This window comes from Martelella mediterranea DSM 17316 (assembly GCF_002043005.1).
Classification (GTDB): Bacteria; Pseudomonadota; Alphaproteobacteria; order Rhizobiales; family Rhizobiaceae; genus Martelella; species Martelella mediterranea.
Window position 1 is genome coordinate 3,283,981 of the sequence record NZ_CP020330.1, and the last position, 115,343, is coordinate 3,399,323.

The following is a 115,343-nucleotide window of genomic DNA, read 5'->3' on the forward strand; positions in this document are numbered from 1 at the left end:
CCGTGGCCTTTGCCATGCCACCGGTGCTCTGGTTGTCAATGCCGATAGCGTTTGAAGTCAGGAGCGAAGTCGCGGTCGACGAAAGCGATGCGTTGTCGACAATGGTTTCGACGCCGCCGTCGCCGGCAGTGTTGGAAATGCCGGTGGCAACGGCCAGTGTAAGGGCATTGGTGGCCGATGCGCTGACATCGGCATCGCCCGAAAGGGACACATAACCAGAGCTGGAGGCACCGGATGTTTCGACGCTGATCGCGGTTGCCTTGTGAAGACCCGGATCGCTGATGTCGATGTTAACGCTGTTGGATGCACTGATCTGACTTGCGCCATCGACCACGACAGAGCCGGTATTGCCGACGCCGCTGCCCGTCAGGCGCACGCCAAAGGCATTGTTGCCACCGATGCTGATGGATGAACCACCGGTGATCGTCGCCGCCATCTCAGAGCCATCGGCATTGCCGTTCACGATCACGGCGCTGGTCCCGGACGTCAGGGCCGAGCCGATGCTTACCGTCGTGCCGTCGAGGTTGACCGTGCCGATATGATCGGCCGTGCCACCTGCCGCAAGCGTGACGACAATATTGGCTGTCGCGAGGACCCCACCCCGCACCTCGCCGCCGGAAAAGTTTGCGGCTACCGCACCATCGCCTTGAAGCACAACCGGCCAGTAAATCCTGTCGTAGCTGTCGGCGTTGAGGGTCAGTGCATTACCGCCGCTCGAAGTGAGCCTAACCCCTCTTGTATTCAAGAAGCCATTGCCGATTCTCATGCTAGGAGAATCAAGAGTAACGGTCGCACCCTGCAGGTTATTATAGGTGATGCCGTATGGTTCGTTGTCGGTACAATTGATCACCGCGTTGGGACCACTCGCCACCCCGCACTCGTTCGCCGCAAATGCCGAGGAAACGCCCGTACCGAAATAGGCGGCTCCGGACGACAGTGCGAGCATGCTGAGCGCGAGCACCGATGCGGTTGCGCGCGGAGCGTAGCTCGCTGCGTTACCCGCGACCTTCGTCATGCGCCCGCCGCGCACCTTCGCTTCAAACAATGTCATGTAGTCCCCCACTAAAGCTAATAAGCTGATTCCTGATTTAGCGAGATGACATTAAGCGAACAGAAATACAAGCAAGTTCGATAGCAGTCGCTAACATTTAAAGAGGGGAAAGAGGCTGGGAGTAGCGAAGCTGCAACAGATTGCAATCACAGGGTTGTGCAGCAAAAGCCCAAAACCATCCCTGGTGGCAATCAACGGCATGCGCGCCGAGAATTTAATCAAATGATTGAATTTAGGGGATATTTGCAGGGCAGCGTACCGATCCTGCGCAGCGCCGATAGCGAAGGTAATCCTGCTACACACTCAACCGATGATCAACCCACAGTTTCGACAGATGATGTTGCGTGTGAAACCGTCATAACTAAAGCGACGGCGAACTGATTGACCGCGCGTGGGGCCGCTGCGGCCTTGCCGGGCTTTGCCCAAGCCCGGCATGTCTCCAGGCGCCAAGCGCAGTCCAGAGGAAGCCGACCGCAGAACAAACTCGAAAATCGACCTTTTATGACAGTTTTATGACAGTTATTTGAATATTAAATAACAACGCACCGGTAAATTTCGGGAATTATGAAATTTTTACAACAATATATGCTTACATGACTTTCGTTGTTATAGCACTCCCGTTTTCAACCAAACCTCAAAAGGGCTATCTGATGAAAATCGGAAATTTTTCCAAGGGCGCTAAGGTTGCTGCCGTTGCCGTCGCCATGGCCGTCTCCGGCACTTTCGCTCACGCCGCCGACACGTCGCTGACCGGCTCGGGCGCCTCCTTCCCCTTCCCGCTCTATTCGGCCTGGTTTAAGGATTTTGGCCAGAAGACCGGCATTGAAGTCAACTACCAGGCCAAGGGTTCCGGTGGCGGTATCGAAGACTTCACCAACCGCGTTGTCGACTTCGCAGCCTCCGACGCCGCCATGAACGACGAAGAAATCGCCAAGATCGACGGCGGCGTCGTTCTGCTGCCGATGACGGCCGGTGAAGTCGTTCTCGCTTACAATCTCGACGGCGTTTCCGAACTGAAGCTGCCGCGCGACGTCTATCCGAAGATCTTCCTCGGCGAAATCACCAAGTGGAACGACGAAGCGATCGCCGCCGCCAATGAAGGCGTCGAACTCCCCGACGAAAACATCACCGTTGTCGTTCGCTCTGACTCGTCGGGCACCAACTTCAACTTCACCAACCACCTTGCTGCCATCTCCGAAGAGTTCAACAGCACTGTTGGCGGTGGCAAGACCGTTCCGTGGCCGAAGGCTTCGAACTTCGTTGCCGCTCCGGGCAACCAGGGCATCACCGCCACGGTCAAGCAGACCCCCGGCGCGATCGGCTACATCGAATATGGTTACGCCCAGCAGACCAACACGCCTTACGCCATGCTGGAAAACCAGGCCGGCAACTTCGTGAAGGCTGGTCCGGAAGCTGGTTCCGCCGCTCTCGCTTCGGCCGAGCTCGACGCAAACAACGTTGCTTTCATCACCGACCCGAAGGGCGAGCAGGCCTACCCGATCGCCACCTTCACCTGGATGCTGTTCTACAAGTCCGGCCAGGACGCCGACACGGTTGCGGCTCTGAAGGAAATGGTCAATTACGGCCTGACCACCGGCCAGACCATGGCCGACAAGCTGGGCTACATCCCGCTGCCGGAAAACATCATCGAAATCAACAAGAAGTCGCTCGAAGAAATCGGCGGCTGATTTCGGCACTTTTCGATTGTTCGCCGGGGCGTAACGTGTTGCGCCCCGGCTTTGTCAAATTTCAGCACAGCTTAAAACCTTGATGCTCGTTATCCGTCAGATCGCGGCCACCTCCAGATCGCCGCTAGCAGGAGCGCCTTGATGGCCAAAACATCGAAACCCGTCCCGCCAAGCAATGGCAGCGTGTCGCGCCCGCCGACCGCTTTCGAGTACGGTTACGACAAATCCTTCCGCTTCCTGACATTCTTCGCCGGTCTCCTGATCGTTGTCCTGCTGGCCTATATTTTCTGGAAGATCGGCGGGCAGGCAGCACCTGCCATGCGCCAATACGGCCTGAGCTTCCTGACGACCGTGGAATGGAACCCCAATACCAACGAGTTCGGCATTCTGGCTGAGATCTGGGGTACGCTCTATTCCTCGTTTCTGGCATTGATCTTCGGCGGCGGCCTCGGCATAGCGGTCGCGATCTTTCTGACGCAGGGCTTCCTCAATGCCCGTCTGGCATGGGTGTTCCGCCTCATCGTCGAAATGCTGGCCGCGATCCCCTCGGTCGTTTTCGGCCTCTGGGGCATCTATGTGCTGATCCCGGCGATCCGCCCGATGGCGAGCTGGCTGCACGACACCCTGCCCTTCATTCCTTTCTTTTCCACCAATCTGGCCGGCCCCGGCATGTTCCCGGCCATGATCGTGCTGTCGATCATGATCCTGCCGACCGTCGCGGCGATCTCCCAGGACGCCTTCAAGGCGATCCCTATGAAGATCCAGGAAGCGGCCTACGGCATGGGCACCACCAAGTGGGAAGCGATCCGCAAGGTCATCATCCCCACGGCCTCCGGCGGCATTTTCGCCTCGCTCGTTCTCGGTTTCGGCCGCGCGCTCGGCGAGACCATGGCGCTCGCCATGCTGATCGGCAACTCGCAGCAAGTTTCGCTCTCGCTGTTTTCGCCGGCGACGACCCTGGCATCGCTCCTGGCCTCCACCTTCCCCGAAGCCGGCGCCAACCAGATCGGCCCGCTGATGTATGCCGCCGTCGCCCTGCTGGTGATCACCATGGCCGTCAACATCATCGGCACGATCATCATGAGCTACACCTCGCGCCAGACTGTAACGTAAGGCCATTGGGAAACCGAACATGACCACGACGACCGATCAGACAACGATGAATCCCGAGGTGATTGCCCTCGGCGATCCCAATCTGAGCTTCTCCTTCGCCGAACGGCGCACGATGATGAACTTCATCCAGACCCTTATCCTCTGGATCCTTGCCGGCATCGCGGCGATCCCGCTGATCTCGGTGCTCTACATGCTGATCAGCCGCGGCGGCGCGCGCATCAGCATGTCCATCCTCACCGAACTGCCGCCGGCTCCCTTCGAACAGGGCGGCGGCATCGGCAACGCGATCGTCGGCACGCTTGTCATGGTTGCGATTGCATCGGTGATCTCGATTCCGATCGGCGTTCTCGGCGGCGTCTATACCGGCCTGATCAACCCGAACAGCCGCTTCTCGGCGACCGTCCGGTTCGTGGGGAAGGTGCTGACCGGGTTTCCGTCGATCCTCTCCGGGGTTTTCGTCTACGCTTGGCTCGTCATCGTCATGAAGACCTATTCGGCGGTCGCCGGCGGGCTTTCGCTGGCGATCCTGATGCTGCCGACCATCCTGTTGACCTCCGAGCAGGCCTTCCGGATGGTGCCGCAGCGCATGAAGGACGCGGCCTATGGCATGGGCTGTAATGCCACACAGGTCGCCACCAGAATTGTTTTGCCGACGGCGCTTCCCGGTGTTATGACCGGTGTCATGCTGGCGGTTGCGGGCGCGTCCGGAGAATCGGCCCCGCTGCTGTTTACAGCGCTGTTTTCGAATTATTGGATCGGAAGCTTCACGGAGCCCACAGCGTCATTGTCGATCTTGATCTACAATTTCTCGGCAATGCCTTATGAAAACCAGATTGAACTCGCATGGACCGCATCGCTTGTGCTTGTGCTCATCGTGCTTGTCTTCAACATCCTCAGCCGCTCCTTCGGCACGCGCCGCGTTTAGGAAAAAGGTCTTAAAACTATGTCCGCCACACTGGAAATGAATACCGCCCAAACCGCCGATGTCAGCCCCGAAGTCGCGATCGGCGCGCGGATCGAGAAGATTTTCTACGGCGATTTCCTCGCCGTGCGCGATTCCGATGTCGACATCGAAAAGGGCAAGATCACCGGCTTCATCGGCCCGTCGGGCTGCGGCAAATCGACAGTGTTGCGCTCGCTGAACCGCATGAACGACCTGATCCCCTCCTTCAGCCTTGAAGGTCACGTCCACTTCCTCGGGCAGGATGTCTACGGCAAGAATGTCGATCCGGTCGTCGTGCGCCGCCATATCGGCATGGTATTCCAGCAGCCCAACCCGTTCTCGATGAGCATTTTCGAAAACGTTGCATTCGGCCTGCGCCTCAACGGCTTCAAGGGCGATATCAACGGTCGCGTCGAAAAGGCGCTGCGCCGCGCGGCTCTCTGGAACGAGGTCAAGGACAAGCTGAAGCAGAACGGGTTGTCGCTTTCGGGCGGCCAGCAGCAGCGCCTGTGCATCGCCCGCGCGATCGCCACCGAGCCGACCGTGCTTTTGATGGACGAGCCCTGCTCCGCGCTGGACCCGATCGCCACGCGCCAGATCGAAGAACTGATGCTGGAGCTCAAGAACGACTACACGGTCGCGATCGTGACCCACAACATGCAGCAGGCGATCCGCGTTGCCGACAAGACCGCCTTCTTCTCGGTCGACATGTCGCAGGGCGGCCGCACCGGCTTCCTGGTCGAGGTCGGCGCGACCAAGCAGATCTTCGAAAACCCGAAGCAGCAGCTGACCAAGGAATATCTCTCCGGCGAGTTCAGCTGATCCACGACAAGGTCGCAATCGACGCATTTCGGGCGGCTCTTTCGGGAAGCCGCCCTTTTGATATCCGCAACGAAGCCGTTGATTTCAACACACGCTTCGCTACGCTGTCAAACTCGAACCCAATCTAGGGTTGAGCGGAAACCAAGATGTTCAAACACGTACTCGACCTTGAAAAGATCGAAGAAAGGCTGCGCGAGACCCAGCGGCAGTTCGCCCTTATCAATGCGCGCCTGACGATGCAGCGCGACGGCATGTCCGACAGTATCGTCGAGCACATGATGGAGGGCTACAGCTATGTCGACCAGTTGCTGCGCGACAACACGGATATCCTGAGGATCGGGCAGTTTCACCACCTGCTGGAACTCAACCATCTCGTGCTTTGCGGTTCCGAAAGGGAGCGGCGCGCGGAGTTCCGCAATCACATCGAGCGCACCGAAGCCCATTTCTATGACCGTGAACTGGGCGACATCGGCGGGCTCGTGGACTGGTACGAGCGCCACAGAGGCAAACCGGTACGCAAGCGCGCGGCCGGCGTCTATGTCCGCGTGCTCAGCCGCCCCCAGCTTTATATCGAAGGCAATCATCGCACCGGCGCGCTGATCATGAGCTATATTCTCGGCCGCGAGGGCAAGCCGCCCTTCGTGCTGACGCCGGAAAACGCCGAGGCCTATTTCAATCCGTCCACGCTGGTGCGCGACGCGCATAAATACTCATTCGACGAGCTCATCAAGATCCCGAAGCTGAAGCGCTATTTTGCTGAATTCCTGAAGGAAAACGAGGATGAGAGCCTGATCGCGAAGCCTGAGGCGGTGGAGGCGAGCTGACGCCCGCCGCAACGAAGGAAGCGGCCCTCACGCCTTTTTCTGCCAGCGACCGCCCTCGCCCTGCTGCCAGTAGGTGAGGCTATGCTCACTTTGCCTCAGCCGCTTCCACTCCGCACGCGCCGCGGTCAGTTCGTCGACATCGTGACCATCGAACATCACTACGACGCGCTGATAGTCCTCGACGCCCGAGACCGGCGCGCCCTCGATGAAGAAGCGGATATCGGCCTTGCCGGGATTGGTTTCCGCGATCGTCAGGAGCACGGGCTGGCGCTCCGTATCCGGCTCGTCATCCCGTCCGTGGGGGATGAAACTGTCGGCGCGGAAGGTCCACAGCACCTCGTCCAGCCGGTCGCGCTCCGCCTCGCTCGTTGCCTGTATCGCGACCCGCCAGCCGCGCTCCAGGCTTTTTTCGACAAGCGGCGGCAGGGCCGCGTCGCGCAGCGATTCCGTCAGATGATAGAACAGGATCTCCGCCATGAACGTCGCTGCCCTCAGTCACGTGCCTCGTAATGGGCGCGCACCAGTTCGTCCAGAAGCCTGACGCCGAACCCGGAGGCCCAGCCGCCATTGATCTCGCTCTTCGGCGCGCCCATGGCAGTGCCCGCGATATCGAGATGCGCCCAGGGCGTCTCGCCCACGAAACGCTTCAGGAACTGCGCGGCAGTGATCGAGCCGGCATAGCGCGAGCCGCCGGTATTGCGCATATCGGCAAAGCGGCTGTCGATCATCTTGTCATACTCGTCGCCGAGCGGCAGGCGCCACAGGTTTTCCTGGGTGCGTTCGGCGGCGTCGGAAAGCTCCTTTGAGAGGCCGTCATCATTTGAAAACAGGCCGGCGCGGTGCGCGCCGAGTGCCACCATGACCGCCCCGGTCAGCGTTGCAAGATCGATCATGAAGCGCGGCTTGAAGCGCTCCTTGCAATACCAGAGCGCATCGGCGAGAACCAGCCGGCCCTCGGCGTCGGTGTTGATCACCTCGATCGTCTGGCCGGACATCGACGTCACGATATCGCCCGGACGCTGGGCATTGCCGTCCGGCATGTTCTCGACAAGGCCGAGAATGCCGACGACATTGACCTTGGCCTTGCGCGCGGCAAGCGTGTGCATCACGCCGATCACGGCGGCAGCACCACCCATATCGCCCTTCATGTCCTCCATCGAGGCCGCAGGCTTGATCGAGATGCCGCCAGTGTCGAACACCACGCCCTTGCCGACAAAGGCGATCGGGCGCTCGTCATTGCCGCCGCCGTTCCACTGGATGACGGCGAGATAGGGCGGACGGACGGAACCCTGGGCGACGCCGAGCAGCGCGCCCATGCCGAGCTCTTCCATCTTGTCGCGATCGAGAATCTCGACCTTGGCACCGAGCGCCGAAAGCGCCTCGGCCTTGTCGGCGAATTCGCGCGGGCCGAGAATATTGGCGGGCAGGTTCACCAGTTCGCGCGCCAGCACCACGCCCTCGCCCACCGCCTGTCGATCCGCGAAAGCAGTATTGGCGGCGGTGACATCGCCGGTGACGATCTCGACCGGGATCTCGCGTCCGCTCTCATCCGCCTCATCGTCCTTGCCCGTGGTCTTGAACCGATCGAAGGAATAGCCGCCGAGAATCATGCCGAGCGCGAAGTCCGCAAGCTCGGACGCGGTTGCGGCGCTGTCCGGATAGACCACCAGTTTCTTGGCCTTGCCGGCAACAGCGGCGGCCTTGCCGCCGGCCCTGAGCCAGGCATTGGCCGAAAGCGCGTCGCGCTCGCCGAGCCCGATCAGCACGATCCGCGCCGCAGCGCTTTCGGCAGGCGCGAGCAGATCGAGCGTCGAACACAATTTCGCCTTGAAGCCGGCGGTGGCCGAGGCCTTCTCATAAAGCGTCTCGCCCATCCCGACCGCCTGAAGGCCCGCCGGAACATGACCGGCGCTCGCCAGGACAATCGCGGTGTTTCCGGCGCTTTCGGCCTTGTCGACAAAGGAAATCGAGAACTTCATTTCATGCTCCGGGTTCTGGTGTCACGGAATTGACAGGATGGGGTGAGAAAGAAATCCACCCCTTGTTAACGCAACCGGCCAAGAATGGTTGACCCGGTTCTCATAACACTTAAAACGACGAAAATGGAAACGGTGTGTGCGCCGCGCCGCCAACGAAACCGGAAAACGCCGCATTGCAGCAACACCACCAATGGCTTGAGAAACTGCCGGGGCGCTTTGGCACGATGCGACCACTGAAAGCCGCGTTCATTCTGCTTTTGGCGCTGTGGTGTTTCCTGCTCGTGGTTTTCTACCTCTTTCCCGGCATCGATCTCGCGGCCTCCAGGGCTTTCTTTCATCAGGCCGCCTGCTCTGCGGACGCGCCCGCCGGCAGCATCTGCGGCAGCTTTCCGATTTCCGGCGATGCCGTGCTCGGCCTGCTGCGCGAAGCGATCTTCTACCTGCCGATCATTCTCGGTCTTACCCTGATCTATCGCCTGATCATCGTCTGGTCCCATCACGGCGCGACTTATAACAAGGCGCTCGCCAGCAGGCTCCTGGCCGGGCTCGTCGCGCTGATCATCGGCCCGGGCCTGCTGGTCAACAGCGTGCTGAAGGAGATTTCCCACCGGCCGAGGCCGCGCAACACCGATCTTTTCGGCGGCGATCTGACCTTCGTTCCGGCCGGCGATTTTTCCGGCGCATGCCAGTCGAACTGCTCCTTCGTTTCCGGCGAGGCCGCGGGCGCCGGCTGGCTGTTCTGCTATGCCATCTTCCTGGTGCCGGAGCGCTTCCGGATCCTGCTGATGCCGCCGCTGATCGCACTTTCGCTGGCCTCGCCGGCGATGCGGCTGGCCTATGGCGGCCATTATCTTTCGGATATCATACTCGGATGGCTTGCATCGCTGGTGATTTTCACCGGATGTCTTTACATTTTCACCAGAAAGGAGCACGTCAGCCCGCTTCGCGAAACGACCTGAGGTCGGTCCGCGTTCCGCAACGCACGACACCTAACGGCATGAAGATACTGGAACGCTACATATTGGCGCGGGTTGTGCGCATGTTCCTGGCGACATTGTTGCCGGTGCTGGCGGTGCTGTGGCTGACGCAGGTGCTCGGGCGCATCAATCTGGTGACCGACAGCGGCCAGTCGATCGTTTCGTTCCTGACGCTGGCGACGCTGATTCTCCCGACCGTGATTCCGACCGTCCTGCCCTTCGGCATCGTGCTCGGCACGGCACAGACGTTGACGTCGATGAACAATGATTCGGAGCTCGCGGTGATCGACGGCGCAGGCGCCGGACGCTCCATCATCTACCGGCCAATTCTAGCGTTCGCCGTGGTGCTCTGCGCGTTCTCCTTCGTGCTCGACAATTATATCGAGCCGCGCTCGCGCGCCGAGGCCCGCAGCCTGATCGCCTCCGTCTACGCCGATCTTCTCTCCTCCGTGATCGAGGAAAAGACCTTCCGCGAGGTCGAGGACGGGCTTTACATCCAGATTTCCGAGCGCCTGTCCGGCCGGGTGCTGAAGGGGCTTTTCGTCGCCGATTACCGCGAGCCGAACAACTCATACATCTATTACGCTAAGGAAGGCGCGGTTGATGAAAGCGGCAGCCAGCTGATTATGCGCGACGGCCAAGTGCAGCGCGAAAATCAGGACGGCGACGTTTCCATCGTTCAGTTCGACTCCTACAGTTTCGACCTTTCCGAACTCACCAGCGACAAGAGCCAGACCCGCAGGCGCGCGACCGACCGGGGCCTCGCCTATCTGCTGAACCCGCCGCAGGACGACCCCGATTACCTCGGCAATCCCGGCTCCTATCGCGCCGAACTCACCCGCCGGCTAACCGACTGGACCCTGCCCTTCATCTACGCCGTGTTCACCATCGTGATCGTCGGCGATGCCCGCTCCCACCGCGAGCGGCGCGTGCCGCCGATGGCAAGCGCGTTCGGGCTGACGCTGCTGCTCAGGCTGCTCTCCCACTTCAGCTCCAATCAGGCCGAAAACGATCCGTTCTTCGTCTATGTCTGCTATGCGATCATCTTTGTGTCGCTGGCTATCGGGCTCTATCTCCTGCTGCGGCCGCGCCGGGCGCGGCGAAAGACCGGGCCGCTCGGCCGGATGATGGCCGCGCTGTTCCGTCTGCCGCGCAGGGCCGATGGCGGAGGTGCGGCATGATTTTCTCCGTGCTCGGCCGCTACTTCTTCGTCCGCTACGTGATCACCGTCTTGTGGTTCCTGTTCGGCGTGGTGTCGATCATCTACCTGATCGATTTCAGCGAGGTGGTCGGCAATATTTCCGAGGAAGCCGGACAGAACCTGGTCGACGCCCTGCTGATCACCGCGCTGCGCCTGCCCTATATCCTGCAGCAGACCATACCCTTCATCGCGCTGTTTTCGGCGATGGTGGCGCTGATCGCGCTCAACCGCCGCCACGAACTCGTGGTCGCCCGCGCTGCGGGAATCTCGGTGTGGCAGTTCATCATGCCGTTCGTAGTCGGCGCGGCCCTGCTCGGCGCGGCAAGCGTGCTGGCGCTCAATCCGCTTGCCTCATGGAGCCAGAAACGGGCCCTCGGGCTCGAGGCCGTCGGCGGCAAGCAGGATCAGGTTGTGCCGTGGCTCAGACAGATCACCGACGGTCAGGACACGATCATCGGCGGCCGCGGCATTGCAGAAAACGGGACCGAACTGCTCGATGCGGTCGTCATCTATTTCGACGACCAAGGGGGAATCGCCAAGCGTCAGGATGCAACGCGCGCCGTGTTGAGCGATGGCTCGTGGACGCTGCACGATGTGACACAGACCGAGGCGGGCGAATTATCCACACATATGGACGAGGTTCAGGTGAAGACCAATCTGGAGGAGGATTTCGTCCAGCAGCACCTCGTCCAGCCCGATCTCGTAAGCTTCTTCGCCTTGCCGCGACAGATTACCCTGGCGCGCCAGTTCGGAACTTCGACAAGCGCCTTGGAAACCCAGTACAACTATCTGCTTTCCCTGCCATTATTGCTGGTCGCGATGACTTTGATCGCCGCGACGGTCTGCCTGAAGTTTTCGCGCTTCGCGCAGTCGCCCACTGTTATTTTGGGTGGCATCCTGTCCGGGTTTCTGCTTTATGTGACGAGTGTTCTTGTAAAGGCGTTCGGCAGCAGCGGAATCCTGTCCCCGCTTCTGGCAGCCTGGATTCCGGTTGTCGTAGCGATGGCATTGGGTTTGACGATATTGCTGCATCAGGAGGATGGTTAGTGGCTCGGCGTAAATTAAGCGCATATCGCCTTGCCGGGCTCCTGGTCCTTGCCACCGCATTGACCCCGCCCGGAGCGGGGCTGCATTACTCGGCCGTAGCGCAAGAAGGCGTGCTGCCCGAGCCGCCCGCCGACGACCAGGGACCGATGCTGCTCAGCGCCAATGAACTGGTCTACAACCACGACACCCAGCAGGTCTACGCGCTCGGCGGCGTCCAGATTTATTACGCCGGCTACCGCATGGTCGCCAACAAGGTCGAATACGACCAGAAGGCCGGCAAGCTGATGGCCTTCGGCGGCATCGAGGTTATCGACGCCGACGGCAATCGGCTGCGCGCCGAAAAACTCGACGTCACCGACGACTTCGCCAACGGCTTTCTCGACGCCATCAGCGTTCGCACCCCGGAAGATATCGCGATCGCCGGCGAGCGCGCCGAGCGAATCGACAACGACGTCATGGTGCTGGAAAACGGCGTCTACACCGCCTGCATTCCCTGCGCGGAAAATCCGGAAAAGCCGCCCTTCTGGCAGATCAGGGCCCAGCGCGTCATCCAGAACGGCGTCGAGAAGACGGTGCGGCTGGAGCATCCCCGGTTCCAGCTTCTGGGCCACACCATCGCGATCCTGCCGACCGTGACGGTTCCCGACGCCAGCGTGAAGCGCAAGCGCGGTTTTCTGTTCCCCTCGGCGACCGTCGAGGAAAACCTCGGTTTCGGCATTTCCGTGCCTTACTACATTCCGCTTGGCCCGAGCGCGGACGTCACTTTCACCGGGACAGGCTACACCCAGCAGGGCTTTCTGCTGGAGGCGGAATATCGCAAGCGCTACCGCAATGGCCAGCACACGCTGCGCATGGCCGGCATCGACCAGTTGGGCAGCAGCCGCTTCCCCGCCGGCACCAGCGATGCCGACAATGACCTGCGCGGCATGGTCGCCTCCACCGGCGAATTCCAGATCAACCCGCGCTGGGTGTTCGGCTGGGATGTCATGGTGCAGAGCGACACCAATTTCGCGCGGACCTATTCGATCGACGGCCATGACGACCGGATTTTCAACAACCAGGTTTACCTGGAAGGCCTCGGCAAGCGCAGTTCGCTGTCCATCAAGGGCAATTATTTCGACGTTCAGGACGCCAACAGCCAGAACGCCAGCGAAGACGAGCAGGCGATCGTTCTGCCGGTGATCGATTACGATTATATCGCCCCGCGCCCGTTCGCCGGCGGCGAACTTTCCGTGACCAACAATCTCACAAACATAGTCCGGCAGAAGAACGATGTGGTGCCCACTGCCGTCAACGATCGGTTCCTGGGCCTTCAGGGCAACAGCACAAGGCTGACCAGCGAGGTCGAGTGGAAGAAGACCTTTACCACGCCGCAGGGCCTGCAGCTTACACCGATCCTGGCCGCGCGCGCCGACGGTTACCTGCTGAACGTCGACAATCCGAACCAGATCGCGCCGGGCACCTACAACTATGCCGGCAATTTCGTTGATCAGGACGCCGCCGCCCGCGCGATGCTGACGGCCGGCCTCGAAGTCAAATATCCGATGCTGATCACCAATGGATTCAGCTCGCATATCGTCGAGCCGATCGGCCAGATTTTCGTCCGTCCCGATGAGCGATATGCCGGCGGCCTGCCGAACGAGGACAGCCAGAGCTTCGTGTTCGATGCCACCACGCTGTTCGATCGCGACAAGTTCTCCGGCTATGATCGCGTCGAGGGCGGCACCCGCGCCAATATCGGGCTGCGCTATCGCGGCGTCTACGACAACGGAATCATGGTCGACGGCCTTTTCGGCCAGTCCTTCCAGCTTGCCGGCGCGAACTCGTTCGCCTCGCCCGACCTCGTCGGCGTCGGTATGGAATCCGGGCTTGAAACCGAACGCTCCGATTATGTCGGCGCGGCCCAGATTTCGTTCCCCTTCGGCATCGGCCTCAATGGCTCGGCCCGTTTCGACGAGACCGATTTCTCGCTGCAGCGCACGGATGCCGGCATCACCTACACCTCCGCCCGCTTCGACACCGCGCTCGACTACACCAATGTCATGGCCCAGCCCGGCTATGCCTATGACGAGCGCAACAGCGAGATTAAATCCACCAGCACCTTCCGGTTCAACGACAACTGGGGCGTCTCGGGTTCGTTGACCTACGACCTCAGCAACAATGTCCTGACGCGCCGCTGGGTGGGTTTGACCTATGAGGACATCTGCACCCTGTTTTCGATCACCTATCAGGAAAGCTGGGATACCAACGATGCCAAGGGTGTCGACTGGACGATCGGGGCACGTCTGACGCTGCGCACGCTCGGCGATATCGCGATCGGCTCCGACAGTTTCGGCGGCAGTTTCTAGCATTTCCTCAAACAACGAATCGCGGCCATGCCTTGCTTTTGCCGCCGAAATGGACAAAACATTTCCCTCACAGGTTCAGGATCGACATGCGGCCCGTTGCCCGGTGTTACATGTCTCCTGAAGCCATGCGGGGCTTGAAGCGAGCGGGTGTATTCGATCGCTTCCTGGGAGGCCGTGACGCCCCGCTGACACAAGATACCGATGCGGCCGGTTGGCGTTTTCGCCCCGGCCGGGGAAAGGAATAAGACATGAACGCCGCCAGATTTACCGTGAATGCCTTTGCCGCTGCTGTGATCGCGACCGCATCGATCTTCGGCGTGCCTGCCCAGACGGCTTTCGCCAGGACCGTCGATATCGAGGTGATCGTCAACAATGTGCCGATCACCAACGACGATATCGCAAAGCGCAAGGCCCTGCTGCGGCTGATGGGCACCAAGGGCGCGACCGACGCCAAGGCGCGCGAGGCGATGATCGACCAGGCGCTGAAGCAGTCGGAGATCGCGTTCCGCGGCGCATCCGTCACCCAGACGGAAGTCGATGACGCCTTCCAGAACTTCGCCAATGGCAACAACATGTCCGTCGCCCAAATGAGCAGCATTCTCAACCAGGCGGGCGTCGGGGTCGAGCACTTCAAGTTCTTCATCGCCGTCAGCATGAGCTGGGGCCAGCTTCTGCGCGCCCGCTATGGCGCCAACACGCTGCTTCCCGACGACGAGTTCATCCCCCAGCTCGAAGCGGCCGAAAAAGAAGGCAAGAAGCCCGAAACCACCGAGTACCTGCTGAAGCGGATCGTCTTCGTGGTGCCGGAAAAAGAGCGCGGCTCGCTGCTTGGCAAGCGCAAGAACGAGGCCGAGGCCGCGCGCAAGAAGTTTCCGGGTTGCGATCAGGCGATTTCCTTCGCCGCGACCATGAACGACGTCACCGTCATCGATCTCGGCCGCTTCCTTGAACCGCAACTGCCGGCCCAGTGGAAGGACGCGGTCATCAAGTCGAGCGGCGACACCACCTCCGTCATCACCACGCCGGTGGGCGCCGAGTTCCTGGCCGTGTGCGAGCGCAAGACCGCCAATGACGACTATGCCGCCCGCCTGGTGCTGAGCGCCAAGGAAGATTCCGCCGAGGTGGATACCGACGCCGAGAGCGAGAAGTATCTCGAGGAATTGCGGGACAAGGCGCAGATCGTCACCCCGGGCAAGTCGTAATCCTTGGCAGATCTCACCAGGAAACCGCTGGCGCTTACCCAGGGTGATCCCGCCGGCATCGGCCCCGAGATCGCCCTGAAGGCATGGCACAGACGCGGCGAGAGCGGCCTGCCGCCCTTCATCTTTCTCGGCGATCCGCGCATTCTCGCCGCGCGCGCGGAAATGCTCGGCCTTGATATTCCGATCGAGATCACCGCGCCGGAGGCAGCGCTTGAGCGCTTCGACGAGACCCTGCCGGTGTTCGCGATCGACACCGCGCTCACCACCGCCCCCGGCAAACCCGATCCCGCGACCGGAGAAGGCACCATCGCGGCGATCGAAACCGCGGTGAAGCTCACCCTGCGCGGCAAGACGAGCGCCGTGGTCACCAATCCGATCGCCAAATCGGTGCTCTACAGCGCCGGCTTCAAATATCCCGGCCATACCGAGTTCCTGGCCGCCCTTGCCGGGCGCGAGACCGGAAAGCAGCTACGCCCGGTGATGATGCTCGCCTGCCCGGCCTTGCGGGTCGTGCCGGTCACGATCCATATTCCGCTGAAGGACGTGCCGGCCGCGCTTGATGAGGCGCTGATCGTCGATACGATCCGCATCACCGCGCAAGAGCTGAAATCCCGCTTCGGCCTTGCCGCGCCGCGCCTCGCCGTCGCCGGCCTCAATCCCCATGCCGGGGAGCAGGGCACGATCGGCCGCGAGGACGAGGAAATCGTGCGCCCCGCGCTTGAGCGCCTGCGCGCCGATGGCATGGACGTCGTCGGCCCCCTGCCCGCCGATACCATGTTCCACGCCGCCGCCCGCGCCCGCTACGATGCGGCGATCTGCATGTATCACGACCAGGCGCTGATACCGGTGAAGACGCTCGGCTTCGAGGCCGGCGTCAACGTGACGCTCGGCCTACCCTTCGTGCGCACCTCGCCAGACCACGGCACGGCCTTCGATATCGCCGACAAGGGGGTTGCCGATCCGACCAGCCTGGAAGAGGCGCTCAAGCTTGCGGCGCAGCTTTCGGAAAACGCCGCATGAGCCAGATCGACGACCTGCCGCCGCTGCGCGAAGTTCTTGCCGCCCATGATCTCGACGCGAAGAAGGCGCTCGGCCAGAATTTTCTGCTCGATCTCAACCTCACCCAGAAGATTGCCCGCACCGCCGGCGATCTTGAAGGCGCCCATGTCATCGAGGTCGGCCCCGGCCCCGGCGGGCTGACGCGCGCCATCCTCTCGCTCGGCGCGGAGAAGCTCACCGTCATCGAACGCGACGAGCGCTGCCTGCCGGCGCTTGAGGAAATCGCCTCTCATTATCCGGGTCGGCTGGAGATCATCGGCGGCGACGCGCTGAAAACGGATTTCGCGGCGCTTGCCGGCGATCGCCCGGTCAGGATCATCTCCAACCTGCCCTATAATGTCGGCACCCAGCTTCTGGTGAACTGGCTGTTGCCGCGCGCATGGCCGCCCTACTGGCAATCGCTGACGCTGATGTTCCAGAAGGAGGTCGCCCAGCGCATCGTCGCGGAAGCCGGCGACAATCACTATGGCAGGCTGGGCGTGCTCGCCGGATGGCGCACACAGGCGCGCATCGCCTTCGACGTGCCGCCGCAGGCCTTCACCCCGCCGCCCAAGGTGACCTCCAGCGTGGTGCACCTCACGCCCCGCGCCGAACCGCTTCCGGTGGCAGCCTCGGCGCTGGAGCGAGTCACGCAGGCCGCCTTCGGCCAGCGCCGCAAGATGCTGCGCCAGAGCCTCAAGAGCCTCGGCGGCGAAGCGCTGCTCGCCAAGGCCGGCATCGATCCGACGCGCCGCGCCGAGACGCTCAGCATCGCGGAATTCTGCGAGCTTGCCCGAAATCTTTAGCGAATCTGATGTTCGGTAGAGGCAGCGTCCAGAGCCTTCAGCGTGGCCTGGATGAAGCTTTCGCGCGCCGTGTCCGGCTTCAGGCCGCGCGGCTCATAGACGTGACGGTTCAGGAAAAATCCGGTCAGCCGGAAGCCGGCTTCCAGATCGGCCCGGTCGGCAGCCTCGTTCATGTCCGGTCGCAGAAACACCGGCAGCGCCAGCATGCGGTCGGCATAGGGCGTTCCGGCTGCGTTGGAGACCGCCCGTCCGGACTTGGGCGACACATAGGCAAGGTCCGTCCTCACCCCGCTCGCCGCGCATTGGGCGAGATCGAGGCCGAATCCGAGTTCGTTGAGCAGCGCCAGCTCGAAGCGCACGAACAGTTCACCGGCGGCGCTGGCATCATCGAGATGGGCGATGATCACCTCCATCGCCGCGCAGAGATGACGGTGCGGATCACGTTCCGGCAGCAGCCGCAGCAGTGAAGCCATCGCCTGGACGCCGTGCAGCGCCGGCGCGGAGAGCATCAGGAGCGCCGCCCGCTGCTCGATCGGCTCGACCCGGAATTCGCCGAGATGCTCGGAAAGCCGCGCGCGCCAGTGGAGCGAGACCCGGTTGCCCGGCTGCAGCACCGGCCGCATGGTCCGCGACCGGCCGCCGCGCACCATGCCGAGATGGCGGCCGTGATCGACCGTCATCACCTCGGCGATCACGCTGGTCTCGCCATGGCGGCGGCTTCCCAGAACAATGCCCTCATCCTGCCATTCCAAGGTGCTGCGTCTCCCGACGGATCAATCCGAGTAATCGAGCCCGATCTCGCGGTAGCGGGCCGGATCGTCGCCCCAGTTCTCCCGCACTTTCACGAACAGGAAAAGATGAACCGGCTGACCAAGAATCTCCGATAACTCCTTGCGCGCGCTCATGGAAATCGCCTTGATCGCCTCGCCGTTCTTGCCGAGCGCGATCTTCTTCTGGCTGTCACGCTCGACGTAGATCACCTGCTCGATGCGCACCGAGCCATCCTTACGCTCTTCCCATTTCTCGGTCTCGACATGGGAGGAATAGGGCAGTTCCTGATGCAGCCGCAGGAACAGCTTCTCGCGGGTGATTTCGGCGGCGAGCTGACGCATCGGCAGATCGGAAATCTGGTCCTCGGGATAATACCAGGGGCCCTCGGGAAGCCGTTTCGCCAGATAGTCCATCAGGTCGTCGCAGCCTGAACCGTTCGTGGCGGAGATCATGAAGGTCTCCTCGAAATCGATCGCCTCATTGGCGGCCGAGGCGAGCTTCAACAGGTCTTCGGGGCGCACACGGTCGATCTTGTTCAGCACAAGGATCTTGGGATGACGCACCTCTTTCAGGCCTTCGAGAATGGCCTCCGCATCGCCCTTGAGGCCGCGCTCGCTGTCGACCAGCAGCATGATCACGTCGGCATCGCGCGCGCCGCTCCAGGCGGCCATCACCATGGCGCGGTCCAGCCTGCGGCGCGGCTTGAAGATGCCGGGCGTGTCCATGAACACGATCTGCGTCTTGTCGTGGATGGCAATGCCGCGCAGCGTGGCGCGGGTGGTCTGCACCTTGTGGCTGACGATCGTCACCTTGGCGCCGACAAGGCGGTTCACCAGCGTGGATTTGCCGGCATTGGTCGGGCCGATCAGGGCGACAAAGCCGGATCGGGTGTCGGCGCCCACCGGCATGGTTTCAGTCTCGGTCATGGCAACTCCTGCGGTTTTCCGCGTCACGGCGGCCGCATTATAACAGGTTCAAGAATGACAGGCTCAGCTTTCGGCCGTCCAGACGCCCTCGCGCTCCAGAAGCCGGGTGGCCGCCACCTGTTCGGCGGCGCGCTTGGAGCGATCGATACCGGTTTCCGGCGCTACGCCGCTGACGGTGACCGTCACCGTGAAGCGCGGCTCGTGATCGGGGCCCGAACGGTCCTCGACCTTGTAGACCGGGGTCTGGCCGAAGCGGGCATGCGCCCATTCCTGCAATTCGGTCTTGGCGTCGCGGCGCAGCGTCACGCCATCGGCAAACAGCGGCTTCCACCAGGTCTCGATGAATTCGCGCGCAGGCTTCAGGCCGCCTTCCAGATAGATCGCCGCGATCACGCTTTCGACGACATCGGCCCGGATCGAGAGCACGCGCTTGCCGGTGAGCTTCTTGACGTCCTGCCCGGTCTTGATGAACCGGTGCAGGCCGAGATCGTCGGCAACCCGCGCGCAGGCTTCGGCGCTGACAAGCTGGTTCAGCCGCACCGAAAGCTCGCCCTCGCTCGCACCCGGAAACAGCCGGAACAGGTTTTCGGCGATCACCAGCCCCAGCACCCGGTCGCCGAGAAATTCAAGCCGCTCGTAATTGTCGTCCTTGCCGCTTCGCGCGCTTGCGTGCGTCAGCGCCAGCGCGAGGCGCTTGCGATCGGCGAAATCGAAGCCGATCAGCTTGGCAAATGCGTCGACATCAGCGCCGTGCCTTTCCGTCATTCAGCCACCGATAACCTTGAACATGCGGTCCCAGCGCATGTTGAACGGCCACTTCCATATCTGCGCGAAGGAGGTGTCGTTGCCGAGCGAGAAGAAGATCAGGCTGGCGCGGCCGATGAGGTTTTCGGCCGGCACGAAACCGACATCGAAACGGCTGTCGAGCGAATTGTCGCGATTGTCGCCCATCATGAAATAATGGTCCTCGGGCACGATGAACTCGCGGGTATTGTCACCAGGGCCGTTGCGCAGTTCGTCGAGCGTGTCGTAGCTGACGCCATCGGGCAGCGTTTCGCGGAAGACCGGGATATCGCGGCCCGGATCGCGGCGATAATCGGAGGTGAAGGTGCCATCGGCGGTGCGTGGCACCGGCTCGTCGTTCAGGTAGAGAATACCGTTCCTGACCTGCACCCGGTCACCGGGAAGGCCGATCACGCGCTTGATGTAATCGATATCGGGATTGGGCGGATAGCGGAACACGACGACATCGCCGCGGTCGGGATCGCTACCGAAAATGCGGCCAGAAAACAGGTTCGGCGAGAACGGAAGGGAATAGCGCGAATAACCGTAGGAGAACTTGTTCACGAACAGATAGTCGCCAACCAGAAGCGTCGGCATCATCGACCCGGAGGGAATCGTGAACGGCTGAAACAGGAAGGTCTTGATGACCACCGCCAGAAGAAGCGCCTGGACGATGACCTTCACATTGCTCCACAGCGAGCTTTCCTGTTTTTCTTCTTTTTCAGACACGCAGTGCTTCCTTTTGCTCACCGGTTTCGCCATGAGCTTTAGCCCCTTAGCCAAAAACGGGCAATGTTTTTAAGAAGGTTTCGCGCTCTCCTCCACCGCCTCGATGATGACGAAGGCCTGCGCGAGCGGGTAATCATCGGTGATGGTGATGTGGATCCACGCCTCGTGGCCTGCGGGAATCAGGCGCGCGAGCGCTACCCCGGCGCCGCCGGTGAGCTTCATGGTGGGCTTGCCGCCGGGCAGGTTGACCACGCCCATGTCCTTCCAGAAAACGCCCTGCGCGATGCCGGTACCAAGCGCCTTTGAGCAGGCCTCCTTGGCGGCGAAGCGCTTGGCATAGGACGCGGCGCGGTTTCGCCGCCGGTCGGACTTTGCCCGTTCGATATCGGTGAAGCAGCGCGCCGTGAACCGCTCGCCGAAGCGCTCGATGGTCTTTTCCACGCGCCTGATATCGATCAGGTCGCTGCCGAGGCCGACGATCATGGCATTCCTCCCGGTGGTTTCAATTCTTCGAACCGTTCATGGCGCCGTTCTGAAGCTCTGCCTGACGCGCCGCGATCATCGCCTGGCGGCGGGTCTGGAAGGACTGCACCGCATAATAGGTGGCGATGTAGAACAGACCGCCGCACACGAGCGCGGGGACAATCGAACCGACGATCATCGGTTCGAGCAACGGCTTCCAGAGATCGGAAAGCTCGAACTTTTTGACCAGTTCGACAAGGTCGATATGCTGGCGCCCTTCAGCGCTGCGCCCCAGCACGTAGCTGCCGAACTTCCATGTGGACAGCCAGATGAACGGAAAGGTCAGCGGGTTGCCGAAGGCGGTGCCAAGAGCGGAAGCGAATAGGTTGCCGCCAAGAACGAAGGCGATCGCAAAGGCGGAGACAAAATGCAGGCCGATGAACGGCGTCCATGAAACGAACACCCCCGCGGCGATGCCCATGGCGATCGCATGCGGCGTGGCCCGCAGCCGCACGGTGCGGTGATAGATATAGACCGGCACGCGCCAGAAACCCTTTCTGGGCCAGACCGCGCCGCGCAATCGCTGCCAAAAACTTGCCGGAGAACGTCTCTTGAAAAGCATGACCTAGTTTTGACAGCTGGGAGGATGAATGCAAGCGCGTTTTGGCAAACTCAGTCCGGCTTCACGCGGCGGCGCACCTCGTCATCGTCGCTCTCCCGCAAATCTTCGGGTTTCGGGCGTCCGGGATCGAAATTCTGGTCGATATTGTCGAATACGTGCTTCACGCCCTCGGCCTCGCTTTCGCTGACCTTGGGGTGCGTGAAGCGTTTGAAGAAGTCGCGCAAACCATCCCACATGGCGTTCCTGCCTTTCGTCGGTTGATGACTGTTAGACGCAAACTTGAACCATAATGTTCCATAGCGGCCGTGGCCATCGCGTGTCATCGGGCGACAGAGCTGACAACCTTTCAGACGAATTCCCGCTTCACGGTCGCCACGCAATCGAGCGCCTTGAGCTGGTTGATCGTCTGCGTGAGCTGCCGGAGATCCCAGACCTCCATGTCCATGCCGACTTCGGCAAAATCCTCGGCGATCACGTCCATCCGGATCGAGCGGATATTGACGTCGAGCGTGGCGATGGTCGAGGTGATGCGGGCGAGCGTGCCGGGCTCGTTCAGCACGTTGATGCCGATGCGCGCGCGGAACCGCTTGTCATTGGTGGAATCGATATCCCAGCGGATGTCGACCCAGCGGTCCGGCTGATCCTCATATTGCTGAAGGCCAGGCGACTGGATCGGATAGACCGTGATGCTGCCGTCATCCTCGGTGATACCGACGATGCGGTCGCCGGGGACTGCGCCCGACGGCGAAAAGCGCACGATCGCCGCGCCGTTGAGGCCGCGCAGCGGCACGCCCGCCTCGCTATCGGCATCCGGCAGGCGAAACGCCATGCCCTCGCCCTTCGGCAGGCTCACCCAGCCATCCTCGACGCTGGGCTTGATGGTGACGCGCTCGTCCTTGTGATCCGGGAACACGGCCTTCAGCACATCGACGGAAGAAAGCTCGTTGCGGCCGACGGCGGCGATCACGTCCTCGACATCGCTCTGGCCGAGACGGTGCAGGACCGAGGCCAGCACCTCGCGCGAGAAGGTCTTGCCGGAGCGGGCGAAGGTGCGCTCCAGGATCCGGTAACCGAGGCCGCTATACTGCTTGCGGATCGCCGCCCGCGTCGCCCTGCGGATTGCCGCGCGCGCCTTGCCTGTGACGACGATGCCTTCCCAGGCCGGCGGCGGCACCTGCACGCCCGAGCGGATGATCTCCACCTCGTCGCCATTGTTGAGCCGTGTCACCAGCGGCATCATCCGCCCGTTGACCTTGGCGCCGACACAGGTATCGCCGATATTGGTGTGAACCGCATAGGCGAAATCGATCGGCGTCGCGTCCTTCGGCAACGCTATGAGCTGGCCCTTGGGCGTGAAGCAGAACACCTGGTCCTGAAACAGTTCCAGCTTGGTATGCTCGAGAAATTCCTCGGGACTGTCGCCTTCGGCCAGCGCCTCGATGGTCTTGCGGAACCAGGAGAATACATTGGTCTCGTCATTGGCAGCGCCGGCCACCCTGCCCTCCTTGTAGAGGGAATGGGCGGCAATGCCGTATTCGGCGATGTCGTGCATCGCGCGGGTGCGGATCTGCAGTTCGATGCGCTGCCTCAGCGGCCCGACAATGGTGGTGTGCAGCGACTGGTAGCCATTCTGCTTCGGATTTGAGATGTAATCCTTGAAGCGTTCCGGCACCATGCGCCAACGGGTATGCACAAGCCCGAGCGCCCGGTAGCAGCTCTCAAGCTCATCGACGATGATCCGGAATCCGTACAAGTCCGACATCTGCTCGAAGGACAGCGATTTCGACTGCATCTTGTTGAAGATCGAGAACGGCTTCTTCAGCCGGCCCTTGACCTTGACGTCGACGAGACCGTGCTCGGTCAAGAGCGCCTTGAGTTCGTCCTCGATGCTCTTAACCATGGCCTGGTTCTGACCGGCGAGGTCCTGCAGCTTGTCGCGGATGGTCTGATAGGCTTCCGGATTAATGTACTGGAAGGACAGATCCTCCAGTTCCTCGCGCATGTCCTGCATGCCCATGCGGCCGGCGAGCGGCGCGTAGATTTCCATCGTCTCCTCGGAAATCCGCCGGCGCTTGTCGGCGCGCATGTAATAGAGCGTGCGCATGTTGTGCAGCCGGTCGGCAAGCTTGACCAGAAGCACGCGCACGTCATCGGCCACGGCGAGAAACAGCTTGCGCAGGTTTTCGGCCTGCTGCGCCTTGCGGGAGACCAGATCGAGACGCTTGATCTTGGTGAGTCCCTCCACCAGCGCGCCGATCTCGTCGCCAAAGAACTGGTCGATCTCGTCACGCGTCGCAGAGGTATCCTCGATCGTGTCATGCAGCAGCGCGACCGCGATCGTCGATTCGTCCATGTGCAGGTCGGTCAGGATCGCCGCGACTTCGAGCGGGTGGGAGATATAGGGGTCACCGCTGGCGCGCTTCTGACGCCCATGCTTCTGCATGGCGTAGACATAGGCCTTGTTGAGCAGCGCGATATCGGCGTCAGGCTTATATTTCTGTACCCGCTCAACGAGTTCGTATTGCCGCATCATGGCTCAGTGACCGGGCCCATCATGGGCGCATTGCGGACCCTCAGGTCCGCTGAAATGGAAAGCGGCCGCGGGGTGCGCCCGCAGCCGGCAATATCAGTAGTCGTCGCCTTTTTCCGGCGGAACCAGGCCTTCGATACCGGAGCGAAGCTCTTCTTCCGACATCTGGTCGAAGGGGATGGCGTCCGGCATGTCCGGACGATCCGCGGGCTCGGCGGCGTCCTCGTCGGCCGAAGCGCTGGCCGAGCTGTCGGCCTCTGGTTCGTCGACTTCGACATGGCGCTGAAGCGAATGGATCAGGTCTTCCTTCAGATCGTCAGGCGAAAGGGTTTCGTCGGCGATCTCGCGAAGGGCCACGACCGGGTTCTTATCATTGTCGCGGTCGACGGTGATCTGGGCGCCCTGGGAGATGAGACGCGCACGATGTCCTGCGAGCAGAACGAGATCGAACCGGTTGTCGACTTTGTCGATACAGTCTTCAACTGTGACTCGAGCCATTGACTGTCCTTTTAGGAGATTTCTGTGGAATTGCACCTCATAAAGGAGCCGAGCCCGGAATTCAAGGGCGCAATTCATCCCTTCGGAAGCCTCGCCGCTGCCGCCTTACGTGTTTTACCCGCCCAGGCTGAAACTTGGTGTTGAATTCCTCTGAGCAGATGCTTAAATCTCAGGCGAATTGTAAACTTTGTGGCACAATTTTGATCTCTTGTCGTTTACCCGTATATCGCCGATGCGATCATATATCAGCCGTCGGTAATATAAATTATATTTGAGGACATGTTTTATGTTTGATCCGCGCGAGAAAATTGCGCTCTTCATCGATGGCGCGAACCTTTACGCCGCCTCCAAGGGCCTCGGTTTCGACATTGATTATCGCAGACTGCTGAGGGTGTTTCAGGGCAAGGCCTACCTTCTGCGCGCCTATTATTACACGGCGCTGATCGAAGACCAGGAATATTCCTCGATCCGTCCGCTGATCGACTGGCTGGATTACAACGGCTACAAGGTCGTGACCAAGCCCGCCAAGGAATTCACCGATTCCATGGGTCGGCGGAAGATCAAGGGCAATATGGATATCGAGCTGGCGATCGACGCGATGGAGCAAGCGTCGACGGTCGATCATCTCGTGATCTTTTCCGGCGACGGCGATTTCACCACGCTGGTGGAAGCGTTGCAACGCAAGGGCCGCAAGGTTTCGGTGGTCTCGACCATGGCAACCCAGCCGCCGATGATCGCCGACGATCTGCGCCGGCAGGCCGACCATTTCATCGATCTGGTTTCGCTGAAGCAGGATATCGGACGCGAACCGTCGGAACGGCCCCAGCGCGTGCCGGAAGTGGTGAGTTCAGATTTCGACGACTGAAGCGGCGGACTGGTCACAAGCGGCAGACGCCGCTCGGGTCAGCCGAGGCTCTTGAGAAGCCTGCTCTTTTCGCGGTTCCAGTCGCGTTTCTTGGCCGTTTCGCGCTTGTCGTGCAGCTTCTTGCCCTTGCCGAGCGCAAGCTCGAGCTTGGCCCGGCCGCGATCGTTGAAATAGAGCTTCAGCGGGATCAACGTCATGCCGTCGCGATTGACAGCGGAGCGCAGGCGATGAATTTCGCGCTTGCCCAGGAGCAGCTTGCGGCGACGACGCGGTTCGTGATTGAAGCGGTTGCCCTGCAGATATTCCGGAAGATAGGAATTGATCAGCCACATTTCGCCATCCTCATCGGAGGCGTAGGATTCGGCGATATTGGCCTTGCCCTCGCGGAGCGACTTGACCTCGGTTCCGGTCAGCACTAGGCCGGCCTCAAGCGTGTCGAGGATTTCATAATTGAACCGTGCCTTGCGGTTTTCGGCGACAATATTGAGCCGACCACCCTTGCTGCCCTTCGGAACCATGAAAGTCTTCCAGTCTGCTATCGGCCGGACGCGATCAGTTCAGCAATCCGGCATGTTTCAGCGCCGCGTCGATTTCGGCGGCGGTTCTGTCATCCACCGGCGTCAGCGGCAGACGGACCGCACCGTCCATACGGCCAATCCTGTTAAGCGCGTATTTAGTGCCGCAAACGCCCGGTTCAAGAAACAGCGCCCGGTGGAGCGGCATCAGCCGGTCCTGATATTCCAGCGCCCTGACGAAATCACCGCCAAGCAAAGCGTTCTGGAATTCGGCGCAAAGCTTCGGCGCGACATTGGCGGTGACGGAGATCGCGCCCACCCCACCCTGCGCGGCAAAGCCGAGCGCCGTGGCATCCTCGCCCGAAAGCTGGATGAAATCCTTGCCGCAGGTAATACGTTGCTCTGACACGCGGTCGAGCTTGGCCGTGGCATCCTTGACGCCGACGATGTTGGAATGCGACTTCACCAGCGCGCCCATCGTCTCCGGCAGAAGGTCGATCACCGAGCGCGGGGGGATGTTGTAGATGAAGATCGGCAGCTTGGTGGCCTCGGCGATCGCCGAGAAATGCGCGAACAGGCCCTTCTGGGTCGGCTTGTTGTAATAGGGCGTGACCACCAGCAGCGCATCGGCGCCGGCCTTTTCCGCATGAAGCGCCAGTTCAATGGCCTCGCGCGTGTTATTGGAACCGGCCCCGGCGATCACCGGAACCCGGCCCGCGACCACTTCCACGCAAAGGTCCACCACCCGTTTGTGCTCGGCGTGGCTCAGCGTCGGGCTTTCGCCGGTGGTGCCGACGGGCGACACGCCGTGACTGCCCTCGCCGATCTGCCAGTCGACATGCGCGGCGAATGCCTGCTCGTCGACCGCGCCGTCGGCTGTAAAGGGCGTAACAAGGGCGGGTATGGACCCCTTGAACATGCAGATTCTCCTGACGGCCCTCGTTTTAAAGCCGCATTCTTGTTGTCAAATCGCGCGCACCATAATGCCGGACATCAGGTACTGCAAGCATTAGCATTCGAAGCAGCAAACCGCTCGATTGTGTGATAGCTTAAGGCGATATTAACCGCGATAAACGAGATTGACGGAGCCCGACTGAATTCGACCCCTGGATGATCGAATGAAGAAAACACTTTCCATGATTTCGCTCGCCGCCGTGATGACGGCAGCGGAGATGACTCCCCTCGCCGCGCAGGATTTCCCCTCGATGGCGCCGATTCCCTACGCCCGGCCGGACCGTTCCGTGCTGCCGCCCTCGCTTGAGGTGACGGGCGCGATCAGCCAGCCGATCGCCAATCCGGCGTCGAGCACGGTGCTGAAACAGGGTCTCGACGCGCTCAAGGACAGCAATGTCCCTGGCGCGATGCAGGCGCGGGCGCGCCTGCCCGACAACAGCCTGGACCATCAGATTCTGAGTTGGGCGATCGCCGTTTCCGGCGAACCTGGCGTCCCTTCCTCCGAAATCGCGGAAGCCCAGCAGGAGCTTCGCGGCTGGCCGGGGCTTTCCTCGCTGCGCGCCAATTCCGAACGGGCCTTCGCGCGCGAAAACCCCTCGCCCAACACCGTGCTCGCCGCCTTCGGCAACACGCTGCCGGAGACCTCGCAGGGCACGATCCTGCTCGCGCGCGCCTATCTGGCGACCGGGCAGAAGCAGAAGGCGCACGATATCATCAACCGCGCCTGGACCGGATGGGCGCTCGACACCAGTTCGGAGAACCAGATTCTCAAAGAGTTCGGTTCGATCCTCAGCCAGACCGATCACAAGAACCGGATGATCTACCTGATGTATCGCGACCGCGCGACCCAGGCCAAGCGGTTCTCCGAAATGGGCAATGCCCAGTCCTTCTACAACGCCTGGGCCGCCGTCATTCGCCGACAGGACAATGCCGGCAGCCTGATCAATGCCGTGCACTCGTCCTGGCGCAGCGATCCGGCCTTCCTCTATATCCAGATCCGCAATGCCCGTCAGAACAACCAGTATGACACCGCGGCAGCGCTTCTGAAAAAGATGCCGCGCAATCAGGCAGCCCTCGTCAACCCCGACCAGTGGTGGGATGAAAGCCGCATCATCGGGCGTCAGTATTATGAAGACGGAAAAGCGCGACAGGCCTATCAAGTGGTCGCCGCCGCGATGCCGGAGGGTCGTCTCGACCGGCTGGATGCCGCGTTCCACGCTGGCTGGATCGCGTTGCGCGGCCTGAACGATGGCCGGACCGCATCGAAGCATTTCGCCGATATCGTCGCGATCTCCTCGACCCCGATCTCGGCATCGCGCTCCTATTACTGGCAGGGCCGGGCCGCTGAAGCCGGCGGACCGGGCAATGCGCGCGACTTTTACCGCAAGGCCGGCTCCTACGAGACCACCTTCTACGGTCAGCTTGCGCTGCAGAAACTCGGACAGACGCGTTTGAGCGTGCCCTATCCGAGCCCGACTGCCGCCGACCGCACGAATTACCAGCGTAATCCCGCGGTGCAGGCGATCGCCCGGCTCGAGGCCGTCGGCCATGGCTGGCGCGCCGATTCGCTCTATCGCGCGCTCGCCGAACAGCTTACGAGCCCCGGCGAACTCGCCCTTCTCGCCTATCAGGCGGAAAAGGACCGCAGCCACAGCCTGTCGCTTCAGGTCGGCAAGATCGCCTATGGCCGCGGGCTCGATGTCGCCGCGCTCGCCTTCCCGATCGGCGTGATCCCGACCAACGCCAATATTTCCGGCTCCGGCATGGCGCTCGCCTATGCGATCGCGCGGCAGGAGAGCGCCTTCAATCCCGGCGCGGTCTCGCCGGCCGATGCCCGCGGGCTGCTGCAGCTTCTGCCGACCACCGCCCAGCGCGTCGCCAGCCGTCACGGGCTTTCCTATTCGGCAAGCCGGCTGACCGGCGATCCGGCCTATAACGCCACGCTCGGCGCGCATTATCTCGGCGAGCAGATCGACCGGTTCGGCGGCTCCTATATCCTCACCTTCGTCGCCTATAATGCAGGACCGGCGCGGGTGCCGCAGTGGATCGAGCGCTTTGGCGATCCGCGCGGCAAGAACCTCGATTTCGTGATCGACTGGATCGAATCGATTCCCTATCCGGAAACCCGCAACTATGTTCAGCGGATCATGGAAAACTACGAGATCTACAAGGCCCGCCTCGATCAGCCGACCGATATCGCCCGCGACCTGATCTACGGCCGGACCTGACGCCGGAGCGCCGGGCGAAAAAGAGCATTGCCCCATCAGCGTCGGCCGGCCTTGCGCCGTGCCGGCGCTCTCGGCTATTTGACCGACCATCAGCGCCCGCCCGGCTCGGCCGGACGCCCAACAGGTGGAACCGCCCTCCGATGGACATGATTTCCGATTTCGACCTGACCGGCAGCAACACGTTTGGCCTGAAATCTTCAGCACGCCGGGCCGTGATCGTCGATGATCCGGAAATGCTGCCGGCACTTGCCCACGAAAGCGCCGCCTCCGGCCTGCCGCTGCGCATTCTCGGCGGCGGCAGCAATGTGGTGCTCAATGAGCGGCTCGAGGCCATCGTCGCGCTGATGCGGATCGGCGGTCGGCAGGTCGTGCGCCGGACTGAGAGCGAAACCATCGTTACCGCCGGGGCCGGCGAAAACTGGCACGATTTCGTGTCCTGGACCGTCGCGGAGGGCGTTCCGGGACTGGAAAACCTCGCCGGCATTCCCGGCACGGTCGGCGCCGCTCCGATCCAGAATATCGGCGCCTATGGCGCGCAACTCTCCGATTTCTTCCTGTCGCTCGAGGCCTTCGATCTGAAGGACGGCGTCGTCCGCACCTTCGATGCTGCGGCCTGCCGCTTTGCCTATCGCCAGAGCCATTTCAAGGCCGAGCCCGGTCGCCATGTCATCCTGTCGGTCACGCTCGCCCTGCCAACCGTATGGCGGGCGAAACGCGATTACGCCGGTCTCGACCTGTTGCCCGAGCAGGCCTCGGCGCAAGAGGTACTCGATCATGTCGTCGCTCTCAGGGCCTCGAAGCTTCCCGACTGGCGGACGCTCGGCAATGCCGGCTCATTCTTCCACAATCCGGTGGTCAGCGCCGAAAAGGCCGCCGAAATCGCGGGCGCGCCGCGCTATCCCCAGCCCGACGGCACGGTGAAACTCTCCGCCGGCTGGCTGATCGAGCAATGCGGCCTCAAGGGCTTCCGCCTCGGCCCCGCCGGCACCTACGCCCGCCACGCCCTCGTCCTCGTCAACCACGGCGGCGCCACAAGCACGGATATCGCCGCGCTCGCCAACCATACCCGCGACAAGGTGCGGGAGCGGTTCGGCGTGGAACTGGTGCAGGAACCGATCGCGTTTTGAAAGGTAGTGAATAGTTAGAGAAGTGGACCCTTTTTATAAAAGGATATTCTCCAAACCTAGTAACTTTGTCACGATATGCTACCAATAAATGATCACCGAGGACCTGTGAATTTTTTTCCCAAAAATTCAATGTGAAGGGTAATAAGTGAATATAAAGTCGACCATAGAAACTACCAAGAAAGTTATAAAAATAGAAAAAATCAAGGCGAGTAAATTAATAGATAAAATTATTGGATCACGATATTTATAAATCGACTTCACGCTTGAAATAATATCAACCCTATAATCCCTTAACATTAACCTTGATATTATCAAATTTATTAAGTTCTGATTCATATAAAAAATTGATAACCAGAAAATTATAGCAACAATAGATAAAAAGAATATAGAAAAATATTTAACTAATTTCAGTTCGTATACCGGAATGTAGTCAATTGAATATTTAATAATAAAAATTAAAGCAGAAAATCTAATTATAAAACCGACAAAATCGGATATTTTTTTGGTGAAGTTAAAATTCTTGTCGAAATCATCAGATGCCATGTCCTCCAATAGCGTTAGAGCATTCAGAAGTCGTTTCCCAATCTGGATTCTCATTCGAAATCTCCCTTCAAGAGCGCAAACGCATGTATAGATAGAGCCCGCTAGGAAAACCCAGCAGGCCGATTATATCCAAAAAGTATCGCTCGATCATTGAAGATTTGCGCTACGCAACAGCGACGCGACCCTGCCATTTCGAGACAATCGTGGCAAGCCGCGCAATAGCAGTGCGCCGGGCAAGGCCTAGCGGTTCGCGAAGTTTCTATTTGCTTTCGAGGAAAGGCCGAAGATTCTTTGAAGACATTCCAACTTCCATTTTGTTACGTGTTTTGTAACAGAAAGTTGGCCGAAACCCCAATGAAATCAGTATCTCTAGCGATTTCAGGGCGTTTTAATGGTCGGAGTGGAGAGATTCGAACTCCCGACCCTCTGGTCCCAAACCAGATGCGCTACCAGGCTGCGCTACACTCCGCCGATGCGGGTCGGATACACGGTTCGCGGGCCGATCGCAATACTTAAAGCGGCAGGCGGGCGTTATTGCTTGAGCGCGGGACCGGTGACGGTGTCGCCGGGCTTCAACCCGTAGGCCTGCGCCTGGCCGCCCGCCAACTCGAGCACGTATTTCACCGGCTCGCGCGAGGCGATCACGCGCTTGGAGCCGGGCTCGGCCTGTTCGTAGTAGCCGGCCACCGAGCCGTCCGTGCGAATGAACACCATGTCGAGCGGGATCAGCGTGTTCGCCATCCACATCGAGGCGGTGCGCGGCTGGCCGAGGTCGAAGATCATCCCGTGATCGGGAGCAAGCTCGGTGCGGTACATCAGACCGCGCTGGCGCTGCTGTTCGGTCTCGGCGAGCTCGACGACGATCTCGTGGTCGCCGGTTGCGGTATGCAGCGTCAACCGCGAGGTTTCAAAGGTGATCTCGGTCTGGGCCACGGCAAGCCCGCCAAACAGCAGCAGAAAGGCAGCCGCCAGCATTTTCCAGTTGCCGAATGTGCGTTTCATGGGGGTCCTCGCCTCGAAGCCTGGCGGTCTCGCCGCCGTGGTCGACCTTAAGCGGGGTCGGTGCAAAACTCAACGTGAATGCACCGCCCTCAGGGCCAAGCCGGCAGGCCGGTGGCTGTGGAGGTATCGAAACGTCCGCCCGGACGCCGCCAAGTGCGCGCGGCGCCTCAGTTGGTGCGGTGCATCGGGTTCGGAATGTCGGGATGAACCTCGGCGGCCATCAGGCCCTTGGGGCCGTCGCCGAATCGCACCAGCACGCTCTGGCCCTGGACCAGTTCAGTCAGACCGTAGCGGCGCAGCGTCTCCATGTGGATGAAAATGTCCTCGGTGCCCTCGCCGCGCGTCAGAAAGCCGAAGCCCTTTTCGCGGTTGAACCATTTGACGATCACCCGCTCCAGACCGCTCGTCGCCTCGACATGGACATGGGTCTTCACCGGCGGCATCTGCGAGGGATGGACGGCGGTGGACTGGTCCATGGACAGGATGCGGAACGCCTGATAGCCGCGCTCGCGCTTCTGCACCAGCGCCACGACGCGCGTGCCTTCCAGTATGGTCTGGTAGCCGTCCTTGCGCAGGCAGGTGACGTGGAGGAGAATATCGTCCATGCCGTTGTCCGGCACGACGAAACCAAACCCCTTGCCGACGTCGAACCACTTCACGAAGCCGGTAACCTCGAGCAGTTCCCCGGCTTCAAGGCCCGCATCCTCTGCGGCAGAATATCTTCCCGCTTGAGACCTCTCGGCCATGTTGCCCCCGCTCCTTGAAAAACCCAGGCCGCGAATTAACTGATTCTTCACAGAAGAATAACATTCATCCATCTGATTCCTGCAATACCCAAACGCATGAAATCGGGAATTGCGGGTCAACGCCGCAGAAATTTTCAGTTTAGCCCACAGGAAAGTGACCTATGCATTATCTCCACACCATGGTCCGCATAACGGATATCGACGCCTCGCTGCGCTTCTACTGCGAGTTGATGGGGCTGAAGGAAGTCCGCCGGATCGAGAACGAAAAGGGCCGGTTCACCCTGATTTTCCTCGCCGCACCCGCCGATCTCGAAAAGGGCGACAACGACCACGTGCCGAAGCTGGAGCTGACCTATAACTGGGATCCGGAGGAATATTCCGGCGGCCGCAATTTCGGCCACCTCGCCTACCGGGTCGAGAATATCTATGATTTCTGCCAGAAGATGGCGGATGCCGGCGTCACCATCAACCGCCCGCCGCGCGACGGCCATATGGCGTTCGTGCGTTCGCCCGACGGCATTTCGGTTGAAATCCTGCAGGATGGCGAGGCGCTTCCCCCGCAGGAGCCGTGGGCTTCGATGCAGAACACCGGAAGCTGGTAAGTCCGCTTTTCCGTCGACCGTGCACGCACGGATTTTAGGCGGAAAAAACAAATACTTATTGAGGCGCTGCAACCGGCGCCTCTCTTGTGTCTTTTTTTTGAAGAATTCGCTGATTTGCGCTTGCGGCAATTCATCTGCCTGATTATAAGGGCGCCCAGCGAACGCATGCGCCCTTCGTCTATCGGTTAGGACGCCAGATTTTCATTCTGGAAAGAGGGGTTCGATTCCCCTAGGGCGTGCCATCCTTTGCGAGAGGTCATTGACCTTTTGCGGGATGAATTCGGAGATAAATCTCCGAGAATGATGTTTGCTGCGGCGGCGGTTCCGGCTTTGCGGTGACCGCCGTTTTTAAAATGTGCGCCCTTCGTCTATCGGTTAGGACGCCAGATTTTCATTCTGGAAAGAGGGGTTCGATTCCCCTAGGGCGTGCCATTTCAAACCTCTCGTTCAGCCGACGCGCCGAACCTTACCTCCCCGACATTATGACGGATTGGCCGCATCAATGATTCGCAGCTGAACGCGGCGCTGGCCCTGCCAATGGTCGCCGGAAAGCGTTCCCGCGACATGCAGGCTGCGCCCGCGGCTGCCAAGCAGAAGCTCGCCCAGAGGCTTGTCGGCGGCGCGGAAGGCGATGCCATCCAGCGCCGTCCCCTCCGCGCTTTCAAGCCGCACCTTCACATGGCCGCCTGCGCCGATCACGCGCGCGTCGCGCACCCGATGCTGCGGCAGCGCGAAGATCGGCTGCGGATGGCCGGAGCCGTAGGGACCCGCCGCCTCCAGCCGGTCGATCAGGTCAAGCGTGGCGCCAGAAGCGCTGAGCGCGCCGTCGATCTTCAGCACCGCGTCGGCGGCGAGCGCCTCGACGGCATCGCGGGCGTGGTCCTCAAAGAAGGCCCGAAGCGCCGAGAGCTTCTCGCGCGTCACCGTCAGGCCGGCGGCCATCGCATGGCCTCCGCCCTTGACCAGCAGCCCCTGCTCCACAGCCATGCGCACCATCCGACCGAGATCGAAACCCGAGATCGACCGGCCGGAACCGGTGCCCCGGCCGTTGGCATCGACGGCGATGGCGAAGGCGGGCCGCCCGAACCTGTCCTTCAGGCGCGAGGCCAGCAGGCCGACAATGCCGGGATGCCAGCCCTGGCGGGCGGTCACGATCACGCCCGCGCCGCTGCCATCGCCAAATTCGGCAATCGCGTCTGTCTCCGCCTCCTGCAGCATCGCCGTCTCGATTGCCTGGCGCTCGCGGTTGAGCTGGTCGAGGCGTTCGGCGAGCGCCTCTGCCTCTTCCGTATCATCGACCGTCAGAAGCCTGCTGCCGAGCGCCGCATCGCCGATCCGCCCGCCGGCATTGATGCGCGGGCCGATAAGAAAGCCGAGGTGATAGGGCGTCACCGGCCCCGCAAGGCCGGCGCGCTTGAACAGCGCCGCGAGACCGGGATTGGAAAGCGAGCGCGCCACGATCAGCCCCTTGACCACATAGGCGCGGTTGAGCCCCCTGAGCGGCACCACGTCGCACACCGTCGCCAGCGCCACCAGATCGAGCCAGGACAGGAGATCGATCCGCCCGGCCCGCATGTCGCCGGCCTGGCGCAGCGCGCGGTGCGCGGCGACCAGAACGAGGAATACCACGCCGGCGGCGCAGAGATGTCCCTGCCCCGAAAGATCGTCCTCGCGGTTGGGGTTCACCAGGGCCGCGCATTCCGGCAGGTCGACGCCGACCTGATGATGGTCGATCACCACGACATCGACGCCGAGCGCCTTCGCCGCCGCAAGCGATTCGTGGCTGGTGGAGCCGCAATCCACGGTCACGATCAGTTTCGCGCCGTCCCTGATCAGGCTTTCGATCGCCTGCGGGTTGGGCCCGTAGCCCTCGAAGATGCGGTCGGGGATATAGATCTCGACCTCGAGGCCAAGCATGGTGAGGAAGCGGTACATCAGCGCCGACGAACAGGCCCCGTCGACGTCGTAGTCGCCGAAGATCGCGACCTTTTCGCCGCGTTTGACGGCTTCGATCAGGCGCGCGACCGCTGCCTCGCAATCGGTCAGGCTGAAAGGGTCCGGCATCAGCGAGCGCAGGGTCGGATCCAGAAAGGCGGGCGCCTCGTCCACCGGCACATCGCGGCCGGCCAAAACCCGGGCAATCAGCTCGGACAGGCCGTGGTTCTGCGCCATGGCCAGCGCCCGATTTTCACCTGCCGGGCCCAGACGCGGCACCCAGCGCAGATCGCGCGCGGAACGCTCCACGCCCAGAAATGCCCGGGGGTTCGCCTTGCGCTGGGCGGCAGTATCAGTCATCAGGCCTCGGCTCCGCTTTGACATTCTGCCCTTCATAGCGCCTGATGCGCCCCGATGTCATCGGCTGATCGAGACGACGCATGGCAGCCGAAGCGCGAATCCGGAGCATGAACCGCGTTTCAGGGCTTTTCGATGCGAATGACCTGCGGCTTGCCGACGATATAGCCATCGCTCTCCATCGCCTTGACGGCGTTTCGGATCGAAAGCTCCGTGGTGGCGTGGGTGACCATGATGATGGTCTTGGTCGGCGCGTCGCGTTCGCCATTGGCCGAATGCTGCACGATCGATTCGAGCGAGATCTGGTTGTCGGCCATCCGCCGGGCAATCGCCGCGATCACGCCGATCCTGTCGGCCACGCGCATGCGGATGAAATAGCCGCCCTCATGGCTGCGCATGCGCGCCCGCTTGTAGGGCTCCAGCGATTTCGCCGGCCGGCCGAGCGCCGGCACGGTCTGCGCGCCGGGGCGCGACTTGGCGATGTCGGCGATATCACCGAGCACGGCGGAGGCGGTGGCATCGCCGCCCGCACCCGGGCCGACCATCAGCAGATCGCCGAGAATATCGGATTCGATCGCCACCGCATTGGTGACCCCATCGACCTGGGCGATCACGGTGTCATGCGGCACCATGGTGGGGTGCACGCGCTGCTCGATGCCGCCGCCGGTGCGCTGGGCAACGCCCAGGAGCTTGATGCGATAGCCGAGTTCGGCCGCCGCGCGGATATCGTCCTGGGTAATGTTGGAAATGCCCTCGAGATAAATATCGTCGCAGGAGATCTCGCAGCCAAAGGCAAGCGAGGTCAGGATCGCAAGCTTGTGGGCGGTGTCGTTGCCATTGATGTCGAAGGACGGATCGGCCTCGGCATAGCCGAGCCGCTGGGCCTCCTTGAGGCAATCCTCGAAGGACAGCCCCTCCTTTTCCATCCGCGTCAGGATGTAATTGCAGGTGCCGTTCATGATGCCGTAGACGCGGGTCATGGTGTTGCCGGTGAGCGATTCGCGCACGGCCTTGATCACCGGAATGCCGCCGGCGACGGCCGCTTCGAAATTCAGCAGCACGCCCTTTTCTTCGGCGAGTGCCGCCAGCGCCACGCCGTCTTCGGCGAGCAGCGCCTTGTTGGCGGTCACGACATGGATGCCCCGCTCCAGCGCCGCGTTCACCGCATCCTTCGCGGCCCCGCTCGCGCCGCCGATGAGCTCGACCAGCACGTCGATGTCGCCCTCGCGCGCCATCGCCGCCGGATCGTCGTACCATGTGGCCGAGGTGACATCGATGCCGCGATCCTTGGTGCGGTCGCGCGCCGATACTGCCGTCACCGTAATGGCGCGGCCGCAGGCCGTGGCGAGGTTTTCATGTCGCTCGCTGATGATGCGCACAAGCGAGGCGCCGACGGTTCCAAGACCGGCGACGCCGATTTTCAGGGCATCTGCCATGGGGTATTCCTACTGACCCGAATTTCACGTTCGGACGCAAGCGTCCGCGCTTCATTTAGATCGTTTCGCCAGCAAATGGAACATTCTGAGGCGGGAAATTTGGAAGGGCCAGCACAGGGACGATCTTGCCCGAGTGGGCGCACGCTCCTGCTCCACCGTTGCGGCAGACGAACACGTTTGCTGAGCGCGCGAGTTATTAACGGTCTCGACCAGATCGCCAACGGTTTTGCTCGAGAGCAGATATTCATCCATGATCATCACGTCAAATTCCTCCTCAAGGGCCATCCCCAGTTCGAGAATATCGAGTGAATTGATGCCGAGACCGTTCAAAGTAGCGTCTGTGTTCACCTCGTCTTCGGCAGATCCAATAACGGCTACGATTGTCTTCATCACACGACTGAAGGTGTCACTCATTCGCCGATCCTCGTTATCTTTTCTGGAACCATGTTGCGAAGAACCGAGTGTCGACCCGCTATGGGCTCAGCGTCATAACCCAATTGGGGTATGCGCAGCGACACAGAACCAAGAATGGACAAGTCGGACTTATTGATTGCAACTACATGTCGGTATACACCTAGAGATGTAGACGAACAACTCAGCCAGCTCCAACGTCTGAAAAGCAGTGAAAATGGTATCAGGTTTGCATGAAAAGAAAGTACCCGAAATTTTCCTCAAGAAGCTGCATGGAAAAAAGATATTTCAATATCTTAAACTGACGTCCTTTTGTAAGAATGCTCCATATAAATTTCAAACAGATCGTCAACATCTCTGTTTTAATTTGGCCTTCATTAAATACAGAGGTGCCGGAGGCCACATAGAACAAATTTTAGCCTGCCTACCTTTACTTGCAGGGGCTTTGACACCGATCTTCCGACGCCTTTCTACCTGAACATATAAGTATTAATTGGAGAACACTGATATGGATATCGAGCTATTTAGCAGGATATTGCAGGGTCTGTATTCTCCATCGACTTCTCAATTCGATGAAAATTCAATGATAAGCGATGAGATAGCCCGGTTCTCAGGCGTTTCAGGCATGACCATCTTGAAATACAACGGCAGGCAACATCAGTATCAGCTCCAGGAGTCGAGCAGAATCTATCGCAAGGAGACCGATACCTTCTCCGGGTTGTCAGCCAAGTATGGCGCGTTCGAATTGAGGGCGCTTAGGCGCCTGCTACGGCAACAACAGTACATTCCCATGACCGATGCCGAAATGTGGCCTGATGAGCCCGGACTCCTTGAAACAGAGATGTTCGTCGAGACAAGCAAAATCTTCGGTGTCGGAAGACGTTTTGCAGTCAACATGTCTGGAGCGAGCGATTGGAATTCGGGGTTTGTCATGCATGTCGATCATCGTAAAACCGACATCTCCCCCGAAAGCCTGCGTGCGGCAAGCCTCATTGCTCCTCACTTGGCCTCCGCCCTTGCGCTAGAGCAGATGAACAATGTTCTGCGCAAGCAATACGCAGTGATGCTTGAGCTGCTTGACAGCATGGATATCGGCGTGTGCATCGTCAGCCAGAATGGTGATGTCATTATCGAGAATAGGAAGGCAAGCGCGGTTTTCGCGGATCAAGATGGCATTTCAAAAAAAGACGGTAAAATCGTTGCGTACCCGCAAGCTTCCAACGGGGAACTGAGGCGGCGTATCACCCAAACCGCACTGACGGCGATCGGCCAAGCAAACTTGCCACGCAATGCAATGGTCATCACCAAGCGCTCCCTCCGATCACCCTATTGGATAGAAATCTCGCCGTTTGGGCATGCTGGCAATGACCTGGAAAAGAATTTTCGGGGAGCCCTTATTCGGATCGTTGATAGCGATCGCAAGCCCAAATTCAAAGTCAAGCCATTTGCGAAAATGGTCGGATTGACCTCTGCGGAAATCGAAATTGGTCAACTGATATGCTCGGGGTATTCTGCATCGGACATCGCCGACATCCGTGGCGTCTCAATCCACACCGCGCGCTCTCAAATCAAATCGATCCTGGCAAAGTCCGGATGCTCGAACCGCGTATTGTTTGTTGCCAAGGTAGCGAGCCTCAGTCAATTCTGAATTGAACTTCCCTGGTTCCGCACATATCAGCTGTCTTATTACATCTGCTCCGCTCACGCGGCCGGGCAGTGATGCCCTCGAAACCGACCGGCGACGCCGATTTTCAGGGCGTCTGCCATGGGTGTCGCCGGCAAATGGAACATTCCGAGCGGAGAAATTTGGAAGGACCAGCGTAGGACGGTCTCGCGCGGAGACATTCACGCGCCTGCTTCACCTTCGCTGTGAACGAATACTTCCGCCGGGTCCGCGACTTGCGAATAGTGGACCTGCGATTTGTGTATAGTCTTGACCAGATCGCCAACGGTGGCACTGGAGAAAAGATCTTCATCCATAATCACCACAGCGAACTCGTCCTCGAGAGCCAGGCCCAACTCGAGGATATCGATCGAGTTGATGCCCAGATCGTCCAGCGTCGCCAGTTCGACGACGTCGCGCTCGGCCGAGCCGATGACGGCGATGATCGTTTTCTTTACCCGGCCAAAGGTTTCACTCATCCGCAGTTCCTCCGCTCGAAGCCCTGCCGCGAGCGCCGGTTTCGCCTGCCAGCCAGGCAAATTCCCAACGTGGACCATTCCCGCAAGGTTTCTCTTGTTATTCATGATAGCGCTATCACTCCTGATTTAAAAGAGGATTCTTCCCCAACGATAAACTAAATCTCGTCAGAAGAATGCGGTATAGGTTATGAACCTGGCATGAACATTGGGCGATCAGGAAAGCCTTCGCCTTCCTGATCGAACTGCGAGAAAGGGCACGCCTTTCCGCTACACTATCGATGCGCCTTCAGCGACACGATGTTGTCGGGCGCGACCTCAGTGGTGGCGAAGAAGCGCTTGAGGTTGCGCGCGGCCTGGCGGATGCGGTGCTCGTTTTCGACCAACGCGATGCGCACATGATCGTCGCCCTGCTCGCCGAAGCCGATGCCGGGGGCAACGGCAACATCGGCCTTTTCCACCAGCAGCTTGGAGAATTCGAGCGAGCCCATTTCGGCAAATGGCTCCGGGATCTTGGCCCAGGCGAACATGGTCGCCGCCGGCGGGGTCACCTGCCAGCCGGCCTTGGCGAAGCTTTCGACCATGACGTCGCGGCGCTTGTGATAGATCGAGCGGACCTCCGCGATATCCGAGCCATCGCCGTTCAGCGCATGGGTCGCAGCCACTTGGATCGGCGTGAACGCGCCGTAATCGAGATAGGATTTCACCCGCGCCAGCGCCGAGATCAGCCGCTCATTGCCGACGGCGAAGCCCATGCGCCAGCCGGGCATGGAATAGGTCTTGGACATCGATGTGAACTCGACCGCCACATCCTTGGCGCCCGGCACCTGGAGCACGGAGGGCGGCGGCGCGCCATCGAAATAGATTTCCGAATAGGCGAGATCGGAGAGCACGATAAGCTCGTGCTTCTTCGCGAAGGCCACGACTTCGCGATAGAAATCCAGGCTCGCCACCTGCGCGGTCGGGTTCGACGGGTAGTTGAGCACCAGTGCGATTGGCTTGGGAATCGAGTGTTTCACCGCCCGTTCGACCGGCCCGAAAAAGCTGTCATCCGGCTCCACCGGGATCGAACGGATCACGCCGCCGGCCATCAGGAAGCCGAAGGCGTGGATCGGATAGGTCGGGTTCGGGCAAAGAATCATATCGCCGGGCGCGGTGATCGCCTGCGCCATATTGGCAAAGCCTTCCTTGGAGCCGAGCGTGGCGACGATTTCGGTCTCCGGATTCAGCTTGACGCCGAAACGACGGGCATAATAGCCGGCCTGGGCGCGGCGCAGGCCGGGAATGCCCTTGGACGACGAATAGCGGTGGGTGCGCGGATCGCGCACGACCTCGCACAGCTTGTCGACCACGGATTGCGGGGTCGGAAGATCGGGATTGCCCATGCCAAGGTCGATGATATCGGCGCCCGCCGCTCGCGCGCTCGCTTTCAAACGGTTGACCTGTTCGAAAACGTATGGCGGCAGTCGCCTGACCTTGTGGAACTCTTCCATCTTCTTCCTCTTGGAACACTGGGTTGAACGATCCTTGCCTTTCGAAGGATCATCGAAACGAGAGCAGGAAAAACCGCCCTTACGCAACAATCAACTGCACTTGCGTCGATTTTGCGGCAGAAATCCTAATACTCTGTTTCATCCTTGCCACAGCAAGGGGCCAGAACGGAGGCTTTGGAGGATTATTGTGGGGCGGGAATGCCGGCCAGTCCGTCGAGCTTGGTCGTCATGGTCGCGACCTCTTCATCAGTAAACTGCGGATAGGCCGCCGTGCCGGTATCGCAGACGTCCGGCTCGCCGCAGGTGGTGGAGCAGGCGGCAAGAAGCGAGGCCGCCGCCACAAGGGTTACACTCAAGATCATCCGGCCGAATTTCATCGCATCTCTCCCGGCGCCGCGGCGGCGCAAATCAGTCGTCGGCAAATCTGCCCGGTTTGGCGGCCGGGTGCAAGCAGGTCAGTCTTCCGTCCGCCCCTCGCCTTCCCGGTCATGCTCGTAGCGATGGGCGACCGGCAGCGGCGGAAGCCAGGATTCGCGTCGGATTGTCCAAAGTTCATAGGTCGGCTTGAAGCGGTCAGGCTGATCGAATGTGCCGAGATTGATCTCGATTTCGTCGCCGCTCACGGCATAGACCGGCGAACCGCAGGTCGGGCAGAAATACCGGTCTTCGAAGCAGCTCGCCTCGCCCGCAATGCTGACGGCGGTCTCGGGGAAGATCGCGGCCGCCTGGAACGGCGCGCCGTGATGCTTGCGGCAATCGAGGCAATGGCACACGCCGACCCGATAGGGCCCTCCCGAGACCGCTATCCGCACCCTGCCGCAAAGGCATCCGCCCGTTATCCATTCCATGATCTCGTCTCCTCGTTGGCGCCCACCCCTTGCAAGTGGCACTTGAAAGGCTAAAACGCATTCCCATGCAGTTCGATCCTCCCTTGATAGCGGCAACGCTGATCCGGCGCTACAAGCGCTTCCTGTTCGATGCCGTTCTGGAGGAAACCGGCGAGGCGATCACCGGCTCCTGCCCCAATACCGGCTCGATGCTCGGGCTCAATACGCCCGGCTCGCGCATCTGGCTGTCGCGCAATGATGACGGCAAGCGCAAATATCCCCACCGTTTCGAGCTGATCGAGGCCGATGGCACCGTGGTCGGCGTCAATACCGGGCTGCCGAACCGGCTTGCCGAAGAAGCGATCGGCCTAGGGATGGTGGATGATTTTGCCGATTATCCCCTGATCCGGCGCGAGCAGAAATATGGCCGCCAGAGCCGGATCGACCTGCTGCTGTCGGCCGATGACCGGCCCGACCTTTACATCGAGGTCAAGAATGTCCACTTCATCCGCACGCCCGGTCTCGCGGAATTTCCCGATACGCCGACGGCGCGCGGAACCCGGCATCTGGCCGAGCTTGCGGATATGGTCGCGGCTGGAAAACGGGCGGCGATGGTCTACCTGATCCAGCGCGACGATTGCGAACGCTTCGCCATCGCCGCCGATCTTGACCCGGTCTATGCCGAGGCTTTCAAATGCGCGCGTCGCGCCGGCGTCGAGGCCTTTGCGATAAAATGCAATGTATCCCGTGACAGCATCACGCCAGATGGTACAGTATTGGTTGATAACATGTAAGCGCACACGCCAGGGCGGTGCGGAGGATGACCATGGTAAATTACGCTGATGCGGCAACAGCGCCGCTGAAGAATGACGGCACGATCCGCCTTTATGATGAAGCAGGCTTCGAAAAGATGCGCCAGGTCTGCCGTATCACCGCCGGCTGCCTCGATAGCCTCGCCGACCTGATCAAGCCGGGCGTCACCACCGAGGAGATCGACCGCCACGTGCTGCAGTACGGCCTCGACCACGGCGTGGTGCCGGCAACGCTCGGCTATCGCGGCTACAAATATTCAAGCTGCACCTCGATCAACCATGTCGTCTGCCACGGCATGCCCAATGCCAAGCCGCTGCGCGAGGGCGACATCATCAATGTCGACGTCACCTATATCCTCGACGGCTGGCACGGCGATTCGAGCCGGATGTATCCGGTCGGTCAGTTGAAGCGGGCGGCCGAACGGCTGCTGGAAGTGACCTACGAATCGTTGCTGCGCGGCATTGCAGCGGTGAAGCCCGGCGCGCGCACCGGTGCCATCGGCGAGGCGATCCAGACCTATGCCGAAAGCGAGCGCTGCTCGGTGGTCCGCGATTTCTGCGGCCACGGCGTCGGCCGGCTGTTCCACGACGCGCCGAATATTCTGCATTACGGCCGCAAGAACGAGGGACCGGAGCTGAAGGAAGGCATGATCTTCACCATCGAGCCCATGCTCAACCTCGGCAAGCCCCATGTGAAGGTGCTGAATGACGGCTGGACCGCGGTGACCCGCGACCGCTCGCTTTCGGCCCAGTACGAGCATACCGTCGGCGTCACCAGCGATGGCTGCGAGGTATTCACGCTGTCGCCCGGCGGCTACGACCGACCGGGTCTGACGCCGGCGCTTTAGGCCGTGTCAGGATTGGAATCGATGTTTCCTGCTATCGCTCCAGGAGCCGCATGAAGAAACCGCCCGCCAAAGGCAACCCAGCCGGCCTTGAAGAAGACGGCCCCGACGAGCGGACGTTCTTCGCCGATCAGCCGCCCGAACGTCCGTTCCGGGGCGGCGATATCCGTGACAAGACGCCAAGCCATGTCCTCGGCCATCGCGACCGGCTGCGCGCCCGTTTCCGGGAGAGCGGAGCGAATGCGCTCGCCGATTATGAAATCCTCGAACTGCTGCTGTTCCGGCTGATCCCGCGCCGCGATACCAAGCCGATCGCCAAGGCGCTGATCGAACGGTTCGGCTCGCTTGGCGGCGTGTTCGGCGCGCCGGCGGAACTGCTGCAGGAGGTCCCGGGCATCGGTGAGACCGTCGCCTTCGACCTTAAATTGATGTCAGCGCTAGCCCAGCGCAGCATCAAAAGCTCGCTGAAAGACCGTCCGATCCTCGGTTCGTGGTCGTCGGTGATCGACTATTGCAACGCGGCCATGGCGCATGAAACCCGCGAACAATTCCGCATCCTGTTCCTCGACAAGCGCAACAAGCTAATCGCTGACGAAATCCAGGGCATCGGCACGATCGACCATACGCCGGTCTATCCGCGGGAGGTGATCAAGCGGGCATTGGAACTGTCGGCGACGGCGATCATACTGGTCCACAACCACCCCTCCGGCGATCCGACCCCTTCGCGCGCGGATATCGACATGACCCATATGATCATCAACAGCGCCAAGCCGCTCGGCATCACGGTGCATGACCACATCATCATCGGCAAGGATGGCTATGTCAGCTTCAAGGGCTTAAAGCTCATCTGAGGCCATGGACTCGGCATGCAGCTTGTGGCTGTATGTAATGAAAACATCACGAAGCGGGACCATATTGCGCCGCAAACTCCGCGCTGTTGCGGCGCGGGGACCATTTCACGTAAAGCATTTCGCATGTCAGGCGGAATCATCCGGCGACGGCGGACATGCGGCAGAACAAGTTGATTGTGCCTCCCGGCACATATCTTTGAATTTGAATAACCAAATCGGGGTGATTTCATGAATTCTTACGATCTGGTCGTCATCGGCAGCGGTCCGGCCGGCCGGCGCGCCGCGGTGCAGGCCGCCAAGCTCGGCAAGACGGCGCTCGTCATCGACAAAGGCTCCCAGGTGGGCGGCGTCTCGGTCCACACCGGCACCATTCCCTCCAAGACGATGCGCGAAACCGTGCTGAACCTCACCGGCTGGCGCGAGCGCGGCTTCTACGGCCGCTCTTACCGGGTCAAGCAGAAGATCACCGCCGACGACCTGCGGGCCCGCCTGATCAAGACGCTGGATTACGAGATCGACGTTCTGGAATGGCAGTTCGAGCGCAACCGCGTCGAGCAGGTGCGCGGCTTTGCTCATTTCGTCGATGCCCATACGATCGAGATCGAGAAGGACAGCGGCGAAATCCAGCGGGTTCATGCCGAGGCCGTGCTGATCTCGGTCGGCACGCGGCCCTATCGCCCGCCGAACGTGCCCTTCGACGGCCAGACGGTGATGGACAGCGACGAGCTGCTCAACATCAAGGCGATCCCGCGTTCGATGATCGTCGTCGGCGCCGGCGTGATCGGCATCGAATATGCGACGATCTTTTCCGCGCTCGATACCCAGGTGATCGTGGTCGAGCCGCGCGACAGCATGCTGGATTTCATCGACCGCGAGATCCGCGACAATTTCGCGGCGCAACTGCGCGACCGCAACGTCAAGCTCCTGTTTGGCGCGGGCGCGGACAAGGTGGAGAAGATCGCCGACGGCAAGGCGCGCGTCACACTCTCCAACGGCCGGGTGCTGATGGCCGAATCGGTGCTGTTTGCCGCCGGCCGCCAGGGCGCGACCGACACGCTGAACCTGCAGTCCGTGGGGCTGGAGGCCGATCGTCGCGGCCGCATCAAGGTCGATCCGATCACCTTCCAGACCGATGTGCCGCATATCTACGCCGCCGGCGATGTGATCGGGTTTCCGGCGCTGGCCTCGACCTCGATGGAACAGGGCCGGATCGCCGCCCGCCACGCCGTGGGCGCGGAGGCCGAGGAGCCGCCGCAATTCTTCCCCTACGGCATCTATGCCGTGCCGGAAATGTCGACCTGCGGCATGACCGAGGAGGAGATCCAGGAACGCGGCATCGCCTATGAATGCGGCCTCGCCTTCTTCCGCGAAACCTCGCGCGGCCATATCATGGGCATCCAGAACGGCCTTCTGAAGATGATCTTCTCGCTGAAGACCCACCGTCTGCTCGGCGTCCATATCGTCGGCGAAGGCGCGACCGAACTGATCCATATCGGCCAGGCGGTGCTGAACCTCAAAGGCACGGTCGAATATTTCGTCGAGAACACCTTCAACTATCCGACCCTTGCCGAAGCCTACAAGATCGCCGGCCTCGATGCCTCGAACAGGATCGCGATGCTGGAGGCCGCCGAGCAGCAGGATTAGGTCGTGTTCGACGCGCTGCTGGCCGAATGGCGGCTGACGCCGGACGGCGCGCCGATCATGACGGCGACCGGCGCATTGCTGCCGGTTCTTCGCGACGGCCGGCCGGCGATGCTGAAGCGGTTCACAGATCCGGAGGAAGCCATCGGTGCCGCCCTGCTCAAATGGTGGAACGGCGATGGCGCAGCCCGCGTCCTCGCCGAAGCCGACGATGCGATATTGATGGAACGGGCGACGGGAGCGGTCGCGCTCACCGCCCTGTCGCTTGGCGGCGAGGATGATCGCGCCTGCCGCCAGATCTGCGTCACCGCCGCGCGGCTGCATGCCGACCGCCCTGCCCCTTTGCCCGCGCTGACACCGCTCGACCGCTATTTCCGGGCGCTGCTGGAGGCGACGCCCGGCAAACACCCATTCCTCGCCCGGGCGTCGGACGAGGCGCGCCGCCTGCTGAAAGACCCGCAAGATCTTCGCCCGCTTCACGGCGACCTGCACCAAGGCAATATTCTGGATTTCGGCGAACGCGGCTTTCTCGCAATCGATCCCAAGGGGCTTTACGGCGAGCGCGCCTTCGACTTCGCCAATATCTTCTGCAATCCGGATATCGATGTCCCGGACGCCGTCATCGCGCGCGATGAGAGCCGCTTCGACCGCCGTCTGGACATTGTCGCAGCGGCCGCCGATCTCGACCGGACACGCCTGCTCCGCTGGATTATTGCCTGGTGCGGCCTCTCCGCCATATGGTTTCTGCGGGATGATGATGCCCGGGCCGACATTCCGCTGACCGTCGGAAGGCTCGCGCTCAAACGGCTTGCGAAAGGCTGAAAGTCGCGAAATTTGAAAATCGTCAGCCGCAAAACCGCGCGGACGAACCGACGTAGCAGACTGCGGACAAGCCTATCCCCTTTACGGACGTCATCCTCGGCCCTGTGCCGAGGATCTAACCACCTTTCCACACGAGCGGAGTTGGCGTTTGGGAATAGGGTGTATTTAAATAGATTTTCGCCCGAAACGCTGGTCGTGCTGATACGTGCTTAGATCCTCGGGTCAAGCCCGAGGATGACGCAGTGGGTGGAGAGACGACCATCAAGGAACCGAAATCCCAGGGAAATGTGGACGCAAGTGGCTAAACCGGACACCGCGGTGGGTCAAGCCCGAGCAACTGTGTGCTTTTCTGTCAAGTTGTTTGTGCATTGAGGATCGGTCTTTGCTCCCGAATGGCTGTGTTGAGGGCGACGAGGAGCTTTCTGGCGATGGCGACGATCGCGGCTTTGGGTGCCTTGCCGCGACTTCGCAGATGGTCGTAGTGCTGTTTCCACCGCCCGGTTCTGATCGCGGCAAGGGCGGCCATGTAGAGGGCATCGCGCACCCGCTTTCGCCCACCCTGGACATGGCGTTTGCCGCGCATGAGGCCGGATTCGCGCGCGATCGGCGCCACGCCGGCCAGGGCGGCGATCGCGCGCCGATCGACACGTCCCAGTTCGGGCAGGCTGGCAAGGATGACGGCGGCGCAAACCGGCCCTACGCCTGCGGCCGAACGCAGCAGCGCCGCGTCCTGGGCGAGGTCGCAGGCGTTCTTGATGGCGCTGGCGATGCGTCGCTCAAGCGCGCGGATCTGGACGTCGAGCAGGGCGATCACGGCCTCCAGGCTTTCCGTCACCACCGGATCGGCGACGCCCTTCAGGCGGATACGTTCGGCCTTGCGCATCGCGACCAACTGGTCGCGGCGGCTGTTGAGGCCCTGAAGCTTCAGCCGTTCGGGCGAAGCCGGGGCGGTGGCCGGCAGGTCGAGATTGACGCCGTAAAGCGCCAGCATGCGCGCATCCACCGCATCGGTCTTGGCCAGCATGCCGATGGAGCGGGCAAAGTCCCGGGCGCGGCGGGGATTGGCGCGATGGAAGGAAAGCTCCGCCTTCTCAAGCGCCCGCACCAATGGCTGGTCCCACGGGGCGGTGGCTTCCAGCACCACGAACGCCCGGTGTTCGAGCGCAAGGCCGATCAGGGCGGCGATGCCCGCCGAATCGTTGGAAAAGCTGCACGACCTGGCAGCCGGGTGAAGATAAACATCGAGACGCCGACCGGAGACATCGCAACCGATCGTGTTTTGTGGCAAGGTCATGATCCCATCCTTGTCCTACGGGCTCGGCGCGCCAACGCCGGCCCCGGCAACTGTTCGGGGTGGTTGACGAAAGGCGGGCGGCGTTTCCAGCTCGGGCACGGTCGCATAACGACCAAGGATGACACGAAACACCGTCCGCCAATCAGACTGCCGCGTTCACGGCAGACGTCAACAGACAAGGATGACGAGGGAGAATGGGGCGGGCACCGCTAACAAAAAAACCCGCCCGGGCGAACCGGGCGGGTTTTAAATTCACGAAGCCGCAGGCTTATTCGGCGCTGTCCTCGGCCTTCTTCGGTGCAGCCTTCTTGGCCGGAGCCTTTTTCTTCGGCGCGGGCTTCTCGTCGCCGTCGGCATCAGCCTTGGCAGCAGCCTTCTTCGGAGCGGCCTTCTTGGCCGACGCCTTCTTGGCGGCAGGCTTTTCAGCCTCTTCGGAAGCAGCATCATCTTCGGACTTGGCTGCGGCCTTCTTCGGGGCGGCCTTCTTCTTGGCGGCAGGCTTCTCGTCAGACTTCTTGGTCGCTGCAGCAACCTCGTCGTCGTCGTCCGCCATCAGCTCTTCCTTGGAGACCGTGACATCCTTGACGTCGATGCCTTCGAGCAGGTGGTCGACCACCTTTTCCTCGAAGATCGGCGCGCGCAGCGAAGCCTGGGCGCCGGGGGTTTCGCGGAAGAACTTCAGGATTTCCTGCTCCTGGCCGGGATACTGACGCATCTGGTCATAAAGCGCGCGCTGCATTTCCTCATCGGAAACCTGAACGCCGGCCTTCTCGCCGATTTCGGAAAGCACGAGGCCGAGGCGAACGCGACGTTCGGCAAGCTTGCGGTATTCGCCGCGCGCTTCCTCTTCCGTGGTGTCCTCATCCTCGAAGGTCTTGCCCGAACGCTCCAGATCGGCCTGAACCTGACGCCAGATGTTCTCGAACTCGGCTTCAACCAGCGACTGCGGCGCTTCGAAGGCGTACTGTTCATCGAGCTGATCGAGGATCTGACGCTTGACCTTCTGGCGGGTGAACTGGTTGTACTGGCCGACGATCTGCTCGCGCACGAGTTCACGCAGGCGATCGGCGGATTCCAGACCCAGCTTTTCGGCCAGCGCGTCGTTGATCTCCAGCTCGCCGGCGGAGGCGACTTCCTTCACGGTGACGTCGAACACGGCTTCCTTGCCGGCGAGATGGGCTGCCGGATAGTCTTCCGGGAAGGTGACCTTGACCTGCTTCTCGTCGTCAGCCTTGACGCCGACGAGCTGTTCTTCGAAACCGGGGATGAAACGGTTGGAGCCGAGCACGAGCTGCGAATCGGTGTCGGCGCCGCCTTCAAAGGCTTCGCCGTCGATCTTGCCGACATAGTCGATGGTGACGCGGTCGCCGTCGGCGGCCTTGCCCTTCTTGGTTTCGTATTCGCGGGCGTTCTCGGCAACCGCCTTGACCTGCTCCTCGACTTCCTCATCGGAGATGTCGACGACCGGGCGCTCGACCTTCAGGCCGTCGGTCGGCTGCAGTTCGAACTTCGGCAGAATTTCGTAGGATACGGTGAATTCGAAATCGAGCTCGCCGTTCAGGACCTTGTTCGCTTCGCCCTCATCCTCGGTCATGTCGATCTTCGGCTGGCCGGCGGCGCGTTCGCCGCGTTCGGCGATCACGGCCTGGGGCTTTTCCTGCAGCGTCTCGTTGACGATTTCAGCCATGATCGACTTGCCGTAAAGCTTCTTGAGGTGCGACATCGGCACCTTGCCCGGACGGAAGCCGTTGATGCGAACCTTGTCCTTGGCATCCGCCAGGCGTTCGTTCATGCGCGCCTTCAGATCATCCGCAGGAACTGTGATCTTGATTTCGCGCTTCAGCCCTTCGGCGAGCGTTTCGGTTACCTGCATATCCATACCTTCATTTCATATCGGCTTGAAAGCCGTTGGGTTACATGCGCAAACGCGGCGTCATGGCCGGGCGCGACTTCTTGCAATATCCTCGGCATTTTGACAAGCTTTTCCGGGCTTGGGCAAAATGGCGCCAGGGCGACTCCCTGCCGGACGTGTCGTTTTCGACGCCCTAGCGGTCACCCTGAAAGCGGCTTGGTGCCCCCGGCAGGATTCGAACCCGCGACCCTCTGATTACAAATCAGATGCTCTACCAACTGAGCTACAAGGGCATTGGGCATGCCAACTATCAGATTTGGCCCTGCTGTAAAACGAAAAAATCATCTATTTCATCGCTATTTTGGCGCAGCCGGAAAGATCGGCGGCGCAAGGGGCTTGCAAATCACGGCCCGCTCGGGTGATCTGGCCCCCGCGCCAAACCCGAACGGAAAAGCGATATGCCCAAGACCACACCCGCCCTGTGCTTTCTCTCCTCCGGAACCGAAGATGCCGAGGTGGCTTTAGCCAAACTGACACAGCTTTATGGCAATGTTACGCCGGAAGAAGCGGATTACATCGTGGCGCTCGGCGGCGACGGCTTCATGCTGCAGACGCTGCACGAATACATGAACTCCGAAACCCCGGTCTACGGCATGAACCGCGGATCGGTGGGCTTTCTGATGAACGAGTATTCGACCGTCGATCTGCTTGGCCGTCTGGCGATCGCAGACATGAACGAGTTGCGGCCGCTGCGCATGACCACGCGCAATGCGGACGGAACCTCTTCGATCGCGCTGGCGATCAACGAGGTCTCGATGCTTCGCCAGTCCCACCAGGCGGCCAAGCTGCAGGTCAGCGTCGATGGCAGGGTGCGCCTGCCGGAACTTGCCTGCGACGGCATATTGGTCGCAACGCCCGCAGGCTCCACCGCCTACAACCTCTCCGTCCACGGACCGATCATTCCGCTGGAAGCGCCGCTTCTGGCGATCACCCCAGTCAGCGCCTTCCGCCCCCGGCGCTGGCGCGGCGCGCTTCTGCCCAACACCGCCGTCGTCGATATCGCGGTGCTGGAGCCGGAAAAGCGGATCGTCAACGCCTTCGCCGATCACACCGAGGTCAAACACGTGCTCCATGTCCGCATCGAACAGGACCCCGAAGCCCGCGCCAAGGTGCTCTCCGACCCGAACCGCTCATGGTCGGAACGGATCCTGGCGGAGCAGTTTTCGGATTAGCGATACGATAGCCGTCCCGTTCAATCGCCACCCCTGCGCGGTCTTCGTGCCACTTGGAATGAGCGATGGAACATTACAGACCATCAACAACCCGTTCGGCACAAGGTTGCCACCCATGTCTTAGGTACAACCTGTTACCTATGTCTTCGGGCTGTATGCCAATGAAGCATAAGAATGCACACCGAATCAATTTCCGGAATTTCAGCCGAAATTAATATATGATATCATTCACTTATGTAGCATCCATGAAGCCCCGGGCATAAACATGCAGATATGAAGCATAAACGTGCACACCCTTGAAAAGCCCACCAGATTATCCCCATGAAAAAAGGCCCGCCAAGAGCGGACCTTCTCGCATTCAATATTAGTAGACTGTCTGGGTCAGTCTTCCTGGTTGAGGATCTCAAGCAATCGGTCCGGCTCAAACAGTTCCTGGTAGTCCGGAGCAGTAAACGGCGAAAAATCTCTCGGCGTCCCATGCATTTCAGCGAACGCGTCAATAAAGTGATCCAGTGAAATCTGGGCCTCACCAGCCCGTTTGCATCGGATGAAGGCATCGATGATCAACTCGATAACGAGTCCCCAACGCTTACCACATGCATGGCAGAGGCGATCAAAGAAATCGGCGTTCGAGAGCGGATCAAAGTCAATTTCAGCTTTCTTCGCGTATGCGTAGGCAAGTCCATTCAGCTCGTTGAGGTCAGCCTTGGGATCAATCGGTTGAAAACGGACTGGCCGCAACAGATGTCTCAGTTGCCGGCGCTCTTCTGGCCCAACCCTTTCAACATGCTCGGATAGGCCGTCTACCCCGGACAGGATCAGGATCATTGGCCAGCGAGGTTCCTTCATCAATGCCTTGAAGTTATCGAGCATGGTACGGTTCTTGGCACCGCCGGTATCGGTGAAAGCATGCTGTGCCTCGTCGTAATGGATACCGATGACGCCGTTTCGTTTGGCCTGTTCGAAGACCATTTCCCATATCTGACGAGCTTGCTTATCCTTTCCAGCGGCAGGATAGTCGAGCGCTTCCAATGTCGAACTGCCCAGATCCGTCAACGAGTTCCGCGCCCACAGCCGGAGCTGGATAAACCGAGCCGGACGACCGTCTGGCATCGGTGTGGCGCTGTCATTGAACGCCCTGATCAGGTGATCGATTTCATGCGACTTTCCCATTCGCGATTTTCCGGTGACGAGAAGCCCCCTAGCTTCAAATGGTTTGCTGGACATTGCTTTCGCATAATAGTCCTCGAGACAACTGTTGAATTGCGTCCGCAGTTCCTGCGCTCGCGGAAACGGATAATGTGCCTCTTTCAGCCGATTGGCGATACTGACCGTTTCCATATCGATGAATGTGTTCATGATCTCACTCTAGGTCTTTGATTTGATCGGGGCGGCCGAGCAGCCCGCCATTCCGCTTTTCCGATCTCTTCTTCCGCTGCGTATCGGGTTCTGATACCGGGACCTGCGCTTCCTCCGGCGTATCGACGTGGTCAGATTTCGAAGCTTTCGATTTCGCCGTCGAAACATCTGGGATGGCCGTCTCGTCAACGACCTGGTCAGCACCCTCGATTTTGTAGGTATTGGCCGAACTGCCAGTGCTGATGTCCGTGATGGCATCGGGCACCACGCCGAGATCAAGCCTGTCACGCGATGTGCTCGGGATGATTTTCGCTCCGGCGATTACCGCTTTCGCCTTTGCGTTGGCTTCTTCCATCGTCACATAGCTTCGCGGAAGTGCCTTTTCGACAGCGATCGTTTGCATGAGGTCATGACGTGCTCTGCGCACCTGCATGATCCGGTCTTCATGAACTTCAGTTGCCTGCTGATTTTCTTTTCGCAATTGGGCCATCACATCAAGGATTTGAACCAGCGTCAGATCAGCTAACGCTGTGATTTGAAGGTAAACTTCAACAACTGTTCCGATCTTTGGCAGTACAACTGTCGCGGTGTTCATATCGTCCGGATCGACGAACACTGACACTTTTCCACGGATTCGATGCTCATCCCTGAGACGCTGAAGCTCATCAGAACTGAACCAGATGCCGGAGAACGTCCTCACACCTTCATCCGTTGGCGTGACCTTTACTTCCCATCCCAGTTGGATACGCCGGCGGTTGGGATCGATTGGCGCGAAACAACCACGATCTCGATTGATCTGATGGAAAACATCAATCGGTCGCCTGCCCCATATGCCTGTGCCGTAGTGCCGGGTAGACGGATACTCGTCGATGAAATATCGCGTCAAAATCCCGTAGAGCTGTTCCACGTTCAGCACGCCATAACTCGTCGCATCATATCCAGGCAGCTCTCCGGCCTTACGGCCGGTGTACCCATGAAGTGTCTTCATCACAGTGGATTCCAGCGTGCCGAACATTCGCTCCACATGCGGCTTATCCGTCGATGCGTAAGTGCGACCGATCGTACTTGTCGCGCCCACTCCGACAAGTGACTTGATGACTTCCTGATTCCTCAGTCCGGTACCGTTGTCGGATTTCAGATTGCCGAGACCAATGGCCGGCATCGGTTCCCCAGTGCATCCGTAGCGCTGGGCCTCCTTCTTCTTGTCACGCGTGGCCATCCGCAGGAGTGCCATCGTCGCGTCGGCACCCTGGTTTTCTGCAATCACCCACGCCAATGGCATGCGCGAAGCTACATCGATCGCATATAGAAGCTGCCATCGCTTTTTGATCTCTTCGTCTGTTTCTCTGAGAACAGCACGGTGATCCGACGACAGCGTCGCCCAAAGACCGATCTTCTTCGCAGTGGTGACGAGCGAAATCTTGCATTCATCGATTTCCACATATTCGCCGATCATAAGTGCTCGAATATCGGTGCTGCCGCGCCCTCTCTTATTGCGTGCATGGCGCTCGCCCATCGTGGCCACCTCGTATGCCGTCGGGCTGACCAGCCTTTCGCAATGCGCTTTCACGGTGGCTGCCGCCGGTGTCACCAGCGGCGGTAACTCATTGCTCTGCCTCAGCGTGTTCTTCTCTGAAATGAGAGTTTCCAGGTCATCACGAACATTGGCCAGAGAGGTCTTTTTGAGATCGAGGCCGACCTTTTCCCACGCCTGCGTTATGAGTTCGCAGACTTCATGATTTAGGCGCAGTTCTCGATTGCCCTTACGGTCGTCACGGCACACCAGTGCTGCCAGCGGGTCGACGTCGGGCGGAAGATTCTGGTAGATTTTCAAATACTTCTGAAGTGTTCGCCCATTGTACATGATCCAATGAGCACCACACCCGCCACGCGGCACATGGAGACGGATTTTCTCGTCGAAATAGAATTGGGCGACTTCTCGGATCTGCCGTCGATATGCGGGCTTATCCAACATCCTGATGGACAGGTCCAACCCTGGTTTCCCGTGCTTCTTTTGCAGGCTGTCACGTAGATGCTCCATGCCCTTGCACAGAGCATGATGAAACTGAGCGACTTTCCTTTGCCGCTGAGAAAGCGATTCAACAGTTTCAAACCCCTCAAGTCGTGCTCGTACATCCGCAGATGAAGGGTGTACGCCGGGAACCAACTTGGTGCCGCGGGCTTTCAATGCTGCGACGAAAGTGGAAAATGGAATTAGCTGCCGTTCCCCGCTTTCAACATCGACGACATCATAGCCGCCGACGGACCGCGCGCTGAGTTGATGCGTGCGCCCATGTAAGGTCATTTCAGTTCCGGCGGGCATCGTGTATTGAGGCGTGAGCGTCATGTTACGACCTCCAGACGCGAATTCTCCCAGAATACGTTATCGAGGTTGGCAGACAGTTTCCGTTTTGCGACAAGACGATAGCAGGAACGGAAGACGCGGTCCCTTTCGAGAGGCACATGAGGGAATAGATCCGACATGAGCCACAGCGTCGTCAGATCACGGGCCACATCAAGTACGATTTCATCAGCCTCGGGATCCGGGTCGAAAACGAAGTGATGCATCCTGAACAAATTCTCGCGCCGCTGCCGAGTGAAGTTGCTAGCGTTTACGACACACACGTCATCGGCTTTCCTCTTGCTCGTCGCAGCAACAATGGCGTCGATTTGGCGAGCGGTCGCAGGCTTGCTGAGGCTATGCTCGTGACGAACATAAAGAGCCCGCCGGTAGCCGTTAGAGAAGGTCAGCAGAAGGTCGAGGGTGTGATGACGAGACTTTCCATCTTCGTCGCGGTATCTCACAGTGAACGGCTGGAACTTGAGGTCATAAAGCTCCGGGCAAACCAGAGCTTGATGGGCGCAGGCCGCCTCGGCAGCACTTTCCGCGATGCCCACTTTCGGCCGCCAGTTATTGGCGCGCGTACGATAAGGAAGGTGAATTTTGTGCGACCAGGCACTCCGTCCTGACGGGTTACGGACACCGTCGAAAGGAAGAACCCCGTGGATTGGGCCGAGTTTGATATTTGAGGCCGGCGGCAGTTTCGCCAGTCCGGTATTCCAGTGATCATGCTCAATAATGTAATCAGGCATAGCGCCTCCTATTCCGTACAGCAGGCTGCACAGATTGCGGTTGATATCACGGGGGAGATCGACGCTTGCCCGGCTCCTTTTGAAGCTCTATAATGGCAACATACGACGGGCGATCTCGCCCCAACTTCTATGCGCACCGGTTTTCCCGGTGCGTTTTTTTTGCCGTATCGCCGGCTGGGCCAGATATAGACGAGCGGGTTCACGGAAGTGAAGACCGTGTACCAACACTTACATATGACAGTCAATAAGGCATTAATTTCAATACCTTATGAAAGGAAACGCGAATCCATTTTTCGCATTCCCTTAGACTGTGCCCTGCCCCAGAGCTCATATCGACACCTACAAAAATACCCGCCGGGTATGAAAACGGACGACAGAAAAATGTTCTACTTAACTCAGCTGGCGATCATACGAATTCAGTGAAAATTCTCTTCCATATCCTCGATATGTCTTGCTCGCTGGAGCTTAAGCCGTTCCAAATGCTCTGGGCTCCCCGCAACGATACCGTCTGGAAGATGACCGATAGGCAAGCAGACCGCCTCGCTGAGTAGACCTCGGCCATCGCGGGAAATATCTTTGAGAACGATTTTTCGCATTCGGTGCGCCGTGGCCACTGGCACCCCTAGATCGATGGCGACAGCACGAACGGAAATTGGGGACGACCAGCTTCGGATCGCCACCTCTGCGGTGTGAAACCAAAGACGCAAATCAATCCTGGTTCTGTGCAGGTTTGTCCCAGCTGTAACTGAATATTGGTATCGACACCGTCTGCATTGGAACAGTCGGCGGCTTTCCACCCAACTGGGGCGCCCATCACCGCATTTGCCACAGACAGGCCCGTCAGGCCATCGCACATCGGATAGCCGAAAAACACAATCCCGTTCGCTCTGGAACCGTTGATCAACCGGCTCATCGGGCAATCTCAACCGCAGGATTTGTCGATGCCTGCGCTCCAATTCGCGCTCATCGGAGTCAGACAAACTAAAACCCTTGATACAATGGACACTCCAGATGCCCGAAACGCATGACACTCACCGCAGCAGAATTTTCTTTACATTCGATTGATTTAGCGCGGTTACAGTTTGCAATAGTCGCATGCGGTCAGAGCCGGATTCAAAAGTTCATGACGGGAAACAATATCGTGCGAGCCGCCTTGTCATCACCCTGATGCTTGCGATGTTGACCCATGCTGTGGCGCTTGCGATGGACTTCTCCCAATCTTTGGCCAGTCGACGGCATCGACCGAACCAGCCGAAGGTGCGCTCAACCACCCATCGGCGGGGCAGAACCTCAAAGCCTTTCGCTGTGTCGGAGCGCTTGATGATCTCAAGGTTCCATTGGCCGCATCCGCGCAGCGCTTTTCGCAACTTCTGCCCGGCATAACCACCGTCTGCGAAGACATGGCGCAACCAGGGGAAACGGTAGCGGATGGCTTTCAGGACGCTGGGCGCACCGTCACGGTCCTGGATATCGGCTGCATGGACATGCGCGAACAGCATCAGCCCGAGCGTATCGGTGATAATGTGGCGCTTGCGGCCCTTGATCTTCTTGCCGGCGTCGCAGCCCGAAACCCCGCCACTTTCAGTGGTCTTGACACTCTGGCTGTCGATGACACCGGCCGTGGGCGAGGCCTCGCGCCCCTCCAGTTCGCGCGTAGCGCAGACAAGCAGATGGTTGATGGTCTGCCAAAGGCCGATATCGCGCCATCCATAGAAATAGCCTCGCACCGTGGAGACCGGAGGAAAATCCTTCGGCAGGGCCCGCCATTGGCTGCCGCTGCCCGCAATATAAAGGATCGCGTTCACCACCTCCCTCATGTTCGTTTTCCGTGGTCGCCCACCGGGCTTGGCCGGCGGTATCAGTGGAGCAATTACAGCCCACTCACGATCCGTCAAATCGGTTGGATAGCGAAGGCGATCACGGTTATGCTGCAGGCGGGTGATATCAGTCCAGGGCATGCAATCCTCCACGTTCTTGGCAGAGGTGGTTGAATCACATCCTTCTGATATCACTCAATAACTTTTAAATCCGGCTCTCAGAGGACATGAGGGGATAATGGCGCTCGCGCAACTTCGTCTTCGCAGTATTGCGCCAAGCCTTTTGAGATGGCACTCCGCTATTGATAGCCTGCGATTCCACAAAGCTTGAGGATTTTGCTCTGATGTCTAGCGTCTTGCCCGCGCCTCCGTCGCCCAAATCGCGCGAGACAACGATTTCCTACCTTTCGCGGCTGGCCGCGTCCAAAGGCGTCGGCGCAAGAGAGTATGCTTCCGATATGGGTGCTTCGCTGAAACGCGTTGTCAATCAGGACGACGAAGCCCTTGAAAGAATGGCCCATTGGGGAAAGCTCTCGCCCGAGCAACTCGACGAACTGAAAACATGGACTGGCTGCCGCGCTGGCAACGTAAGGCTCAAATTTCGTGGGGAACTCTATGTATCACGCTCGCTCAGGAACCCGACCATTCGCGGTTGCCCCGATTGCCTCCGTGAAGATCTTGATAATGACCACGACGACCCGCTCGAAGTTCTTGTCATGCGCGGACACTGGCAATTTCGAGAAGCGCTGATATGCGTGAAGCATCATCGTCAGCTTGTCCCGCTATGGACAATCCAAGCGCCCATAGACCGGTATGATTTCAGCCAGCATCTGCCGGCAATCGCGACTTCCCTGAACGCGGGCGAGTTGACTTCGCAACAGTGCGATCCGACGCCCTATGATATCTGGCTGGATAGGCGTCTTGAGAATGGCGAGGACGAAACATGGCTGTCCAGCCAGACTGTCTATGCCGTAGCAACCTTCTGCCGCCTGCTGGGGATGCAGCTTCGTTCGCTTTCAACATCTGACGTAAATGAAAACTGGGAATCCAGGCATACAGCGCTCTCGGCCGGCTTTGATGTCGTCAGGCGCGGAGAAGACGATATCCGAAGTGAACTGAACGAGCTTGCCGCAAAGGCAGATGGCGTTGGCGTAGAGCCCAAAAAGGCGTTCGGCGCGCTTCACCGTAAACTCTCCACTGATCTTCTAGATGACCCAGCGTTCGCTCTGTTTCGAACAATGCTTCGAGACTGCATACTAGAGCATTGGCCCATCGACGCCGACGAAGTTATCCTGGGAGAGCCTGTTGAACGCAGACGCTTCCATTCCCTGACAACAGCAGCAAAGGAAACAGGAACTAGTCAGCATTTGCTGAACATCTTCCTGGTGGACGCCGGAGCCTGGAGTGCGGATGACCCGCGCCCCGAAAGCAGAAGACTTGACCTGAGCCCCTGAACTTCCTCCAGATTCTGGTAGAGTCTGTCACGACATGCTCTGCGCCCATTTATTGGACCGCCGGCTGTTAGATTTTTCCGGCTCTGATCACGATGGCGGGCTGGCAGCGCCACCGGGATTGTGCAACGCGATCGGGACGTTGTATCCGATCGCCGAATGAGGACGATCCTCATTATAGTGCTTACGCCAATCCTCCAACTTTTCGCGCGCATCCGCAAGGGTCATGAACCAGTTTGCGTTCAGACATTCTGCACGCAGCTTGCTGTTGAAAGCTTCGATGAAGCCGTTGTCGGTCGGTTTGCCAGGCCGCGAGAAGTCCAGCGTGACCTTGTTCACATAGGCCCACAGATCGAGGTCACGGGAGATAAATTCGCTGCCATTGTCGACCCGTATCGTCTTCGGATAACCGCCTTTCCTGCAAATCCGTTCCAGCGTTTGCACCACATCCTCACCGCGATAGGTAAAGCGCGGGTCGGTGGCCGGGCTGAAGCGGGAATGGATATCCACAATGGTCAGGATTCGCAGCTTCTTGCCTGCCGCGAGCTGATCATGAACAAAGTCCATCGCCCAGATATCGTTCGGCCCTACGGCCTCCTGGCGATCCTCGCGCAGCTTTACCTTCACCCGGCGTTTCGGGTGCTTGTTCCTGAGCTGCAGCCCTAACGCCTTGTAAATCCTGCGGGTCTTCTTGATATTGACCATCCAGCCTTCTCGTCGAAGGAGTACGTGAACACGCCGATAGCCAAACCGGACGCGTGTCTCGCATATCTCCTTGATCCGTCTTTCAAGAGCGGCCTGACCGATGCGGCGGGATTTGTAATGGTAGGTCGAGGTGTCGAACGTCAGAACCTTGCAGGCTCGCCTGATCGACACCCCCCAGTCCACCAGCATCCCATCCACAAGCTTGCGCGTTCGGGCAGGCCTCAGAGCTTTCGGCGGATGACATCCTGAAGCATCTCGCGGTCCAGCGTCAGGTCCGCCACGATCCGCTTCAGTTTCGCATTCTCATCTTCCAAAGCTTTCAGCCGGCGCATCTCGTCAGGCAGAAGACCTGCGTATTTTTTCTTCCAGTTGAAGTAGGTCGCCTGGCTGATCCCGGCCTTGCGGCAAATCTCCGCCACAGGCACACCGTCATCCCCCTGCTTCAGAATAAACACCTTCTGGGCGTCCGAAAACTTCGATGCCTTCATCTCTTCCACTCCTTCTCCCAGCCAGGAAAATACCGCGGAATACTCCAACAGCAAACGATCCAGTTTTCAGGGCGCAGAGCAGACACGGAGACGGACGGAATGAAGCGTTCACGGTTCACGGAAGAGCAGATCATCGGGATCTTGAAGGAGCAGGAAGCGGGTGCGAAGACGGCGGATGTTTGCCGCAAGCACGGCATTTCGGATGCGACCTTCTACAAATACAAGGCGAAGTATGGCGGCATGGATGTGTCCGATGCCCGCAAACTCAAGGCGCTTGAGGACGAGAATGCCCGGCTGAAGAAGCTGCTCGCGGAGGCGATGCTGGACAACGCGATCCTGAAGGATGTCGCTTCAAAAAAATGGTGACGCCCGATGTGAAGCGGGATGCGGTGGCTCACGTCTGTGCGCAGCATGGGGTGAGCCAGCGTCGGGCGTGCGAAGTTCTTTCGGTGGATCGGTCGAGCGTGCGCTATCGCAGTGTTCGCCCCGACGATGCCTCCATTCGTGAGGCGATGAAGAAGGTGGCCTCCGAGCGCCGGCGCTTCGGCTACCGCCGGATCCATGTCATGCTGGGTCGGCAGGGGATCGTCATGAACCTGAAGAAACTCCGGCGGCTTTACCGGGAAGAGAAGCTGACCGTGCGCAAGCGCGGCGGCCGCAAGAGGGCTTTGGGAACGAGGCGACCATTGGCCTTGCCCTCACGCCCCAACGAGCGCTGGAGCCTGGATTTCATCAGTGATGCCTTCACAGATGGCCGCCGCTTCCGGGTGCTGGCTGTCGTGGATGACTTCACCCGCGAATGCTTGTGTCTCGTCGCGGACACATCGCTGTCTGGCGTTCGCCTTGCCCGGGAGCTGGACACCCTCATCGACAGGCGAGGCAAGCCAAGGACGATTGTCTCCGATAACGGCACGGAGATGACCAGTATGGCGATCCTCAAATGGTGCCAGGAGACCCATGTCGAATGGCACTACATCGCTCCCGGCAAGCCGATGCAGAACGGCTTTATCGAAAGCTTCAATGGCAGCTTCCGCGACGAGTGCCTCAACGAGACGCTATTCTCATCGCCCGCGCAAGCGCGCGCAGCCATCTCCTCATGGAAGGAGGACTACAACGCAAACAGACCGCACTCATCGCTGGGCAATATCACGCCCAACGAGTTCGCAATGAAAATGGCACTGGAAAAACAGGCCGCTTGAGGCCAGATTAAAACCCAAGACTCTCCGGAAAAATGGAGCGAAGTCGGGTCTCAGGTCATCAAGCACGAACGTCCGCTTCGCTAATTGGTGAGACCAAACCTGCCAGTCAGCAGTCGGCCCCTTTGCCGTCGCACGCTATCAATGCAGCATCGGTTGATTTTCAAGCCTATCCGCTCGCTCAAGCATTCGGATGACTGACCTGAGGCTCAGCGCCGGTTGTCTGCCGGCAACCCTCTCGATGACTTCGGTGATGATCTCGATCGAATTCTCCGAAAGTCCACGGCGTCGCCCTTCCTGTCTGGCGAAGGCGGTGAGAGCTGGCGTGTCGAGCTCAGTCAGGTTGATGGTAACGAGCCGGCTTAACAGCGGCTCCGACACCCCGTCGAGGCTGTTTGCCGTCAGGATCCAGCCAATCCAGCGCATATCGAAGCGGAGTTGATAGAAAGGACACTCCCATCGTCGCGATGTCTCCGGCTCCAACAAGGGCAGCAGACTGTCAGCAAGGCTGTGGCGTTCTCCTCTGCTGGAAATCACCGAAGTTGCCTTCTCAATCTCATCGAGCACAACGATTGGGTTGGCGACCAAGTGCCTTATGATTGTCGCAGCCGGCTTTCCTGCATGAGCGGAACTCCAACCACGCTGTACGCCGCCGACTGAAAACGAGGACTGCTCCACGGTGGCATCGATCGTGCGCAGCGGCACATCGAGCGCGGCACTGACCCTGCGCGCCCAGGTACTTTTGCCGATCCCAGGTGGACCAACCAGCAACATCGGGGGAAGCCGGAAACCAGGATCACCCCGGCGGACTTGCGTTCGCATTGCGTGCCAGACGTGCTCTGTAGCAGGGGCCATCCAGGGCATTTCCGTATGCAGTGCGGATGCTATCTCGTCGGCCTGTGTTTCGGTTTCGATGCGGCGCAATTCAACACCACCCGAAAGCATCTCGATCTGCTGTCGGTCATCGGTCTTGAGATGCGAAAATCCGGAAGCTCGGTGGCGGTTCTGTTCAAGTCGATTGACCCGGCGCCTGATGCGCGCATCATCCTCACGGGTGACTGTCTCAGCGGCTCTCTGCCAGTCCTCCTTTGCCTGTTCTTCCGGCGAGAGCTTTGCCTCCCGGAGCTTTCGAAGGTGCTCTTCGAAGCGGCGTGTGACCTCGATGGTATTGAGGGGCTCGAAGAACCGTGCTTCGACAAAGGGTATGCGGGTCATGGGTACTCAAGCTGACGGTGATAGGCGTGGAAGAGTATTGAGTAGAGGGCGGGTATTCGGGGGCCATGGTGTGGCCGCCTTCAAACAGGAGGCGGAGATAGCACCGATATCGATCGCTTTGAAAGTCCTGATTTATCCACATAAATAATTGAATAAATTGAATTAATGCGAAAAAGGAAACTCCATCTTGTTGGCAGTCAAAGACCCGGGCAGCGTGCATGTGAAACAGCCGCGCGAATATTCGAAACGGATTCGGAATTTCTCATCGCGTGGTCAGACGCACGTCCTGAAAGAGCGGCCATCTGAGGTTTTCGCATTTCGTCTGGTTGGCCGACCGGCCGGGCGACACCGTCGCCGCAATACTGAGAAGCAGTGCGAAAACCAGAATGCCATTCGCATCGTCAGCGACCGTTTGAAGCCCGCGGCGGAGGTCGCTCAAACGAGGTTCCGTAAACCGTGGTTAACGGGACGTTGACCGCCATTGGTTTCGGTGTGACATGCAGTTGAAATAATCTGCCTGCCTATCCGCTCCGTCTCGTTTCTCGCCCTGCAAATGTGAACATCATGCCCGTTCTGATCACCGCCGACCTGCATCTCGACCAATGGCTTGAAGAAGGACGTGATCCCTTCGCCGCGCTGCCCCCTGAAACCTTCGCCACATTGGATGCACTGATCATCGCAGGAGATCTGGCGGACAAGCCGAAGATCAGATGGCCAAGATTGCTCAGGCATCTCGGGCGTCATATCGACCCGGCACGCATTCACGTGTTCCCCGGAAACCACGACTATTATCACCACGTCATTGATGGCGATGATCGTCTTGCCGAATTGACAGCTCAGGCGGGAGCCAATTTTGCGCAGAAGGCAGAAATCGCGGTCGGCAATACAAGGTTTCTGTGCTGCACGCTCTGGACCGACTTCGCGCTTCATGGGGCGCCTGCTATGGCCATGACGTTCGCCAGAACACGGATGAATGATTGCCGCTATATCCGTAAAACACCTAGGTACGGCAAGATCCAGCCATCAGACACGGTGCTTGTTCACCGTGATCATCGGCGCTGGCTGGAAGACCAGCTGACAAAGCCGTTTGCTGGCAAGACGGTTGTGGTCACGCATCACTGTCCGCATCCGGAATTGTTGTCAGATACGCCCAGCGATTTCGATCCGATCTACGGCTCGGATCTTCGGGCACTGATCGCGAAGCACAATCCTGACGCCTGGCTATTCGGGCATACGCACCGGCAGCGTGAAACCATTGAAGGCGACACGATTGTCCGCAATGTTTCGCTTGGTTATCCGTCGGAGGTGGAGGCCGGGCAGGAAGCTGAACTCTTGATGCGGGGGATTACTGAAACCTGAACATACCGGCAGCCGAATCCTTTAAAGCTCAGCGAAGTCGCGAGCACAGTCCTTGTGTGAGATATCTTCGTCTGTCCTGACGCAGCCTTTATCAGCGGCGTTATAAGCCTTTTGCGTAAAACTTATAACGCAATCGTATTTTCACGACGGAACATCGGACATGTTGTTTATCAACGGCTGAAAGGGGGCCGTATGCGAACTGTCGGGTTCCTAGCGTCGATTGAGAGAAGCTGACGTTCACGGATGCTAGTGGCTATGGCGTCTTCGGCCCATAGCGGTCATTGAGCGTGGCAGTCGGCGGTTTTGGAAATTTTCCGAAATCAGACCTTAAGAGGAAGCCAAGGGCTGGTCACGCATAGGGTGAAAAGCATCTATACAAAGGTTCTTTTTCTTTCGGTTTCAGAAGCATATAAAGACTTTATGGATGATTTATTCGACACATGGCTGGATGCGACAGAGGAGGAAGAGGGCCGCAAACTCTTGTGGCGAGCGACGGAAACCGATCAACAGCGCGAGACGGTGCTACCTGAACTCTGTGTTCGCACGCGTTCCCATTATGTTAGTGACGGGGAGATCGCCACCTTCTTGGAGGTGCTGGATTACCCGGAAGCGGCAGGTATTGTGCGTGAGAACTATCCAGAGGGTTCGACAGGGCGATCCGGGGATCTCGGTGAAATTCTCTGTGCCGAACTTATAGAAGAGTGGTGCGCTTTCAGCGTTCCAATTCGCAAGCTTCGATACAAGGACCATCGAGAACAAGCCATGCGTGGTGAAGACGTCATCGGCATCCGGCACGATGATGATAATCGGCTTTGCCTGCTCAAAGCCGAAGCAAAAAGTGCGCAGTCCCTATCGACCGATACTGTAACTGCTGCGCGGGAAGGGCTTGAGGCCAACTCTGGTCGGCCGACGAGCCATGCCCTGATTTATCTCGCTCGGAAACTGTTAGACATTGGTGGCGAGCAGGAGGCGCTTGCGAAAGAGCTTTTGCGTGAGGCCTCAAGTCGCGCAGTGCCAAAGACACGGGTGTCTCACTGCCTTTTTACAGTGACTGGCAACGCGGCTGGCGACATGATTGATGATGACTTCGCGGCTGCTGATGGCGACCGAGATCAATTCATTGTTCACATTCGCATTCCTGATCATGGAGAGTTCGTGGCAGAAGTCTATGACGCGGTGGTAAACCTTGCGCTCGATTGAAGAAATCGAGGCGCTGCTCGAAGAGGCACTGGATGGCTCGGCCCGAGGAAGACTTGTCGCACGTGGTGAAGCGCGCGCCATAATTCGACGGAATGGGGTGCTTCCCGCCGATGCACCGCAATTCTCAGCAACAATCGAGGCCGACCTTGGGGATCACGGGTTCGCGATACTGGATGCTGCTCTGGAGCTGCGGTCTCTGGATAGATCTCATGCACTTGTAAGACCCGCATTCCAAACTGCCGCGAAAATTATGGAGGCGCTTGTCAGAAATGGCGATCCAGAGCGCACAGATCGAGGCTTTCTTCGAACGGTAGCTGGGGCCTCCTATCACCTTGGCAGCTACGCTGCGGTGGCATTCTCGCTCTTCCCAAGATCAGAGCTACCAGGTCTGAATGTCAGTCCGGCAGAAGCATGTCTGATCAGTCTCATTCTCAGAGATTTTGACAGTCTCCTGGGCATTTCCCGCAGATGGTTACTGAACCCGGACAACTCAGATCTGACGATGGCTGATCAGATGCAGGAGGGCATTGCCACCCAATCTGATGTGTACGCGGTAGCGATAACGTCAGGCATGATGCGGGGCTTGGCGCTTTATGAATTCGCACTGAAGTGCGAATTCCGATGAAGCCGGCCATGTTTTCCGAAACGAAGGCGGCCACCCATTCCAATTTCATTCCGGCCGGGATTCCGATTTGAAGCCGGCCACCGTTGGGGCTGAACCTGGGTCAGTGTGGATGTTTGGTTCGGGTTTTCCTTCCGGTCAAGTCCGCGTTGTATCAGCGGGCGGGATAGTACGATTTTTTCGCATGCTTTCGCCCGTCAATTCGATGCGATAGGCATTGTGAACGAGGCGATCGAGGATGGCATCGGCTATGGTGGGATTGCCGATGATTTCATACCATTGGTCGACGGGGACCTGGCTGGTGACGATGGTCGAGCGGCGCTCATAGCGGTCCTCGATGATCTCGAGGAGGTCGCGTCGCTGATCGTCATTGAGCTTTTCGGGGCCCCAGTCATCAAGGATGAGCAAATCGGTTCTCGCCAGCGCCTTCAGCATCCTGGCGTACCGGCCATCGCCGCGCGCCAGGGCAAGTGCGGCGAAGAGCCTTGGCGCACGGTGGTAGACGACGGAGAAGTCCTCCCGGCAGGCCTTTTGGCCCAGGGCGCAGGCGAGCCAGCTCTTGCCGACGCCGGCTGGACCGGTGATGAGGAGCCCGTGCCGCTTTCGTATCCAGTCGCAGGTGGCGAGATTGAGGAACAGCGTGCGGTCGAGACCGCGTTCGGCACGGAAATCGGTATCCTCGACCTGCGCGGCATGGCGCAGCCGGGCTGCCCGGGCGCGGGCCTCGAAGCGCTTCTGCCGCCGCAGCGTCGCTTCATGCTCAAGAAGGATGGCGAGCCATTCGCCATGTTCGAGGGCGCGGGCTTCCGGCTGTGCATCGAGGTCCCGGAAGGCCTTGGCCATGCCGTGAAGGCCAAGCTCGCTCAGCCGGTCCAGTGTGGGGTGGGTCAACATGATCTCTTGTCTCCTTAATGGAAGTAACCGGGGCCACGCAGATTGGCGTGATCCATGATGGCGCCGGGACCTGCGGTTGGCCGGGCTGCTTTATGGTTGGCAATGAGCGCGGAAATGCTCTTGCAGGTGAACCCGCCGATCTCGACCGCACGGGCCGATACCGCTTCGGCATGGTCTCGGCGGAGCTCTCGGTAAAGCCGGAGCACCCCCAGACATGTTCTGAAGCCCTGCTCGGGATGCGGCCGGCTTGCCAGGATGGCGACGATCAGCCCTTCAGTCTGTGGTCCTATGGAAGCTGCCCACCGCCGGAAGCGGTCCGGCGTCCATTCGGCATAACGCCGGTGGGAACTGGGCATATGGTCGGGGATCGTGCCGTAGCGGCGCCCGCCATAGCGGCGCTGATGGATTGCTATGCGCTTGCCGCGGAGGAATATCTCGATCGTTCTCTGCGTCGCGCGGATGTCGACCTGCTGACGGATGAGGCTGTGCGGCACGGAATAGAAGAAGCGGTCGAACTCGACGTGATAGTCCGTCGACACACGGGCAAGCCGCCATTCGGCGAATTCGTAGTCCTCGCCGGGCAGGCCCGAGAGCGCGGGCTTCTCGACAGTTTCGAAAAGATGGCGGCGGCTGACGCCAAGGCGGCGCATGACATGATCGTTGATGCGATCGAGCGCCCCGGCGATTGCGGCGTTCGCCTCGGCAAGCGAGAAAAAGGTCTGCCGCCGCAGCCGGCCGAGGATACAGGTCTGGGCGAAACGGACCCCGTTCTCGACCTTTGCCTTGTCCTTCGGACGTCTCGGCCGGGCCGGCAGCACGCCGATGCCATAATGGGACGCCATCATGGCGTAGCTGCGGTTGACCTCCGGATCGTAGAAGGAAGCGCGGTTGACGCCGGACTTCAGATTGTCGGGCACGATCAGGCGCGGGACGCCGCCGAAGAAGCGGAACATGCGCACATGCGCGCCGATCCAGTCCGGCAACGTCTGCGTCCAGGTCGCTTGCGCATAGGTGAAACCGGAGGCGCCCAGAACGGCGACGAAGATCTCCGCCTCGCGGATCTCGCCGGTCAGCGGGTCGGCGATGGCGATCTTCTTGCCCGAATAGTCCACGAAGACCTTGTCGCCGGCAACATGGTCCTGGCGCATTGTCGGTGACAACCGCTTCTCGAAACTTCGGAAAAGATCACAGAAACGGCTGTAGCCGTAACCACCGGGGTGAACGGCGCGGTACTCCTCCCACAGGATGAGCAGCGTCACGCCAGGCTTGCGCAGTTCCACCGCCAGTTCCGCCCAGCCGGGTTCCGGTCGCCGCCGCAAACCCGGCTTGACGCCGGCGCGCGCGAACAGCCTGTCCTCGATCGCATCGTCGGTAAGGTCACCGCAAAGCGGCCAGCGCAGTCCCGCCGCGGCCGCTCGCTTCAGATTATCCTGAACGGTGCTGCGCGCCACGCCGAGCGTCAGTGCAATCTCACGGGTGCTGGTCCCGTCTCCGGCAAGCCGGAGCATTTGTCGTAATTGTCTCATGGTCAGCCTTCTCTTTGCCGGCATCACGCTTCCTTTGTTCAAAAGGACAGTCATGCCAAAGTTGCTGACCCAGGGGGTGTCTCATGCCTTCAAGGTGGCCGGTTATTAATCGGAATCGTGGCCGGCTTCATTCCGGAATGGCGGCCGGCTTCAAATCGGAATACCCGGCCGGTTAACTTCGGAATCCGCACACTGAAGACTGGCGACAGCAAATTTTTTGAGCAATCAGTCGCGCAAATCAACGCAGGTTTTGGATTGGCAGGCTATAGCGGACATGTATCGCTTTGGTGGATTCTGAGGTTGGCGCGCGACTTGATAGATGATCTTTGGTCGTCATCCCTTCATCAGATTATCCCACTCGCTCCCAAAGGTGGTGCCTCACAGCACTTTGAATCCAATCGCGAATTGTTCATCGCGTCTCTGCTGTCTGGAAGAACGGCACAGATTGAGCTCTGGCCGAGCCAAATTGAAGCCGCCAAGCGCGCGGCAGACCCCGAAGATGATCTGGTCGTGGCTCTTCCCACAAGTGCGGGCAAAACGCGCATTGCGGAACTTGCGGCTTTGACATGCCTTTCACTCGGGAAGCGCGTATTGATCGTGACCCCGTTGCGAGCCCTTTCGGCGCAGACGGAACGTTCGTTTCGAAATGCATTTGCACCACTTGGCGCAAGCGTGTCGTCCCTGTATGGGGCCAGTGGTCTATCGGCCGGAGATGCAAACGCTCTGGAAAACGACACGATTGTTGTTTCCACACCAGAAAAGCTCGACTTTGCACTTCGCAACAATCCTGACATTATAGATGATGTCGGACTTATCGTGCTTGATGAAGGACACTTGATTGGTCCTAGCGAGCGAGAGATCCGGTTTGAAACTTTGGTTCAGCGACTTCTAAGTCGATCAGACGCAAATAATCGACGGATCGTTTGTCTCTCAGCCATTCTGCCAGAAGGAGAGCAGCTCGACGACATGACGTCATGGATTCGATCTGACGTTGCTGGTGACCCGGTTCGCTCTGAATGGCGGCCCACCGAACAACGGTTTGGCACTGTCGAATGGAAAGGCGCTAGAGCAACGCTTCGCTATGATCTGGAAGCAGATGGTCCTTTTGTGTCGAACTTCTTCACGGAAGAACCTCCAAAAGGACAGGATCACAAAGCCCGTCCAACCAATTTCGGTGAAGTAACTCTTTTTGCAGCGTGGCGTTTTGCAGCGGAGGAAAAAAGAACGCTGATCTTTGTCACTCAAGCAAGTTGGGTTGAAGGGTTTGCTGTCCGTGCTTTGAAGCTCGTAAAGGGCGGGTATCTCAATCCGCTACCCGCGGATCCTGATGCTATCCAAAATGCGGTGACAATAGGTACGGAATGGCTCGGGGAGAACCATCCCGCTGTCGCTTGCCTGAAAATTGGCGTCGCCGTCCATCATGGTCGGCTACCAAACCCGTTTCTTCGCGAAGTGGAAAAGCTGCTCGCGGCTGGTACAATACAAGTGACAGCTGCATCACCAACACTGGCACAGGGTCTCAACCTCAATGCTGCAGTCTTGCTGGCACCGTACCTTGTTCGCTCCGGAACACTGATTTCTGGGGAAGAATTTGCCAATGTTGCTGGTCGTGCTGGCCGAGCCTTTGTCGACACCGAAGGCCTGATTCTTCATGTGATGGAGGACAATTTTGCGTTTAGGAAGGCTCAGTGGCGGAGATTGGTCCAAAGCGCAAAGGTTCGATCTTTGAAGAGTGGTCTGAGCCAGATCATTGATCAGGTCGTAAAGCGCCTTTCAAAACGTGGGATCGCACGCAACGAGGATGGATATGAGTTCCTCGCCAACTCTCGCGAAGACTGGCTGATTGAACCGGATGAAGCTGACGGGATTCCTATCGACGATCTTGTCGCGCGACTGGACGCAATCATTTTCGGCCTCGTTGAAGCCCTCGACGCGGATGCCGAGAACTTGCCCGAGCTGTTGGACCAGGCTCTCGAAGGATCACTCTGGGATCGACGCATGAGGCGACTGGAACCGGGTGTACGGCGCATGCAGCTCATTGTCCTTAAAACAAGGGCAAGACTCATCTGGTCTTCCACAACCGCAGTCCAGCGAAAAGGCTATTTCGCAATGGGCGTGGGTTTAGACACAGGGGGCAAAATTGACGAAATTTCCACGGAACTGGAGAACCTTCTAGATAAAGCAGACATGGCTGCACTCCAACGTGACTTGTCAGAACTCCACGCCTCGCTCACTCAATTGGGAACGCAACTTCTGACCGTAAAACCGTTTCTCCAGGAATCCGGCGCCGCCATGCCTGTTGGGTGGGAAGAGGTACTGTTGCAATGGCTTTCTGGTGCTCCGATATCGGAAATTGGCGGCGACAACACGGACCTTATTGAGGATGCATTTGTTTACCGCTTGGTCTGGGCCATTGAGGCGATCCGGACGAGGCGCATCGCACACGGATGGGATGGCGGTGATGTCGCAAATGCAGGTATGGCTGCATCATGTCTAGATACAGGACTGCCTGACTTTCGGATGGCGATGTTGGTTCGCTCAGGGCTTCCCTCTCGAGTAGCAGCAAAGACTGTCGTTGAAGAACTCGGTCCAGCCTTTCTGGATCGACGTGAACTTCGAATCTGGCTTGCCTCGGAGGTCGTTGCCGAGCGGAGCAAAGACCCGGAATGGCCAAGCGCGTCGACGGCGGGTCTTTGGCGTGACTTTAGGGAAAGTTACGTGAAGCATACGTCGCAGACGTGGTCAAAACAGCTTCACGCAATCGACTTGGCCGAACCGGGTCTCTTTGATGGTCCCTTTCGGATTGAGGTAGACGCGGAGGGCCAGGCTCACGCGTATTCTCCCGGCTACAGAGTGAAATCCGAAATCGCGGCGCTCGAAGATCTGCCACAGGAAGGTCTTCGGTATGGTCGGCCTCGAACGGAAGGCGGTTTCGAAGCAGTTAGGATTGGACCTGGGTAACAAAACGCGAAAGACGCCTTACAACCCCAGCCAGAGGATCATACCCGCGCAATATGAGCCTGTTCCCCAAAAGTTGCAATTTTCATTGGCCGAAGCGTGCGCATCATTTTGCCAAGCTGAGATGTAGGCTTCTGGAGACTGAACCAGAAGTGGACAGATGTTGTAAATGGTTGCTTACCCCACAGACAACCATTCTACGGTTTCAGGTAGGATAGCCGCTTCCCGCCTTCGCCCGCCCCACAACGAACGGCAGCTTTATGGATAGCGCCGAATTCCTGCGAATGTCCAGAATGGGGGCGCTTTGCGGACGTACAACAACGGGGCCGTTTACGGATGGTCAGCTTCTGTACGCGGAGCTGGGATAACAGCCGCTCACCACAGCTGGATGTACGCTAGTGTGCGACCAAGCGTTGGTTAGGGACCTAGAGATAGTTGTTCCGCTTACCTTCAGGAAACAACGCGTGACTTGACGAGCGCGATGCCACAAATGAGACGGGCATCCTTGCCCCGATCTTCTTAGCTGACAAGGGCTTGGGTTTCACGCTAGCGACTGGCTTAGGTGTTCGCGGCCTTCTTCGCAGACGTTTTTCTAGGCGGTTTCGGCAATTTGGTCGGCCGCGACAGGTCGAGCACAACCACGTCAATCCGCGCCTTCAGCTCATCCGTCATCTTATCGAGAATGCGCGCCTTCAGATCGCCGGCCGATGTGACTCTCGCATCAACCAAACCGTTGACCTTTTCGCCGTTGCCAAACCACAGCGCGAGATAGACGCCCTGACGCGAAGCGTCGGGGTGAATCGCGTATCTCCGATCCAATTGTGCGGCGGCAGCCGAGTATAGCTCGTCGTTCCACTGGCCTTTCACCTCCGTAACGAGAAGGCGATTGCGTCCTTCCAGTATGGCGGACGTGGTTATGTCACAGCGATTGCCACACGCCATGTGACGCTCGATCACGATCGACAAGCCAAGGGCCTTCATCTGCCCTTGCAGTTGATCCACGATCCTGTTGCGCGCGGTGTTTTCATCGACGCGCTTGTCGCCGTTATAGAAGGGAACAAGCGGATCGGTCTCCGAACCCTTGAGCCAACGCTGCAGCTCTTCCAGCTGCTCGACCATCAAAACCCGAAGGTCCTCGACCGACGCCACGTCGTTTTCTTCGAGCATCTTGTTGATCTCCAACGGACGCGGCGCCCTGAAATCTTGTAGTGCTAGTTTTCGCTGGGCTTCGGCCCGCATCGTCAGCATCGCCTCGTGGTAGTCCGCGAAACGCGCATCGGGAAGCATGCGGTCGAGCACCTGGATTCTGCGCTCCGGCGCATCCTCCGCGATCCTCCAGATGCAATCCCGCAGGAAACGATAAGCCGTCTGACCTTCGGGATCGCCTGTGCCCCAGCTGCTCGGCAGATGAACCTTCGGCCAAACCGGCACGAACGCATCCATGACCTTGTAGATGGTCTCCGCCGCTATCGGCGGATGGTCGTCGTCTTCCCTCTCGTACATTCGACCAAGGCGGCCTTCGAAATCGAAGATTGCCTGCGGATCAGTCTTGAGTTCCTGCCACGCGGCGTCATGACTGGGCGTCCGATAAAGCACGGCATTCAACTGCCAGAATTTTCGGCGACCGCGTGCGCGCTTGTCTTCCTCTGTTTCGTTGCCGCTATCGAACAGAGGATCGCTGCAACGCCAATCGATGAGCGCAATCAGATCTTCCCGCCGCCCGTAATGGGATGCCATGCCGAACAGCGGCCGCATCGCCTCCTGGGGCATCTGCGGGAAGCGCTCCAACCATTCCATCGGCAGCGTCGCGCGCAAATCGTGGAAGGCGGGCTTGTTGTTTAACCAATAGACATGCTGCGGCGCGTTCTCGGGCTCGGCCAGCTGAGGCTCGATGTAGGCGCGTAGGAACGTTTCCGCCGATCCCGGCTCCTTGAACAGCGCTGCGTCGAGCGCCGCCTCGAACGCTTCGCCGTCGGCCTCACTGTCCTTGAACACAGGGTAGGACGATGTTGCTTCGGTCTTCGCCGCCGCCAGTATGCGCGGATCGAGAATCGTCAGGTCGACACCGTCGCGATACAGGACAATCAGAGCCGCGAGCAGAATCTTGGCAATGTTGGTGCTCTTGCGCTGGCCCAGTCCTTCGACAGTGGGGATGTGCGGCTCAACGAAAGGCAAACAGTTTCGGAGCGCGCGCAGCGGCGTTTCCGGATTGTCGACCATGCTCTCTAGTTCAGCTGGGTGATAGAGAAAAGCGCGGGTAAATTTCGTGAGCCACCATCCATGGCGTCCCGCCTCGATTTCCGCGAGGTTGGCGCGAAGATGGGCCCGGCTATTAGCCTCGACCGCCGATTCCTTGCCCGCCCGTCTCTTCCGGCCGCGTATGTGGGTCACGCGACGCTCGTCGCGCCAGTATTCGCGCCGGGCCCGCTCTCGTCTCACCCACAGTCGCATGAAATCGGGCGAGAACTGGCTTTGCGCCCGTTGTGTCGCGCGAAGCGCATTCGGCCCTTTCTCCTTGTTCCAGAAGTTATGGCCGGAGAGAAGCGATCCCCAAACATCCAACATATTGTGTTCAAAGGCGTACTGGCTGAGCGCGTCCGGGTCGCCGAGATGCATATGCAGGCCAGAGTGCGCGTGGCCCGAATATAGCTCGATAACCGCGTTCTGCGCCTGCTCGCCGCGTAAGCCCTCGACGGCACGCCGCTGAAGGTCGCGCCTAAGCTCGTCATTGGCGACGAGATGCTTGACCGACACGCTCCGCTCGGTCGATGCGTTGCCCTGGAAATGGAGCGATCTGATCCACTGCCAGATGCGAGCCGGGTCGTGCGGCCCCGCTTCCGCAAGCTCGAAATACCGATCAAGAAGCCGACCGAGGATTTTGCTTTTTCCGTACCGGCACGTACACGCATAGGCGTGCTTGGGAGCACAGGTGCAGACGAAGCCTGTCGTCAGGGCATCGAGAGAGTTCGTGACCTCGTCGAGCGTGAAAGACCCCACTAGGCGGTCGATGAAATAGCGCGACGTCCCGTCACGATGCCTGCGGTTTGGCGTGCCGTACAGCACCGAGAGCTTGTCCAGAAGGTCAGCAACCTTGGCCGCGCCGACCGATTCAACGCCTCGCTTGGTTACCCATCGTGCCACGATTTCAAGCGACGTCGCCGAGCCCTCCGCGACCAAAGCATCGAACTCGACCGCAGGATTAAAGGTGCCGGTGGCCAGCAGGACCTCGCCGACCCACTTCCGGGTTTCGCTATCGGTCGTCGTAGTGCGGACCAATACCGACAGTTCCGGCAACAGACTGGCCGACGCGTCCGTGTCGATCAGTAGCTCAAGGACAAGCGTGCGAAGCTGGCCCGGTTTCCTCAGGATCTTGCGAACCGGACCTAGAATGTCCGGCGTGAAAAACTGACCGACATTGAAGCGTCGCCACGTGTCGCTTCGACGAAACAGCGGCTCCAAATCCGCGAGCTTGTCCAAGGCCGACAACAGAGCGCGCTTTGCCGCCGTGGTCAGCTGGCTTGGATCGCCGTTCGCCAGCACAGCATAGGGATCAAGCTCGATCAGGCGCAATTGTAACGGCTGATGTCCCAGCGCCGCCATCCAGCCAACCGTACCGCGCAATTCGTCGCGGGTCACGCCATTCGGTGCGACGACGGCAAGAACCCGTTCCAAGGAGAGCCGGTCCCTCGGATCTTCGATCCGACCCACCAGATACGCCGCCGCACAATATTCTGCGACGATCCGGTGGACCGGTTCGTGCTCTTCCGGATCGTCCGAGGGCTTCAGCAACCGCGTATCGATCAGGAAGGGTGCATTCGATGCGTCGCGGCACAGGGCGTTGATGTAGGGAAAATCGCGGTCGCTTAAACTCTCGACCGTGGCGATGCCGGTTGCGCCGGACAAGAGGAGCTTGGCGAACACCTCGCCTGCAACTGCGATGATGGCGTCAAGCGGTGGCTTCAACTTCGGTTTTGGCCGTTCGGTGTTCGCCTCTTGCGCGAGACGACGTATAGCATCCGAGAAAATCTTCGCCTTCGAAGTGAAGACGCGCCCGCTCTCGACGTAGGCCTCGCCGAACAGGATCAGAAACTGCGGATTGCCAAGCAACGGGCCCAACCCAAACTGATGAACCTGCGAAGCGAAGGCCTCGAAATCCTCGCTGGGAAACTTGCTCTCGAAAAGCTGGCGCTGCTCGTCATCGTTGAAGGGCTGCAGATGCACGATGACGGGCTTCGCACCGAAGCACTGCTCGACATACGCCGTGCGGCTGCGGTCCCACTCCGCCGACCGGCTCGCGAAGACGACCGTCGCCGCCGGTGTCTCGCTCGCCATCGCGATGATCTTGTCGGTCGCGGCGGTGTCGATCCGCGCGACCTCGTCCATCGCGTCGATAACGAGCGTGCCGGCTCCCGCGAGCCCCGGCTTGTTCTGGAAGATGCTGGCGCGAGTCCGGTTTGCCTCGAGGAGCCCGGCAAGCGCCTTAAGCAGCTCGGTCTTGCCCGCACCCGGTTCCGCCAAGACGACGAATACCGTCCCCACCTGAAGTAGCTCTTCTTCAGTATAGGTCTCTTCGTCTACGACGAGGGCGCGGGAAATATGAACTGTTAAGACTCCCCCGATGGTCAAATTGCGCAGAGACCATACAGTCGAATCGACCGCCAGCCAATCTAAGGATTTGCACTGGAACTTCCAAAAATTGCCAGGAAAGAACAAGCGATCGACGCGCCAACTACCTAGCCAAGCCAGTGTGAAATCTGTCACGCTAGCGTGCTGGATCGCTGCATCGGTGACGAGCAATAGTCGATAGAAGGCAACGCATTCTGCGAGCAGGTGGTCACAGCTGTGCGGCGGGTACCTCAGGAAAGCGGGGATGAATTCTAGAGCCTGACGGCAGCTTTCAGGACATCCAAAACGTACTCAGAACGGCGGCAATGGGGGCGCTAAGCCGCCGTTCCCAGATGCCGCACATAGAGAATTCCCGGCGCATAGACGTGGTTGGGCGTGTTTTCAGGATGCTTTGCCCCGGACGCTTTTGGCTTCGGCGTCTTCACTAGAATGGGGCTAGGAGCCAAGCTTTGATTCAAGTCTTCATATGACAGAATTCCAATCTTCGTTGAAGCCTGGACCAGATGAGTTGCAAGCATCTGATTTTAATGGCGTTTCGAAGAAATTCTGAAGATCTCAAGAAATCTCTTGACTCGGGGGTGCACGAGAAATGGCGATTTCGTGCATTCTTATGCTTCATTGGCACAATGAAATCATTGGCGACCCCTGCAGGATTCGAACCTGCGACCGTCGGCTTAGAAGGCCGGTGCTCTATCCAGCTGAGCTAAGGGGCCGGGTATGGGCCGCATCAATGCCTGATGAGGACATAAAGGGCAAGACTGAACCTGCCCTTGCGTCGCGTCGACCGCATCGGCGGACCGCGATCAGTGCGTCCAGGGCTGGGTGCGGTTGGGGCTGAAGTTTTCGGAGTACGAGACCACCTTCACCGTCTTTTCCTTCGGCGGGATGACCCGGTAGGCAATGCCCTTGCGGCGGGCATAATCCTCGGCGTCCTGCTGGGTCTCGAAACGAAGCTTGACCTGCTGCAGCGTGTCCGAGGACGAGGTATAGCCGAACAGCGGATCGATCGTGCGAGGCGCCTGCTGGTCGAATTCGAGCACCCATTCATGGGTCTTGGCATTGCCCTGCTGCATCGCCGATCTGGCGGGGCGGTAAATCTTCGCCGACATCGCTTTTGCTCCGCTTTGATTGTCCGGCCGGCGGCATCGCGCCAGCCCGTGCCCTTGTTACGCAATTTTTGCCCATGAGCAATAAAAATCAAGCCGAAAAACCGGCGACAGCCGGCGAATATGTCCACAACGCCTGAAATGACGCCTCCTCGCAGACCAGCGGGGGGAACGCCCGCAGGCAACAGCGTGCTGAGGGTTGTGGTTTTTCTGCAAGTCCAATACATCTAGCAAGAGAATAGCATTTGTCGCCCGCCCTGCGTGTCGGGGAGGCAAGCCGCGTTCGGAACCGGGCCAAACATCATTGCGCCGGGAACGACGCGGAACCCGAAAATTGCGGGCGGTAAATTCCGGCAGATAGCCTTATAGTCCCAAGTCGGCAAATGAGAATACTGAGTCGCGATCAGCGATACGGGCAAAAGAGTGAACCGATGGTTGCGCTTACATGTCATTGCACCTCCGGTTCCATATCGGTCGTCTGACTTTTCGCTGACGGGACGCACGAATGATGAGCATTAAGTTGGAAAACAGCTCTTTTGAACAGATGTTTGAACTCGCGCCCATTGCCATGTGGGTCGAGGATTTCAGTGGCGTCAAATGCCTTTTCGACCGTTGGCGCTCCGCCGGCGTAACGGATATCGAGGCGTTTCTCAGGGCCGACCGTTCGCGCGTTGCCGCGTGTTCCCGGGCGATCCGGGTGCTGCAGGTAAACCGCAAGACGCTTGACCTGTTTGAGGCAAGCGACATGGAGCAACTGGTCTCCAGCATCGATCAGGTGTTTCGCGACGACATGCTGGAAAGCCATATCAACGAGCTGGTCCAGCTATTCCAGGGCCAACATTCCTTTTCCAGCAACACCGTCAACTACACGCTTTCCGGCAAGCGGCTCGATATCCAGCTTCGCGGCCAGGTTCTGCCCGGCCATGAGGAAACGCTGGACCGGATCCTGCTCACCACCGAGGACGTTTCCCTGCGCGAGGCGGCCCATCGGCGCGAACGCGCGCAGGCGCTCTATGCGCAGGGCCTGTTCGAGCATTCCCCGGTCTCATTGTGGGTCGAGGACTTCTCGCGCATCCGCAACCTGCTGGAGGACCTGCGTTCGCGCCACATCGTCGACCTCAGGGTGTTCATGGACGTTCACCCCGATTTCGTGCGCCAATGCCTGAACGAGATCAAGGTGATCGACGTCAACCAGGCCACGCTCGACATGTTCCGCGCCGCCGACAGGCAGACCCTGTTGCAGAACCAGCACGCAATATTCCGCGACGATGTCGAGGAGCATTTCCGCGAACAGCTCATCGACCTGTGGGAAGGCCGGCTGTTCCACAGCCATGAGGTGATGAACTACGCCCTCGACGGCTCCGAGCGTTACGTGCTGCTGCATTTCTCCGTGCTGCCCGGCCACGAGCACGACTGGTCGCTGGTGCTGGTCTCGCTGACCGACATCACCGCGCGCAAGAAGGCCGAGGCCTATCTCGAATATCTCGGCCGTCACGATGTGCTGACCAAGCTCTACAACCGCTCCTACTATACCGAGGAGATCAACCGGCTCGAACGCAAGAAATTCCGGCCGATCGGCGTGCTGATCATCGATCTCAACGGCTTGAAGGAAGCAAATGATTCGCTTGGCCATGATGCCGGCGACGGCCTTTTGCGCCGGCTTGGCGAGGTTTTGAACGAAGCCGTCAGCGCTCCCCATTGCGCCGCCCGTATCGGCGGCGACGAATTTGCCGTCCTCATGCCGGGCGCAGGCGAGAACGACGTCAAGGTCATGGTGGAACAGATCGACAAGCTTCTGGATATCAACAATCAGTTCTACGCCGATGCTCCCATCAGCGTATCGGTCGGGGTGGCGATCTGCGAGATGGGCGAAACCCTCGAATCCGCCGTCCGGCGCGCCGACCTGGAAATGTATCATGAAAAGCGGGAATACTACGCCTCGCTCCCCGCGCTCGACAGGCGCAATCGCAGGCGTTGATGCCGCCCGGGGCGGCGGGATGCCCTGCCCCCATGAGCCGCAGAGGCATGGCAAAGGCAGAAATCTGATTCAGATCTGCCGATCCGTTTGTTCTTTCCGTTTCGGCGGGCTGCTCGACAATCCGCCTCGTCCGGAGTTCCCCTAGAACGGAATGGCGTTGGCGCTGATCAACGCCAGCAACACGCCGAGCGTCGCCACCGAAGCGACCGTCGAAATCAGGATCGTCGCCGAGGCGCGCTCATACCAGATGCCGTACTGGCGGGCGATGACGAAAACGTTGGTCGCCGTCGGAAGCGCGGCCATCAGCACCGCCGCCTTGACCCAGAGCGGGTCGAACCCGCCATGCGCCATCATGAACAGATAGACCACCAGCGGGTGCAGGATGAGCTTTGCCGGCACGATATAGTTGATTTCCGTCGGCACCCGCCTGACGGGCCTCAGCGCCAACGTGACGCCCATGGCAAACAGCGCGCAGGGCGCTGCCGCCTGGGCAAGGTAGTCCACCAGGCGGTTGAAGGCCTGCGGCACGGCGAAGCCGGATGCGGAAACAGCAAAGCCCAGGGCCGTCGCCACCAGAAACGGGTGAAGCAAGGCCCGCAGCAGAATATGGCGGACCAGCGAACGTCCTCCCCCGCCGCCGGCCGTCGCCATCACCGTCGGCGCGACAATGAAATGCAGCGCGTTTTCGAAACAGATGATCAGCGCCACCGGAACGGCGGCCTCCTCGCCCAGCGCCAGCAACGCAAGCCCCGGCCCCATATAGCCGATATTGCCATAGCTGCCGGCAAAGGACTGGATCGTGGTTTCCCGCACGCCGTTCTTCTTCCAGAAATAGCCGATGGCGAACAGCAAAAGAAAGACGCTGTAGGTCGCGGCAACGTCGATCGAAACGAAATCGAGCCGGGTCAGTTGCTCGAACGGCGTGCGTGACACCAGCTTGAAGAACAGCGCCGGAAGGGCGGCATAGATGATGAAGATATTGAGCCAGGCGGTGCCTTCTTCGGGATGACGAAAGATCTTCGCCGCGCCGAAGCCGATGACGATCAGCCCGAAAAACGGGAAAAGCAGCGCAAGAATATCGGCCATGGCTCCGGTCGCTTGGTGGCGGGCAGCTAACCGATACGCGAGAGCACCGGAAAGGTCTGCTGAAACCAGATCGCCATATCGGCAATGAAGCCGAAAAGAAAGGCGACGCCGGTGAGAATCAGCAGCACGCCCATGATTTTCTCGACAGCGCCCAGATGTTTGCGAAACCGCGTCAGAAACCGCATGAAGGCGCCGGAGAAATAGGCCGCGATCCAGAACGGCACGGCAAGGCCCAGCGAATAAACCGCCAGCAGGATAGCGCCGTTCGAAACCGTCGCCTTGGTGGCGGCCACGGCGAGGATCGCGCCCAGCACCGGCCCGATGCAGGGCGTCCAGCCAAAGGCGAAGGCAAGCCCCATGATATAGGCGCCCGTGACGCTTGCCGGCTTGCCGCCGCCATGAAACCGCGCCTCGCGCGCAAGAATCGGTATCCGGAGCACGCCGAGAAAATGCAGCCCCATCAGGATGATGATCACGCCCCCGACCTTGCTCAGAATATCCATATACTGGCGCAGCAACTGCCCGATGGTGGACGCGCCCGCGCCGAGCGCCACGAAGATCGTGGCGAAGCCGAGCGTGAAGAAAAAGGCCGGCAGCAGCACCGCCCACTGGCTTGCCGGCTTGGCTTCGCCGCCGCCCTTCAACTGGTCGACCGAAATCCCCGCCATGTAGCAGAGATAGGGCGGCACCAGCGGCAGCACGCAGGGCGAGAGAAAGGACAGCGCGCCGGCCAGAAGCGCGCTCAGAAGGGAAATATCGCCGATCGACAAGAAACCTGCTCCAACACCTTGCAATTGCGGGCGCGGGCAATGCCCGAAACCCATGCTCGCGACCGCGTAAATGCCCGCGGAACGCGTCCGCGGGTCTTAAACCAGATGGCCTGTCAAATCCAATCACCTTTCCGCGCGCCGAAAACCGCCGTATTATCGCTTTCGCGGCGAGATTCCGGGTTGACCTTGGATAAGACCCTTTCTATGTTCCGCCCACTTTCAGCCGGGCATCCGGCTTGGGAGAGCGTAGCTCAGCCGGTAGAGCAACTGACTTTTAATCAGTAGGTCCAGGGTTCGAACCCCTGCGCTCTCACCACATTCGTTTTTCAACCGGTTTTGATTTTTCTTCCCCGCTTCGTTAAAACGCGGCCGAGCGCCAGGCGTATCAATCTCGGGGGACCGCATGCCGCATATGTTCGTCAATCGACCGCGTCTTCACGATGTGATTGCCGATACGCCGGCGGAACGAAAGAATTTCCGGTGGGAGACGATCAATGCGATCGCCTATCAGGCCGGCGGGCTGATCTTCATCCTCGGCAGCATCTGCTTCTTCCCCGCGCTTTCGGCCTATGCCGACCTTGGCGCTTGGATCTTCTTCTTCGGCTCGCTGATCTACCTGCTCGTGACCGGGCACGACCTGATCGAGGTTTTCGTCTACGCCAAGCAGCGCAAGGATCCGGAAACGGTGTGGGACAGGCTGGAGGCCTGGGCGGCGTGGACCTATGTCTTTGGAACCGTGCTGTTCGTCATCGGCAGCATTTTCTTTCTGTCTTCCGTCGATCTCCCCAAGGCCGGGGCGTGGTGCTTCATCGTCGGCAGCTTCTTGTTCGTGATCGGCGCGGTGATCAACGTCATCCAGATCGTTCAGGCGGACGATCTCGTCACCCTGCAGATGATGAACCTGACGGCCCTTACCTTCGTGGTCGGCTCGGCGCTCTTTGCCGTCGCCTCGATCCCCTATCTCTGGTCGCTTGCCAGCGAGCGCGACGAAACCCTGCTGGATGGCTTTTTGGCGTGGCAATATCTCGTCGGCAGCATCCTTTTCTTTATCGGCGGACTGTTCAATTATCGGCGCGCTTACCGCGTTGTCGCCATGGCGCTCGGAAGGCCGACATCCTATGCCCATCATCCGCTGAAGCCGCTGGCGCCCCGCAGGAAGAAACGCTGGGAAAGGTGACGATGGTCGCGAACCTCAGCAGTGCCGACATGCACCCGAGATATCGTGAGATAGCGCATGCGCGGCCGCATGATGTCGGCACTCACATCGGAAAGAACAGGCCTATGGCGAAAACGGAGGTGAGACCAACGATGATGTTCATCGGAATGCCCATCTTGAGGAAATCGCTGAACCGGTAATTGCCGGCCCCATAGACCAGCGTGTTGGTCTGGTAGCCGATCGGGGTGGCGAAGCTTGCGCTGGCGGAAAACATCACGGCGACGACGAAGGGACGCGGATCGAGGCCGAGCTGGTTGGCGAGCGCTATGACGACCGGCGTATAGACAACCGCGACGGCGTTGTTGGTGACTGTCTCCGTCAGGATGGACCCAACGAAATAGACGGCGAGCAGCATGAGCACGGGCGAAAGGTTTTCCAGCCACGGCCTCAGCATGCTCACGACCAGTTCGACGGCCCCGCTGTTCTCCAGCCCCGAACCGACAATCAGCATCGCGAAGATCAGGACCAGAATGGATCCGTCGATCGTCTGCCATGCCTCGTCGCTGTCGATGCAGCGCAGCGCGAGAATGACCGCGACGCCCAGCAGCGCCAGAATGCCGATGGGCATCACGTTGAAAGCGGCGAGCGCGACGATGCCCACAAGGGTCAAGACGGCGATCGGCGCCTGGCGCCGCCGAAACGCGCGACCGCCGGGTTCCGTCACGGAAACGACGTCACCGACCCGCGACAGATCGCTGAACCCTTCGGAGGTGCCCTCGAGAAGCAGCTTGTCGGCGGGACGCAACTGAACATTCGACAAGTCCGGCCCCGCCACGTGACTGGCGCGGTAGGCTCCGAGGACGCGCATGCCCACGCGCCTGCCGAGCGCCAGGTCCGCGATCCTTGCGCCGGAGCTTCTGCGCGACGGCGATACGATCACTTCGGCGACGCGCAACTCGGCATCTGGCTCCACGCCGACAGATCGCCGCAAGCCGACCTGCAATCCCGCCTGTTCCTCGAAGGTCAGGAGCTCGGAGGTCGGGGCAATCAGTATCACCGCATCTCCCTGCTGGATGACATGTTCGGGCAATCCGCTTCTTTCGATGCTCGTTCCGCGCCGGATGCCAGTGACGCGGACGCCGGTACGCTGAAAATCGCTGACCTCGGAGAGTGCTTTGCCAATCCCGTCATAGTCGGACAGGATGGTGATTTCGGACAGGAAGGGCGTCTCCTCGTTTTCGACGTTCTGATCTGAGTCGCGATGCGGAAGCAGAAACTTGCCGAGCACGAAAACCGAAATGCCGCCGACGATCGCCGAAATAACGCCGACCGGCGCGATCTCAAAAATGGAAAAAGGCTCGAGGCCGTTCTGCTGCGCAACGCCGGCCACCAGAAGATTGGTCGAGGTGCCGATCAAGGTGCAAGTGCCGCCGAGAATGGCCGTGTAGGAAAGCGGTATCAGCAATCGGGTTGGCGCCATGCTGAGGCTTGCCGCGAGGCGCACCACGACCGGAATAAGCACGAGAACAACCGGCGTACTGTTCATGAAGGCGGATGCCGATGCCGCCACGACGATGAAGATCGCAATCGCAAGCACCGGATGGGATTTGGCGCGCTCCACGATGAAGCCGGCAAGAGCATCCAGCACCCCCGTCCTGAGCAGAGCGCCGGACACCACGAACATCGCGCCGATGGTGATCGGGGCCGGACTGGAGAAAACCGCCATCACATCATCGGTGGGCACAAGGCCCAGGACGATGAACACCGCGGCGCCGATGACCGCCGTGATATCCGGCGGATATTTTTCGATGGTGAAAGCGACGAAGAGAAGCCCAAGCAGCACCAGTGCCACGATGGATGGGGAAACGCCGATGAACTCGATCATGATTCTCCGTTCTGCTGTCCGGCATGGGAGCAAAGGCCGATATTCATTTCACCGCGTCCCGACAAGCTTAAAACGGGAAACCCACATCGCGTGTTCCATAGGCGCAGTCATCGGGCGCCTCGCGGTCTGCCTGCCGGAAATTCCCATAGATCCCGGCCCGCCCGGATTGCGAAGGCGTTCGTGCTGCCGCGTGGCATCTTGCGAAAATAAAGTCACAAAAACGCACGCAGGAAAAGCCATAACTTCCTGCAGCATAATGATTTTCTGAGAGAAAATGGTGGGTGATGTAGGTCTCGAACCTACGACCCGCTGATTAAGAGTCAGCTGCTCTACCAACTGAGCTAATCACCCACGAGAACGGCGCGTTTGCGTCGTTGGAGGCGCATATAACGGGGATTCGGAGGCTTGTCCAGCGCCGCAGGTGAAATTTTCGGGTTTTCATGAGCGACCAAGGACTTGTCGGCGAAAAACTGTCGCTCGCGCCTGTCGGAACGGCTCAAAGCAGCGTGCCGCGCGCGACACGGACCGCCTGTCCGCCGATCCGGGCCGCGGTGATTTCGCCGGCCGCTCCGGTCTCCAGATTGAGCCGGATATAGGACGGACGGCCCATTTCCACGCCCTGCTCGATGACGAAGGTGTGCGACCCCTCGCCCGGCGCGTCAAAATGCTGGATCGCGCCCGAAAAGGCCGCGGCCGCCGAGCCGGTCGCCGGGTCCTCCTCGATCGTTTCGGCGGCGAACATGCGGACATGGAATTGCGCGTCGTGGCGCACCCCGCCCCTGGTATAGGGATAGGCCCATACCGGCAGGCCGTCGACGAGCGGCGCGAAGGACAGCCATAGGCGCTGGTCGAATTCGATCTTTTCCGCCACCGAAAGATTGCGCAGCGGGATCATGGCGAAGGGAACGCCGGCCGACCAGATCGTCGGCACGTGATTCTCGAAGCCGATTTCGGACGGCGAGATGCCAAGCGCATCGGCAAGCTTCTCGCGTGCGATGACCTCCTCGGACCGGCGCGACAGCTTCGGCAGGTCGAATTCCGCGAAACTAGCGGCCCCCGGCTTGAGCTTCACGGCGCAGCGAACCGGGCCGATCTTTTCCGCCAGAACCGTGACCATATCGATGTCCGCATCCTCGCCGTGCTGACGCTCGGCAAGCGCGATCGAAGCGCCCACCGTCGGGTGGCCGGCAAACGGCAGTTCCCCGCCGGGCGTGAAAATGCGGACCGCGGCCGAATGCGACACGTGCTCCGGCGCGCTGAGGAAGATCGTCTCCGACAGGTTGAACTCGATGGCGATCGTCTGCATTTCGTCGTCGCTCAGCGCGTCTGCGCCGAAGACAACGGCAAGCGGATTGCCCTTGTAGCGCTCGGCCGTGAACACATCATAGATCACATAATCCAGCATTGTCTCGTCACCTCCTCAGGCCGCCATCGAAAAACAGTTCGAGCACGGGCAGCATCGAATAGGCGTAGTCGAACGCATCGCGATTGTCGCGCGTGATCGCCAGAACCGCGTCGATCTCCTGCTCGTCGTCGTGGCGCATATGCTCTCGCACATTGGCCATAAGATCATCGGCGTCAAGCGTCGCATGGAAAAACCGGTAGAACATGACAGCCTGGCGGAAATGCGCACAGTAATAGCCCGGCCGGGCTTCAAGGTCATCAAGCCGGAGCCCGGTTTCCTCCGCCGCCTCGCGCGCCATATTGGCGTCGATATCGACGCGGCCGTCGACCACGTCTGCGGGCTCGAGCGAACCGGACGCGCAATAGACCTTGCCGGCATTGGCGGTGGTGGAACTCATGCGGATCGCGATGATCGCGCCATCGGCCGAGATGATCACCGGCATGGCGAAGGAATGAAAGGTCGGCGGGCGCGGCGCCTGCCGCCGCCACCACAGATGATAGGCGTAGGGAACGATCTGGCCGTTGGCGGTCACCGCGCCGTCTTCAAGGCGCACCTCGTTCAGCGTGATCAGCCGGCCGTTGAACAGGTGCGGATTGGCCGCGACCTCGCGCTCCCAGTTTTCCTGCACCTGCCCGTCGAAACGGGAAATGCTGGCCGAATCGCCCGCCTCCACCCGGATATCGATCGAGCGCACCGGAAAGGCGCGGCCCTCGGCCGGCCAGTCTTCAGAGATCAGGGAGTTGAAAGTCTGCATTCGGTTCCGGCTCTATATGCTGGCGCACGGACCAAGAGCCGCGCAAATCAGTTTCATTCAGGAGGGCAGGCTAAGATGCATCGGCTCGATTTGGAAGCGCGCTTCGCGTGATTTTGGTATCAAGATGCGGTACGCGGGCTGAACGCGCCCAAGGCTTAACAAGAAAAAGCCCAGCGTCGAAAAACGCCGGGCCCAGGCTGATTAAAAAGCCCACCCCACTCTCCTCCGTCATCAACTCTGTTGGATGACTTTCTCTGTGAACCTTGCATTGAGGGTCACGACGATTTTTCGCATGACTGCTGCGATCGCGACGATTGGCTTTTTGCCGGCTTCGACAAGGCGCTTGTAGAAGGCGGCGAACTCGCCCCTTCCGCGGGCGGCCTGCATGGCCGGCATGAACAGGATGGTGCGCATGACGGGTCTGCCGCCGCGCATTCTCCGGTAACCGATCTTGTTGCCGCTCTCGTTTGGGTGCGGCGCCAGGCCGGCCAGCGCCGCCGCCTTCTTTCGATCCAGCGTCCCGAGTTCGGGCATTGTGGCGATCAGGGCGGCGGCGGTTGTCTCCGCGATGCCGGTCATCGCCATTGCGATGCTGGCCCTGGCTGCAAAGGCTTCGCTGCGCATGAGCATGCGGATTTCCTTGTCGAGCAGCGCGATCTGGCGATTGATGGCAGCGAGCATGGCCTTGAAGGTGACGGCAAGTTCACGTCCGCCCGGCGCCATGGCGCGGTTTTGCTCGGCGACCCTGATGGCGACCAGATCGGCGCGGCGGCGCACAAGGGCCTTGAGCCTTGCCTCTTCAGGGTTTTCAGCCTGCCACAGGGACAGGCTTGCCCAGCGTTCCATGCCATAGGCGACCATTTCCCGGGCATCGATCGCATCGCTCTTGCCGACCCGTCCACGCGAACGAATGAAGGCCTTGAGCCTGCGCGTATCGGCCCGGTGAACGGCAAGGCCGCGCCGCAGGCACTCTTCGATCAGGACGGTTTCATACCCGCCGGTGGGTTCGCAGATGACCAGATCTGCCTCGCAGTTTCGCAGGAAGCGACGAATATCCCTGCTGCGATTGGCGATGACGGTGGCCGGACCGCCGCAGGAAACGGCGATCGTGTCCTTTGCAACGTCGCAACCAAGACAGATGTGCGGAGGGTGATGCAAAACGACCATGGCGATGCTATCCTTTCAAGGCATGCTTGGGATTGTTTGCGGGCGTGGCAATCAGCGGCCCAATCAACTCTTCAAGCGGTTGCTCGGTGCAACAGTGACCTTGATGACAGCGGGTATTCCACCCAATACTCGGACGGTCGGCTGTTGCAGCAGCTGCGGGCAAGCCAACGGCCCGCAGCTGCATCACAACAATAGCGCAGATCCGACAAACAATCCTCGGGCTTGAACCGAGGATCCAGGCAGCGTTCTCCGTGTCGCCTGGATCCTCGGGTCAAGCCCGAGCAACTGTGTGCTTTTCTGTCAAGTTGTTTGTGCATTGAGGATCGGTCTTTGCTCCCGAATGGCTGTGTTGAGGGCGACGAGGAGCTTTCTGGCGATGGCGACGATCGCGGCTTTGGGTGCCTTGCCGCGGCTTCGCAGATGGTCGTAGTGCTGTTTCCACCGCCCGGTTCTGATCGCGGCAAGGGCGGCCATGTAGAGGGCATTGCGCACCCGCTTTCGCCCACCCTGGACATGGCGTTTGCCGCGCATGAGGCCGGATTCGCGCGCGATCGGCGCCACGCCGGCCAGGGCGGCGATCGCGCGCCGATCGACACGTCCCAGTTCGGGCAGGCTGGCAAGGATGACGGCGGCGCAAACCGGCCCTACGCCTGCGGCCGAACGCAGCAGCGCCGCGTCCTGGGCGAGGTCGCAGGCGTTCTTGATGGCGCTGACGATGCGTCGCTCAAGCGCGCGGATCTGGACGTCGAGCAGGGCGATCACGGCCTCCAGGCTTTCCGTCACCACCGGATCGGCGACGCCCTTCAGGCGGATACGTTCGGCCTTGCGCATCGCGACCAACTGGTCGCGGCGGCTGTTGAGGCCCTGAAGCTTCAGCCGTTCGGGCGAAGCCGGGGCGGTGGCCGGCAGGTCGAGATTGACGCCGTAAAGCGCCAGCATGCGCGCATCCACCGCATCGGTCTTGGCCAGCATGCCGATGGAGCGGGCAAAGTCCCGGGCGCGGCGGGGATTGGCGCGATGGAAGGAAAGCTCCGCCTTCTCAAGCGCCCGCACCAATGGCTGGTCCCACGGGGCGGTGGCTTCCAGCACCACGAACGCCCGGTGTTCGAGCGCAAGGCCGATCAGGGCGGCGATGCCCGCCGAATCGTTGGAAAAGCTGCACGACCTAGCAGCCGGGTGAAGATAAACATCGAGACGCCGACCGGAGACATCGCAACCGATCGTGTTTTGTGGCAAGGTCATGATCCCATCCTTGTCCTACGGGCTCGGCGCGCCAACGCCGGCCCCGGCAACTGTTCGGGGTGGTTGACGAAAGGCGGGCGGCGTTTCCAGCTCGGGCACGGTCGCATAACGACCAAGGATGACACGAAACACCGTCCGCCAATCAGACTGCCGCGTTCACGGCAGACGTCAACAGACAAGGATGACGCCCGTAAAAGAGGCAGGTTTGTCAACAAAGTGGGCCCGGCGTCGAGAGACGCCGGGCCCAGGCTAAGCCAGTTCAGGAAACGAGCCCTTATTCCGACTTCGGCAGCGAGCCTTCCACGCCTTCAACCAGAACGTTGAGGCCGAGCAGCGTGCCGTCGTCGGCTTCTTCGCCTTCAGCAAGCCACGGCGTGCCGTCCTGCAGGGTAACCGGGCCGGTGAAGGGCTTGAGTTCGCCGGAAATGATTTTCGCTTCAGTCTCTTCGGCGAGTTTCTTCACGTCGTCCGGCATGTTGGTGTAGGGCGCCATCGTCAGGATGCCGTCCTTCAGACCATCCCAGCTCTGCTCGGATTCCCAAGTGCCATTCTGAACGGCCTCGACGCGCTTGATGTAGTAGGGCGCCCAGGTGTCGATGATGGCGGTAAGCTGGGTTTCCGGCCCGGCTTCGATCATGTCGGAAGCCTGACCGAAGGCCTTGATGCCGCGTTCGGCGGCGATCTGCATCGGCGCGGTGGTGTCGGTGTGCTGGGCGAGAACGTCGACACCCTGGTCGATCAGCGCCTTGGCGGCATCGGCTTCGCGGCCGGGATCGAACCAGGTATTGGCCCAGACCACCTTGGTCTTGAAATCCGGATTGACCGACTGCGCGCCGAGCTGGAAGGCATCGATGCCCATGACCACTTCCGGGATCGGGAACGAGCCGATATAGCCGCCAATGCCCGATTCGGAGATCGAGCCGGCGATCACGCCGGAGATATAGCGGCCTTCATAGAAGCGCGAATTGTAGGTCGCGACATTGTCGGCGGTCTTGAAGCCGGTGGCGTGCTCGAACTTCACGTCCGGATATTTCGCGGCAACCTTCAGCGTCGGCTCCATGAAGCCGAAGGAGGTGGTGAAGACGATGGTGCAGCCGGACCGCGCCATGCGCTCGATCGCGCGCTCGGCATCCGGGCCTTCCGGCACGTTTTCGATATAGGCGGTTTCGATGTCGAGCGTGGCCTCAAGCTCCTGCCGCGCGATGTCATGGGCCTGGGTCCAGCCGCCATCGGTTGCCGAGCCGACATAGACGAAGCAGGCCTTGACGTCTTCCTGGGCGCTGGCGCCGGTTGCATAAAGCCCGGCGATAATCGCCGCCGAGGCGGCCAGTGCGAAGTTCAGCGTTTTCATCGTTCACCTCATTTGGTTTGAAGGGTTCAGTCTAATCCGCCTAGCGATCCGGGACAAAGGATTTCCCGAGCGAAGCGGGCGTATTGATGAGCGTCATCCTCCGGTTCTGGGAGATGATGACGAGCACGAGGACGGTGACCACATAGGGCAGCGCCGAGAGGAATTGCGACGGAACGGCAATGCCGAAGGCCTGGGCGTGAAGTTGGCCGATCGTGACCGCGCCGAACAGATAGCCGCCGACCAGCACGCCCAAGGGCCGCCAGGAGGCAAACACCACCAGCGCAAGCGCGATCCAGCCGCGCCCGGCCGCCATGTTCTCCGACCATTGCGGGGTGTAGACCAGCGAAAGCTGCGCGCCTGCAAGCCCCGCACAGGCGCCACCGAACATCACCGCGAGATAGCGGATGCCGATGACGTTGATGCCGAGCGCATGGGCAGATGCATGATTGTCGCCGACCGAGCGCAGCACCAGACCGCGACGGGTCTTGAACAGGAACCAGGAAACGCCGGCCACGATCGCGATCGAGAGATAGAAGAAGATATCCTGGTCGAACAGCAGCGGCCCGATGACGGGAATGTCGGACAGGACCGGTATATCGAGCGACGGCATCTTGACGCCCGGTCTGCCGACCAGTCCCTCGCCGATCATCGCCGAAAGCCCCTGCCCCAGGATCGTCAGCGCGAGCCCCGTCGCCACCTGGTTGGCGACCAGCGTCAGCGTCAGGAAGCCGAAGAGCAGCGAGAACACGGCACCCGTGATCATCCCGGCCATCATGCCGATCCAGGGCGAGCCGGTGGCATGCGCCGCGGTGAACGCGCCGACCGCGCCCATGACCATCATGCCTTCAACGCCGAGATTGAGCACGCCGGCGCGCTCGCACACAAGTTCGCCGATGGCCGCCAGAACCAGCGGCGTCGAGGCCGTGATGATCGTGAGCAGAATGGCTTCGACAATCATGACGCTTTCTCCTCAACAGGCTGGCCAGGCGGCGCTTCGGACGATTTGCCCGCAAAAATCACGCGCACCTTGTAAAGGATCAGCGTGTCGCAGGAGAGCACGAAGAACAGCAGCATGCCCTGGAACACGCGCGTGACCTTGTCGGAGACGCCCATGGTGAACTGCACCCCCTCGCCGCCGATATAGGTCAGTGCCAGAACGAGACCCGCGACGATCGCGCCCAGCGGATTGAGACGACCGAGAAAGGCGACGATGATCGCGGTGAAGCCGTAGCCCGGCGAAATCTGCGGCTGCAGATAGCCGAGCGCGCCCGAAATCTCGCTAATGCCGGCAAGCCCTGCCAGACCGCCGGACAGCAGAAAACAGAACCATACCATGCGCCGCGAGGAAAAGCCCGCGAACCGCCCCGCGCGCTGCGACTGGCCGATGACGTTGACCTCGAAACCCTTCAGGGTGAAGCGCATCATGAACCACACTGCAAGCGCTGCCAGAATGGCCAGCGCAAAGCCGTAATGGGCGCGGCCGGAAGCCATCATTTCCGGCAGCATCGCCGCGTCGACGAAGTCGCGGGTCTGCGGAAAATTATAGCCCTCGGGATTGCGCCACGGCCCGCGCACCAGCCAGTCGAGGAAAAGCTGGGCGACATAGACCAGCATCAGCGAGGTCAGGATTTCATTGGTGTTGAAATAGTTCTTCAAAAGCGCGGGGATGCCGGCATAAAGCGCGCCGCCGGCAATGCCCATCAGCAGCATGATCGGCAACAGCAGCGGCGAGGACCACTGATAGAAATAGACCGGCACGATCGAGCCGACGATCGCGCCGACCGTGAACTGACCTTCGGCGCCGATATTCCAGATATTGGAGCGGTAGCAGACCGACAGGCCGACCGCGATCATGATCAGGGGCGCGGCCTTGATCATCAGTTCATGCAGCGACCAGACATCGAACAGCGGCCAGATGAAGAACTGGTAGAGCGCCTCCAGCGGATCCTTGCCGAGCGCCAGAAACATGATCGCCCCGAACACCACGGTCAGCGCGAAGGCGATCACCGGCGAGAGCAGCGAAAACAGCCGCGAGGCGCCCGGGCGTTTTTCAAGTTCAATGCGCATCGACCGTCTCCTCGCCATGGACGCCGCCCATCAGCAGGCCGATCTTCTCCAGCGTCATCGTCTCCGACGGATAGCTGTCGGAAAGCCTGCCCTCGGAAATCACGGCGATCCGGGTGGCGATCTCGAAAATCTCGTCGAGATCCTGCGAGATCACCAGCACGGCCGAGCCGGCGCGGGCAAGATCGACCAGCGACTGGCGGATATGGGCGGCGGCACCGGCATCCACGCCCCACGTCGGCTGATTGACGATGATGACCTTGGGCTTGCGGTCCAGTTCGCGGCCGACGATGAACTTCTGCAGATTACCGCCGGAAAGCGAGCCGGCTGTCGGATCCTCGCCACTCTTGCGCACATCCATGAATTTGGAAATATCGCCGGTGCGCGCCCGCGCCACCGCGCGGCGGATCATCTTCAGCGGACCGCCCGCCAGAAACGTGCCAGCCTCCGCCTCGTTGCGGGCGAGCACGAGATTTTCGGAAAGCGGCAGGCTGGTAACGGCGGCATGGCCGTGGCGCTCCTCCGGCACGAAGGCCGCGCCCAACGCGCGGCGGAAATTGATGCCCTTGGAGCCGACCGGCTTGCCGTCGATCAGAACGCTCTGTCCGTCAGCCACCGGGTATTCGCCCGAGAGCGCGTCGAACAGTTCCGACTGGCCGTTGCCGGCAACGCCCGCGATCGCCAGCACCTCGCCGGCCTTGACCTCGAGATAGATATCCTTCAGCGCGGCGGCAAAGGGCGTGCGCGACGGCGCGCTCAGGCCCTTGGCCTCGAGCAGCACCCGGCCCGTGGTCATGGCCTCGGGCCGCTTGATCTCGGAGACCTCGCCGCCAACCATCATGCGCGCCAGAGACGCCGCCGTTTCCTCGCGCGGCGTGCAGGCGCCGGTCACCTTGCCGTGGCGCAGTACGGTGGCCTTGTCGCAGATCCGCTGCACCTCCTCCAGCCGGTGGGAGATATAGAGCACCGAGCGGCCCTCGGCTCTGAGCTTGTTCAGCGTCTCGAACAGCCGGTCGGCCTCCTGCGGCGTCAGCACCGAGGTCGGCTCGTCCAGAATGATGAGGCTCGGGTTCTGCAACAGCGCCCGCACGATCTCGATGCGCTGGCGCTCGCCGACCGACAGATCGGCCACATGGGCGCGCGGATCGAGCGGCAGGCCGTATTCCACCGAAAGCCGGCGCGATTCGTCGGAAATCTCGGCCAGCGAAATGCCGGGATCAAGCGAGAGCGCGATGTTTTCCGCCACCGTCAGCGCCTCGAACAGCGAGAAGTGCTGGAAAACCATGCCGATGCCGAGCCTACGCGCATGGGCTGGCGCTTCGATGCGCACCGGCTCGCCCTGCCAGACGATCTGGCCCGCCGACGGTTCCAGCACGCCGAACAGCATTTTCACCAGAGTGGATTTGCCCGCGCCGTTTTCCCCAAGCAGAGCGTGGATTTCACCCCTGTCGATTTCGAGGTCGATCCCGTCGCAAGCGGCGAATGTGCCGAAATACTTCGTGAGACCGGAAACCGCCAACAGCGGTTGACCCGCCGGTTTCTTTACTTCGTCCAAACCGCCCTCCGGCCGCCGGCACTGCACCCGGACGCGATATGCGCGCCCTGCCCGCCATGGATTGACTAAAAATTAGGACTTCCCCTGCCCTGCGTATAAATGAAGCACAAACCCCGGTCGATGCGCAACGGTTTTGGCCGCTCCGCAAACAGATTCTTCGTTCAGAATTCGGCGCGCGTTTCCGCACCTCGCGCGCCGAGCTTGGGCAGGAACTGCAATACCGCGCCGATGACATAGAGATAGATGCCGCTGGCGACGAACAGCGCCTCGATCAGTTTCGGCGCGTCAAAGGACGCAAGCAGCGCATAGAACCCGGTCGCGCACCAGATGCCGAAGACGGTCAGATTGAGCGGCCTCAGACGCTTGACGCGGACGGGATGCAGGAACTGCACGGGCGCGAAGGTGAGCCCCACCGACAAAAGCACGATCGCCATCGCCACGAGCGAGGACGGCTGAATGACGAAAAACGAGAACACCACCATGTTCCAGACCACCGGGAAGCCCGAGAAGAAGTTCTCGCCGGTCTTCATGCCGCTATCGGCGTAATAGATCGCGCTGGAAACCACGATCAGCGCGGCGGCAACGAAGGACAGCGGCTCCCCGATCATATGCGACTGATAGAGCGCAAAGGCCGGAAGTAGGACATAGGTGACATAGTCGATGATGTTGTCGAGCATGACGCCGGACCAGCTCGGCAGCACTTCGGAAACCCTCAGCCGCCGGGCGATCGGTCCGTCAATGCCGTCGACGAGCAGCGCCAGCCCCAGCCACCAGAACATCGAGACGAATCGCCCCTCGGCGGCGGCCACGACGCCGAGAAACGCCAGGAACGAGCCTGAGGCCGTCAGTATGTGAACGGAAAACGCCCGGATTTCCGCGTATGGCACTTTTCGCTGACTGAACAATCCCATTCGATATCCGTTTGCTGCGTCGTGCGTTGCCGGCCTGTTCCGCCGGACAATCCGGCATGCCTACCGAATTTCAGTCCAGAATGCACCAGATCGATGCGTCCTGCGAAAAAAATCTTGGCTTTCCAGAATTTTTCGCAGCAGAAACAGCCTTGCCGCATTATATCGGTATCACAACAAATGACGAGGCTCGATTATGGCGGTGCATGAAATTGCAGTGATCGGCGGCGGACCCGCCGGTATGATTACGGCCCTGGCGCTGGCGCGTGCGGGACGCGACGTCGCGCTGGTGGCGCCCGCCCAAAGCAGCGGCGACCACCGCACCACCGCGCTCATGGACCACTCCATCGCCTTCATCAACCGGCTGGGCCTGTGGAAGGATATCAAGCCCGGGGCGGCCCCGCTCAAGACCATGCGGATCATCGATGGCACCGGCCGCCTGCTGCGCGCGCCGACCGTCAGCTTCCGCTCCGCCGAGATCGATCTGGAGGCCTTCGGCTACAATATTCCGAACAGCGTTCTGGTGGCAAAGCTTTCGCAAGCCGTCGAGAACGAGGCCAACATCACCCACTTTCAGGAAGCGGCAAGCGATATCGACATCGGCAAGGACGCGGTCGCGATCACGCTCGCCTCGGGCGAAAGCCTCAATGCAGCGCTGGTCGTCGGCGCAGATGGCCGCAAGTCCAAGGTGCGCGAGAGCGCGGATATCGGCACCCGCCAATGGAGCTACAAACAGTCCGCCGTCGTCCTGAATTTCGAGCACGGCCTGCCGCACGGCGATATCTCGACTGAGTTCCACACCCGCGGCGGCCCCTTCACCCAGGTGCCGCTGCCGGAGGCCAACCGTTCGAGCCTCGTCTGGGTCATGGCATCGGCAGATGCGGAGGCTATGGTTGAACGACCGCCGGAGGAAATCGCCGCGGCGATCGAGGAGCGCATGCAATTCCTGCTGGGCGCGGTGAAAATCGACGGCTCGGTGCAGAAGTGGCCGCTCTCCTCGCTGGTCGCCAACCGTTTCGGCAAGGGCCGGATGACGCTTGTCGGCGAGGCAGCCCACGCCTTTCCACCAATCGGCGCGCAGGGGCTGAACCTCAGCCTGCGCGACATCATGCGGCTTTCCCGCATGCTGGACGGCATTGACGGCTCGACCATCTCGTCACGCACCGGCGAGCGTTATGACTTCCTGCGCAAATCCGATGTCTGGAGCCGGACGGCAAGCGTGGACCTTCTGAACCGCTCGCTGCTGGCGGATTTCCTGCCGGCGCAGCTCGCGCGCTCTGCCGGGCTCTACGTGCTCTCCGCCGTGCCGCCGCTGCGCCAGTTCGCCATGCGCGAGGGCGTGCAGCCGATGCGCGGCATCAAGGCGCTGTTTGCAAGCTGACAAGCACCCAGGACGCCGTGACAGTAAACCCGATCAATATGAGCGACGAAACCTGGCGGCGGCTCCTTGCAGTGCGCGAAGGCAGCGCGCCGCCGCCGGGGCCCGAAGGCACGCTCTACGGGCCCATCGCCGCCGCCTCGGGGCGATTCGTTCTGGCGCAGGTCGGCCAGTCGCTGGACGGGCGGGTGGCGACGCCTTCGGGAGACGCGCGCGATATTTCGGGACCGGAGGGTCTCGCGCATCTGCATCGATGTCGCGCCCTGGTTGATGCCGTGATTGTCGGGGAGAACACCGTCAGTTGCGACGATCCGCGCCTTTCCGTGCGCCTCGTCGACGGGCCGGACCCGGCGCGCGTGGTCATTGATTGCCATGCGCGGCTAAGCGGATCTGAGGGCCTTTTCCATGACGGCGGCGCGCGGGTGATCGTTTTCCAGAGCGCCGAGGCCCGCCGCAACGATCTTCGGAATGCCGAAATCATCCCGCTTCGCCCAGAGAAAAACGGGCTTTCGCCGCAGGAGATGCTGAAGGCGCTTTCCGGACTTGGCCTGCATCGCGTGCTGGTCGAGGGCGGGGCGCGCACGATTGCCCGCTTCATCGAGGCCGGGTTGGTGGACCGGCTTCATGTCGCCGTTTCGCCGCTGATCATCGGATCGGGCCCGAGCGGAATTTCCCTCTCCCCGGTCGAGCGCCTTTCGAGCGCGCTCCGGCCAGAGGCACAGATCTACAGTCTGGGGAGCGACATCCTGTTCGATTGCCCGCTCAAGCCACTTGTCAGACCGGCAGGGCAATGAGATCGGTGTGACCGATCTCGCAGCGGCTTTCCGGCGCGGCTATGGCGGCCATGCGGAAGGCGAGCCAGTCCTCGATCTCGGCCTCGCCATGCATCGACATTTCCAGCAAGGGCCGACGAAATCCTGACAGAAAGGCCTTCTGCAGCGCCGCGTCCTTTCCGTCCAGCAACCATGGGCTCTTCATCACATCGACCTGGTATCCTCCGTCTTCCAGCAAAAGATGCAGACAGGGGCTTGCCCCGGGCCCGAGCGCCGTGCCGAAGCCCTTGTCGGTCTTCTGGTGGCGGTTGAAGGCCTCGACCATATCGTCATCGAGCGGATGACGATGCGTCCAGCGTATGATGCCGTCATAGTTCAGCGCCGCATAAAGACCGCAGCCTTGAGCTACGATTCGATCACTGAAAGCTACACAGAAGTCTTCCGAAACCAGATCGAACAGGGCCGAGGCCGTCACCACCGAAACGCCTTCCAGCGGCAATTGCTCAAGGTGGTTGAGGTCGAACTGACTGAAGGCGACCGCCGCCTCGCCACCGATAGTGTTCTCCGCCTGCTCGAGCAGAAGCGGGTCATGGTCAAGCAGCAGCCAGCTTGTGCCTTCCGGCACATGGCCTTTCAGACAGCGCCATGTCGAGCCCGTGCCGCAGCCGATATCGACAATCGCCGGCGCTGGCATGGCCTGCAGATAGCGCGACAGCTTGTCGATCAGAGCCTGGGCGCGGGCGGCTTTGTCCGCCGGTTCGCGCAGCGTCAGCCATTCGGTTTCAAAGCCGCTCATGCGATCGCCTCCAGAGACTCGGAAATGGTGCGCGCCGTATCATCCCATCCCGGCAATCTCTCGCCCGCGCGCCGGGCCGCTGCCGCCATTTCGGCGTGAAACGCCTTGTCTGTGATCATCTTTTCAAGGGCTTCGGCAAAACCCGCGCTGTCATCGACGGGCACCAGAATGCCGGCGTCCGGCGGCACCACGTCGGGAATGGCGCCGGCGCGGCAGGCAATCACGGGCACGCCCTGCGACAGCGCCTCGGCGAACACCATGCCATATCCCTCGTAGCGGCTGGCAAGCGCGAATATATCGGCGCTGGCAAGCAGCGCGCGGGTGTCGTCGCAGTCGCCGGCCAGCAGAATTCTGTCGTGGAGCCCAAGCGCGGCGATCTGCCGTTCGAGCGCCCGCGCGGTCGGCGCGTCCATATCCCGGCTGCCGGCAATGGTCGCTCTCCAGGGAAGGTCTTCGATCAGCTTCAGGGCGTCGACCAGCACATCATGCGCCTTGCGCGGGATCAGCGAGCCGACGGAGACAATATGCGGCGGATCGCCATCGCAGGCTGATACCGGCGCGGGGTCCGTGCCGGGAAGCGCGACGGTGATGTCGTCCGGCGGTATCGCGAACCGGCTTTCAACCTCCCGCCCGGTCTCGGGCGATGTCACGACGATATGGCGGGCAAGGGAAAGCGCCTTGTGCTCGCTCTCTTGCAGAACCGCCTGCAGGTCGGCGTCGAGCCCGGTTTCAAGCGCCAGCGGATGGTGGACCAGAGCGACAATTCTCAAACGGGCGGACTCGCGGGCCGCCCAGCCGTCCAGAATGCCGAAGGCGAGCCCGTCTATCATCACCAGCGCCCCGTCCGGCAGAGCCGAGAGCAGACGTTCGGCGTTCTGCTTCACCGCCGAAGCGGGATGCGGAAAGCCATCGCCAAGCGCCAGCAATTCCACGTCCCAGCCAAGCGTCTCCAGACCCGCAATCATCCGTCGGTCATAACCATAGCCGCCGGTTCTGGTTGAGAGATCGCCGGGATAGGCAAAGACAAGCTTGGCCGTCAAAGCGCGCCCTCATACCAGCCGCGGGCGGCATGGGATTCATGGAGCGTCACCCGGATTTTCGCAATGCGGTGGCTGCCCGGCCCGAGCTTTTTCTCGCCGACGGCCGCAGCGAGCCGGTCGAAGATATGTTTCGCGATCACCTCGGTGGTCGAAATCTTGCCGTTGAAGGCTTCGACTTCGTCCAGATTCTGATAGTTGAGCGGCTTCAGCACTTCGGCAAGCGTTTCGGTCGCCGCACCGATATCGACGGCAAGGCCGTCATCATCGACATCCTCGGTGAAGAAGGCGGCATCGACCACGAATGTGGCACCGTGCATGCCCTGGGCAGGACCGAATACGGGTCGGGGGAGGCTGTGGGCGATCATGATGTGATCGCGAACTTCGACTGCAAACATGGCTTCTCTCTTTTTAGTATCGGATACGGTGGCAGAGCGTTTCCGGATCATCGATGATGTCGGGATAGGCCGCCGCGATGTCCTCAAACGCGGTCTCGCCGGAGATCAGCGCATCGAGGCGGTCGTCTTCAAGCAGGGCAATCGCCTTGGCCAGACGACGGGCAAAGGTCCAGCGGGCGCGTCGAGCGGGCGGCAGCGCGCCGACCTGCGAACCGACGATCGACAGCCGCTGCGAATGGAAGGCCCCGCCGAGCGGCAGCGTCAATTTTCTGTCGCCGTACCAGCTCGCCTCGACAATCCGGGCCTCGAAGCCCGCGTGATCCAGCGCCTCCGCGAGCGCTTCGCCGGAGGCCGAGGCGTTGATCAGCACATCGAATTCGCCGTCAAGCGCACCGCTCTCGGCAAAGGTCACGCCGAGCCTCTCGGCAAGCGTCGGCCGCGCCGGATTGCGGTCGACCAGCACGACGTCCGTGCCGATGATCGCGGTGGCGAGGAAGGCACTCAGCGCGCCGACAACGCCCGCGCCGAACACCGCCACCCGGTCGCCGGGCATGATTCCGGCATCCCAGACAATGTTGAGCGCCGTCTCCATATTGGCTGCCAGGATGGCGCGTTCGGGCGGCAGCGATCCTGGTAGCGGCGTGACCATGGCTTCGGCCACGATGGCCGCGCTTTGATGCGGGTGCAGGCAAAAGACGTTGCGGCCGGCCAGATGTTCCGGCCCGGTCTCCACGCGACCCACCAGCGCATAGCCATATTTCACCGGAAACGGGAAAACGCCCGCCATGTGCGGTCCGCGCATGCGATCGCGCTCGCTTTCAGGAACCAGACCGTTGAAAACCAGTGATTCCGTGCCCCGGCTGATGCCGCTGAAAAGCGTCCTGAGCATTACCGAACCCTCGTTGACCGCGCCGAGTTGTTCCACTTGCAACGCGCAGGTCCGCGACGCCGGAAACCAGAGCGCCCGCGCCGTGTGGCCCGCGCGGTCATCATCGCCAAAACTTCCCTTCAATTTTCGACGCTCCTTCCGGCGAACACTTTTTTGTTAAAGTCCAGTCGCAGCGTGCGACTGGAACCAATCCACTTACGCGCTAATTACGTATTAGGTTCCAATGACTTCGACGCTCTGCCCGTTTGTGAACCGGGACGAGTCGATGGTTTTGTGACAAAACGATGATGCCGCCAGGCGGCGGAATCATACGCGTGCAACATAGCAGATCAACGCAGGAACAGATGGATAGGTTCAGTTTTCGAGTTTGCACCCCGGCAATGGAGATCGAACGGGCCGTCGCCGAACTGCGCTTCGGGCGCCCGGTCATTCTGGAGAGTGGCAAGGAAAAGCATGCCGTGCTGGCGCTCGATTGCGCCGCGCCGGAGACCTATGATGCCTTCGCGGCCGCAAGTGAGGATCGTCACGCGCTGTTCGTCACGGCGCAGCGGGCCCATTGCCTGGGCATTTCATCGAGCCTCGGCATCGCCGTGCCCGCCGAAGGGATGTCGTTCGATGCCGCGGCGAGGCTTTCCTATGCCCTGGATGCCAAAGCCCCGGGAGAATGGCGTGAGGCCGATCCGGCCATGTCGGCCGCCGCGGAGCTGGCGCGCATGGCGCTGCTGCTGCCGGCCATGGTATGCACGGAAATCAAGGGTATCGAGGATCGTTTCGAAGCCTGCCACAGGCTCGACTGCGCCCACCTTTCCGATACCAGGCACGCCCGCCAGGACTTCACCGAGGTCGTGCGCACGCGGGTTCCGCTCAAAGACCTCGGCGATGCGCAGTTTGCGGTGTTTCGCGGCGGGCTTGCGCAGAAGGATCAGATCGCAATCATCGTCGGAGATCCGGATTTCAGCCGTCCGGTGTCCGTGCGCATTCACTCCTCATGCCTCACCGGCGACCTGTGCGGCTCGCTGAAGTGCGATTGCGGCGACCAGTTGCGCAACGGCCTCGCCAATCTGAGGGCGGCAGGCGGCGGCGTGCTGATCTATCTCGATCAGGAAGGTCGCGGCACCGGCATCGGCTCCAAGATGCGGGCCTATGGCTATCAGCACCAGGGCCTCGACACGATCGATGCCGACGCCGAGCTCGGTCTCGAGCCCGACCATCGCCGCTACGAGGCGGCGATCGCGATCCTGCGGCTGCTGGGCATCTCAAGCGTCGTTCTGCACACCAACAACCCGACCAAGATCGCGGCGATCAATGCCGCGGGCATAAAGGTGGTGGGGCGGATGCCGACTCATGGCAAGATCACCGCGGAGAACCTGAATTACCTGCGCACAAAGGCGTCGAAGGCCGATCACATATTCGACCCCGAAATGCTCGCGGCAACGAAATAACCCCGAGAGCCGCATGACCGACAAGCCGAGCCCCGCACCGCCGCCGCACCTCAAAGCCAGCGCGTTTCTGGTGCTGGGCGTCGTGTTCGTCGCCGCGCTGGTTTTCTATCAGATGCTGGGCCCGCACCTGATGCTCGGACGCTGGGCGGTGATGTTCGCGGCGTTGCTGCTGTTTGCGATCTTCACCGTCGTTCTCAGCGCCCTGCCCTATCACCCGCACAGGTCTTTCGGCGCGGCCAACGCGATCACCGCGATCCGGACGGCGATCGTCAGCCTGGTGACGGCCTTCGTGTTTTTCGCCGCAGACATGGACGAGCATTCGGCGGTCTGGATCCTGATCGCGCTCGTGGTGGCGGCCTTCGTCCTCGATGGCTTCGATGGCTATCTCGCCCGACGCTTCGGCCAGGAATCCGCCCTTGGCGCCCGTTTCGACATGGAGGTCGATGCGCTGCTCATACTGGTCCTGTCGGAGGCGGCGCTGCTGCTGGGCAAGGCCGGTTGGTGGGTGCTTTTGATCGGGCTGATGCGCTATCTCTTCGTCGGCGCGCAATATTTCATGCCGGCGCTGGGTGAGCCCCTGCCCCCGTCATTTCGCCGGAAGCTGATCTGCGTGGTTCAGGTGGCAACGCTGTGTGTCATCCTCGTGCCGACGATCGTCCCGCCGGTCTCGACGGCGGCGGCGCTCATCGCGCTGGCTCTGCTGGCCTATTCATTCGCGGCCGACATCCTCTATCTGCTGCGCAAGAGCCGGTCATGAGGTCGCCCGTCTCAGGATTTGGCGATCCTGCCCCGGTAGAGCGAAACGGCAAACGATATGCCGCCGGGCACGGCAGCGCCCGCCAGCGATATCACCCCATAAAGCAGGCTTGCGGCCACGCCCTCGGCGCTGGTGAAGCCGAAGAGCGGCCAGAGTGCGGCGGCGGCGGCCTCGCGCGTGCCCCAGCCGCCGATGCCGGCGGGAATAAGCATGGTCATCAGACAAAGCGGAATGGCTGTGACGGCCGCGATCGCCGGCAAGGGCGCGCCGACCGCGCGCGACGCGATCAGGAATACCGCGATATAGCCGCAGACGATCAACACGCTGAGGCCGCCCTGCACCACAAACGCCCGGTCTTTCCAGAACACGGCGGCAATATCCGCCCCCACGGCGCGGAAGCGCTGCGGCAGCCATTCCGCCCAGAACACGGCGGCAATCACAATGCCGACGATGACAACCGCGCTGACGCCCCATATCAGCGCATCGGCCTGATCCGGCAGGCGTTCGCTCAGGAACAGGGGCCAGGCCAGAAGACCGATGCAACTCAGGGCGAAAAAGGCGATCTGGCCGGACAGTCTTTCCAGAAACACCGCCGCCGCCGGCCGCTTCCAGCCGCCAACGCCCTCCATCCGGCTGCGATAGGCCCGCACGGCATCGCCCGCCATGCCGCCCGGCAGGACCAGATTAAGCGCGCTGCTGATGTAGTATTCGCGAATGGCAAGGCCGAGACCGATCTCCTGTCCGAGCCTTTTGGCCGTGAACCGCCAGCGGTAGGCCGACGCTATGATCTGCACCTGCACCAATGCGAGCGACAGAATAACGAGGGCGGGCGGCACATCGCGCAAGGCCGCCACCAGACGTTCCGGGCCGGTCAGAGCGATGAGCCCGGCAAGCAGCGCCAGACAGGCGATAACCGAAACGGCGGCAAGTTTGTTCAAGCTCTGGTCCTTCGCAACATGCGGGCAGAAATTGCGCGCGCCGCATCTCAATGTAACGTATGGTGCGCGGTGATGGTTTGATGACAACAAGCGACAGGCCTGACAAGGGGCGAACCGTCTCATCCCGCGCGGGCTGGATCGCGTTCGTATTTTTCGTCATCCTCAGCTTTGCCGCGCTGATCCTGCCGGATCACCCGGGCGCGTTCTACGGCGCCGCTTTCCTGCGGTTTCAGCTGGAAGTTCCCATCATGGTGCTGGCGCTGCTGGTGCTGCCGCGACGGATCGCGACCGTGCTGGCCGTCCTGTTTGCGTTGGCCATCTTCACGCTGCTGTTCCTGAAGATCGCCGATATCGGCGTGCAATCTGCCTTCCAGCGGCGGTTCAACCCCTATCTCGACATGAAGATGCTGGCCGATGGCTGGAATGTTTTTTCCGGAACGCTGGGCGCTTGGAAGGCAGGCGTCGCGATCGGGGCGGTCCTTACGGGCTTTATCGGCCTTCTCGCGCTTTACTTCGGGGCGGAACGGCGGCTGATAAGACTGAGCAAGGCGCAAAAGCGCGGACCGGTGATCGTTGCGCTCACCCTGCTAGCCATCGGGACCGCGCTCCAGTTCGTCGAGACCCCTGTGCGGGCGGAGATGAAGGCCGTCGCCTATCTCGGCAACCGGCTGGCGCTGGTGCAGAAATCGGTCGCGGATATGCAGCGGTTCGAGCGCGATCTGGCCGCCGCTGACGAGATCGGTTCCAGAAACGATCTGTTTGGCGCGATCAGGGGCCGCGACGTCATTCTCGTCTTCATCGAATCCTACGGGCGCAGCGCCGTGGAAGATCCGCTCTACAGTCCGGTGACGGTGCCGAGGCTCGACAATGTCGAAGCCGAACTCACCGAAGCGGGCTTCTCCTCTGCGTCCGACTGGCTGGTCTCGCCCACCATGGGCGGCTTGAGCTGGCTTGCCCATGGCACGTTTCTCTCCGGCCTGTGGACCGACAGCCAGGCCCGCTACGACCGGCTGATGATCAGCGACCGGCAAAGCCTGAACAACCTGTTCCGCCAGGCCGGATGGCGCACGGCTGCGGTCATGCCGGCAATCACCATGGACTGGCCGGAAGCCGCCTATTACGGCTATGACGAGGTTTTCGCGTCGGGCGATCTCGGCTATCTCGGCAAGCCCTTCAACTGGATCACCATGCCGGATCAATACACGCTATCGGCGTTTGATCGCTTGGTGCGCCAGCCCGCCCGTGCCGAGGGCAAACCGCTGATGGCGGAAATCGCGCTGATCTCAAGCCATGCGCCATGGACGCCGGTGCCGAGCCTGATCGACTGGAACGATGTCGGCGACGGCACGGTGTTCGACAGTCAGGCGGAAAGCGGAAAATCACCGCAGGAAGTGTGGTCGAACCGAGACGATATCCGCGATCACTATATCCGAACCATCGACTATTCGCTGCAGACGGTCGGCGATTACATCGCCCGCTTCGGCGACGACGCCGTCTTCATCGTTCTCGGCGACCATCAGCCGGCGCCGGTCGTCACGGGACCCGAGGCATCGCGGGCGGTTCCGGTGCATGTCATCAGCCGGGATGCCCCCCTCATCGAACACTTCGAGGCGGATGGCTTCACCCCCGGCATGATCCCGGCCCCGGACGCGCCGGAAACGGGGATGGACACGATGCGGGCGAAGCTCATCGATATCTTTGGCGGACATTCCGGACCGGCGATGTAGCGCCGGCCCGGATTAACGCCTATGCCGATGCTGAGCCTTCAGGGCTCGCAGCGGCACTCTCCCGCCCGTCTCCCCGCAGCACGACGTAGATCGCCGGAATGATCAGCACGGTCAGCGCCGTGGAGGAGGCAAGGCCGAACAGCAGCGAGATCGCCAGCCCCTGGAAGATCGGGTCGGTCAGGATCACGGCGGCCCCGATCATCGCGGCAAGCGCGGTGAGCAGGATCGGCTTGAAGCGGATCGCGCCGGCTTCGAGAAGCACGTCGATCAGCGGTCTGCCAGGCGTGCGCGCATGGCGGATGAAATCGACCAGCAGGATCGAGTTGCGCACGATGATGCCCGCAAGCGCGATGAAGCCGATCATCGAGGTCGCGGTGAACGGCGCGCCGAACAGCCAGTGACCGCCGAGAATACCGATGAAGGTCAGCGGGATCGGCGTCAGGATCACGAGCGGCAGCTTGAACGAGCCGAACTGGGCGACGACAAGGATATAAATCCCGATGATCGCCACCATGAAGGCGGCGCCCATGTCGCGGAAGGTCACCCAGGTCACCTCCCATTCGCCGTCCCAGAGCAGCGTCGGATGGGTCTCGTCGTCGGGCTGGCCGTGGAGGACGATGTCCGGCTTCGGCAGATCGCCCCAGTCCATGGCATCGATCGCATCCTGCACCGCCAGCATGCCGTAGATCGGCGCCTCATACGCACCGGCGAGCTCGGCCATCACCATTTCGGCGGCGCGGCCATTGTGGCGGAACACCGGATAGGATGCGGGTTCCTGCGTGACGCTGACGACATCGCCAAGTTCGACCACGCCGCGCCCGCCCGGCAGCGCATTGGCCGGCACCGGGGTCGAGAGCGCGCGTTCATCGAGCGTGTCGTGCTCCTTCGGCAGCGCAAGCCGGATCGGGATCGGCTGACGCCCGTCGCCGCGATGCGAATAGCCGACCGTTGCCCCGCCATAGAGATAGCTGAGCGTGTCGTAGACATCCGATTGTTCGACCCGGTAATATTCGAGATTGTCCTGATCGATGGCAACCCGCATCCGTTCCGGCCGGTTGTGATAGCTGTCGTCAAGATCGACGATGAAGGGCACGCTTTCGAAAGCCTCGCGCACCTTGTCCGCCACAGCGCGCCGTGTCTCGGGGTCCGGGCCGTAGATCTCGGCAAGCAGCGTCCCCATGACCGGCGGGCCGGGCGGCGGCTCCACCACCTTCACCACCGTGCCCTGCGGCAGGTCGAGGCCGTCGAGCCGTTCGCGCATGTCGAGCGCGATGGCGTGGCTCGCCCGGTCGCGATCGCCCTTTGGCAACAGGTTGACGGCGACCTGCCCCTGCTCGGGATTGGCCCTCAGGTAATAATGGCGTACCAGCCCGTTGAAATCGAAGGGCGCGGCGGTGCCGGCATAGGTCTGGAAGGAGACGATTTCTGGCATCTCCGCAAGCCTGTCGACAACCGATTGCAGCGCCCGGTCGGTGTCCTCGACGGAAGCGCCTTTCGGCAGGTCGAGCACGACCTGGAGGTCGGACTTGTTGTCGAAGGGCAGCAGCTTGACCGTGACATCCTTGGTGTAGAACAGCGCAAGCGAGGCAAACGTCGCCAGCGCCACCAGGATGATGAAGGTCCACGCCCGCGCCCGGCTTTTCAGGACAGGCCGCGCGACCGCGACATAGAACCGGCCGAGACGGCCGCCGCCGGCAGCACCGTGGGCAGCGCCATCGCCATGAGCTACCGCCTTGCCGCCGAGCTTGATCATCAGCCACGGCGTCAGAATGACGGCGACGAAGAACGAGAACAGCATGGCCGCCGAGGCATTGGCGGGGATCGGGCTCATATAGGGGCCCATCATGCCCGAGACGAACATCATCGGCAGCAGGGCCGCGATCACCGTCAGCGTGGCGACGATGGTGGGATTGCCCACCTCGGCAACGGCATCGATCGCCGACTGAACGCGCGAGCGGTCATCCTGCATCGCCCAGTGGCGGGCAATGTTTTCGATCACCACGATGGCGTCATCGACCAGGATGCCGATGGAAAAGATCAGCGCAAACAGCGAGACGCGGTTGATCGTGTAACCCATGATCCACGAGGCGAAGAAGGTCAGAAGAATGGTCGTCGGAATGACGACCGCGACCACCAGCGCCTCGCGCCAGCCGATGGCGATGCCCACGAGCACGACGATCGAAACGGTCGCAAGCGCCAGATGGAACAGCAGCTCGTTGGCCTTCTCGTTGGCGGTCTCGCCGTAATTGCGCGTGACCGTCATTTCCACATCGGCGGGGAAAATCTGGCCGCGCACCTGCTCCAGCCGGTGCACGATCTCCTCGGCGATCACCACCGCATTGGTGCCGGGACGCTTGGCAATCGCCAATGAGACGGCGGCAGCGCGATCCAGCCCGTCATCGGTGCGGCGGATATCGGTGACGCGGTGTTCGGCCGGCGATGTCGCCAGTACCACATCGGCGACGTCGCGAACATAGACCGGGCGGCCGTCGCGCGCCGTCAGCAGCAGATTGCCGATCTCGGGCAAGGACTGCAGCGTCTGGCCGGCGACGACGGGAAGCTGGCCGCCATCCTCGCGGATGGTGCCGACCCGGAAGGACCGATTGGCGCCCTGCACCTTGGCGGCGAGCTGCTGCAGCGTGATGCCGAACAGCGACAGGCGCTCGGGATCCGGCTCCACGCGGAACTGTTCGGGCTGTTCGCCGACAATATAGGTGAGCCCGATATCCGGCAGTTTGGAGACTTCCACCTGCAGTTCGCGGGCAAGCCGGGTCAGGTCGTTTTCCGTCCAGCGCCCGGCGGCCTCAGGCGTCGGCCTGAGCGTAACGACGACCGCGGCCACGTCGTCGATGCCGCGACCGACGATCAGCGGCTCCGGGACGCCGACCGGAATACGGTCCATATTGGCGCGGATTTTCTCATGCACCCGTAATATCGCGGTATCGGCGTTGGTGCCGACCTCGAAACGGGCGGTGACGAGCGCGCCGTCGTCATCCGTCTGCGAATAGACATGCTCGACGCCGTCAATGCTCTTAACGATGGTTTCCAGCGGCTCGGTGACGAGCTTGACGGCGTCCTCGGCCTTCAGCCCGTTGGCGTTGACATGAATGTCGACCATCGGCACCGAAATCTGCGGCTCCTCCTCGCGCGGCAGCGAGACGAGCGCGATCAGGCCAAGCGCAATCGCGGCCAGCAGCAGCAGCGGCGTGAGTGGCGACGTGATGAAGGTGCGGGTGAGCCCGCCTGCGATACCGAGCTTCATGGCAGCACAACCCGATCACCGGCGCGCAGGCCGGACAGGACCTCGATCCGTTCCGCGTCATTGTCGCGCACGATCTCGCCGAGAACGACCACGACATCCATCTCGCCGTCCGCTGTCGCGATCCGCACATAGTCGACGCCGTGCACGGTCTTGACGGCTTCCGGGGGCACGACGAGGGCTGCCCGCTTGCCGACCGGGATCGACACCAGCGTGCGCTCGTTGACGAAATAATCGCCGACGCTCTCGATCTCGACATCGGCGATCACGCGGCCATCGGCGATTTCCGGATATACCTTGCTGATGCGCCCGGTGCTGACGGCCGGCAGCTCGCCTGCCCCGCGCACAAGATCACGCTCGCCGACCTGCACCTCGGCGCCCTCGACGATTTCGGCCGCATGCCGCTCCGGCAGCGACAGGCGCAGATAGTACGGCCCCGGCGCGATGCGGGCGACATTCTCGCCCGCCATCACGACCGAGCCCAGCGTTACCGGCACGGTCAGCACCCTGCCCGTTGCCGGCGCCAGAACCTCGCCCTCCTTGGCGCGCTGCTCCACGACCGCCTTTTCGGCAATGGCGGCAGCAACCTGATTGGTGGCGACGTCGAACTGCATCGTGGCCTGATCGAGACGGGCCTGGGTGCCGGAGCCGGAGGTGCGCAACTGCTGGGCGCGATCGAGTTCGGTGCGTGCGTTCGCGAGCTGCGAATTCAAAGCCTCGAGCCTCGCATCGGCAGCCTTGAGTTCGAGCGCGATCTTGTCGTCGACGATCACCGCGATGGTGTCGCCCTTGGCGACATTATCGCCCTCGCCGACCCGAACGTCCTCGACAACGCCGCCGATCCGGGCGCGCGCCGGCACCACGATCCGGCTTTCCACCCGGCCGAAAACGGCCTTCATCTCGGTCACGGTCACGGGTTCGACGGTAAATTCGGCGGCAGCCGCAGCCGAGGCGACAAGCGTCGTCACGGCAAGGGCGGCGGTCAATCGGAAAACGGCTTTCAGCATGGGACCAAAGCTCCTCCCGGCGGCAGAGTTTAACCTCCGCGCCCGGGATAAATGTGTGATAACGAGGCTGGCGCGGTTATTCGAACGCCGAACCCGACTTGACTCCGAGCTTCCGGAACACAATTGCAGCAGGACAGAAACCTGTCACCGATGCCTGGATCAGGTTGAGACCGACAAAGGCATTGAGCAGGAACCACCACGGCGAGACATAAAAGCCGAGCGCCAAGGAGATAAGAACCATGAAACCCGCGAACATCATCACGGCACGATCGAGCGTCATTTGACCATTCCTTCTGTTGGATCAATACGTTGCGCAAAGGACGGCGCGGTTGGAACCTCCCGGCTCAACGCCGTTCGCACGACAACGTAATCGCATGGCTTGCATATAACATTCAAAAATATTAAATTCAAGAACATGAATGTCACAGAGATGATCCCCGCCGCCGAAGCGGCCGCCGAACTGATGAGCAGTCTTTCCCATCCGCAAAGGCTGCTGGTGCTTTGCGCGCTTGTCGATGGCGAGAAATCGGTCGCCGAATTGCGCCGGGAACTCGGCATCGAACAGGTGCCGATGTCGCAGCAACTCATGCGCCTGAGGGCCGACGGACTTGTCGAGTCCAGGCGGGAGGGCACCACGGTATACTACGCCATCACCCGGCCGGAGGTGTTGACCGTGATCAACGCGCTCCACGGCGCTTTTTGCAGGAAAGAATAGCGGCGTGGCATGGGGTGATATGCCGGTCCGCCAGCGCTCCGCGGCATTCCGTTGCGGCGCCGATTGGTGTAATGCGTTGCGCAGGCCGGCTGCATCAGTTCAACATTTCTGATGAGCGTGAAACCGCAGCCCCACAATAAGATCACGCGGTTCCGCATTCTCGGAAAAGCTGAACCGTTGGGGGGATTGGAATATCATGGTCATGCGAGACTTCATGGCGCCGGGGAAGTCCGTCGCGCTTGCCGAAAACGCGATGGCAGCGACATCGCATCCGCAGGCGACGCTGGCGGCGCTCGATATCCTGCGCGCCGGCGGCAATGCGGTCGATGCAGCGATCGCGGCGGTCGCCCTGCAGGGCGTGGTCGATCCGCACATGACCGGCATCGGCGGCGATTGCTTCGCCCTGTTCACGCCCGCCGGCGGCAGGCCGGTCGCGCTCAACGGTTCCGGCCGCGCCCCCGCAGCGGCCCATCTGGAATTTTTCCGGGAACAGGGGATAACCGCGATCTCCGATCTCTCGGTGCATTCGGTCACCGTGCCGGGCGCCGTCGGGGCGTGGGACTATCTGAGCGAAACATTCGGGCGGATCGGGCTCGACGCGATCCTTCAGCCGGCGATCAGGGCCGCGCGCGACGGCTTCACAATTACGCCGCGCGTCGCGCACGACTGGGCGCGCTATGCCGAGAGGCTGCGCCGGCACGAACCCGCCGCGCGCCAGTTCTTGCCGGGCGGCAAGGCCCCTGTGACAGGGGACCGGCTCTACAATCCCGCGCTTGCCGACACGCTCGAAAAGATCGCGCGCGAGGGGCGCAAGGGCTTCTACGAAGGCGCGGTGGCCGAGGATATCGTTGCCACCCTCAATGCGCTCGGCGGGCTTCACACGCTCGCCGATTTCGATCGCAATCGACCGGATGTCACCGAACCCATCGAAGCGGACTACCGAGGTTACCGGCTGCTGGAATGCCCGCCCAACGGCCAGGGCCTCGCCGCGCTGCTGATGGCGCGCATTCTGGACGGGTTCGACCTTGGCGAGGGCAAGGTCTCGGCGGCGGACCGCATTCATCTTCTGGCGGAGGCCGCGAAATCGGCCTACCGCCAGCGCGACCTCCATATCGCCGATCCGGCCCACATGGCCGTGTCGGTGGAAGCGCTTCTGGACGAGAACCGGATCGCGGCCATTCGCTCCGCCATCGCCCTCGACCGCGCCTCGCCTGCCGAGGCGCTCGACATACCGATCCACAAGGACACGGTCTATGTCAGCGTCGTCGATCGCAACGGCAATGCCGTGTCGCTGATCAACTCGATCTTCGCCTCATTCGGCAGCGGCATCTATGCCGAAGGGTCCGGCGTGCTGCTGCAGAACAGAGGCAGCGGCTTTTCCCTGGCCGACGGCCATGCCAATTGCATCGGCCCCTCCAAACGCCCCTTCCACACGATCATTCCGGCCATGATGTTTGACGGCGACAAGCCCTATCTCTCTTTCGGAGTCATGGGCGGGCAGTATCAGGCGAACGGCCACGCCCATTTCATCTCGCAAGTCATCGATCGCGGCTTCGATATCCAGATGGCCTCCGATCAGCCGCGCAGCTTCTTCACCGAAGGCGTGATCACTCTGGAACCGACCATTTCCGACGAGACAAGGCGCGATCTAGAGCGGCGCGGCCACCTGACCCGGATCGCCGAAGAGCCGCTCGGCGGCTGCCAGGCGATCATGATCGACCACAAGCGCGGCATATTGTGGGGCGCGTCGGACCACCGCAAGGATGGCATCGCGCTCGGCTATTAGAGCATCAGCGTCGGGCGGTTAACGTCCGAATCCCGGGCCGAACAGCGAGCCGATGGCGACCGTGCCATCCTCGATGCGCAGGTCGATACGGCCGTCATTCCTGCGGTAGAGATCGGGATGGGCGGCAAGCAGCCGCGCCTTTTCGAGATCGTCATAACCCTGCAGACCGCCGCCGAAATGGTGGCCGTTGCGCTCCACATCGCGGCAGCCGAGCGTTGCCGCCACCAGCGTATCCTGCTGCCAGCAAAGGCCGGGCTGGCAGGTCAGGTCTTCCGCCGAGATGAACAGGCGTTTTCCGTGGGCCCGGCCATCGACCTTCCGGGCATAGTTCAGGAGCGCGCGCAGCACGCCCTTGCAGCTCTTGATCGAGGTGCCGGACCAGCCATAGGCAATCGCGGTGGCGAAGGCGTCGTCATGGTCGTCGCTCTCGTCGATGATCAGCGGGAAGGCGGAAAGCGCCGGCGTGATCTCAAGCGTCAGCGCCGTCTCGCGGGCGAAGGGCTGTTCGATGAAGGCGATCGAATTGCGCAATCGCGAGAGCCTTGGATCGCCCTGCAGGCGGTCGAGAAAGGCGGCGAAACGGTCGGGCAGATACTGCTCGTTTGCGTCGAGCGTGACGCGGTAATTGTCCGTCTGGTCGACCAGCGTGGCAATATGCGCCAGCCGGTCGATATCGGCATCCGGCTCGCCCTTGAGCTTGATCTTGAAGGCGCGGATACCGGTGGCGCGGATGATCGCTTCGAGGCTTACCGGCAGCCCGTCATCGGCCCTGTCCGCCTCGCCCGAAAATATCGGCGCGTCGAAACCGACGGTCTGGCGCGGCGAGATCGCCGGCAGCGGCGTGATCCCGGCAAGCGCGCCGGTGATGGCGGCAGAAGAAATATCGGGCGCGGCAAGCGTACTGACGCCGAACAGGTCGGCCTTTGCGGCCTGCGGAAAATTGAGGCCATGCGCGCGACAGACCGCGTCGATCAACGCCATTTCGACGAGCGCCGGGCCGAAATGGGCGGCGAGCCTTGGCGTGCCCTCCGGCATGGCGGCCTCGACCGCGTGGCGCATGCGGGTCGTGGCGGCGGCGATGGTTTCGGACGCGATGTCCTCGGCCGATCGACAGGCAAACTCCAGCGAGCGCTTCAGATCGGCGACGGTGTCCTCATTCGTCCGGCTCGCACGCTTGTCGAACCAGCGCGGCACCATGAGCTGGGCCGCGTGGCCCTCCGCTATCTGTCCATCGACTTCGACAGTCACCGAAACGAAGCCCTGATCGGTTTCCGTGACAACGGTATTGCCGAAATGGAACGGCAGGCGGAACCGGACCGGCCGGGTGCGAAACGCGATCGCCTTGAGCGAAATCCGTGCGGCGCTCATGACATCGCCCTCCCATGGGTTTGCAGATGGGCCCGTGTGGTGGCCGACGCGATGGCAAGCGTCACTTCCGCGCTGACGCAGGTGGTGAACGGTTCGACCGAAAGGTCCCCGCCATATCCGCTCGCGATCAGCGCGGCGATGATGGCCGAAAAATCGTCGGCTCCGGTGCCCGGCGCGCCGCGATTGCTGTCGTTGAGATGCACATGGGCAATCAGCCCGCTCGGCATCCATTTTTCGATCAGCGCCGGCACGCTTTCCTCTTCGGTAAGGGCCGCCGAGGAACAGTCGAGCATGGTCTTGAACACCGGCGACCCGACCATCTCGACAAGCCGGCGGGCGTCCGCCAGCGTGTTGATGAACGGCGTCTGGTCGCGCGAAAGCGGCTCGATGCAATAGGTGAGACCAGCGTCATGACAGGCGCGGGCAACGGGCGCGAACAGTTTCGCCGCATGGTCATAGGTCGCCGCATCCGCGATGCCGGCAAGCGGGCGGCGCTGCTGGGGCGAGCCGTGGATGAGCACATGGCCGCCGAGCGCGGCGCAGATGTCAACGAGCCTCAGCAGATAGTCCGTCGTCTCTCCAGCCACCGCGGGGTTGGTAATCGAGAGCGCCGGGGCGGAGGACAGCAGCCAGTGCAGGCCGGCAATTTCCATGCCTTCATCGGCCGCCGTCTGCCGCATCGCCCTCACCTCACTCTCCGAAAGGCGGAGAGGGTCAGCGGGAAAGCTCTCGATCGCAAGCTCCAGCGCGTCAAAGCCGACGGCCTTCGCGAACCGGCACTGCGCCCGAAAATCGAGACCTTCCCGGCTCAGCAGTTCGTTGCAGCAGACAAGGCGGGGCATCAGCTTTCGCCTTTCTGTTTGAGCCAGCCGACGACCGCCTCCGTGGCGCGGCGGGCATGGGCGTTGAGGCCCTCTTCGCTCGCGTCGAAGCCGAAGACCTCGGCCAGCGTGAAGCGGTTGGAGACAGGAAAATAGCAGAGCGAGGCGATCATCAGATAGACTTCCACCGGCTCGGCCTTCCGCAGGAAAACGCCGTCTTTCCAACCCCTTTTGAGCACTTCCTCAAGCTTGATCAGAAGCTTCGACTGGATCTCGCGCCGGTCGCCGATCTTGCCGACGGAGGAACCCTGCCGCAGGTTCTCGGTGTTCAGCATGGTGATGAACCAGGGCCGGGTGCGGAAATGGGTCATGGTGAACATCACCAGCGCCGCGACCGCATCCTCCGGCGAGAGCGCCTCGAGCGCCAGCTTCTCCTCGCCCGCGCGGATCTGCACATAGGCCTCGCGCAGCGCCGCCTTGTAGAGTTCGTCCTTGTCGCCGAAATAGTCGTAGAGCAGCGGCTTGGAGAGGCCGGCCTCGGCGGCGATGCGGTCGACGCGGGCGCCGTCATAGCCGACCGACGAGAATTCATCGAGCGCCGCCTGGAGGATTGCCGCGCGCGAAGCCTCCGCATCGCGCGTTCCCCGTTTCGTCTTTACCGCTGTCCGCCTCGCCACGCCCGTTTCTCCTTATTTCGTGTTCGCGTCTTCCCCGTTAGCATCGCCGCGCCAGCGTTTGAAGCTTGCAAGCCGGCGGACGGCGGGTATCGAGAACAGGATGGTCAGCGCGATCAGCACCGCGAAACCGGCCGACACAGGCCGCGTGAAGAAGGCTGTGATATCGCCATTGGACAGGATCAGCCCGCGTCGCAAGCTCTTGTCCAGCAGGGCGCCGAGGATGATGCCGAGCACCAGCGGCGCCATCGGGTAGTTCAGGCGGCGCAGGATATAGCCGCCGACGCCGAAGGCGAACATCACCCAGATATCGAAAATCCGCTGGGACAGCGCATAGGGGCCGATGACGCAGAGCGTGAACACCATCGGCATCAGGATCGTGCGGGGGATCTGAAGCACCCTGACGAAGAGCGGCGTCAGCGCCATGCCGAACACGCCCATGGCGATGGTGGCGAAGATCAGCATCACGGCGATGGTGTAGATCATGTCGGGCTGGTCAAACATGATCATCGGGCCGGGGCGCACGCCATGCAGGAACAGCGCCGCGATCAGCACGGCGGCCGATGCCGAACCCGGCACGCCGAGCGTCAGTGTCGGGATCAACGAGCCGGGCACCACCGCGGAATTGCCGGTTTCAGCCGCGATCAGCCCTTCCTGGCTGCCCTTGCCGAATTCGTCGCGCTCCTTCGAATGGCGCTTGGCCGCGGCATAGGAGCCCCAGGCGCCGATATCCTCGCCCACACCCGGAATGATGCCGACCAACGTGCCGATGATGCCGGATTCCAGCACCGTGCGCTTGTAGCGCCAGACGCTGGAGAACAGCTCCTTCAGCGGCGCGGGCACGGATTTGCTGCGGGCGAGTTCGGCCGCGGGCAGCGTCATCGCGAACAGCACTTCGGCAAACCCGAACGCGCCGACCATGGCCGGAATCAGTTCGATCCCGCCATTCATCTGCTGGACGCCGAAATTGAAGCGGACATAGGAATGAATTCCTTCCGAGCCGATCATCGCGACCGAGAGCCCGATCAGACCGGCCATATAGCCCTTCAGCGGTTCGCCGGAATGGGTGAGCTGGCCGGAGATGATGATGCCGAACAGCGCCAGCCAGAAGAACTCATAGGAGCCGAAGCCGAAGGCGGCTTCCGCCAGCGGCGGCGCGATCAGCACCAGCATGGCGATGCCGACCAGCGTGCCGAGCATTGAGCCGAGCGTGGCGATTGCCATGGCGAGCGAGCCCTTGCCCTTGCGCACCAGCGGAAAGCCGTCGAGCGCGGTGGCGGCGCTCGCCGGCGTTCCCGGAATATTGAGCAGGATGGCGCTGCGCGAGCCGCCGTAGATCGCGCCGACATACATGCAGATCAGCACCATGATCGCGGTGTTGCGGTCGAGCGAATAGGTGAGCGTCGTCAGGAGCGCCACGCCCATGGTCGCCGTCAGGCCGGGCAGCGCGCCGACGAAGATGCCGAGCAGCGTCGCCCAAGCGACATTGAACAGCATCATCGGCGTTGTGAGTTCGGCAAAGGCGCTTGAGAGCGCGTCGATGACAGGGGTCATGGCAGGCGCACCAGGAAAAGATCTTCAAAAAGGTATGACACAGCGCCGCCGAAAAGGATCGCAATCACCAGCGCGCGAAGGATGGTGATGATCATGGCGCGCCGCGGCATGCCGGGCGAGAGCTCGAAGACGAGCATGAAGGTGGCGACGAACAGGCTGCTCGCCACCCAGAAATGCACGCGCCCCACCAGCACGATCG

Annotated in this window: 100 protein-coding genes and 7 tRNA genes (2 of these 107 only partly in view); 41 read left to right on the top strand and 66 right to left on the bottom strand. The window is 60.8% G+C overall.

What is annotated here, in order from left to right; genetic code table 11:
• Positions 1 to 1,051, bottom strand: the 5' portion of a protein-coding gene (locus tag Mame_RS15305; protein WP_018065998.1) for an autotransporter outer membrane beta-barrel domain-containing protein. It extends 4,997 nt beyond the left edge of the window; only the first 1,051 of its 6,048 coding nucleotides appear in the window; it begins with the start codon at positions 1,049 to 1,051; the stop codon falls past the left edge of the window.
• Positions 1,052 to 1,701: 650 nt separating this feature from the next.
• On the opposite strand from Mame_RS15305, the gene pstS reads away from it, so the two are divergent.
• The 5 genes from pstS (at position 1,702) to Mame_RS15330 (ending at position 6,441) form a co-directional block, all read left to right on the top strand.
• Positions 1,702 to 2,739, top strand: a complete 1,038-nt coding sequence (gene pstS, locus Mame_RS15310; RefSeq protein ID WP_018065997.1) for a phosphate ABC transporter substrate-binding protein PstS — start codon at positions 1,702 to 1,704, stop codon at positions 2,737 to 2,739.
• A gap of 141 nt (positions 2,740 to 2,880) precedes the next feature.
• Complete coding sequence (gene pstC, locus Mame_RS15315; protein ID WP_018065996.1) at positions 2,881 to 3,852, top strand: phosphate ABC transporter permease subunit PstC; 972 nt, start codon at positions 2,881 to 2,883, stop codon at positions 3,850 to 3,852.
• Positions 3,853 to 3,871: 19 nt separating this feature from the next.
• Entirely contained in the window at positions 3,872 to 4,777 is a 906-nt protein-coding gene (pstA, locus tag Mame_RS15320; protein WP_018065995.1) for a phosphate ABC transporter permease PstA, read from the top strand.
• A gap of 18 nt (positions 4,778 to 4,795) precedes the next feature.
• Positions 4,796 to 5,617: a phosphate ABC transporter ATP-binding protein PstB gene (gene pstB, locus Mame_RS15325; RefSeq protein WP_018065994.1), complete on the top strand. Its 822-nt coding sequence runs from the start codon at positions 4,796 to 4,798 to the stop codon at positions 5,615 to 5,617.
• A 146-nt stretch (positions 5,618 to 5,763) separates the two neighbouring features.
• The gene (locus tag Mame_RS15330; RefSeq protein WP_018065993.1) at positions 5,764 to 6,441 is read left to right on the top strand and encodes a hypothetical protein; all 678 of its coding nucleotides are present in this window, start codon (positions 5,764 to 5,766) and stop codon (positions 6,439 to 6,441) included.
• A 27-nt stretch (positions 6,442 to 6,468) separates the two neighbouring features.
• On the opposite strand, the gene Mame_RS15335 is transcribed toward Mame_RS15330, so the two are convergent.
• Together Mame_RS15335 and Mame_RS15340 are read right to left on the bottom strand one after the other, a co-directional pair.
• Positions 6,469 to 6,918: a DNA polymerase III subunit chi gene (locus tag Mame_RS15335; RefSeq protein WP_018065992.1), complete on the bottom strand. Its 450-nt coding sequence runs from the start codon at positions 6,916 to 6,918 to the stop codon at positions 6,469 to 6,471.
• Positions 6,919 to 6,932: 14 nt separating this feature from the next.
• Positions 6,933 to 8,420, bottom strand: coding sequence for a leucyl aminopeptidase (locus Mame_RS15340; RefSeq protein WP_018065991.1), 1,488 nt, complete (start codon positions 8,418 to 8,420; stop codon positions 6,933 to 6,935).
• A gap of 224 nt (positions 8,421 to 8,644) precedes the next feature.
• Here Mame_RS15340 and Mame_RS15345 point away from each other — a divergent pair, with 224 nt between their 5' ends.
• The 7 genes from Mame_RS15345 to rsmA all read left to right on the top strand — a co-directional run bounded on the left by Mame_RS15345 (position 8,645) and on the right by rsmA (position 17,039).
• Positions 8,645 to 9,379, top strand: a complete 735-nt coding sequence (locus tag Mame_RS15345; protein WP_051085138.1) for a phosphatase PAP2 family protein — start codon at positions 8,645 to 8,647, stop codon at positions 9,377 to 9,379.
• A gap of 38 nt (positions 9,380 to 9,417) precedes the next feature.
• Positions 9,418 to 10,578, top strand: a complete 1,161-nt coding sequence (locus tag Mame_RS15350; RefSeq protein WP_026173672.1) for an LptF/LptG family permease — start codon at positions 9,418 to 9,420, stop codon at positions 10,576 to 10,578.
• A complete protein-coding gene (gene lptG / locus Mame_RS15355; protein WP_018065988.1) occupies positions 10,575 to 11,645 on the top strand; it encodes an LPS export ABC transporter permease LptG in 1,071 nt (356 codons plus the stop codon). Before Mame_RS15350 ends, lptG begins: the two co-directional genes overlap by 4 nt.
• A 146-nt stretch (positions 11,646 to 11,791) precedes the next feature.
• Positions 11,792 to 13,993 carry an LPS-assembly protein LptD gene (locus Mame_RS15360; protein ID WP_412768651.1) on the top strand — a complete coding sequence of 734 codons (2,202 nt, stop codon included), beginning with the start codon at positions 11,792 to 11,794 and terminating at the stop codon, positions 13,991 to 13,993.
• Positions 13,994 to 14,241: 248 nt separating this feature from the next.
• On the top strand, positions 14,242 to 15,195 hold the full coding sequence (locus tag Mame_RS15365) for a SurA N-terminal domain-containing protein (RefSeq protein WP_018065986.1): 954 nt from the start codon (positions 14,242 to 14,244) through the stop codon (positions 15,193 to 15,195).
• A 3-nt stretch (positions 15,196 to 15,198) separates the two neighbouring features.
• Entirely contained in the window at positions 15,199 to 16,215 is a 1,017-nt protein-coding gene (gene pdxA, locus Mame_RS15370) for a 4-hydroxythreonine-4-phosphate dehydrogenase PdxA (protein WP_018065985.1), read from the top strand.
• Positions 16,212 to 17,039, top strand: coding sequence for a 16S rRNA (adenine(1518)-N(6)/adenine(1519)-N(6))-dimethyltransferase RsmA (rsmA, locus tag Mame_RS15375; protein ID WP_018065984.1), 828 nt, complete (start codon positions 16,212 to 16,214; stop codon positions 17,037 to 17,039). The genes pdxA and rsmA overlap by 4 nt, the downstream gene beginning before the upstream one ends.
• On the opposite strand, the gene recO is transcribed toward rsmA, so the two are convergent.
• The 9 genes from recO to rpoZ all read right to left on the bottom strand — a co-directional run bounded on the left by recO (position 17,036) and on the right by rpoZ (position 24,360).
• Complete coding sequence (gene recO / locus Mame_RS15380; protein ID WP_018065983.1) at positions 17,036 to 17,791, bottom strand: DNA repair protein RecO; 756 nt, start codon at positions 17,789 to 17,791, stop codon at positions 17,036 to 17,038. The two genes, rsmA and recO, sit on opposite strands and share 4 nt — an antisense overlap.
• Positions 17,792 to 17,812: 21 nt before the next feature.
• Positions 17,813 to 18,736 (bottom strand): GTPase Era, encoded by a 924-nt coding sequence (era, locus tag Mame_RS15385; protein WP_018065982.1) that lies wholly within the window; start codon positions 18,734 to 18,736, stop codon positions 17,813 to 17,815.
• Positions 18,737 to 18,799: 63 nt separating this feature from the next.
• Positions 18,800 to 19,501 (bottom strand): ribonuclease III, encoded by a 702-nt coding sequence (rnc, locus tag Mame_RS15390; RefSeq protein WP_018065981.1) that lies wholly within the window; start codon positions 19,499 to 19,501, stop codon positions 18,800 to 18,802.
• A complete protein-coding gene (gene lepB / locus Mame_RS15395; protein ID WP_018065980.1) occupies positions 19,502 to 20,248 on the bottom strand; it encodes a signal peptidase I in 747 nt (248 codons plus the stop codon).
• A 69-nt stretch (positions 20,249 to 20,317) separates the two neighbouring features.
• Entirely contained in the window at positions 20,318 to 20,731 is a 414-nt protein-coding gene (gene acpS / locus Mame_RS15400) for a holo-ACP synthase (RefSeq protein ID WP_018065979.1), read from the bottom strand.
• A gap of 19 nt (positions 20,732 to 20,750) precedes the next feature.
• On the bottom strand, positions 20,751 to 21,251 hold the full coding sequence (locus Mame_RS15405; RefSeq protein WP_235726840.1) for a DUF2062 domain-containing protein: 501 nt from the start codon (positions 21,249 to 21,251) through the stop codon (positions 20,751 to 20,753).
• A gap of 131 nt (positions 21,252 to 21,382) precedes the next feature.
• Positions 21,383 to 21,568, bottom strand: a complete 186-nt coding sequence (locus Mame_RS15410; RefSeq protein ID WP_018065977.1) for a hypothetical protein — start codon at positions 21,566 to 21,568, stop codon at positions 21,383 to 21,385.
• A 110-nt stretch (positions 21,569 to 21,678) separates the two neighbouring features.
• Entirely contained in the window at positions 21,679 to 23,865 is a 2,187-nt protein-coding gene (locus Mame_RS15415; protein ID WP_018065976.1) for a RelA/SpoT family protein, read from the bottom strand.
• Positions 23,866 to 23,958: 93 nt separating this feature from the next.
• Positions 23,959 to 24,360: a DNA-directed RNA polymerase subunit omega gene (gene rpoZ, locus Mame_RS15420; RefSeq protein ID WP_018065975.1), complete on the bottom strand. Its 402-nt coding sequence runs from the start codon at positions 24,358 to 24,360 to the stop codon at positions 23,959 to 23,961.
• A gap of 286 nt (positions 24,361 to 24,646) precedes the next feature.
• On the opposite strand from rpoZ, the gene Mame_RS15425 reads away from it, so the two are divergent.
• Positions 24,647 to 25,225: a LabA-like NYN domain-containing protein gene (locus Mame_RS15425; RefSeq protein WP_018065974.1), complete on the top strand. Its 579-nt coding sequence runs from the start codon at positions 24,647 to 24,649 to the stop codon at positions 25,223 to 25,225.
• A gap of 38 nt (positions 25,226 to 25,263) precedes the next feature.
• On the opposite strand, the gene smpB is transcribed toward Mame_RS15425, so the two are convergent.
• Together smpB and dapA are read right to left on the bottom strand one after the other, a co-directional pair.
• Positions 25,264 to 25,743 carry an SsrA-binding protein SmpB gene (smpB, locus tag Mame_RS15430; protein WP_018065973.1) on the bottom strand — a complete coding sequence of 160 codons (480 nt, stop codon included), beginning with the start codon at positions 25,741 to 25,743 and terminating at the stop codon, positions 25,264 to 25,266.
• Between the two features lie 34 nt (positions 25,744 to 25,777).
• Entirely contained in the window at positions 25,778 to 26,659 is an 882-nt protein-coding gene (dapA, locus tag Mame_RS15435) for a 4-hydroxy-tetrahydrodipicolinate synthase (protein WP_018065972.1), read from the bottom strand.
• A gap of 199 nt (positions 26,660 to 26,858) precedes the next feature.
• On the opposite strand from dapA, the gene Mame_RS15440 reads away from it, so the two are divergent.
• Together Mame_RS15440 and murB are read left to right on the top strand one after the other, a co-directional pair.
• On the top strand, positions 26,859 to 28,922 hold the full coding sequence (locus Mame_RS15440) for a lytic transglycosylase domain-containing protein (protein ID WP_018065971.1): 2,064 nt from the start codon (positions 26,859 to 26,861) through the stop codon (positions 28,920 to 28,922).
• A 140-nt stretch (positions 28,923 to 29,062) separates the two neighbouring features.
• On the top strand, positions 29,063 to 30,049 hold the full coding sequence (gene murB / locus Mame_RS15445; RefSeq protein ID WP_018065970.1) for a UDP-N-acetylmuramate dehydrogenase: 987 nt from the start codon (positions 29,063 to 29,065) through the stop codon (positions 30,047 to 30,049).
• A 935-nt stretch (positions 30,050 to 30,984) separates the two neighbouring features.
• On the opposite strand, the gene Mame_RS15455 is transcribed toward murB, so the two are convergent.
• The 3 genes from Mame_RS15455 to Mame_RS15465 all read right to left on the bottom strand — a co-directional run bounded on the left by Mame_RS15455 (position 30,985) and on the right by Mame_RS15465 (position 32,340).
• Positions 30,985 to 31,061: transfer RNA gene (locus Mame_RS15455), tRNA-Pro, on the bottom strand.
• Positions 31,062 to 31,123: 62 nt separating this feature from the next.
• Positions 31,124 to 31,594 carry a DUF192 domain-containing protein gene (locus Mame_RS15460; RefSeq protein WP_018065968.1) on the bottom strand — a complete coding sequence of 157 codons (471 nt, stop codon included), beginning with the start codon at positions 31,592 to 31,594 and terminating at the stop codon, positions 31,124 to 31,126.
• Between the two features lie 167 nt (positions 31,595 to 31,761).
• Positions 31,762 to 32,340 (bottom strand): cold-shock protein, encoded by a 579-nt coding sequence (locus Mame_RS15465; protein WP_018065967.1) that lies wholly within the window; start codon positions 32,338 to 32,340, stop codon positions 31,762 to 31,764.
• A gap of 161 nt (positions 32,341 to 32,501) precedes the next feature.
• Between Mame_RS15465 and Mame_RS15470 the strand changes: the two genes are divergently transcribed.
• From Mame_RS15470 to Mame_RS15480, 3 genes are all read left to right on the top strand, one after another.
• Positions 32,502 to 32,942: a VOC family protein gene (locus tag Mame_RS15470; protein WP_018065966.1), complete on the top strand. Its 441-nt coding sequence runs from the start codon at positions 32,502 to 32,504 to the stop codon at positions 32,940 to 32,942.
• Positions 32,943 to 33,109: 167 nt separating this feature from the next.
• Positions 33,110 to 33,184 (top strand) — tRNA-Glu (locus Mame_RS15475).
• Positions 33,185 to 33,299: 115 nt separating this feature from the next.
• A tRNA-Glu gene (locus Mame_RS15480) sits at positions 33,300 to 33,374 on the top strand.
• A 48-nt stretch (positions 33,375 to 33,422) separates the two neighbouring features.
• On the opposite strand, the gene recJ is transcribed toward Mame_RS15480, so the two are convergent.
• From recJ to Mame_RS15495, 3 genes are all read right to left on the bottom strand, one after another.
• On the bottom strand, positions 33,423 to 35,237 hold the full coding sequence (recJ, locus tag Mame_RS15485) for a single-stranded-DNA-specific exonuclease RecJ (protein ID WP_018065965.1): 1,815 nt from the start codon (positions 35,235 to 35,237) through the stop codon (positions 33,423 to 33,425).
• A 119-nt stretch (positions 35,238 to 35,356) separates the two neighbouring features.
• Entirely contained in the window at positions 35,357 to 36,670 is a 1,314-nt protein-coding gene (locus Mame_RS15490; RefSeq protein WP_018065964.1) for a homoserine dehydrogenase, read from the bottom strand.
• Between the two features lie 51 nt (positions 36,671 to 36,721).
• Positions 36,722 to 37,084 (bottom strand): acyl carrier protein, encoded by a 363-nt coding sequence (locus Mame_RS15495; RefSeq protein ID WP_018065963.1) that lies wholly within the window; start codon positions 37,082 to 37,084, stop codon positions 36,722 to 36,724.
• A 505-nt stretch (positions 37,085 to 37,589) separates the two neighbouring features.
• On the opposite strand from Mame_RS15495, the gene Mame_RS15500 reads away from it, so the two are divergent.
• Positions 37,590 to 38,729, top strand: a complete 1,140-nt coding sequence (locus tag Mame_RS15500) for a helix-turn-helix transcriptional regulator (protein ID WP_018065961.1) — start codon at positions 37,590 to 37,592, stop codon at positions 38,727 to 38,729.
• A 197-nt stretch (positions 38,730 to 38,926) separates the two neighbouring features.
• On the opposite strand, the gene Mame_RS15505 is transcribed toward Mame_RS15500, so the two are convergent.
• From Mame_RS15505 to Mame_RS15520, 4 genes are all read right to left on the bottom strand, one after another.
• A complete protein-coding gene (locus tag Mame_RS15505; RefSeq protein WP_079920846.1) occupies positions 38,927 to 39,328 on the bottom strand; it encodes an acyl carrier protein in 402 nt (133 codons plus the stop codon).
• Positions 39,329 to 39,495: 167 nt separating this feature from the next.
• Complete coding sequence (locus Mame_RS15510) at positions 39,496 to 40,713, bottom strand: LL-diaminopimelate aminotransferase (protein WP_018065959.1); 1,218 nt, start codon at positions 40,711 to 40,713, stop codon at positions 39,496 to 39,498.
• Between the two features lie 182 nt (positions 40,714 to 40,895).
• Positions 40,896 to 41,090 carry a hypothetical protein gene (locus Mame_RS15515; RefSeq protein WP_018065958.1) on the bottom strand — a complete coding sequence of 65 codons (195 nt, stop codon included), beginning with the start codon at positions 41,088 to 41,090 and terminating at the stop codon, positions 40,896 to 40,898.
• Between the two features lie 78 nt (positions 41,091 to 41,168).
• The gene (locus tag Mame_RS15520; RefSeq protein ID WP_026173667.1) at positions 41,169 to 41,561 is read right to left on the bottom strand and encodes a GFA family protein; all 393 of its coding nucleotides are present in this window, start codon (positions 41,559 to 41,561) and stop codon (positions 41,169 to 41,171) included.
• 65 nt (positions 41,562 to 41,626) lie between these two features.
• Here Mame_RS15520 and sfsA point away from each other — a divergent pair, with 65 nt between their 5' ends.
• The 5 genes from sfsA to Mame_RS15545 all read left to right on the top strand — a co-directional run bounded on the left by sfsA (position 41,627) and on the right by Mame_RS15545 (position 46,511).
• Positions 41,627 to 42,334 (top strand): DNA/RNA nuclease SfsA, encoded by a 708-nt coding sequence (gene sfsA, locus Mame_RS15525; RefSeq protein WP_018065956.1) that lies wholly within the window; start codon positions 41,627 to 41,629, stop codon positions 42,332 to 42,334.
• 32 nt (positions 42,335 to 42,366) lie between these two features.
• Positions 42,367 to 43,200, top strand: a complete 834-nt coding sequence (gene map / locus Mame_RS15530) for a type I methionyl aminopeptidase (protein ID WP_018065955.1) — start codon at positions 42,367 to 42,369, stop codon at positions 43,198 to 43,200.
• Between the two features lie 50 nt (positions 43,201 to 43,250).
• Positions 43,251 to 44,048, top strand: a complete 798-nt coding sequence (gene radC / locus Mame_RS15535) for a RadC family protein (protein ID WP_018065954.1) — start codon at positions 43,251 to 43,253, stop codon at positions 44,046 to 44,048.
• A 228-nt stretch (positions 44,049 to 44,276) separates the two neighbouring features.
• On the top strand, positions 44,277 to 45,692 hold the full coding sequence (gene sthA / locus Mame_RS15540; RefSeq protein WP_018065953.1) for a Si-specific NAD(P)(+) transhydrogenase: 1,416 nt from the start codon (positions 44,277 to 44,279) through the stop codon (positions 45,690 to 45,692).
• A gap of 3 nt (positions 45,693 to 45,695) precedes the next feature.
• Complete coding sequence (locus Mame_RS15545; protein ID WP_018065952.1) at positions 45,696 to 46,511, top strand: aminoglycoside phosphotransferase family protein; 816 nt, start codon at positions 45,696 to 45,698, stop codon at positions 46,509 to 46,511.
• A 352-nt stretch (positions 46,512 to 46,863) separates the two neighbouring features.
• Here the strand turns inward: Mame_RS15545 and Mame_RS15550 are convergent, their stop codons facing one another.
• The 3 genes from Mame_RS15550 to Mame_RS15560 all read right to left on the bottom strand — a co-directional run bounded on the left by Mame_RS15550 (position 46,864) and on the right by Mame_RS15560 (position 49,950).
• Entirely contained in the window at positions 46,864 to 47,805 is a 942-nt protein-coding gene (locus tag Mame_RS15550) for an IS110 family RNA-guided transposase (RefSeq protein WP_079920848.1), read from the bottom strand.
• 268 nt (positions 47,806 to 48,073) lie between these two features.
• Positions 48,074 to 49,678 carry a trigger factor gene (tig, locus tag Mame_RS15555; RefSeq protein WP_026173998.1) on the bottom strand — a complete coding sequence of 535 codons (1,605 nt, stop codon included), beginning with the start codon at positions 49,676 to 49,678 and terminating at the stop codon, positions 48,074 to 48,076.
• A gap of 196 nt (positions 49,679 to 49,874) precedes the next feature.
• A tRNA-Thr gene (locus Mame_RS15560) sits at positions 49,875 to 49,950 on the bottom strand.
• Between the two features lie 165 nt (positions 49,951 to 50,115).
• Between Mame_RS15560 and Mame_RS15565 the strand changes: the two genes are divergently transcribed.
• A complete protein-coding gene (locus Mame_RS15565; RefSeq protein ID WP_018067828.1) occupies positions 50,116 to 50,889 on the top strand; it encodes an NAD kinase in 774 nt (257 codons plus the stop codon).
• A 381-nt stretch (positions 50,890 to 51,270) separates the two neighbouring features.
• Here the strand turns inward: Mame_RS15565 and Mame_RS15570 are convergent, their stop codons facing one another.
• The 5 genes from Mame_RS15570 to Mame_RS15590 all read right to left on the bottom strand — a co-directional run bounded on the left by Mame_RS15570 (position 51,271) and on the right by Mame_RS15590 (position 57,299).
• Positions 51,271 to 52,248 carry an AAA family ATPase gene (locus Mame_RS15570; RefSeq protein ID WP_018067827.1) on the bottom strand — a complete coding sequence of 326 codons (978 nt, stop codon included), beginning with the start codon at positions 52,246 to 52,248 and terminating at the stop codon, positions 51,271 to 51,273.
• A 4-nt stretch (positions 52,249 to 52,252) separates the two neighbouring features.
• Positions 52,253 to 54,595, bottom strand: coding sequence for a DDE-type integrase/transposase/recombinase (locus Mame_RS15575; protein WP_018067826.1), 2,343 nt, complete (start codon positions 54,593 to 54,595; stop codon positions 52,253 to 52,255).
• A complete protein-coding gene (locus Mame_RS15580; RefSeq protein ID WP_018067825.1) occupies positions 54,592 to 55,341 on the bottom strand; it encodes a hypothetical protein in 750 nt (249 codons plus the stop codon). The genes Mame_RS15575 and Mame_RS15580 overlap by 4 nt, the downstream gene beginning before the upstream one ends.
• Positions 55,342 to 55,757: 416 nt before the next feature.
• Positions 55,758 to 56,372, bottom strand: coding sequence for a transposase (locus Mame_RS27690; RefSeq protein WP_079920850.1), 615 nt, complete (start codon positions 56,370 to 56,372; stop codon positions 55,758 to 55,760).
• Positions 56,373 to 56,462: 90 nt separating this feature from the next.
• The gene (locus tag Mame_RS15590; RefSeq protein WP_026173651.1) at positions 56,463 to 57,299 is read right to left on the bottom strand and encodes an IS5 family transposase; all 837 of its coding nucleotides are present in this window, start codon (positions 57,297 to 57,299) and stop codon (positions 56,463 to 56,465) included.
• A gap of 203 nt (positions 57,300 to 57,502) precedes the next feature.
• Between Mame_RS15590 and Mame_RS15595 the strand changes: the two genes are divergently transcribed.
• Entirely contained in the window at positions 57,503 to 58,612 is a 1,110-nt protein-coding gene (locus Mame_RS15595) for a TniQ family protein (RefSeq protein WP_026174004.1), read from the top strand.
• 87 nt (positions 58,613 to 58,699) lie between these two features.
• On the opposite strand, the gene Mame_RS15600 is transcribed toward Mame_RS15595, so the two are convergent.
• A protein-coding gene (locus tag Mame_RS15600) for an IS3 family transposase (protein WP_155122068.1) occupies positions 58,700 to 59,802 on the bottom strand; the annotation gives its coding sequence in 2 pieces (ribosomal slippage) (positions 58,700 to 59,541 and positions 59,541 to 59,802; 1,104 coding nt in all).
• Between the two features lie 99 nt (positions 59,803 to 59,901).
• Here Mame_RS15600 and Mame_RS15605 point away from each other — a divergent pair.
• A protein-coding gene (locus Mame_RS15605; protein ID WP_235726897.1) for an IS3 family transposase occupies positions 59,902 to 61,001 on the top strand; the annotation gives its coding sequence in 2 pieces (ribosomal slippage) (positions 59,902 to 60,163 and positions 60,163 to 61,001; 1,101 coding nt in all).
• A gap of 138 nt (positions 61,002 to 61,139) precedes the next feature.
• Here Mame_RS15605 and Mame_RS15610 read toward each other — a convergent pair.
• Together Mame_RS15610 and Mame_RS26730 are read right to left on the bottom strand one after the other, a co-directional pair.
• Positions 61,140 to 62,213: an AAA family ATPase gene (locus Mame_RS15610; protein WP_018067859.1), complete on the bottom strand. Its 1,074-nt coding sequence runs from the start codon at positions 62,211 to 62,213 to the stop codon at positions 61,140 to 61,142.
• Between the two features lie 262 nt (positions 62,214 to 62,475).
• Positions 62,476 to 62,652, bottom strand: coding sequence for a hypothetical protein (locus Mame_RS26730; protein WP_018067858.1), 177 nt, complete (start codon positions 62,650 to 62,652; stop codon positions 62,476 to 62,478).
• A gap of 125 nt (positions 62,653 to 62,777) precedes the next feature.
• On the opposite strand from Mame_RS26730, the gene Mame_RS15615 reads away from it, so the two are divergent.
• The 3 genes from Mame_RS15615 (at position 62,778) to Mame_RS15625 (ending at position 65,397) form a co-directional block, all read left to right on the top strand.
• Positions 62,778 to 63,572 (top strand): metallophosphoesterase, encoded by a 795-nt coding sequence (locus Mame_RS15615; protein ID WP_018067857.1) that lies wholly within the window; start codon positions 62,778 to 62,780, stop codon positions 63,570 to 63,572.
• A 360-nt stretch (positions 63,573 to 63,932) separates the two neighbouring features.
• Positions 63,933 to 64,772 (top strand): Hachiman antiphage defense system protein HamA, encoded by an 840-nt coding sequence (locus Mame_RS15620; RefSeq protein ID WP_155122126.1) that lies wholly within the window; start codon positions 63,933 to 63,935, stop codon positions 64,770 to 64,772.
• A complete protein-coding gene (locus Mame_RS15625) occupies positions 64,759 to 65,397 on the top strand; it encodes a hypothetical protein (RefSeq protein ID WP_018067855.1) in 639 nt (212 codons plus the stop codon). The genes Mame_RS15620 and Mame_RS15625 overlap by 14 nt, the downstream gene beginning before the upstream one ends.
• Positions 65,398 to 65,532: 135 nt before the next feature.
• On the opposite strand, the gene istB is transcribed toward Mame_RS15625, so the two are convergent.
• Together istB and istA are read right to left on the bottom strand one after the other, a co-directional pair.
• Entirely contained in the window at positions 65,533 to 66,288 is a 756-nt protein-coding gene (gene istB / locus Mame_RS15630; protein WP_018067884.1) for an IS21-like element helper ATPase IstB, read from the bottom strand.
• A gap of 14 nt (positions 66,289 to 66,302) precedes the next feature.
• Entirely contained in the window at positions 66,303 to 67,838 is a 1,536-nt protein-coding gene (gene istA / locus Mame_RS15635; protein ID WP_079920851.1) for an IS21 family transposase, read from the bottom strand.
• 93 nt (positions 67,839 to 67,931) lie between these two features.
• On the opposite strand from istA, the gene Mame_RS15640 reads away from it, so the two are divergent.
• On the top strand, positions 67,932 to 70,775 hold the full coding sequence (locus tag Mame_RS15640) for a DEAD/DEAH box helicase (RefSeq protein ID WP_157624623.1): 2,844 nt from the start codon (positions 67,932 to 67,934) through the stop codon (positions 70,773 to 70,775).
• 555 nt (positions 70,776 to 71,330) lie between these two features.
• Here the strand turns inward: Mame_RS15640 and Mame_RS15650 are convergent.
• The 3 genes from Mame_RS15650 to Mame_RS15660 all read right to left on the bottom strand — a co-directional run bounded on the left by Mame_RS15650 (position 71,331) and on the right by Mame_RS15660 (position 76,507).
• Complete coding sequence (locus tag Mame_RS15650) at positions 71,331 to 75,533, bottom strand: NACHT domain-containing protein (protein ID WP_210162308.1); 4,203 nt, start codon at positions 75,531 to 75,533, stop codon at positions 71,331 to 71,333.
• A 501-nt stretch (positions 75,534 to 76,034) separates the two neighbouring features.
• Positions 76,035 to 76,111 (bottom strand) — tRNA-Arg (locus tag Mame_RS15655).
• A 90-nt stretch (positions 76,112 to 76,201) separates the two neighbouring features.
• Positions 76,202 to 76,507 (bottom strand): ETC complex I subunit, encoded by a 306-nt coding sequence (locus Mame_RS15660; RefSeq protein ID WP_018067707.1) that lies wholly within the window; start codon positions 76,505 to 76,507, stop codon positions 76,202 to 76,204.
• A 502-nt stretch (positions 76,508 to 77,009) separates the two neighbouring features.
• Here Mame_RS15660 and Mame_RS15665 point away from each other — a divergent pair.
• Positions 77,010 to 78,482, top strand: coding sequence for a sensor domain-containing diguanylate cyclase (locus tag Mame_RS15665; protein ID WP_155122127.1), 1,473 nt, complete (start codon positions 77,010 to 77,012; stop codon positions 78,480 to 78,482).
• Between the two features lie 141 nt (positions 78,483 to 78,623).
• Here the strand turns inward: Mame_RS15665 and Mame_RS15670 are convergent, their stop codons facing one another.
• A complete protein-coding gene (locus Mame_RS15670) occupies positions 78,624 to 79,568 on the bottom strand; it encodes an AEC family transporter (RefSeq protein WP_018067709.1) in 945 nt (314 codons plus the stop codon).
• A gap of 26 nt (positions 79,569 to 79,594) precedes the next feature.
• Positions 79,595 to 80,338: a cytochrome c biogenesis CcdA family protein gene (locus Mame_RS15675; RefSeq protein ID WP_018067710.1), complete on the bottom strand. Its 744-nt coding sequence runs from the start codon at positions 80,336 to 80,338 to the stop codon at positions 79,595 to 79,597.
• Between the two features lie 240 nt (positions 80,339 to 80,578).
• Here Mame_RS15675 and Mame_RS15680 point away from each other — a divergent pair.
• A tRNA-Lys gene (locus tag Mame_RS15680) sits at positions 80,579 to 80,654 on the top strand.
• A gap of 87 nt (positions 80,655 to 80,741) precedes the next feature.
• On the top strand, positions 80,742 to 81,515 hold the full coding sequence (locus Mame_RS15685) for a YrhK family protein (RefSeq protein ID WP_018067711.1): 774 nt from the start codon (positions 80,742 to 80,744) through the stop codon (positions 81,513 to 81,515).
• Positions 81,516 to 81,597: 82 nt separating this feature from the next.
• Here Mame_RS15685 and Mame_RS15690 read toward each other — a convergent pair whose 3' ends face one another.
• From Mame_RS15690 to pcsA, 11 genes are all read right to left on the bottom strand, one after another.
• Positions 81,598 to 83,379, bottom strand: a complete 1,782-nt coding sequence (locus tag Mame_RS15690; RefSeq protein WP_018067712.1) for an SLC13 family permease — start codon at positions 83,377 to 83,379, stop codon at positions 81,598 to 81,600.
• A 275-nt stretch (positions 83,380 to 83,654) separates the two neighbouring features.
• Positions 83,655 to 83,730: transfer RNA gene (locus tag Mame_RS15695), tRNA-Lys, on the bottom strand.
• Between the two features lie 145 nt (positions 83,731 to 83,875).
• Positions 83,876 to 84,784, bottom strand: a complete 909-nt coding sequence (locus Mame_RS15700; RefSeq protein WP_018067713.1) for a PhzF family phenazine biosynthesis protein — start codon at positions 84,782 to 84,784, stop codon at positions 83,876 to 83,878.
• 7 nt (positions 84,785 to 84,791) lie between these two features.
• Positions 84,792 to 85,538 carry an NUDIX hydrolase gene (locus Mame_RS15705; RefSeq protein WP_018067714.1) on the bottom strand — a complete coding sequence of 249 codons (747 nt, stop codon included), beginning with the start codon at positions 85,536 to 85,538 and terminating at the stop codon, positions 84,792 to 84,794.
• A gap of 231 nt (positions 85,539 to 85,769) precedes the next feature.
• Complete coding sequence (locus Mame_RS15710; RefSeq protein WP_079920699.1) at positions 85,770 to 86,705, bottom strand: IS110 family RNA-guided transposase; 936 nt, start codon at positions 86,703 to 86,705, stop codon at positions 85,770 to 85,772.
• A 300-nt stretch (positions 86,706 to 87,005) separates the two neighbouring features.
• Positions 87,006 to 87,947 (bottom strand): IS110 family RNA-guided transposase, encoded by a 942-nt coding sequence (locus Mame_RS15715; protein ID WP_079920854.1) that lies wholly within the window; start codon positions 87,945 to 87,947, stop codon positions 87,006 to 87,008.
• A 274-nt stretch (positions 87,948 to 88,221) separates the two neighbouring features.
• Positions 88,222 to 89,298 carry a BMP family ABC transporter substrate-binding protein gene (locus tag Mame_RS15720; RefSeq protein ID WP_018064125.1) on the bottom strand — a complete coding sequence of 359 codons (1,077 nt, stop codon included), beginning with the start codon at positions 89,296 to 89,298 and terminating at the stop codon, positions 88,222 to 88,224.
• A 40-nt stretch (positions 89,299 to 89,338) separates the two neighbouring features.
• On the bottom strand, positions 89,339 to 90,256 hold the full coding sequence (locus Mame_RS15725) for an ABC transporter permease (protein WP_018064126.1): 918 nt from the start codon (positions 90,254 to 90,256) through the stop codon (positions 89,339 to 89,341).
• Complete coding sequence (locus Mame_RS15730) at positions 90,253 to 91,365, bottom strand: ABC transporter permease (RefSeq protein ID WP_018064127.1); 1,113 nt, start codon at positions 91,363 to 91,365, stop codon at positions 90,253 to 90,255. The genes Mame_RS15725 and Mame_RS15730 overlap by 4 nt, the downstream gene beginning before the upstream one ends.
• Positions 91,355 to 92,917, bottom strand: a complete 1,563-nt coding sequence (locus Mame_RS15735) for an ABC transporter ATP-binding protein (RefSeq protein ID WP_018064128.1) — start codon at positions 92,915 to 92,917, stop codon at positions 91,355 to 91,357. Before Mame_RS15735 ends, Mame_RS15730 begins: the two co-directional genes overlap by 11 nt.
• A gap of 161 nt (positions 92,918 to 93,078) precedes the next feature.
• Positions 93,079 to 93,828, bottom strand: coding sequence for a phosphatidylcholine synthase (gene pcsA / locus Mame_RS15740; protein ID WP_026173358.1), 750 nt, complete (start codon positions 93,826 to 93,828; stop codon positions 93,079 to 93,081).
• Positions 93,829 to 94,021: 193 nt separating this feature from the next.
• Here pcsA and Mame_RS15745 point away from each other — a divergent pair, with 193 nt between their 5' ends.
• Both Mame_RS15745 and Mame_RS15750 read left to right on the top strand, forming a co-directional pair.
• Entirely contained in the window at positions 94,022 to 95,206 is a 1,185-nt protein-coding gene (locus Mame_RS15745; RefSeq protein WP_018064130.1) for a UbiH/UbiF family hydroxylase, read from the top strand.
• A 17-nt stretch (positions 95,207 to 95,223) separates the two neighbouring features.
• The gene (locus Mame_RS15750; protein WP_235726804.1) at positions 95,224 to 95,997 is read left to right on the top strand and encodes a RibD family protein; all 774 of its coding nucleotides are present in this window, start codon (positions 95,224 to 95,226) and stop codon (positions 95,995 to 95,997) included.
• On the opposite strand, the gene Mame_RS15755 is transcribed toward Mame_RS15750, so the two are convergent.
• From Mame_RS15755 to Mame_RS15770, 4 genes are read right to left on the bottom strand one after another with little or no spacing between them, the layout of a single operon-like run.
• Positions 95,978 to 96,772, bottom strand: coding sequence for a methyltransferase domain-containing protein (locus Mame_RS15755; RefSeq protein WP_018064132.1), 795 nt, complete (start codon positions 96,770 to 96,772; stop codon positions 95,978 to 95,980). The two genes, Mame_RS15750 and Mame_RS15755, sit on opposite strands and share 20 nt — an antisense overlap.
• Positions 96,769 to 97,812 carry a glycosyltransferase family 4 protein gene (locus Mame_RS15760; protein ID WP_018064133.1) on the bottom strand — a complete coding sequence of 348 codons (1,044 nt, stop codon included), beginning with the start codon at positions 97,810 to 97,812 and terminating at the stop codon, positions 96,769 to 96,771. Before Mame_RS15760 ends, Mame_RS15755 begins: the two co-directional genes overlap by 4 nt.
• On the bottom strand, positions 97,809 to 98,207 hold the full coding sequence (locus Mame_RS15765; RefSeq protein ID WP_018064134.1) for a 6-pyruvoyl trahydropterin synthase family protein: 399 nt from the start codon (positions 98,205 to 98,207) through the stop codon (positions 97,809 to 97,811). Before Mame_RS15765 ends, Mame_RS15760 begins: the two co-directional genes overlap by 4 nt.
• A gap of 13 nt (positions 98,208 to 98,220) precedes the next feature.
• Positions 98,221 to 99,219, bottom strand: a complete 999-nt coding sequence (locus Mame_RS15770; RefSeq protein ID WP_018064135.1) for a zinc-dependent alcohol dehydrogenase — start codon at positions 99,217 to 99,219, stop codon at positions 98,221 to 98,223.
• Between the two features lie 257 nt (positions 99,220 to 99,476).
• Here Mame_RS15770 and ribA point away from each other — a divergent pair, with 257 nt between their 5' ends.
• The gene (gene ribA, locus Mame_RS15775; RefSeq protein ID WP_018064136.1) at positions 99,477 to 100,538 is read left to right on the top strand and encodes a GTP cyclohydrolase II RibA; all 1,062 of its coding nucleotides are present in this window, start codon (positions 99,477 to 99,479) and stop codon (positions 100,536 to 100,538) included.
• A gap of 13 nt (positions 100,539 to 100,551) precedes the next feature.
• Positions 100,552 to 101,295, top strand: a complete 744-nt coding sequence (locus tag Mame_RS15780; protein ID WP_018064137.1) for a CDP-alcohol phosphatidyltransferase family protein — start codon at positions 100,552 to 100,554, stop codon at positions 101,293 to 101,295.
• An 11-nt stretch (positions 101,296 to 101,306) separates the two neighbouring features.
• Here Mame_RS15780 and Mame_RS15785 read toward each other — a convergent pair whose 3' ends face one another.
• The gene (locus Mame_RS15785; RefSeq protein WP_235726805.1) at positions 101,307 to 102,233 is read right to left on the bottom strand and encodes a lysylphosphatidylglycerol synthase transmembrane domain-containing protein; all 927 of its coding nucleotides are present in this window, start codon (positions 102,231 to 102,233) and stop codon (positions 101,307 to 101,309) included.
• Between the two features lie 80 nt (positions 102,234 to 102,313).
• Between Mame_RS15785 and Mame_RS15790 the strand changes: the two genes are divergently transcribed.
• A complete protein-coding gene (locus tag Mame_RS15790; protein WP_155122129.1) occupies positions 102,314 to 103,960 on the top strand; it encodes a sulfatase-like hydrolase/transferase in 1,647 nt (548 codons plus the stop codon).
• 19 nt (positions 103,961 to 103,979) lie between these two features.
• Here the strand turns inward: Mame_RS15790 and Mame_RS15795 are convergent, their stop codons facing one another.
• From Mame_RS15795 to Mame_RS15805, 3 genes are all read right to left on the bottom strand, one after another.
• Entirely contained in the window at positions 103,980 to 107,222 is a 3,243-nt protein-coding gene (locus Mame_RS15795; protein WP_018064140.1) for an efflux RND transporter permease subunit, read from the bottom strand.
• On the bottom strand, positions 107,219 to 108,226 hold the full coding sequence (locus Mame_RS15800) for an efflux RND transporter periplasmic adaptor subunit (protein WP_018064141.1): 1,008 nt from the start codon (positions 108,224 to 108,226) through the stop codon (positions 107,219 to 107,221). Before Mame_RS15800 ends, Mame_RS15795 begins: the two co-directional genes overlap by 4 nt.
• A 76-nt stretch (positions 108,227 to 108,302) precedes the next feature.
• On the bottom strand, positions 108,303 to 108,506 hold the full coding sequence (locus Mame_RS15805; RefSeq protein ID WP_018064142.1) for a YgaP family membrane protein: 204 nt from the start codon (positions 108,504 to 108,506) through the stop codon (positions 108,303 to 108,305).
• A 135-nt stretch (positions 108,507 to 108,641) separates the two neighbouring features.
• On the opposite strand from Mame_RS15805, the gene Mame_RS15810 reads away from it, so the two are divergent.
• Positions 108,642 to 108,941: an ArsR/SmtB family transcription factor gene (locus Mame_RS15810; protein ID WP_018064143.1), complete on the top strand. Its 300-nt coding sequence runs from the start codon at positions 108,642 to 108,644 to the stop codon at positions 108,939 to 108,941.
• Positions 108,942 to 109,143: 202 nt separating this feature from the next.
• On the top strand, positions 109,144 to 110,727 hold the full coding sequence (gene ggt, locus Mame_RS15815) for a gamma-glutamyltransferase (protein ID WP_026173362.1): 1,584 nt from the start codon (positions 109,144 to 109,146) through the stop codon (positions 110,725 to 110,727).
• An 18-nt stretch (positions 110,728 to 110,745) separates the two neighbouring features.
• Here the strand turns inward: ggt and Mame_RS15820 are convergent, their stop codons facing one another.
• The 5 genes in view from Mame_RS15820 to Mame_RS15840 are tightly spaced (at most 12 nt apart) and all read right to left on the bottom strand, a layout consistent with a single transcriptional unit that may run on beyond the window.
• Positions 110,746 to 112,095: an enolase-like domain-containing protein gene (locus Mame_RS15820; protein WP_018064145.1), complete on the bottom strand. Its 1,350-nt coding sequence runs from the start codon at positions 112,093 to 112,095 to the stop codon at positions 110,746 to 110,748.
• A complete protein-coding gene (locus tag Mame_RS15825; protein ID WP_018064146.1) occupies positions 112,092 to 112,937 on the bottom strand; it encodes a sugar phosphate isomerase/epimerase family protein in 846 nt (281 codons plus the stop codon). Before Mame_RS15825 ends, Mame_RS15820 begins: the two co-directional genes overlap by 4 nt.
• On the bottom strand, positions 112,937 to 113,593 hold the full coding sequence (locus tag Mame_RS15830) for a TetR/AcrR family transcriptional regulator (RefSeq protein ID WP_018064147.1): 657 nt from the start codon (positions 113,591 to 113,593) through the stop codon (positions 112,937 to 112,939). Before Mame_RS15830 ends, Mame_RS15825 begins: the two co-directional genes overlap by 1 nt.
• 12 nt (positions 113,594 to 113,605) lie before the next feature.
• Complete coding sequence (locus Mame_RS15835) at positions 113,606 to 115,144, bottom strand: tripartite tricarboxylate transporter permease (protein WP_018064148.1); 1,539 nt, start codon at positions 115,142 to 115,144, stop codon at positions 113,606 to 113,608.
• A protein-coding gene (locus Mame_RS15840) for a tripartite tricarboxylate transporter TctB family protein (RefSeq protein WP_018064149.1) crosses the window boundary here: on the bottom strand, positions 115,141 to 115,343 show its 3' portion. 298 nt of this gene lie beyond the right edge of the window; the window shows 203 of its 501 coding nt (coding positions 299-501); the start codon falls outside the window, past its right edge; the stop codon is at positions 115,141 to 115,143. Before Mame_RS15840 ends, Mame_RS15835 begins: the two co-directional genes overlap by 4 nt.

Excerpts from the sequence above, each read along its gene's own strand:
- Mame_RS15335 (WP_018065992.1), bottom strand. The coding sequence starts at position 6,918 with ATGGCGGAGATCCTGTTCTATCATCTGACGGAATCGCTGCGCGACGCG.
- Mame_RS15755 (WP_018064132.1), bottom strand. The coding sequence starts at position 96,772 with ATGAGCGGCTTTGAAACCGAATGGCTGACGCTGCGCGAACCGGCGGAC.
- Mame_RS15505 (WP_079920846.1), bottom strand. The coding sequence starts at position 39,328 with ATGAATAACAAGAGAAACCTTGCGGGAATGGTCCACGTTGGGAATTTG.
- tig (WP_026173998.1), bottom strand. The coding sequence starts at position 49,678 with ATGCAGGTAACCGAAACGCTCGCCGAAGGGCTGAAGCGCGAAATCAAG.
- Mame_RS15580 (WP_018067825.1), bottom strand. The coding sequence starts at position 55,341 with ATGCCTGATTACATTATTGAGCATGATCACTGGAATACCGGACTGGCG.
- acpS (WP_018065979.1), bottom strand. The coding sequence starts at position 20,731 with ATGATCGTCGGCCTCGGCAGCGACCTGATCGATATCAGGCGCGTGGAA.
- dapA (WP_018065972.1), bottom strand. The coding sequence starts at position 26,659 with ATGTTCAAGGGGTCCATACCCGCCCTTGTTACGCCCTTTACAGCCGAC.
- recJ (WP_018065965.1), bottom strand. The coding sequence starts at position 35,237 with ATGACTGATACTGCCGCCCAGCGCAAGGCGAACCCCCGGGCATTTCTG.
- ribA (WP_018064136.1), top strand. The coding sequence starts at position 99,477 with ATGGAGATCGAACGGGCCGTCGCCGAACTGCGCTTCGGGCGCCCGGTC.
- Mame_RS15415 (WP_018065976.1), bottom strand. The coding sequence starts at position 23,865 with ATGATGCGGCAATACGAACTCGTTGAGCGGGTACAGAAATATAAGCCT.
- Mame_RS15425 (WP_018065974.1), top strand. The coding sequence starts at position 24,647 with ATGTTTGATCCGCGCGAGAAAATTGCGCTCTTCATCGATGGCGCGAAC.
- pstS (WP_018065997.1), top strand. The coding sequence starts at position 1,702 with ATGAAAATCGGAAATTTTTCCAAGGGCGCTAAGGTTGCTGCCGTTGCC.
- Mame_RS15805 (WP_018064142.1), bottom strand. The coding sequence starts at position 108,506 with ATGACGCTCGATCGTGCCGTGATGATGTTCGCGGGTTTCATGGTTCTT.
- Mame_RS15825 (WP_018064146.1), bottom strand. The coding sequence starts at position 112,937 with ATGCCCCGCCTTGTCTGCTGCAACGAACTGCTGAGCCGGGAAGGTCTC.
- Mame_RS15440 (WP_018065971.1), top strand. The coding sequence starts at position 26,859 with ATGAAGAAAACACTTTCCATGATTTCGCTCGCCGCCGTGATGACGGCA.
- Mame_RS15575 (WP_018067826.1), bottom strand. The coding sequence starts at position 54,595 with ATGACGCTCACGCCTCAATACACGATGCCCGCCGGAACTGAAATGACC.
- Mame_RS15565 (WP_018067828.1), top strand. The coding sequence starts at position 50,116 with ATGCCCAAGACCACACCCGCCCTGTGCTTTCTCTCCTCCGGAACCGAA.
- sthA (WP_018065953.1), top strand. The coding sequence starts at position 44,277 with ATGAATTCTTACGATCTGGTCGTCATCGGCAGCGGTCCGGCCGGCCGG.
- Mame_RS15725 (WP_018064126.1), bottom strand. The coding sequence starts at position 90,256 with ATGATTGTCGAAGCCATTCTGCTCACGATCATCACGGCCTCGACGCCG.
- radC (WP_018065954.1), top strand. The coding sequence starts at position 43,251 with ATGAAGAAACCGCCCGCCAAAGGCAACCCAGCCGGCCTTGAAGAAGAC.
- Mame_RS15490 (WP_018065964.1), bottom strand. The coding sequence starts at position 36,670 with ATGGCAGATGCCCTGAAAATCGGCGTCGCCGGTCTTGGAACCGTCGGC.
- Mame_RS15615 (WP_018067857.1), top strand. The coding sequence starts at position 62,778 with ATGCCCGTTCTGATCACCGCCGACCTGCATCTCGACCAATGGCTTGAA.
- murB (WP_018065970.1), top strand. The coding sequence starts at position 29,063 with ATGGACATGATTTCCGATTTCGACCTGACCGGCAGCAACACGTTTGGC.
- Mame_RS15835 (WP_018064148.1), bottom strand. The coding sequence starts at position 115,144 with ATGACCCCTGTCATCGACGCGCTCTCAAGCGCCTTTGCCGAACTCACA.
- Mame_RS15710 (WP_079920699.1), bottom strand. The coding sequence starts at position 86,705 with ATGGTCGTTTTGCATCACCCTCCGCACATCTGTCTTGGTTGCGACGTT.
- Mame_RS15670 (WP_018067709.1), bottom strand. The coding sequence starts at position 79,568 with ATGGCCGATATTCTTGCGCTGCTTTTCCCGTTTTTCGGGCTGATCGTC.
- Mame_RS15595 (WP_026174004.1), top strand. The coding sequence starts at position 57,503 with ATGTCTAGCGTCTTGCCCGCGCCTCCGTCGCCCAAATCGCGCGAGACA.
- Mame_RS15330 (WP_018065993.1), top strand. The coding sequence starts at position 5,764 with ATGTTCAAACACGTACTCGACCTTGAAAAGATCGAAGAAAGGCTGCGC.
- pstA (WP_018065995.1), top strand. The coding sequence starts at position 3,872 with ATGACCACGACGACCGATCAGACAACGATGAATCCCGAGGTGATTGCC.
- era (WP_018065982.1), bottom strand. The coding sequence starts at position 18,736 with ATGACCGAGACTGAAACCATGCCGGTGGGCGCCGACACCCGATCCGGC.
- sfsA (WP_018065956.1), top strand. The coding sequence starts at position 41,627 with ATGCAGTTCGATCCTCCCTTGATAGCGGCAACGCTGATCCGGCGCTAC.
- Mame_RS15745 (WP_018064130.1), top strand. The coding sequence starts at position 94,022 with ATGGCGGTGCATGAAATTGCAGTGATCGGCGGCGGACCCGCCGGTATG.
- Mame_RS15550 (WP_079920848.1), bottom strand. The coding sequence starts at position 47,805 with ATGACCTTGCCACAAAACACGATCGGTTGCGATGTCTCCGGTCGGCGT.
- Mame_RS15795 (WP_018064140.1), bottom strand. The coding sequence starts at position 107,222 with ATGAAGCTCGGTATCGCAGGCGGGCTCACCCGCACCTTCATCACGTCG.
- Mame_RS15730 (WP_018064127.1), bottom strand. The coding sequence starts at position 91,365 with ATGCGCATTGAACTTGAAAAACGCCCGGGCGCCTCGCGGCTGTTTTCG.
- Mame_RS15790 (WP_155122129.1), top strand. The coding sequence starts at position 102,314 with ATGACAACAAGCGACAGGCCTGACAAGGGGCGAACCGTCTCATCCCGC.
- rnc (WP_018065981.1), bottom strand. The coding sequence starts at position 19,501 with ATGACGGAAAGGCACGGCGCTGATGTCGACGCATTTGCCAAGCTGATC.
- Mame_RS15660 (WP_018067707.1), bottom strand. The coding sequence starts at position 76,507 with ATGTCGGCGAAGATTTACCGCCCCGCCAGATCGGCGATGCAGCAGGGC.
- ggt (WP_026173362.1), top strand. The coding sequence starts at position 109,144 with ATGCGAGACTTCATGGCGCCGGGGAAGTCCGTCGCGCTTGCCGAAAAC.
- pstB (WP_018065994.1), top strand. The coding sequence starts at position 4,796 with ATGTCCGCCACACTGGAAATGAATACCGCCCAAACCGCCGATGTCAGC.
- Mame_RS15360 (WP_412768651.1), top strand. The coding sequence starts at position 11,792 with ATGCTGCTCAGCGCCAATGAACTGGTCTACAACCACGACACCCAGCAG.
- Mame_RS15410 (WP_018065977.1), bottom strand. The coding sequence starts at position 21,568 with ATGTGGGATGGTTTGCGCGACTTCTTCAAACGCTTCACGCACCCCAAG.
- Mame_RS15465 (WP_018065967.1), bottom strand. The coding sequence starts at position 32,340 with ATGGCCGAGAGGTCTCAAGCGGGAAGATATTCTGCCGCAGAGGATGCG.
- Mame_RS15765 (WP_018064134.1), bottom strand. The coding sequence starts at position 98,207 with ATGTTTGCAGTCGAAGTTCGCGATCACATCATGATCGCCCACAGCCTC.
- Mame_RS15715 (WP_079920854.1), bottom strand. The coding sequence starts at position 87,947 with ATGACCTTGCCACAAAACACGATCGGTTGCGATGTCTCCGGTCGGCGT.
- Mame_RS15515 (WP_018065958.1), bottom strand. The coding sequence starts at position 41,090 with ATGAAATTCGGCCGGATGATCTTGAGTGTAACCCTTGTGGCGGCGGCC.
- Mame_RS15690 (WP_018067712.1), bottom strand. The coding sequence starts at position 83,379 with ATGATCGAGTTCATCGGCGTTTCCCCATCCATCGTGGCACTGGTGCTG.
- Mame_RS15665 (WP_155122127.1), top strand. The coding sequence starts at position 77,010 with ATGATGAGCATTAAGTTGGAAAACAGCTCTTTTGAACAGATGTTTGAA.
- pcsA (WP_026173358.1), bottom strand. The coding sequence starts at position 93,828 with ATGGGATTGTTCAGTCAGCGAAAAGTGCCATACGCGGAAATCCGGGCG.
- Mame_RS15510 (WP_018065959.1), bottom strand. The coding sequence starts at position 40,713 with ATGGAAGAGTTCCACAAGGTCAGGCGACTGCCGCCATACGTTTTCGAA.
- Mame_RS15350 (WP_026173672.1), top strand. The coding sequence starts at position 9,418 with ATGAAGATACTGGAACGCTACATATTGGCGCGGGTTGTGCGCATGTTC.
- Mame_RS15720 (WP_018064125.1), bottom strand. The coding sequence starts at position 89,298 with ATGAAAACGCTGAACTTCGCACTGGCCGCCTCGGCGGCGATTATCGCC.
- Mame_RS15470 (WP_018065966.1), top strand. The coding sequence starts at position 32,502 with ATGCATTATCTCCACACCATGGTCCGCATAACGGATATCGACGCCTCG.
- Mame_RS15685 (WP_018067711.1), top strand. The coding sequence starts at position 80,742 with ATGCCGCATATGTTCGTCAATCGACCGCGTCTTCACGATGTGATTGCC.
- Mame_RS15820 (WP_018064145.1), bottom strand. The coding sequence starts at position 112,095 with ATGAGCGCCGCACGGATTTCGCTCAAGGCGATCGCGTTTCGCACCCGG.
- Mame_RS15610 (WP_018067859.1), bottom strand. The coding sequence starts at position 62,213 with ATGACCCGCATACCCTTTGTCGAAGCACGGTTCTTCGAGCCCCTCAAT.
- Mame_RS15520 (WP_026173667.1), bottom strand. The coding sequence starts at position 41,561 with ATGGAATGGATAACGGGCGGATGCCTTTGCGGCAGGGTGCGGATAGCG.
- rpoZ (WP_018065975.1), bottom strand. The coding sequence starts at position 24,360 with ATGGCTCGAGTCACAGTTGAAGACTGTATCGACAAAGTCGACAACCGG.
- Mame_RS15780 (WP_018064137.1), top strand. The coding sequence starts at position 100,552 with ATGACCGACAAGCCGAGCCCCGCACCGCCGCCGCACCTCAAAGCCAGC.
- lptG (WP_018065988.1), top strand. The coding sequence starts at position 10,575 with ATGATTTTCTCCGTGCTCGGCCGCTACTTCTTCGTCCGCTACGTGATC.
- Mame_RS15700 (WP_018067713.1), bottom strand. The coding sequence starts at position 84,784 with ATGCTGGATTATGTGATCTATGATGTGTTCACGGCCGAGCGCTACAAG.
- Mame_RS15365 (WP_018065986.1), top strand. The coding sequence starts at position 14,242 with ATGAACGCCGCCAGATTTACCGTGAATGCCTTTGCCGCTGCTGTGATC.
- Mame_RS15500 (WP_018065961.1), top strand. The coding sequence starts at position 37,590 with ATGGATATCGAGCTATTTAGCAGGATATTGCAGGGTCTGTATTCTCCA.
- istA (WP_079920851.1), bottom strand. The coding sequence starts at position 67,838 with ATGCCGGCAAAGAGAAGGCTGACCATGAGACAATTACGACAAATGCTC.
- map (WP_018065955.1), top strand. The coding sequence starts at position 42,367 with ATGGTAAATTACGCTGATGCGGCAACAGCGCCGCTGAAGAATGACGGC.
- pstC (WP_018065996.1), top strand. The coding sequence starts at position 2,881 with ATGGCCAAAACATCGAAACCCGTCCCGCCAAGCAATGGCAGCGTGTCG.
- Mame_RS15340 (WP_018065991.1), bottom strand. The coding sequence starts at position 8,420 with ATGAAGTTCTCGATTTCCTTTGTCGACAAGGCCGAAAGCGCCGGAAAC.
- istB (WP_018067884.1), bottom strand. The coding sequence starts at position 66,288 with ATGTTGACCCACCCCACACTGGACCGGCTGAGCGAGCTTGGCCTTCAC.
- Mame_RS15495 (WP_018065963.1), bottom strand. The coding sequence starts at position 37,084 with ATGAGTGACACCTTCAGTCGTGTGATGAAGACAATCGTAGCCGTTATT.
- smpB (WP_018065973.1), bottom strand. The coding sequence starts at position 25,743 with ATGGTTCCGAAGGGCAGCAAGGGTGGTCGGCTCAATATTGTCGCCGAA.
- Mame_RS15810 (WP_018064143.1), top strand. The coding sequence starts at position 108,642 with ATGAATGTCACAGAGATGATCCCCGCCGCCGAAGCGGCCGCCGAACTG.
- Mame_RS15590 (WP_026173651.1), bottom strand. The coding sequence starts at position 57,299 with ATGCCCTGGACTGATATCACCCGCCTGCAGCATAACCGTGATCGCCTT.
- Mame_RS15705 (WP_018067714.1), bottom strand. The coding sequence starts at position 85,538 with ATGCAGACTTTCAACTCCCTGATCTCTGAAGACTGGCCGGCCGAGGGC.
- Mame_RS15570 (WP_018067827.1), bottom strand. The coding sequence starts at position 52,248 with ATGAACACATTCATCGATATGGAAACGGTCAGTATCGCCAATCGGCTG.
- Mame_RS15800 (WP_018064141.1), bottom strand. The coding sequence starts at position 108,226 with ATGCTGAAAGCCGTTTTCCGATTGACCGCCGCCCTTGCCGTGACGACG.
- Mame_RS15460 (WP_018065968.1), bottom strand. The coding sequence starts at position 31,594 with ATGAAACGCACATTCGGCAACTGGAAAATGCTGGCGGCTGCCTTTCTG.
- Mame_RS15345 (WP_051085138.1), top strand. The coding sequence starts at position 8,645 with ATGCGACCACTGAAAGCCGCGTTCATTCTGCTTTTGGCGCTGTGGTGT.
- rsmA (WP_018065984.1), top strand. The coding sequence starts at position 16,212 with ATGAGCCAGATCGACGACCTGCCGCCGCTGCGCGAAGTTCTTGCCGCC.